A 115,343-nucleotide genomic window follows, 5' to 3' on the forward strand; every position below is an offset into this window, starting at 1 on the left:
ACAGCAAAGTGAATTTTGCATCGACTAATTTTCCTTACGAAGCTTCTATTGATTATAGCGAAATTGGCAAGTCCAAAACTGGTGAATGGATTGACTATCCGATTGGGGTAATGGTTGAGCTGGATAAGAAAAGCACCCCGGTATCCAAAGGGTACGATCTGCTGTTCCATGGCGATATTCCGAATGGAGCAGGCTTGTCCTCCTCGGCATCTCTTGAAGTCGTTACTGCTTATGCGTTCCTGACTCTCGAAGGCGGCGATACAGACACTGTTGAGATTGCACTTTTGTCCCAGCGTGCGGAGAATCAGTACGTAGGTGTAAACTCCGGAATTATGGATCAGTTCGCAGTTGCTAACGGCAAACGCGATCATGCAATCCTGCTGATGTGCGACACACTTGAGTACAATTTGGTACCATTCATCACAGGTTCATACAAATTGGTTATCGGCAACACGAACAAACGCAGAGGGCTTGTAGATTCCAAGTACAATGAACGTCGTCAGCAGTGTGATGAAGCATTGGCTATTTTGCAAAAAGAAGTGCCTTCGCTAGCTTATCTGGCACAGCTCAATCGTGAACAGTTCGAAGCACATCAAGATAAAATCACAGACGAAATTGTAAGACGCCGCGCTCGCCATGTCGTGGAAGAGAATCAACGCGTGCTGGATTCCGTTGAGGTATTAAAAAACAATGATCTGAAGCAGTTTGGACAGTTCATGAATGATTCGCATGCGTCCTTGCGCGATTTGTATGAAGTTAGCTGTGCAGAGCTTGATATTATGGTTGAAGAAGCTGGACGTATCCCAGGTACACTCGGTTCCCGTATGACTGGCGCGGGTTTCGGAGGTTGTACAGTATCTTTGGTACATGAAGATGATATAGAACGTTTTATTCGTGAAGTTGGTGAAGCCTATACCACAAGATCTGGTTTGGTTGGCGAGTTCTACGTTTGCGGCATCGGTAATGGTGTCCAAGAATTGAAGGGAGTGTAATCAGATGGCGATTTTAGTAACAGGTGGAGCAGGGTATATTGGGTCTCATACTGTAGCGGAGCTGCTGGATCGTGGCGAAGAAGTGGTGGTCATCGACAATCTGCTAACAGGGCATCGTGAGGCGTTGCTGGGTGGCAAGCTGTACGAAGGTGATCTGCGTGATAAAGAACTGCTGGGTAAGCTGTTCGCTGAAAATGAGATTGAAGCGGTTATCCATTTTGCCGCAAGCTCGCTGGTCGGAGAAAGCATGAAGGACCCTGTAAAATATTACGACAACAATGTATATGGTACACAGTGTCTTTTGGAAGCTATGCAAAAAGCTGGCGTAAACAAGATCGTATTCTCGTCCACAGCTGCAACCTACGGCGAACCGGAAAAGGTGCCGATTGAAGAAACAGACCGCACTGAACCGGCCAATGTGTATGGAGAAACTAAGCTGACCATGGAACGGATGATGGCTTGGTTTGATAAAGTACTGGGCATCAAATATGTAGCATTGCGTTACTTCAATGCAGCTGGCGCACATGCCAGTGGCAAAATCGGTGAAGACCATCGTCCAGAAAGTCATTTGGTGCCGCTGGTATTGCAAACGGCTTTGAAGCAACGTGACAGTATCGCTGTTTTCGGAGATGACTATCCTACAGAAGACGGTACTTGTGTGCGCGACTACATCCATGTCAGCGATCTGGCTGACGCCCATGTCCGTGCGGTAACTTACCTGCGCAGCGGAAGCAGCAGCAATATTTTCAACCTGGGTAATGGACTTGGATTCTCGGTAAAACAGGTGATTGAAACGGCGAAGAAGGTTACTGGACTTGAAATTCCTGTAGTCATTCAAGAACGCCGTGCCGGCGATCCTGCTGTGCTGGTAGCTTCCTCCGACAAAGCGCGTAGCGTCCTTGGATGGAACCCGCAGCATGCAGATTTGGAAGATATCATTCAAAGTGCATGGAACTGGCACTCTGCCAATCCGCAAGGATACGGAGAATAAGGGACTTTAGGTTAGCTTATCTTGAACTTGAGACCCTACTTAAGGAGAATTAAAATGCACAACGAGAATAAGATTACGCCTGCTGGCCAGAAAGCATTACATGCGATTGAGCAGCTTGTTCTGTTCGCACTGCGCCAGCAGCTTATAGCTCCATCCGATGAAGATTATAGCCGTAATGTGCTGCTCGAACAGTTTGGTTTCAGTGAGCCGCTTGTAGGTGACATCGATCAAAGTGCATTGGAAGGGCCGCAGGCTCCACTCGATGCACTGATTGATTATGGTTTTGAAATCGGATTGATCCCAGAGAATAGTGACACTTACCGTGACTTGCTGGACGCCAAGATTATGGGACTTCTCATGGCCCGTCCTTCGGATGTAAATGCTGAATTCTATAGTCTGACTGCTGAAAAAGGCATCTCCGCGGCTACAGACCGTTTTTATAAATTGAGCATTGATTCGAACTATATTCGGATGGATCGGATCTCCAAGAATGTCTACTGGCTGCAGGATTCGCCGTACGGAGACATTGAAATGACGATCAATTTGTCCAAGCCTGAGAAAAATCCGAAGGAAATTGCGATGGCTCGGCTGCTCCCGCCGCCAGTCTATCCGAAATGTCTGCTGTGCCGTGAGAATGTAGGTTATGCCGGACGGATCAATCATCCGCCGCGCCAGAACCTGCGTATCATTCCGCTTAACCTGAATAATGAAAAATGGTTCTTCCAATACTCGCCATATGTTTATTACAATGAGCACTGCATTGTATTCCATCATGATCATGTGCCAATGAAGCTTACCAAGGATACCTTGAAGCGGCTGCTTAGCTTCGTGGAATCATTTCCGCATTATTTTATTGGCTCAAATGCAGACTTGCCGATTGTTGGCGGCTCTATTCTGACGCATGACCATTTTCAGGGCGGATGCCACACGTTCCCGATTCAAAAAGCGCCTAAGGAAGATACATTTACACATGCTTCTTATCCGGGTGTCAGCATTAATATCGTAAAATGGCCGATGTCCGTATTGCGCTTAAATGGTGAAGATCCTGTGGTTCTACTGGAATGCGGAAATGCGCTTTATGAAGCTTGGAAAGCCTACAGCGATCCAGAGGCGGAAGTGCTAGCCTTTAGTGAGGTTGACGGTGAAGTACAACCTCATAATACCGTTACTCCTATCGTCCGCCGGGCCGAGGACGGCAGCTTCGAGATGGATCTTGTGCTGCGGAATAACCGGACTAATGAGCAATATCCTGAAGGGATTTTTCATCCACACCGGGAAATGCATCATATCAAAAAAGAAAACATCGGCTTGATTGAAGTTATGGGACTGGCGATTCTGCCGGGCCGTTTGAAGGAAGAACTTGATTCCATCGCAGGTATTCTTGCAGGAGATCAAGCGCTGTTAGAAGCGGTGAAGAATGACCCTAGTCATTCTCTTGCGCAGCATGCGGCTTGGATTCAGGAGCTGGTGGAGCGATTCGGTACTGCACTGCAACACGAGGAAGCGCTCAAGATTGTGCAGAACGAAGTTGGCATCAAGTTTACACATATTCTTGAACACGCTGGCGTTTACAAACGGACTCCAGAAGGTCAAGCAGCTTTCCGCCGTTTTGTAACAAGCTTCGGTGCTTTGTAGTAAGTGAATTTGGATTTAAAGATGTCCTCAAGCCTATGGGCTTGGGGCATCTTTTTTTATTCGGGGTGACGAAATCCAGCCACCTAATTTGAATGCGGGTAAACAGAGGTTTATAATACGAAGGAGTAAGACATTATGAATTAACTACTGGAGGTTTACACATATGCGTAAATTTGAATTTTATAATCCTACCAAGCTGATTTTTGGACAGGGTACCCTTGAAGCTTTGAAGACGGAGGTTCCTAAGTACGGTAAAAATGTGCTTTTGATGTACGGTGGTGGCAGTATCAAGCGCAGTGGTCTGTACGAAAAAGTAGTTGCTGAGCTGAGTTCAATAGGCGCTACAGTGACTGAACTCTCTGGAGTAGAACCCAATCCACGTCTTTCCACAGTACATAAAGGCGTAGAGCTGTGCCGGGAGCATAATATTGACCTTGTTCTCGCAGTAGGGGGCGGAAGCGTATTGGACTGCGCAAAAGCTGTTGCTGTTGGAGCGAAATATGATGGTGATATGTGGGACTTTGTAGAGCGTAAAGCAGCGGCCCAAGACGCGCTTCCACTGGGCACAGTGCTGACAATGGCTGCTACGGGATCCGAAATGAATAATGGCTCCGTAATCACAAACGAGGTTACTAAGGAAAAAATGGGCTGGGGCAGCGTGCATGCCTATCCGGCATTTTCGATTCTTGATCCAGAGAACACTTTTTCTCTGCCACGTGATCAGACCGTTTATGGCATGGTGGACATCATGTCACATGTACTGGAACACTATTTCCATACAGACGGCAATACTCCGGTACAAGACGGGTTCTGTGAAACTTTGCTGCGCACTGTAATTGAAACTGCGCCGAAGCTTATCGAAGATCTGAATAACTACGAGCTGCGTGAGACCATCATGTACTGTGGTACGATGGCGCTTAACGGAATGGTCAGCATGGGTTTCGCCGGAGATTGGGCGACACATAATATCGAGCATGCAGTATCGGCTGTATACGATATTCCACATGGCGGAGGTTTGGCGATTCTGTTCCCGCAATGGATGAAATATAACCTCAGCACAAATCCTGCGCGTTTCCGTCAGCTTGCAGTAAATGTGTTCGGAGTTGAACCTGCTGGCAAAACTGATGAAGAAATCGGGCTGGAGGGTATCGAGGCTCTGCGTAATTTCTGGGATTCCATCGGTGCGCCGAAGACGCTCGGTGATTATGATATTGATGACAGCGAGATCGGCAGTATGGCTGACAAGGCTGTTCGTTTCGGAGCGTTTGGTAATTTCCGCAAGCTTGAGCGTGAAGATGTAGTTGAGATCTATAGAATGGCTTTGTAAGTAACTCTTCTACGAAAAGAGACCATATTTCTTTATTCTAGAAGCCGCAAAAGCATGTCAAAGAAGCGATTCCTCGTTATGGAGGAATCGCTTCTTGGTGTTTATGGTCTAGTGTGACTTGCTCCTCTTACGGTACTTTTCTGTCGCTCTCATCACAAGGTTTCGCTGCCGCTGACCGAACTCCACTGCGGCTGGCGGAACCTCCGCTGCCGCAGACCGTATCTCGCTGCGGCTGTCCAAACCTCCGCTGCCGCTATCCGAACTCCGCTGCCGCTGACCGTGTCTCGCTGCGGCTGTCCAAACCTCCGGCTACCGCTGTTCACACCTCGACTGCATCTGACTAACCTCCGTTGCCGCTGACAGATACCCACTGCCGCTGACCGCTCCTCATCTATCACTGTTCGTTCCCGTAATCTAATCCGTCGACCGTCCTCCACAGTCTTACGGACCCAGCTGCCGTTATTTGCGAATTTTCAGCCTTTTGAGTAAGGTTTCGGACACCAGAGACACTATTGCTTCGAAATGACCTCATATTTGCTGGTTTCAATGCCAATAGAGGCTATGCGGTCCGATAGCATACCAAATGTCGGATAAAACGGCGAATAGGGTCTGCTGAGTCCGTTGCGCCGAAGGAGCATAAGCAGCATAAGCAGCATAAGCAGCATAAGCAGCATAGCCCCTTCATACGCGCGAGAGTGTTACCCAACCAACTAGTGTTTGTAATCTCCCTCAACTGATTCCTCTACCAATATACGGCCTACCCTTATACGCCCTACCTACGGACCCAACTGACGTTATATGCGAATTTTCAGTCTTTTGAGCAAGTTTTCGGACACCAGAGACACTATTGCTTGGAAATGCTCTTATATTTGCTGGTTTCAATGCCAATAGTGGCTATGCGGTCCGATAGCATACCAAATGTCGGATAAAACGGCAAATAGGGTCTGCTGAGTCCGATGGGCCGAAGGCGCGTAAACAGCATAACCCCTTCATACGCGCGAGAGTGTTACCAACAAAAATCAGCGCCTCAGTAACTATTGGACGTCCTTTAGGACAACCCCAGCACATGTAATAAAATAGTGTCAATGTGCGCATGCTTATCCTCTGAATGGAACTTATTTGGGTGAATATCCAAAGATTGTGAAACCAAGGACCTACTTTGTACGTTTAATGTAATATGACAGTCCTGATAGAAGACAGGAGGAAATAAAAATGCAAACGCTGTATTTAGGCTGCTTGGCGCTAGGCGTCATATTTGCCATAGTCAGCGTCCTGGTGGGCGATGTGATCGGAGATGCCTTGCATGGGGCCTTTGATTTCGTATCTGTAGATTTTCTGAATCCCACCGTGCTGGCAGGAGGAATAACCGTGTTCGGCGGAGCGGGCATTCTTCTAACCCGGTACAGCGCTCTGGAGGCTGGGGCGATCATTGCTTTGTCTTTGTTAGCCGCCGCTTTTTTGGGAGTACTTATGTATCTAGGGGTGGTTAAGCCCATGGAAAAAAGCGAAATGTCCAATGGTTTCTCAATGAGTGATCTGCCTGGTAAGATCGGGGAAATCACAATTCCTGTTCCTGCCACTGGTTATGGTGAGATTATGGTAAAGTTTGGCGCCGGCAATAGCCTGCATACGGCAGCAAGCTTTGATCATGAGCTGCTTCCGGCAGGGATTAAAGTTGTTGTAGTGGAGGTTAGAGAAGGCGTTGCATTGGTGTCAGAATTCGAAAAGAGAAGAGGAGTGGATCTTTAATGTTCGGTATTCCTGAGTATTTGTTAGTCCCTGCTGTTGTCGTTGCTGTTTTGTTTGTGCTAGGTATCGCATTCTGGGCACGTTACAAAACGGTTGGACCCGATGAAGGGATGATCGTAACGGGGTCGTTCTTAGGGAAAAATCATATTTCAGACGATGGTTCTGGTCGTAAAATAAAGATTGTACGCGGGGGCGGTGCCTTTATACTCCCAGTCTTTCAGAAGGCTGAATTTATGTCGCTTCTTTCTCATAAACTCGATGTGACGACCCCGGAAGTATACACCGAACAAGGGGTTCCGGTTATTGCCGACGGCGTAGCGATCATTAAAGTGGGTAGCTCAACGGAAGATGTGGCGACAGCTGCTGAGCAATTTATGGGCAAACCGATTGAAGCACTGAAGAGCGAAGCACAAGAAGTTCTTGAAGGTCATCTGCGGGCCATTCTCGGTTCGATGACCGTTGAGGAAGTATATCGTAACCGTGACCGCTTTGCGCAAGAGGTTCAAGGCGTGGCGGCACGTGATCTTAAGAAAATGGGTCTGCAAATTGTTTCCTTTACCATCAAGGATGTGCGAGACAAACATGGATATCTAGAGGCACTGGGTAAACCGCGGATAGCTGCTGTGAAGCGGGATGCAGAGATCGCTGAAGCAGAAGCAGTGCGGGATGCGAGAATTCAAAAGGCAAACGCAGAAGAGCAAGGGCAAAAAGCTGAGCTGCTGCGGGATACGAATATTGCCGAAGCCTCTAAGGAAAACCAGCTTAAGGTGGCTGCGTTTAAACGGGATCAGGATACAGCGAAAGCGGAAGCCGACCAGGCTTATCATATTCAAGAGGCACGTGCAAAGCAGACCGTTGTTGAAGAACAGATGAAGGTTGAGCTGGTACGTAAGGAACGTGAAATCGATTTGCAAGCCAAAGAAATTCAAGTTCGCGAGAAGCAGTATGATGCTGAAGTGAAGAAAAAAGCAGAAGCGGATCGTTATGCAGTAGAGCAAGCGGCGGAAGCCGATAAGGCGAAGAGAATGCGTGAGGCAGATGCCTTGCAATATAGTATTGAAACGCAAGCAAAAGCGACATCTGAGCAGAAGCGTCTTGAAGGTCAAGCGATGGCGGATGCAGAGCTGGCTAAAGGTACAGCGGATGCTGAGGTTATCCGGTTGCGCGGTCTAGCGGAAGCAGAAGCCAAAGAGAAACTGGCGGAAGCTTTCCAGAAATTCGGCGAAGCGGCGGTGCTCGACATCATCGTCAAAATGCTGCCTGATTTGGCTGGCCAAATTGCGAAGCCGCTGGCATCTATTGATAAACTTACCGTTGTAGATACCGGTAATGGGGAAGGTGCAGCCCGGGTCAGCAATTATGTGACTCAGCTAATGTCCACCGCTCCAGAGATGCTGAAGAGCGTCTCAGGGATTGATGTAGAGGCACTGATCAAGGGGCTGACTACTAAAGCTTCCGGAAGCAAAGGAGCATCAGTTACACCAACCGCACCAGTTGCCCCTGCAACTTATATTCAGCCATCAGTAACATCCAGTGCAGCCAGCGAGACTTTAACTTCTCTGCCTGAACAAAAGGAAAAATAGTTTAATGCAAATTATATTGATTTAATTTACTTAAGGTATGACTGGCAAAGCTGCTGGTCATACCTTAATCTTTATGTTTTGATCTAAATCAGACAACATGATAAAAAGCTCCTGCGTTTACAGGTGATTTTTGATGAAGCTTATAGCTTATCGAAATACCATGGGAATTATTGTATAAATGGACATCGTCGCTTTCACTGGTGTTTAAAGATTTTTTCAGGTAAAATAAAAGCCTTTAAGGCTGTTCACTCTGATCTACTAGCTTAGTAAGGACACAGAGTGTTCTTCTAATATGCAATTCTTGGTGTTATGATGGTAGCAAAGCTTGTATTTATCGTACGATTTCTTATTGCGAATGCTGCTGGAAGTTAGGTGTTTAGAAATAAAAGAGGTGTCAAAAATGAGTAGCATAACAGTGGCGAAGGTGTTAAATAACAACGTTATCATTGCCCAGCATCCTCAATATTCTGAGGTTGTAGTTATCGGTAAAGGGATAGGGTTTAACCGCAAGCTGCGTGATCAGATTAATCTATCCTCCGTGGAGAAGATGTTTATTCTTCGTAGCCAGGAGGAGCAGGAACAATATAAACAGCTTCTTCCCCAAGTGGATGAGAAGTTGATTGAGGTCGTTCAAGAAATAGTATTACATATTATGCATTGTAACCGTCAGCCGCTTAATGAGCATATTCACATTGCACTTACCGACCATATTTCTTTTGCTATCCGTCGTTTTGAACAAGATATCCCAATTCATAATCCATTTTTGTATGAAACTAAGGAGATTTATCCTGAGGAATATAAGATGGCAGAATATGCGATTGGACGGATCAATGAGGCTATGGGCGTGGAATTGCCGGTGGATGAGATAGGTTTTGTGGCTCTTCATATTGTCAGCGCACTTAGTAATAGGCAAATTTCCGAGGTTAGACAACATTCTCTCTTGATTGGAGAGCTGGTTGGGTTAGTCGAGAATTATCTGGACTATCGAATCCCACGGGATTCACTTGATTACTCAAGACTGGTAACCCATCTGCGATTTGTTCTAGAAAGATTACGCCGTGGAGAGGCGGTACAAGAGACCTCAACCCTGGATGGACTCATGAAACGGGAGTATCCTGAGATGTATTCGTTGGCTTGGAAATTAACAAAAATTATCGAACAGCGTGTGCGAATTCCCGTGTATCAAGCTGAGGTAAGTTATTTGACGATTCACCTGCAGCGTATTGCCCAGAAAAAAGTGGACGAACAAGATATGGACAAGAATGGTGAAGCTCCTTAAAGTGCAAAAGTTGTAACAAATCATGGTTTCAAAAAAAACGCTTGCTACTTAAAAAAAACGATGCTACAATGTTCACTGTCATCAACAAAACAGAATATCGAGCGTGTAACTGATTCGATCAGGCATGAGTGAATTACAGTATTTTGGTTGTTAACCCCCTTCTTGGGGCAATCTAACGATAGCGTTAGATTACAACTTCTATACTGTGTTGCTCATGCCTTTTTTGGCATCTGTTTTAGTGAAATTAATGAAAGGAGTAACCTAAATGTTTAAAAAGTTGTTTGGTGTTTTACAAAGAGTTGGTAAAGCTCTGATGCTTCCAGTAGCTATTCTGCCTGCGGCAGGTTTGCTTCTTGGAATAGGAAACATGCTGGTAAACCCAGACTTCCTGCAATATGTTCCAGCACTGGAGAACCATGTTGTTCAGGCTGTTGCCAACGTATTGATGAATTCAGGACAAATTGTATTTGATAATCTAGCCTTACTCTTCGCGGTGGGGGTTGCGATAGGTTTAGCCGGGGGTGAAGGTGTTGCGGGTCTAGCTGCCATTATCGGTTTCCTCGTAATGAACATTACGATGGGTACAGTTATTGGTGTTAATGATTACGTTCTGAGCCAAGGCGACTTCTCGTATGCCAGCGTATTAGGGATTCCAACACTGCAAACAGGGGTGTTTGGAGGTATACTCGTCGGTATATTGGCTTCGGCCATGTACAAGCGATTCTTCAAAATTGAGCTTCCTTCTTACCTAGGTTTCTTCGCAGGTAAACGTTTCGTACCGATTATGACGGCGGTAACAGCTCTAATCTTGGGCTTGTTACTGACAATAGTATGGCCACCTATTCAACATGGTCTGAACTATGTGTCACAAAGTATGATTGACACAAACAAAACGCTTGCAGCGTTTATCTTCGGAACGATCGAACGTTCGCTCATTCCTTTTGGACTGCATCACATTTTCTACTCTCCATTCTGGTATGAATTTGGTACCTACGTTGATAAAGCAGGAGAATTGGTACGTGGTGACCAACGGATCTTCATGCAGCAGCTTCGCGATGGAGTAGACTTCACAGCAGGGACATTTACTACGGGTAAATATCCATTCATGATGTTTGGTCTTCCAGCAGCGGCTTTGGCTATCTATCATGAAGCTAAACCTCAGAATAAAAAGATCGTCGGAAGTTTGATGATTTCCGCGGCATTGACATCGTTCTTGACAGGGATTACTGAGCCGCTCGAATTCTCGTTCCTATTCGTGGCTCCATTGCTGTTCGCTGTACATGCTGTGTTTGCAGGTCTGTCCTTTATGACTATGCATATTCTGGATGTTAAAATCGGAATGACATTCTCGGGTGGCTTTATAGATTTTGTGCTATTCGGTATTATCCCGAACCGTACAGCTTGGTGGCTGGTCATTCCGGTAGGTCTGGCCCTTGCCTTAATTTATTACTTCGGCTTCCGGTTTGTAATTCGGAAATTCAATCTTATGACACCGGGTCGTGAAGAAGATACGAATGAAGAAGAAGAAGTGAATACGGAGTCTGTCTCCAGAGCCGGTGATGATCTACCGCGGAACATTTTGTCCGCTCTAGGTGGTAAAGAAAACATCACTCATCTAGATGCTTGTATTACCCGCCTTCGTGTTGAAGTTAAAGATAAGGCAGGCGTAGACAAGAACCGTCTTAAGAAACTTGGTGCATCAGGTGTGCTGGAAGTGGGTAATAACGTTCAAGCGATTTTTGGCACACGTTCAGACACGATTAAATCGCAGATTCAAGATGTGATTAACGGAAAGACACCTGCGGCTTCAGCAGCTCCAGTAGTGGTTACTCCAGAGCCAGAAGAAGAACAACAGGCAGGTGAAGCTGGTGAAGCGATTATCAAGGAAGATATCGTATCTCCAGTAAACGGTGAATTGTTGGATATCACAGAGGTGCCAGATCCAGTATTCTCCCAAAAAATGACGGGCGATGGCTTCGCGTTCCTATCCGAAGATGGGAAGATTGCTTCACCGGTTTACGGTAAGGTATTTAACGTGTTCCCGAGCAAACATGCCATCGGTATTATGTCTGACGGAGGCAAGGAAGTGCTCGTTCATATTGGGGTTAATACGGTTAAGCTTAAAGGTCAAGGCTTCACGGTATTAGTTGAAGAAGGCGATCTTGTAGCGGCTGGGCAACCGATTATGGAAGTGGATTTAGAGTATGTAAAAGCACATGCACCTTCTGTAATCTCACCTGTTATTTTCTCGAATTTACCAGAAGGCTCTTCTGTAACATTGAAGAAGCCGGGTAAGGTTTCTATAGGAGACCAAGACATCATTACGATTCAGTAAAAGTGCAAGGGCCGATGCTTCCTTGTTCATACAAGGAAGCGAAGCTTTCACTATAAATTTAAAATACTCTAATAACAGAAAGCGAGTTGGATAATATTATGCAAAAAACATTCAGAATTGTCGATGAAGATGGAATTCACGCACGTCCAGCAACTGCCTTGGTAAATACAGCAACAAAATTCAAAGGTACAGAAGCATTTGCAGAAGCTAAAGGTAAAAAAGTAACTTTGAAATCCATTCTTGGCGTATTGTCATTGGGTCTTGAAGCTGGAGATACTTTGTCTTTGATTACTGAAGGAAGCGAAGAAGCAGAAGCTTTGAACGCTCTTCAAGAAGTAATGATTAAAGAAGGGCTAGGGGAAATCCATGAATAAGATTTCAGGAATCGCGGCTTCAGCAGGGATTGCAGTAGCCCGTGCTTTTATCCTGAAACATCCGGATTATACGATTACGAAGACAGGTATCAGTGATACTGAAGCAGAAGTCGCTAAGTTGAATGATGCACTCGCCAAATCAAGAGTGGAGCTGCAAACGATTAAAGAGCGTACTTTGGCAGAGCTGGGAGAGAAAAAGGCTGAGATTTTCGAATCACATCTGCTTATTCTTGATGACCCAGAGCTGATCAATCCTGTAATTGATAAAATCCGTGAGGAATCGGTTAACGCGGACTATGCGCTAAACGAAGTGGCTACGCAATTCATTGAGATGTTCGAAAATATGAAGAGTGCCTATCTGCAGGAACGTGCAGCTGACATGCGTGATGTTACCAAGCGCTTGCTGAACCACCTGCTGGGCATTCATTATGTAAGTCCTGCAGAAATCAGTGAAGAAGTAATCGTGATTGCTCAAGATCTAACACCATCGGATACAGCACAGCTTAATCGTAAGTTCGTTAAAGGCTTCACAACGAACATTGGTGGACGGACTTCCCACTCTGCGATTATGGCACGTTCTTTGGAAATTCCAGCGGTTGTTGGAACTAAAACGGTTCTGTCCGAAGTGAATTCTGGCGATTTGGTGATTGTCGATGGTCTGAATGGGGACGTTCTGATCAATCCTAGCGAAGCTGAAGTGGCAGAGTACACTCGCAAGCAGGAAGCTTACGACTTGCAAATCGCAGAATGGAAGAAACTTCGCGACGAACCAACAGTATCAGCAGACGGTAAACATGTTGAGCTAGCTGCCAATATTGGTACACCAAATGATGTGAATGGTGTAATTGAGAATGGTGGCGAAGGTGTAGGTCTGTACCGCACTGAGTTCCTTTACATGGGTCGCGATAAGCTGCCTTCTGAGGAAATCCAATATAACGCCTACCGTACTGTACTTGAGAACATGAAGGGTAAGCCGGTAGTCGTACGTACCCTGGATATCGGTGGCGATAAAGAGCTGCCTTATCTGGACCTTCCGAAGGAAATGAATCCTTTCCTTGGTTTCCGTGCGATCCGTCTGTGCTTGGATCGTCAGGATATTTTCCGTACTCAACTACGTGCATTACTTAGAGCAAGTGTTCACGGGGATCTTCGCATTATGTTCCCTATGATAGCTACGCTTGGTGAATTCCGTGCTGCGCGTGATCTTTTGCTCGAAGAGAAAGCTAAGCTTCGGGAAGAAGGTAAGGAAGTATCAGACAACATTCAGCTCGGCATAATGGTTGAGATTCCATCAACTGCTGTACTGGCTGACCAGTTTGCTAAGGAAGTTGATTTCTTCAGTATCGGTACGAATGATCTTATTCAATATACAATGGCTGCTGACCGTATGAATGAACAGGTATCTTACCTGTATCAGCCTTACAATCCAGCCATCCTGCGTTTGGTCAAAAATGTAATTGATGCAGCCCATGCAGAAGGTAAATGGACAGGGATGTGTGGTGAAATGGCTGGTGACGCAACAGCTATTCCGCTGCTACTGGGTCTTGGTCTTGACGAATTCAGCATGAGTGCAACTTCCATTCTGCCAGCGCGCAGTCAAATTTCTAAATTGTCGGCTGCCGACATGAAGGATTTGGCTGCAAAAGCTTTGCAGCTTGGCACGGCTGAAGAAGTAGCTGCACTTGTTCAAAGTATCGCTAAGTAACTTTTTACGCATGCATTAATCCGTTTTAGCGTTCTACTGTTTTCCAACTACTATTGCCGACTTCCGATGGCTGGAGGTCGGCTTTTTTATGTTTTTTAATCTATAATTTACTTTAATTCGACCTCATTTACTGTTCACTGTTTATTTTCTTTATTGCGCAGATGTCTATACCGATAGTATTAGTAATGAGCATAAAGTCGATAAGGAACCCAAACCTATAAATATGTCGTACATATAATAGTAAGGATCCATAGAAAGTTTATACTCCATTTGCCGACTTGCAGCGCTGTGCAAGTATTAATATGTAATGAATTGGTAATATATGGACTTATAAGCAACCCCACAGGTTAGGTGGGGAGCCATAGGATGGTGTTAATTCATGAGTAAAAATTATATAAATGCAGAATTGATGATGGAAGTCTATGAGGGTAAGGATTTAGGCTTGACGTATTCAACGGAGTACAGTGTCTTTAAAGTCTGGGCACCTACGGCTCTTGCTGTGTCCCTTGTCCTGTACGAAACAGGTGGTTATCGACTGAATGCTGAGTCACATAAGAGTGTTGTGGACAGTGGTCGAATTGTATATATGCAGCGTAGTAATGGCGGAGTCTGGCAGACCAAGTTATCAGGTGATCTAAAAGGGAAATATTATATGTACCGTGCTGTTTTTGCAGATGGTAATGTGACAGAAGCAGTAGATCCTTATGCAACAGCCGTATCAGCTAATGGTTTAAGATCGGCAATCGTTAATTTGCAGGATACGAATCCAGAACATTGGGATCAGGATGTAGCGCCTCCGTTACAGCATCCTGCCGACGCAGTGATTTATGAACTGCATGTTCGTGACTTTTCCTCACATGAGAGCTCTGGTATGTATTATAAGGGTAAATTCAAAGCATTTACCGAATTTGGATTAAAGGATCCGGCAGGAAATACAGTGGGGATTGATCATCTGGCTGAATTAGGGATTACCCATGTTCATCTGATGCCGGTATTTGATTTTCAGACCGTGGATGAGCTGAAGGTGGTTAATCGGGGTTCCTCCATAGCTAATGTGGACTACAATTGGGGGTATGATCCCCAGCATTATAATGTACCTGAAGGATCTTACAGCACCGATCCTGCCAATCCTGGCTTGCGGATCCGTGAATTTAAAGAGATGGTGCAGGCCTTGCACAGCCGCGGGATCGCGGTAATTATGGATGTCGTTTACAACCACACTTATGCTGTGGAGAATGGACCTTTTGAGCCGCTTGTCCCAGATTATTTCTATCGCCGCGATTTTATGGGACGTTTGTCGAATGGCTCCGGGGTTGGCAATGAGCTGGCTACAGAACGTCCGATGGTCCGAAAATTTATTAAGGACTCCCTATCTTATTGGGCTGCGGAATATCATATCGATGGTTTCCGGTTTGATCTGATGGGTCTGATGGACAGTGTTACCATGCGGGAGATTACGGAAGAGCTCCGTCTAGAAGTGAATCCGAATCTGTTGCTTTACGGTGAACCTTGGACGGGTGGAGATTCTCCGCTGGCCACTAAAACGCTAAAAGGTGTACAACGGGGCAAGGGTTATGCTGTCTTCAACGATAACTTTCGTTCAGCGATCAAAGGGGATAGTGATGGCTTCGGAAGAGGGTTCGTGACAGGCGAATACGGCAAAGAAGGTGCTATTGCAGCCGGAATTAAAGGAGCAATTCATGAGTTTACGGACTCGCCTGTGGAATCTGTGAACTATGTAACTGCCCATGATAATTTGAATTTATGGGATAAGTTGCTTATCGTTCAAGGGGGGAGCCAGAAAGCTGATTTTCCGGTAATCGCCAACATGGATAACGAGGATATTGAAGATGCAGTGGCCCTTGCCAATCCATACGTGAATGTAGATCCGGAGAACATTCTCGGTAATGAAACTGTACGTCGTTCCTTGCTTGCTAACGGAATTATTCTGACATCGCAAGGGATACCTTTCCTGCATGCTGGAGATGAGCTCCTGCGCAGTAAATTTGGGGATCATAACAGCTACCGCAGCGGTGACGCGATCAACTCGATCCGCTGGAATATGAAAAGCGTATTTAAGCCCGTATTTCAATATTATAAAGGCCTGATCGAGCTGCGGCGCACACATCCGGCATTTCGTCTGCATGGCCGCCAGGAAATTGAACGTTCGTTGGAATTTCTGCGATGTGATGGCGGAATAGTATCGTATCTTCTTAGAGGCCATGCAGGAGGCGATCTTTGGAACAATATAACCGTTATCTTCAATGCTAATAATGATCGAATGACGGTGGCTCTTCCTGAGATTTCTAACGGGTGGAGTATAGTAGTAGACCATACCCGTGCCGGGATAGAAGCCATCCGCAGAATCGAAGGCAATGAGGTAGAAGTGGAAGGGTTGTCGATGATGGTCCTTTATGATGAATGTGGTGAGCCAGCCCCACGCTCTAAAATCATCGAAATACACTATGAACGCCCTGATCAGAATTACCAAGGCTGGAATCTTTGGGTTTGGGATACAGGAATCCAGGATGGACAATGCGATTTCCGATATATGGAGAACGGGCGTGCAGTAGCCCGCATCGAAGTGCTGCCAGATACCCAATCCATCGGATATATTTTGCGGCTTAATGATTGGGAAGAAAAAGATGGAGACGGAGACCGCTTCATTGATTGTTCTACGAATGGAGAGTTAACCAAGGTCTTAGTCCGGGATCGTGATCAGGAGATTGATGGGATTTCAGAGGATCATCTTCGGTTAAGCAGTTAGTGGCAATACAAAAAAAGCTGTTTCAGGGTTGATTGTATCCTGAGACAGCTTTTTATTTGGTTTTATGGTTTTACAATGGTCTGGTCAGCAAACTCTTCGTCCACAAGCTCATAGTAAAGATTGGCTTTATTGCCACCATGGTCTTTGGAGCGGTACATCGCCAAATCGGCGGCACGCAGCAGTTCATTGATACTGCTTCCATGTTCAGGAAATAAAGCTACTCCGATACTCGCGGAGGTGTGGAAGCTGGACCCGTTATCAACAGACCAAGACTTATTGAACAGTTTAAGTAACCGCTGCAGCGTTTCATCAAGCATCTCTGGAGAAGTGAATCGATGCAGTACAACTGCGAATTCATCTCCGCCGATCCGGAAGGCCTGACCTATTCCTTTGACTGTATGCTGAAGTTCACGGGAGAGCAGCTGAAGAAATTCGTCTCCAGCCAGATGGCCTAAGGTATCATTTAGCTGCTTGAATCTGTCACAATCCAGCAGGGCCAGTGCAATTTTTTGCTTCCGTTCTCCGGGTTGTGTGATAAGGTTCTCCATATACATTTTGAAATGAGCCCTGTTGGGAATCGCTGTTAAATGATCATAGAAGGCTAGCTTATGTAGTCGTTCTTCGTATTGTTTTCGCTGGGTAATTTCTCGAGATAACAGCATGAATTGTGCTGGGAATTTACGGCTGCCGAGAACAGGTGACACCTTAGTTTCAAGCCATACCCATTGGCCTTCTGCTCCACGCATGCGCAGTTCTGAAATGCGCGGGGTTCCCTGAACCACGCTCTTTAATTTAGCCCAGGCAATCTCTGGTTCACGTATGTAGTTGGATAACGGATCTCCTTTTTTAGGCACATAGCCTAGAATACTGGAGTGTGAGGGGGAAGCGTATAGAATCAACCCGTTAGGATCCGTCAAAATAATGAAATCAGACATGGTTTCACCGATTAGCTGATAAAGTGTTTGTTCTTCCAGCATTTCATTCTGGAGCCAGATGATTTTGCGTCCAAGGTAAATAATGACCAGGAGAAACACAAGTAAGAGGAGCGAATACAGGGAGAACAAAGCGCTTTTTTTATCCTTAAAACCGTCCGTTACTTGCAAGGCGTAGTTGCCAATCAAGTCCTCTGCTTGATCGAGATGTGCTCTAGCTTCATTGAATTGCGAGTTTAGGGTGAGCGCAGAATATGAATCCGGATTCCAGCTACTCTTCGTCCGTTCCGTTATTAGCGTATGCCCTGAATTTTTCCACATGACAATGGTAGTTTCGAAGGAGCGCAGCTCGTTTTTTAATTCGGAAAGGATAATTCCACTTTGTTTCATATCACTGTAAGGTTTTTTTATAGCGTTGATATTTGCTCTTGCTAGACTTATTCGTTCCTGCGCTTGAAGATTATTATCTATAAACTCCGTAGTGAACTGTTCACCTTCCGCGGCTGTTAGGTTTGGACCCATTGCGATTTGCAAGGCTACAGCAGCTTGATGCAGATCACGATCGGCGCTCAGTATGAGCTTAGAGTTCTGATATATATCATCATAAAGAGAATCTGACAATCTATTAATAGTGTGATTTAAATAGAGTAGCGAGGACACGCTGATCCCGACCAGAAGGACGGAGATTGCAGCGAAGACATAGAATAGTTTGCGTGTTACCTTGAATTCGAAGAACCCTGCCACAGTCATCTTCTCCCTGTATAAGATGATTAAGTAAATCTATTGCTGCTTAAGTAGAACCTGCAGAAGTCAATCTATGGTCAGGCGTAATTTAACTCAGTCACTGATGTTTGAAGGTGCTTTTGGGAATAAAAGAGGTGTTGTATACATAGTGGGAAAACATAGGAAAGTGTACGTGTGAGTAAATGGTAGTTTCTAGTATATCAAGTATATAGGACGTGCTGCTTATAGAGCAATCTTTACTCATAATAATCCAAAAGACAAAATTTAAAGTTTAATGTATGGGCCTATTGAATTATCTATATTCAAACCGATGGATCCTATTACCCCACTCGATCATAAATGATACGGCTTACAGCTGCTGAAAAAAACTGCCCTTAGTCATAATGACTACAGGAAAGCTAATCATTCATTATTCGTTACGCAGTGCGTGAATGGGGTGAAGTCGTGCGGCTTTGTTAGCAGGCATCATTCCAAAAATCACGCCTGCCCGCTCCGATGCCAATCCAACTTGTCAAAACGACAGATTTTGCATATAATAAAGAGACATATCTCTTGTAGTAAAGAGATACCTGACAATTAGCATGAATTGTGAAATGCAGTGATGGAGAAGAGTACACAGTGCCTGACTTACAGGGAGGAGACGCCGCGGATTGAGAGCGTTTCTAAGAAGCAGAGCTGTCGAAGTTCACTCCGGAGCAGTTCCCTGAATTCCTTAAGCTGTCTAATAGGGAAGGGTAGGGGATACCGGTCACAGACCGTTATTTCTGTATAAAGTGAGATAGGTATCTGTCCAGCCAAAAGAGGGAATGAAGCTCTTAAGGGGAACAGATCAGCTTGTCTAACAAGGGTGGTACCACGGTCTTTTCGTCCCTTACCGGGAGGAAAGGCCTTTTTTTGTTGAACTAGACAATGATTGAAGGGGGCTGTACACGGCCATGAAAGAGAAGTTGGAAGCATTGAAGGTTGAAGCGCTGGCTAAGCTGCAGGAGGTTATGGATCCGCAGGTACTAAATGATTTAAGAGTGAAGTATCTCGGTAAAAAAGGTGAGCTTACAGAGGTTCTGCGCGGTATGGGAGGACTTAGTGCTGAGGAACGTCCGGTAATCGGGCAAGTGGCGAATCAGGTTCGCAGTGCTATTGAGGAGATTATCGGCGCGAAGCAGGAGGCTTTTCAAGAGCAGGAAACCCAGCAACGTCTGCAGGCTGAAAAAGTAGACGTAACCTTACCGGGTCGCCGTTTACAGCAAGGGGGCATTCACCCGCTTAGCAGAGTCGTACAGGAGATTGAGGATATTTTTACCGGCATGGGCTACCGTGTAGCTGAAGGTCCGGAAGTGGAGACCGATTATTATAACTTTGAAGCTCTAAATCTGCCTAAGAATCACCCGGCACGTGATATGCAGGATTCTTTCTATTTAACAGATGACCTGCTAATGCGCACTCAAACCTCGCCAGTACAGATTCGTACTATGCAGGCTATGAACGGTGAAGCTCCTGTTAAAATCATCTGTCCGGGTAAAGTATTCCGCCGTGATGATGATGATGCAACGCATTCCTTCCAGTTCCACCAAATCGAAGGTTTGGTCATTGGAAGTAACATTCGAATGAGTGATCTGAAGGGCACCCTGCAACAATTTGTGCAGGAGATGTTTGGACCGAATACAGGCATTCGTCTTCGTCCGAGCTTTTTCCCATTCACGGAGCCAAGTGTTGAAGTAGACGTAAGCTGCTTCAAATGTGGTGGCGATGGCTGCAGACTATGCAAGCAAAGTGGATGGTTAGAAATCCTTGGCGCAGGTATGGTACACCCGAATGTACTGAAAATGGGTGGCTATGATCCTGCTGAATACAGCGGCTTCGCCTTCGGAATGGGTGTAGAGCGGATTGCAATGCTTAAATACGGCATCGATGACATCCGTCATTTCTATAGTAATGATATGAGTTTTGTGAAGCAGTTCAAGGGCGTTTAGTTATTGTGGTGCGCTAGCTGATAGTGGCTGGAGAATGGGTTTTGGAGCATTTGATTTCCTTGTAGGGACCGTCCTTAATAGTGTGTAGCTGAAATTGAGTGCACTTCATCCGTTCTTCCACAGGAAGCAGCACGAACGACAGTGAAATAAATACATCTGAAACATAAAGGAAGTGAGCGGATATGAAAGTATCAACCGGATGGTTGGCTGATTATACATCGATTGAAGGAGTAACCGCCGAACAGCTAGCGGAGAAGATTACCGCTGCCGGCATTGAGATTGACGGCGTAGAGCGCCGCAATAAAGGCATTTCCGGCATCGTAACCGGCTATGTGAAATCAAAGGAAAAACATCCTGATGCCGACAAGCTGAACGTATGTATCGTGGATGCGGGCCAAGATGAGGATCTACAAATCGTCTGCGGCGCAAAAAATGTAGCTGCAGGTCAAACTGTACCTGTAGCACTGGTCGGTGCTAAGCTGCCAGGACTGGATATCAAAAAAGCCAAGCTGCGCGGCGTCCTATCGCAAGGGATGATCTGCTCGGCCAAAGAATTGGGACTGAATGATAAATTGCTTCCAAAAGAGCAACAAGAAGGTATTCTTGTGCTGCCTGAAGGGACAGAGATTGGTCAGGATATTTCCAAGGTCCTCGGCTTAGATGACGAGATTCTGGAATTCGATCTGACTCCGAACCGTTCGGATTGCCTCAGTATGATTGGTGCTGCTTATGAAGTAAGTGCGATTCTTGGGCGAGAAGTTAAATTGCCTGATCCAAAAAGCGAAATTATTGAGATCAGTGGTCCTGCTGCGGATTCCATTTCCGTCAAGATTGAAGATGAAGAATACTGCAGCCATTATGCAGTTCGTTATATTGCAGGTGTTAAACCTGCACCATCACCGCTGTGGATTCAGAATCGTCTGATGGCTGCTGGGGTTCGTCCAATTAATAATATCGTGGACATTACCAATTACGTGATGCTGGAATATGGACAGCCGCTGCATGCTTTTGATGCAGATAAAGTGCAAGGTGGAGAACTCGGCGTTCGTCTTGCCCATGAAGGTGAAGTTTTGGTTACACTTGACGGTCAAGAGCGTAAGCTAGAGCCGCAAATGCTCGTTATCGCTGATGGAGTTAAAGCTGTAGGTCTGGCCGGAGTAATGGGTGGACGGGATACAGAGGTTACTGCTGAGACGGTAAACCTTGTTCTGGAATCTGCTAAGTTTGATGGTGGTACGATTCGTAAAACCTCGCGTCAATTGGGACTTCGCTCTGAGGCCTCCCTTCGTTTCGAGAAGGAAGTGGATCCAAGTGCAGTTATTCCTGCATTGAACCGTGCAGCAGTGCTGATTGCACGTTATGCTGGCGGATCGGTCCATGAAGGCATCGTGCAAGCAGGAACTGACGCTGTTCAAGAGAAGGTTCTCACCTTGTCCTTAGAGAAACTGAATCGTTATCTGGGAACGGATTTGTCCTTGCTGGAAGTGAAGACATTGTTTGGCCGTCTACACTTCAAATGCGGAGATACCGCACAAGGGCTGATTGAAGTTCAAGTCCCAACCAGACGTGGCGATATCAGCTATGATGTTGATCTTATTGAAGAAATTGCCCGCCTGTACGGATATGACAATATTCCAACGACTCTAATTGAAGGAATTACAACGCCAGGAGCACTAACTCACAAGCAAGCGCTCCGTCGTGAACTGCGCCGCTTATTGTCACATGGCGGTTACCAAGAGGTGATGGGTTACTCCTTCATCCAGCCGCAACAAAGCACAATGTTCCCTGCGTTATCAGAAGGAGCAGTAGCGGTGAAGCTGGCTATGCCGATGAGTGAAGAACGCAGCGTACTGCGTACCAGCCTTCTTCCGCAACTATTGGATATTGCCAGCTACAATACCAATCGTCGTCAAAGCGACTTGGCATTGTTTGAAATCGGCAACGTCTTCTTCACGGATGAAGAACAGCTGACTCGCCAACCACGCGAACTGCCAGTGCTGGGGCTGTTGCTTAGCGGAAGCTTAACAGTGAAGCAATGGAATGTTTCGGCACAGCCTGTGGACTTCTTTGATTTGAAGGGTGCGCTGGAAACGGTATTTGCTCATTTAGGGCTGACTGATAAAATCGTCTATGTGGGAGACAGTCCAGAAGGATTTCATCCTGGGCGTTCCGCATCGGTATATTTACTCGGGAACGAGGGCCGTGTGAAGATCGGAACGATGGGGCAGATTCATCCGGATCTGCAAAGACAGCTGGATCTGGTGGATACTTATGCGGCAGAAATTTTATTGCAGCCGTTATATGAAAGTGCGCAAAGCCGTTTGCAATATAATGAGCTTCCGCGTTTCCCGGGAATGGAACGGGATATTGCTGTGGTCGTGGATTCCGCTGTACCAGCGGGCGATCTGCTGGCTTCCATCCGTGATAACGGAGGTACTTTGCTCCAGTCCGTACAGGTATTTGACGTGTACACTGGCGGTAAGCTGGAGAGTGGAAAGAAGAGCATCGCGATCTCACTGCTGTATCGTCATAGTGAACATACATTGACTGATGAAGAAGTAGGAGAGGTGCATGAGAAGGTATTAGCATCTCTTCAACAAACTTTTGGTGCAGAATTAAGAAAGTAGCAGGAATTGTGTAAAGCCGCAGCGAATCCATTTAGAAACTGAGATTCGCTGCGGTTTTTTCTAGGTAGAGTGCAAAGCGGAGAATATCAGCCATAATCTATTGAATATTAGGGATTTTGCCAAATGCTTACCAAAAAAGCTACAATAGAAGAAGTGAAACTAGCTTAGAATCCGCACACATACAAAGGAGGGCACAACTGTGGCTATGGACCGGACACGTGTCGCCGTGGAGATATACGGAACTTCCTATAAACTCGTCGGAAGCAGTACTGAATATATGAAACAAGTGGCCCGTTATGTTGATGAACATATGCGCACGATTTCTAAATCACACACCAGACTGGACACACCGCGTATAGCGGTGCTTGCAGCTGTACATATGGCGGAGCAGGCTATTCAGGTTCAGGACTTCAAAAATGAACTAAACATGATGACAGGTGAACGCAGTGAACTGCGATTGGAAGTATCTCGCCTGCTGGAGGTACAGCGGGAGCGGCAAGAAGAAATTGAGCGACTTGAAGCTGCGGCCAAAGAAGAGGCTGGGCGACTGATTGCTGCTGCTGAGGAAGAACGTAAGCGGCATTTGGAGATTCAGGAGAATGAACGCAAGGTACATGCGGAGCAGCTTCAGGAGGCAGTACAAGCTGTGGAAGTTGCACGCAAGAAGCTGGAAGAAGAATTGCTTGAGCGCGAGATAGAGCTGCAAGAACTGCGGACAAGCTACGAAGAAGAGCGGGCAGCTAGTCGTGAACAACAGCGGCAGGAACTGGCGAAGGCGGAAGCCATCCGCTTGCAGCAGCTGGAGGAGCAGAAGGCTGCTCATCTGCAAGAGCTGGAGAACATCCGAGAGACGCTGACCAAGGAGAAGACAGACACGCTGTCTGCTCTGCAGCTTGAGCTGACCGAGACCAAGTCAACACTGGAGGAAGAGCTTGAGGTTACCAAGTCTACATTAGGTAAAGAACTCGAAGATACCAGATTGACGCTGGGTAAGGAGCTTGAGGATACCAAGTTGACCTTAGGTAAAGAGCTTGAGAGTACCAAAGCGAAGTTGGGCAAAGAGCTGGCGGAAGAACGTGAAGCACTGCAGCGGGAGCAAACCAAGAATAAGGAACTGCGGCAGTCACAAGGCACTCAAGAGCATAGACATAAGCAAAGCATTCAAGAGCTGGAGAAACAGCTGGCGGAGCTTCGTGGTGGGACCGGGCAACTTCAGTCCAGATTACGGGCGGCTGAAGCCAGTCTTAAGAGTGAGCGAGATGCAAGACAGACGCTGCTTGGACAATATGAAGCGATTGTTAAACGTGAAGAACAGCTCAGTGAAGAGCTGCGCACAGCTACTGAGCTGGGCACACTGTTGAATGAGGAGCTGGAAGAGTTACGCCAGCGTTATCAACAGTCACAGAATGAAGCGACAGAGCTAAGAGCGTCTCTACAGGAGACGAGTGAGAATCTGCACCGTGTTCAGGAAGAACTTGCGGGATCAGCAGCAGAGGCGGCTAACTGGCAGGAGCTTTCGGATAAACGTATGGAAGATATTGGTGAACTGGAAATGAATCTGCTGGAGTCTGAGGAGAAATCCGTGTTGCTTCAGAAAGAGATCGACACGCTACGTGGGCAAGCCGATGGATTAGTACAGCAGCTGGATCAGGAGGTTCAGCTTCGTACAGATGCAGAACGCGAAACAGCGGCACTTCGGGAGCAAGGTGTGCAGGTTCAGAAGGAGCTGTCTGCGCTTCGTGTGCGTTATGAGGAATTGATTGCTCAATACGATGATGTACTGCAAGAAGGAGAACGCCTGCAGGAAAGATATCAACTGCTGCAGGAAGAAGGCGAAGAGGCAACACGACGCTTAGAAGAGCTGTCTGAAGCTAGTCGTGAAGCCGCTGCTACTGTTGCTGAGCAACAGGAAGTGCTGAAGGAAGCAGAGGCGTACGGAGCTTCTTGGAAGCACAAGTACGAGGAGCTATCCGATCGGCAGCTGCAGTGGACGGATCTCGAAGCGAAGCTGCGCGAGGAGATCGACATTTGGCAGCAGGAAGCCGGCGAGGCTGAGATGAAGCAGGAAGCTATTGATCGTGAACGTAGCGAGGTGCTTCAGCAGTTAGGTGAAGTTGGTGAAAGCTATGAAATGGTTCAAGGACAGCTTCGTTTGTTGCAGGTCCAGTTTGAAATGCGTCAGGAAGAGCTTGACAAGCTTACGGACGAGCATCGTAACCTTAAAGAGGAATATGCCAAGCTGCAAAATGAATATAATGAATGGATTCAACTGATCGAGCAGGACAGTTGAATGCCGGATGCAAGTAAGAGGGCTGACCTGATGAGTAGAGAGATCTATCTCGGGTCAGCACTCTTTATTAATGAGCTCAGATTAAAAAAACAGCCGATATCAGGGAGAATCCCTAATAATCGGCTGTTTATGTGTAATCTATTCCACGATGATAGTAGCTCTCATTCCGCTATGTCCGGAGCCACACATAATGGAACAGGTCATTTCGAAAGTTCCAGCTTCCTCTGGTACGATCACCTTTGAGGATTTTTTTTCATTAAGCTGCAGCTCGAACTCAGGAATAAGGATACCGTGATTGCCGTCATCATTTTTAAAAATGATTTTGACGGGTACACCCTTTTTTAGATGATATTCTTCCTGATCAAAGCTGTAATTCGTAGCTGTAATTATGAGTTCTGTTTCTGCCTCGATCTCCGGCTCCGATGTGTTAGCATTGCCAGCAGCACTATCATTGCTGTTCCCACAGGCTGTAAGTGCTATAACGAACACCATTGAAAGTAGAATTGCAAATTTTTTAATGATCTAAATCCCCTCCCAAGAAGTCCAAGCATAGTGAAAATGTGACAATTATGTAGACATCATAACTTAAAATTTAAGAAAGCGCTTTGATTAAATGTGAAAAATCTGTGAACAGGCAGACTGTTCAAACTTTGTCGTAAATTGCAAAAAAATGATGAAAATATAACTAAAATTTATTATAATGAAAGCTATTACATTAACGTCTAAAAGTAGGGGATACATATTACAAGTATTAACGATGCGCTAAGTACGGAGGTTTGGCACCGTAGAATCTTAAAAGGCTATTGGATGGTAGTCATTCTTTTATTAATCTCACAGTTGCTGTTTTTGTCGAATATTGACCGACTCCAAATAAAAACAACAATGGACACGAACCTGTGGCATTTATTTATAGCCTGTAATTTACTAATTGTGGTCCTTATGATTACTGCGGAGCTGTGGCTGCGTTATAGTAAACAGTCCCCTAAATATGGGGTGGTTAGCTGTGGTTTTTTAGTGTCCTACCTTATGTATTTTGTATTAGAGCCTTTTGTTGACGGTGCTCAGATGACACTTATGATGCCGATTATGGTTGCTCTTATTTATTTTGATCGTAAGCTCCTGTACATAATGGGGTTATTTAGTATTGTGTTTTATGCTGGGGTATATTTTGGGTTGGAACGGCCATTCCTACATAAACCGCTGCTTGAATTCTTGATGGTAGAGTGTGTATTTTTGGTATTTGTGCTGATGGCTATTGCAGTAATTATTCGTGCTCGTGAAGCGCGTATAAATTTAGAGAGATTAACGAAGGCGGGCCAAGATCTAATGGTGGAGAGGGCTATTTCGGATAAGCTGCTGAAGATTGACGCACTTACTGGACTCTATAATCATAAAACCTTTCATGAATATTTGGATTCATTATTGGAGCAATGTGAAAGCAACAACCTTCAACTGCAGCTGGCTCTTTTCGATATTGATAACTTCAAGCAAGTGAATGATACCTACGGACACAGGGTTGGAGACCTTGTGCTTAAGGTGATAGCGGACAAGGTAGGCGGTATGATTGAATTAAATGATTTTGCGGCTAGGTATGGCGGGGAAGAGTTCGCTGTGATTTTTACAGATAAAAGTTTCTCGGAGTCCTATGAAGCAGTAGAAAAATTACGGAAAAATATTGCTCAAATTGAACATTTGCAGGCTGGGAACAAGCCGATTACCGTTAGCATTGGAATTTGTGATTATCAGCTTGGGGATGGGAAAGAGCTTCTCTTCCGTAAAACAGACAAGGCGCTTTATACCGCTAAAAAGCAAGGCAAGAACAGAGTGGTCAACTGTGCTGAAAGTCATAAAGAGGAGATTGTGTCTTTTGCATAAAAACAACACAGAACCCCTTATTGCCGGAGAAGAACCGGGAATAAGGGGTTCTGTGTTGTGAAGAGCTTTTGTTACTTAGCGGCCTCAAATGGAGTGGATACCGGCAGGAACAAGTCGATAATCCCAATGACCAGAGCTGCTAAAATGGCACCCAGAATGGATACGCTGACTCCGCTGACTACGAATTGAGCGACCCAGATAACTACCGCACTGACAATAAAGCCGACGATACCGCGACCGAAAGGCGTTGCTTTTTTTCCGAAGATTCCTTCGACTACCCAGCCGAGTAGCGCAATCACCAGTGCAAGGATTAGAGCGCTCCAGAACCCACCAACCGTGAACTGTGGAACAATCCAGCCAACAACCATCAGAACAAGCGCTGCGACCACAAAACGACCAACATGACTTAAGAAATTCACTGTACTAACCTCCTTTGGCCCATGCTAAGGATATGTGCAGTTCTTATTGTGACCTTATTACGTGATTCTATGCTTAAAAATAAGACCCAAATAGCGAAATTGACCTGAATTCTGTATAATGGAAACATCTATGAAGGGAGCTGTGACTGTAATTGGACGACAAAATTTTGCATACGCTTGAATATCGCAAGATTTTAAATAAATTAATGCAATATACGCAAACCCCCATGGGGAGATTGGCTGCTGAGCAGCTAAGACCCTCCGGCGATTTCGAAGGCGTGAAGAAGCTGCTTCAAGCCACGGATGAAGCGGCTAATGTGGACCGCCTGAAGGGTATTCCTTCGTTCGGCGGGGTAAGCGATATTCGAGCTGCACTAAAACGTGCGTCTATAGGCGGAATGCTGGGAACAACTGAGCTGCTGGCCGTTGGAAATACCATTGGCGGCGCACGCAGAGTCAAACGTTTCCTGGCAGCTATGCATGAGGAAGAAAAGATTGAGCTCCTGTTCTCACTGAGCGACGTTTTATCGGAGCAAAAACATGTGGAAGATGCCATCCGCTTATGTATAGACGAGAATGCTGATGTACTTGATACAGCTAGTTCTGAGCTGGCTAACATTCGCCGTGAATTGCGCGGAGGAGAGACCAGAATTCGTGAGAAGCTGGATTCGATGATTCGTTCGTCTTCAGTAGCGAAAATGCTGCAGGATCAGCTGGTAACCATTCGTGGTGATCGGTTTGTTATTCCTGTAAAAGCGGAGTACCGTGCCCATTTCGGCGGTATCGTACATGATCAGTCTGGATCAGGAGCGACTTTATTTATCGAGCCAGAGTCTATTGTGGCGATGAATAATAAACTTCGTGAAACACGGCTGCGCGAGGAACGGGAAATGGAGATCATTTTACACAGGCTGACGGCACTTGTAGCCGACATTGCGGAAGAAATGACCTACGATATTGATATTCTGGGAGAACTGGACTTCATCTTCTCCAAGGCGCGTCTTGCTCGTGATATGAAGGCTACTCAGCCGCGCATGAATGACCGCGGTTATCTTAAGCTGCGCAAAGGGCGGCATCCGCTTATTCCAGCGGAGCATGTGGTTCCTTTGGACGTGGAGCTGGGCAATCAATACAGCTCAATTATCGTAACCGGACCGAATACCGGTGGTAAGACCGTTACCCTCAAAACCATCGGCTTGTTAAGCTTAATGTCGATGTCCGGCTTGTTTATTCCAGCAGAGGAAGGCAGCCAGATGTGTGTATTTGATGCCATTTATGCTGATATTGGCGATGAACAGAGCATTGAGCAAAGTCTGAGTACCTTCTCTAGTCATATGACTAATATTATCTCCATTCTGCGTAGAATGACTCCTAAGAGCCTTATTCTGCTTGATGAAGTGGGTGCTGGAACCGACCCGGCAGAAGGCTCTGCGCTGGCAATTGCCATTCTGGAGCATATTCACCGGATCGAATGCCGGATGGTCGCAACAACACATTATAGCGAATTGAAAGCTTACGCTTATGAGCGTAAGGGAGTCATCAATGCCAGTATGGAATTTGATGTCCAGACCCTTAGCCCAACCTATCGCTTGTTGATCGGCGTACCGGGACGAAGCAACGCTTTTGCGATTGCTGAGCGTCTAGGCCTGCCTCATGCGATTCTGGAGCATGCCCGCGGTGAAGTGAAGGAAGAAGATCTGCGCGTGGAGCATATGATTGCTTCTCTCGAAGAGAATCGGCTGGGAGCGGAACAGGAGCATGAACGTGCAGAGGGCATCCGCCGTGAAGTGGAGGAGCTACGCAGCAGACAACAGCAAGAGCTTGAGAAGCTGGAAAGCCAGCGCGAGAAACGCCTCGAGAAGGCAGAGAAGGACGCCAGCGCGATCCTGGACAAAGCGCGTAAGGAAGCTGAGGAAATTATCAGTGATTTGCGCCGCTTGGCTATGGAAGAAGGAGCTTCAGTTAAAGAGCATAAGCTGATTGAAGCGCGGCGACGTCTGGATGAAGCTGAGCCATCACCGCGCAAGAAGGCTGCTACCCGCAAGACTGCCAAGGCCCCACGGACAATTGGTCCTGGAGATGAAGTGAAAGTCGACAGCTTGAACCAAAAGGGCTTTGTGGTGGAGCTAAGCGGTACTAAAGAGGCGCTGGTGCAGTTTGGCATTATGAAGATGAAGGTAAGGCTGGATGATTTGGAATTGCTCTCCTCGAAGGCAACAGCTGCGCCAACGGCCCTTCGCCATGCGACAACCGTCAAACGTTCCCGTGATGAGAACATTCGCAGTGAACTGGATTTGCGCGGGACTAACCTGGAGGAAGCTATCATGGAAACAGATCGTTTTATCGATGAAGCCTTTTTAGGTAATCTGGGCCAAATCGCCATCATTCATGGTAAAGGAACGGGTGTGCTGCGCACAGGAATTCAGGAATATTTGCGTAAGCACAAGCATGTGAAGAGTTATCGGCTCGGGAATTATAACGAAGGCGGCGCGGGCGTAACTGTGGCTGAGCTGCAATAGCGGGATTTCCCGGCAGAAAGAAGGGGAAAGCGTGCAAGAAGATATTGATCTTTTGCTGGGTCATCCGCTAGGTGCCTTGCTTGGCTACTTCGCAGTGGCGATTCTTGGGCTAGTTGTATTTCTGTCTTTTTTTGAAATGGTAACGAAATATAATTGCTGGGAAGAAATACGTAAGGGAAACCTGGCAGTGGCAATGGCCACAGGCGGTAAAATCTTCGGGATTTGCAACGTACTGCGTTTCAGCATTGAAGCTGGTGTTTCAATTTATGAGACCATGAAGTGGTCCGTCGTCGGTTTTTTGCTGCTGCTGCTTGCCTATTTTTTATTTGAATTTCTGACCCCTGTATTCTCTATTGACGAGGAGATCGCTGCGGATAACCGTGCTGTTGGACTTATTGCCATGCTGATCTCGGTATCGTTGTCTTATGTAATTGGTGCGGCTATTTTTTAAATCCGTCCTTATCAGGACACCCTGCAAAGGATTATGGATCTGGACAAGCTTTGAAATGAGCAGTCCCACTCTTTGTGGGGTATCTTAGGAGGAAATCATGAAGATTCTCACCCGAGTTCTGTTTCTGTCAGCGATTGCTTTTATAGCAGCCGGTATTATTTATTTAATGATGAATTAAATTTAAAAGTGAAAGTATGAAGGAGATTAAAAAGATGGAAACAACTGTATGCCCTTGGTGTCATACTGAAATTGTATGGGATGAGGAATTTGGACCTGAGGAGAATTGTCCTCACTGTAACAATGAGCTTAGCGGATACCGCACGGTCACTGTTGGGATTGACGGCATCGAAGAAGAAGAAGTAGAGGAAGTCGTAGAAGAACCCAAACAAGAGGTTGTTAATGACGATGATCTTTGGGGAGAGCCTGATAAAGACAGCGTAGTTCCAATCTACAATACGCTTAATCAATTCGGCGATGATTATGATTTGAACAAGTACGAAGAGAGTGTTTCAGCTATTCTAGCCATTCAGGAGGAGGCTCCGGAATGTACTCAATGCCATGAGCTTACGATCCTTGCGGGTAAGCAGCCTGTGAGCAGCTTTGAGCCGTCTGCTCCAGCAACATTAGGTAAATCGGTATTAACCGCTCCATTCTCACTCAATGTTTACGTGTGTCCTTCATGCTTCCATGTTCAGCACAGTCTGGCACAGGAAGATCGTATTCAGCTCGTACGCAATTTGAGCAACGCTCAGGCGTAAGGTTAAGCATATAAAAAAAGGGGCTGTCCCATAAGCTTATAGCTGCTGGGGCGTGCTCCTTTTTTTGGACCTTACTTGACCGTTGTCGAAAGCGTGCGTATATGTAATCACTGACGGATGCGCATAGTAACCCGCAAACGGACACAGCCGACCTTAAGCGCAACATTATTCGATATTTGGAATGCTATCGGACTCCAGTGCAGCTATTGGTCTGAAAAACGCCTAAATATGGGCCTCTTTCCAAGGATAGTATCACTGGAGTCCGAAACCTTGTTTTAAAGGCTAAGAACATGTAAATAACGTCAATTGAGTCCGCAAGCTCCATGGAATGATGGATTTACGATTAAAGCAGGCAAAATTAAAAGCAGGATTGTCCCAAAAGCCGTGAGCGGCTACGTGGGAGAGTCCCTTTTTTATTTTCTATGCTAATCAGCTTTGTTTCATCACGTCCAAATTCTTAGAAGGAGAGGGTTTGGCTGACCGGGTGAGTGAGAATAAATCTAACTCAGGCCGATGTTTGCCGGCAATCGTATCCGTTAACAACTCCGCAGCGATCATACTGTACACAGTCCCATTGCCTCCGTAGCCCTCGATGAAATAACAGTGAGGGAACTTTGGATGGGGGCCGATATATGGGAGTCCATCACGAGTAGAACCGAACACAGCACCCCAGGAGTACTCCAGCTCAATGCCTTTGATTTCTGGAAATAAGGCCTCAAGCTCCTCAAGCAATTTTTGACCTTGAGAGATTACCCGGACCTCACGACGTTCAGGGTCTGTCAGCTGCTCATCCTTGCCTCCCGCAATAATCCTGCCTTCAGGAGTTGTCCGAAAATATAAATAAGGGCGGGCTGTCTCCCACAGCAGGCTACGCTCATGCCATTTTGGAAGATCCTTTAAAGGTTTGGTCATCACTGCATACGTGTTGATCAGCTCAGCGCCCCGGTCTTTTTTGAACTCTTGTGTTTCATAACCCATTGCAAAAATAACATCCTTGGCAATAATCCGGCCATTTTCTGTGTGGCAAATCACGCCATCCTTAGTAAACTCATAATGTTTCGCTTCGCTCTGTTCAAAGACGCGTACACCATTCGACGCTGCCTTGGCGATTAAGCTGTGCACCGTTCGATAAGGATTCGCTTCGGCATCCCCACGTGAATAAAGTCCTGCTGGTTTTGAAAAAGAGTATAGAGCTGCAATCTTTTCCTCTTCCCAGAATTCAGAATCGAAACCATTAGCTGCGAGATTCTCATATTCTTCCCGCAATGCAGGTACATCCTCTGATGTGCTGGCATATAAAAGACTGCTGCGTGGAATGATCTGTGGATCGATATCGAGCTTGTCCGGCAGGTCCAGAATGTTCCTAACCCCAGCTTGGCATAACTGATAAAAGAGCAAACCGTTCTTTTGCCCAAAAGTGTTCATACATGAGGTTAATGATTTATCGTTGGAAATTTGCAGGAGCCCTGTGTTAGCATGCGAGCTGCCGCTACCGACCCGTTTTTTTTCAATCAGAACAGTATCCGCTCCACTTAAGGACAAACGATAGGAAGCCATTGCTCCACCCATTCCCGCGCCTACAACCAGACAATCACAATGAATAGTACCTTCTAGAGTGGGGTAAGTCGGAGGGTTCTGTAAAGTGCTAGACCAAGGTGTGTTTCCACTATTTAAATTCATGAATTGTTCGCTCCTTCATTCGTGCCGTGATTAGTATTGGCGGCAATTTATCGTCTCATTCGCAGCGTGTTCTTATTTCTGTCATAACTCTCTAGTGCTTTTCGGCAAATAAATAGCGCGCTTAAGCGGCATACTAATGCCTGTTTGAATCAACTACAAGGAGGGACTACAACAAATGCAATCAACGCAAATGCAAGCGCTAAGTGGTAAAGAATTGGAATATATCGCTGACTCCATCTCCAATGAGGACTTGCTTCTTAAGCAATGTGCAGCAACGGCTGCGACAACACAGAATCAACAGGTTCGTCAAATTTGTATGCAGCATATGCAAAATCACACCAAGCACATGACTGAGCTCACTCAGTTAATCCAACAACATCAACAATACGCGCCAACAAGCCCACAATAATTGCAATATTAATTCTAAGGAGGTTATTTAATGAACGCGCAAAATACTGGAGCATTTATGCCGGATGAGGATTTACTAAACACCATTTTGTGTGATTTGAAGCGGACCGTACGCGAATATGCTACAGCTGCTACAGAATCAGCATGTCCAGCGGTTCGTAGGGTTTTTAATACTATGACCATGGACACACTGCAACTCCAAGGTGATTTATACACGCATATGTCTCAATTGAATATGTATCCTGCACCTGCAAAAGCATTGCGCCAAGATGTGGACAAGCAGCTTCAAACCGCACAGCAAATGCAACAGCAAACAGGGCAATTCGTTCAACAAAAAACAGGGCAATTTGGCGCATCCGCTCAGAATGCTCATATTCCGGCTAACGGACAACATCAGCCTTCTCATTTAATGTAACCATGATGGTTGGCGAATGAAGCAAATCGCTTCATGTGTGTGGAGCTAACGCCCGTTTTTACTGGTTAAATCCGGTAGAACGGGCGTTTTTTCTATATTTGTGAGTATGCTCTATATAAACTCAGCCTTTCATGGGAGCTCCTATAGGGTTATTTTGTTTGCAGAGATGCACATTTCATGTCATATTAGTATTAAACTCTTTTCGCGGGGCGACGCATTAATAGCGTACCGTCATTGGCGAACTATCCGGAGGGAAGGCATGAAGGAAATGAACGAGCTTAAGAGGAAAGTGCTGGAACTGCTTAAGGAAGACGCGAGAAGATCTACTGCACTCTTGGCAACGCTGCTTGGCGCGGAGGAAGAAGATGTGAAGACTGCGATTGAGCAGTTGGAGAAAGATCATGTCATTGTAAAATATGCTGCCGTTGTAAACTGGGATAAAGTGGACGATGAGAAGGTAACCGCACTGATTGAGGTGCAGATTACGCCTGAACGAGGGCGTGGTTTTGAAGGAATTGCCGAGCGAATCTACCTGTATCCACAGGTCAAATCAGTTTATCTGATGTCTGGTGCTTATGATCTTCTGGTGGAAGTGGAAGGCCGGAATTTACGTGAAGTAGCCAATTTCGTATCTGAGAAGCTGTCTCCAATCGATTCAGTACTTTCAACCAAAACGAATTTTACCCTTAAAAAATACAAACAGGACGGGATCATCTTCGAAGAGCATGAAGAAGACAACCGTCTGATGATCTCTCCATAAAGGAAGTAATCATATGATCACGAATAAATCGCAGCTAACTGGAGAAGACAGCAAATCAATGGATTCTTATTTGGCCCCGTTGGTACAGCAAATTCAACCTTCGGGTATCCGCAAGTTTTTTGATCTGGCTGCAGGTAGCAAGGATATCATCTCTCTGGGAGTCGGAGAGCCTGACTTTAAGACCCCCTGGCATGTTAGAGAGGCTTGTGTCTATTCGCTGGAAAGAGGGTTTACAGGGTATACATCCAATGCAGGGATGCCTGAACTGCGGGAAGGGATCGCAAATTACTTACACAGCCGTTTTGCTGTGGAATATGATCCTGCCAATCAAATTATTGCAACCGTTGGCGGGAGTGAGGCCATCGACTTGGCGCTACGTGCGCTGATTTCACCGGGGGATGAAATTCTGATTCCGGAGCCTTGTTATATCTCTTATTCGCCGATTACCGCGATTGGTGGAGGGATACCTGTAGGTATTGAAACGGTTGGTGAGAATAACTTTAAACTTACTGCGGAAAGCCTGGAAGCCAAAATCACTCCGCGCTCCAAGGTTCTGATTTTGTGTTACCCAAGTAACCCTACGGGAAGTGTAATGACCCGAGAAGATTGGGAGCCGATTGCTAAGGTAGTAGAGAAACATGATCTTATAGTGATTTCAGATGAGATTTATGCAGAGTTGTCTTATGGCATTAATCACGTCAGCTTTGCCTCTTTACCAGGCATGATAGACCGTACGATTCTGGTTAGCGGCTTCTCCAAAGCTTTTGCAATGACCGGATGGCGGATGGGTTATGCTTGTGGTCACCCGGATCTTATCGCTGCAATGCTTAAGATTCACCAGTACACTGTGATGTGTGCTCCTTCTATGGGACAGGTGGCTGCACTTGAAGCGCTGACCAATGGTATGGAAGAGAAGGACCGGATGGTAGATTCCTATAATCAACGGCGGAGGTTGGTCGTCAAAGGCCTACGCGATGCGGGGCTGGAGTGCCATGAGCCGCAGGGCGCCTTCTACGCTTTCCCAAGCGTGCGCAAGACAGGGCTGACTTCTGATCAATTTGCTCAGCGGCTTTTGCTTGAATACAAGGTTGCAGCTGTGCCTGGAAGTGTCTTTGGATTAGGTGGAGAAGGTTACTTGCGCTGTTCCTACGCCACATCAGTATCCCAACTGAACGAAGCAGTAGAACGCATTGGTGCTTTTGTCACAAAGCTTACACGTGAGAGAACGGATTAGTGAAAATTGAACTATAGCCGATCATACAATCCTATGGTATTATTTTACTTTGAGAGTAATTAGCCCCTATAATAGAACTTACAAGGATCCATTTACTCTGGAACTAAGCGTTGCTTTGAAGTTGCTTTATTTAACTTTTATGCTATTTTGCAGCACGCGCTCAATAATACTTTTGGGAGGGATGATTGTGCTTAGCGCCGATTATTACTTACCTTCCTATGGTGGGAAATGTTTCTCTGGAAATGGGAAAATACCCCCCAAGGGTGATGCTTCTGCTCGCATACTCTCTCTGGAAGATGAAATTAGAATACTCCGCAGCAAGATGGAGCAGCTTTTCCTGCAGGAAAAATCATTCACTTCGGATAATGTGATTGAAATTAGCAGTTTATTGGACCTCAAAATAAATGAGTACATGAAGGGGCGTCCGGCTGGAAAATAGTGCTGCTGAATGCTCTTGAGAGGACCCTAGGGTCCTCTTTTTGTTGTTCACTCTTACTAATGACGGTGTTATTGTGTATACTCTTAATTTGCTATCTTTATTGCCTTCCTTATAGCAGAAAGCTTAAACTATCAGTATGTGATTTCAAGAATGGATAGGAGGCTTAAACCATGGCGATTTATACACGTACGGGTGATGCAGGTCAGACTTCAGTGATTGGCGGCCGGGTCGGCAAGGATGATGTCCGCGTCGAGGCCTACGGAACGATCGATGAGCTGAATTGTTTTGTAGGGCAAGCACGAAGCCTGATGGAAAGTGATAATTTCGACGATGTCCGCGAGCAATTGCTCGAAATACAGCATGAGCTGTTTGATTGCGGCACGGATTTAGCATTTGTTAAACTTGCTGACGGTGGTCAATATATGGTGACAAGTGAGATGGCTCAGCGGCTGGAAGGCTGGATAGATTCTCTACAAGAGGAGAATCCACCACTAGAGAAATTTATCCTGCCAGGAGGTAGTCAGCTGGCTTCGGTTCTACATGTATGCCGCACGGTTTGCCGTCGTGCGGAACGCCGGGCAGTTACCTTAGGGCGAAATGCGGACATAAACCCAGAAGCGGTGATTTATCTCAATCGATTGTCGGATTATTTTTTCGCGTTGGCTAGAACGGCTAATACACGGTCAGGGATTACTGATGTAGAATACATCCGTAGTAAAAAGGTGTTTCGAGACTAATATGACAAGCTATTATTCACCCATTACTTATATCATACCGCCAGAAGAGGATGACTTCCTGCTGAAGACAATCCTGCACAAACGGATGGATGTCTCACGCAAGCTACTCTCCCGGCTGAAGCAGACGGAACAAGGCATTACATTAAATGGTGAACGTGTATACATTAGTGTGCATGTTAAGGCAGGAGATACCGTGCAGATCCGCATGGAAACGGAGACTTCGGATGATATTTTACCGCAGCCGATTCCATTCGAGATTCTATTTGAAGATGAACATCTGCTAGTGGTTAACAAGGCAGCGGGAATTATAGTTCATCCAACACATGGACATTACACCGACACGCTTGCCAATGGCGTGGTTTATTATTGGGCGCAGAAGAATGAACGCTTCCGTTTCCGGCCTGTTCACCGCCTGGATCAGGAAACCTCCGGTGTGTTAGTGATCGCCAAAAATCCATACAGCCATCAGCATATTTCCGAGCAGATGATCGCCGGTACTGTGGATAAGCGTTACGCTGCATTTGTTCATGGGGTTCCTGCGGAGCTATCCGGTGATATCGACGGCCCTATCGACCGTGATCCTGAGGAGCCACATCGGCGTATCGTGACACCGGAAGGATATCCTTCCCTAACCCGCTATGAGGTTAAGCAGGTGTATTCGGCCGGCTCCAGAGTTGAACTAAAGCTGGAGAGTGGACGTACGCATCAGATTCGGGTCCATATGACCTCTATCGGCTGTCCACTGATTGGAGACAGCATGTATCGTCATGAGCTGTACAATCTACCAGAATTTACTTCAACGCAAAGCGAGCAGTTGGAGTCCGTTGCAGCACTCGATGCTTCCATACCGCGTCAGGCACTGCACGCAGTGCGTCTGACGTTCAAGCACCCGGTGCTTCTGCAAGAAATGATATTCGAAGCCCCGTTGCCACCTGACATGGCAGTCTTGGAGAAAATATTGGAGCAAGGTCTGACAGCGAATTTGTGATAAAATTATGATTCAGGCGATAGAGTGGCGAAGGGGAAGTTTGGAACTGTAGGAGCGATAGCGACCGCCTTTGTCTGCGGATTTCAACCGTGTTTAACGGTAAAATTGAAGAAATCTGTAGACAACAGCGGCCGGAAGTCCAAACATTCCTTGTAGTTACGGTATTATTAGCCGATTATTAAAGGAGCACAGCATGAGCAAATTAAAAGTATATCAATATCCCAAATGCAGCACCTGCCGCAGCGCAGTGAAATGGTTGCAGGGACAAGGTCATGAGCTGGAGCTTCAGCACATCGTAGAGCAGCCACCTACGGTGGACGAGCTGCGTGAGCTGCTCGCGAACAGCGGCCTTGAGCTGAAGAAGTTTTTTAATACAAGCGGTGAAGTATACAAATCATTAGGTCTGAAGGACAAGCTGCCCCAGCTTACGGAACAGGAGAAGTTAGAGCTGCTCTCAAGCCACGGGATGCTGATCAAACGTCCGATTGTCACCGATGGAGTTAAAGTTACGGTGGGATTCAAAGAAGACCAATATGCCGATACTTGGACTAATGTTTAATATCAATACAACGATCAAGGGAGAGGTTTATAAGTGAGAACAGAAACAATGGGCCGGGTAATGCTTGTAGATGGAATGGCTCTGCTGTTCCGGGCCTTTTATGCGACCTCTTATGGAGGATATATTCGCAAGACAAAAGATGGATTGCCAACGAATGCAGTATATGGATTTTTGCAGTATTTTTTTGATGCAGTAAGTACGTTTGAGCCTTCTCACGTCGTATGCTGCTGGGATATGGGCAAAGGAACGTTCCGCACCGAGAAATATGATGGATACAAATCCAACCGGATCGAAGCTCCGCTGGAATTAATTCCGCAGTTTGACCTAGTAAAAGAAGTGGTGGCTGAGCTAGGTGTGCCAAACATTGGTCTTGCCGGCTATGAAGCAGATGATTGCATAGGTACGCTGGCATCCTGTTACAGCGATAATTCTGAGGTTTACATTCTGACGGGTGACCATGATATGCTGCAGCTTATTGATGAGAATGTTAAAGTCGTCATTATGAAAAAAGGACGCTCCAACTATAAAGTTTATGACCTTGCAGAATTGCTTGAGGATAAAGGTCTAACCCCTAGACAGGTTATTGACCTGAAGGGCTTTATGGGCGATACAAGTGATAATTACCCTGGTGTAAAAGGGATTGGTGAGAAAACCGCGCTGAAGCTGTTAACAGAGTACGGTACAGTTGAAGGTGTAATTGAGAATCTTCACTTGCTCCCTAAAGGTGTACGGTCCAAAATTGAAGCCGACCTAGATATGCTGCATCTATCAAGGGAGCTGGCTGAAATCCGTTGTGATGTGCCTGTGGTCTGTGAGCTGGCAGAAGCTTTATGGCAATTACAGCGGGAAACAGCCGCGCGTAAATTTCAAGAACTGGAATTCGGCAGCCTGATGCATTTGATCGCTGAGGTGCAGGACGAACGGGGAATTGTACAGATTGAGTTAGGTGATCTGGGTTAAGGAGAGAGGTTCTCTTCTGATGAAAATGTGAATAAACATAATGGCAGGTCAAGGTTACTATCCTTGACCTGCTTTTTTTTGTTGTCGAATTCATGTGGAAATTTATCAATATATGTCTTTTTTTGACTGAATTACAAATTAAGGTTTCTAATCATGGATATTGGTTTAATGAAATTTCAAAGGAAATACATAGGGATTATTTTCCATAGTAGGTGATGATGAGATGAAGATACTTTTGGTCACGCACAAGTTTCAGAAGATAGTAGGTAATTATTGCAGGCGGACCATGGACGTAGTGAACGAGTCTGAATTAGTCCTTGGAGGTGTTTTGGAGTTTTTGCAAAACATCAATCCTTCTATAGATAGCATATTAATAACAGATGATGCATTATCTCTGAGGATGGAACAGAACAGGAGTGATTTAAATAACCTAATCAATTGGCTCGTAGCTAATCAAAAGTCAAATGTAAAGATTTTAATCCTCACCAGGTACATAAGGAAAGATACAGAATGGGAGAATCTCAGCTATAGATATCCGAATCTCCAAATTAAGAATTACGAATACATACGCATTACACCAGTACTATTTCAGGAAGCTCTTGAGCATTTATCCGATACCAAACCTCAATTGAAACAACATTCCAGACCTCACGACGATAAGAGTAATCACCAAAAGAGTACAGACAGAAAAGGGTCGTTTCTGGATCGCTTTAAACCGAAACCGAAAGCCCCAACTGAATTACAGGCTACGGATACCCTTACTAGGGAGCTTGATAAGATTAGCCGAGGGATTAGTCGTATTGTAGCGATAACCGGGCATAGTGGATGCGGAATTACCAGCACAACTATCAATGTTGCAAGTGAAGCGAGTAAACGGGGGCTGAATGTATTAATCGTGGATATGGATATCGAATATCGAAGTACGAATATGTATTTTAGCAGCTTTCATGAACGAACCAAGCGGGATGAAGATATAAATGCATCTCTCATCCGAACGTTAGCAAGACCTCAGGATTATTTGACTACGGCTTTTCATTTGAAAGAAAACCTATGGCTGGCTGGACTGGGTTACAGCTTTTCCGATCCCAAGTTAATCCAGCAATTTTACACCAGCTCTAAACTTGTCGGTCTGTTGTCCTTACTCCGAAACAAATTTAATTTGATCCTATTGGATCTACCACTGAACTTATTAGACAGATTTCGAGAAGCATTAATCCATATCGACAGCTTTGGCCTCTGTATTCCCAATAATCTATATGCTGTTTTAAGCACTCTGAGGAATGTGGAAGAGACACTGAATAAGGAAAATACGGCCTATTTGAATGCTAAATCAAAAGTAATTGTCACCAAATATAATGACCGTTCCAGATTTCAAGGTGAAATTTTCGTACCAGACAAGGTAAGTGCAGTTGCTACATCCGGTCTTTTAGAAAGCTTTACATACGGAATGAAAGTGGCAGGTCATATCTCTTATGACACGGACTTTGATACTCAGATTGAAACCGATGTGCCGCTTGTATATTCAAACAAAGACCATGAGCGGGCATATGGAAATATACTTCTTAGATTACTGGAGGGGAGTAGTTAATGGATTTAAGTGGGCTTAAAAACGCGACACCCAATAAGCAAATGTTCAAGCGGGTTGCAGCATTGCTCTTTAGTCTATTGATCATCGTGGTTTCTTATATGTTCATTACGAAAGCCAGCAAAGATGCCAGCGATGTGGTAGAGGTGTTGCGGGTGAAGCAGAGTGATGGTATTCCGGCTTACGTAGTCATTACGGAGCCTATGATTGAGAAATACAATATTATCAAAAAAGAATACACGGAGGACATGGTGTTGTCTGAAGATATAGATTCGGTGAAGGATAAACTGTCCGCATATTATCTTCGAGAAAACAGCGTGCTCTACAAAGATCAGTTGCTGGATGAAAAACCGCAAAAAAATGAATGGCTGTATCAAGTGAATGAGGAAAATGAGGTCTTGACGCTTCCTTATAATTTTCTGGAGGTTGGTGGAGATATTCTAATGCCAGGAGACCGTGTTCGTATCCGTGTGTCCTATGAGGTAGAGGAGAAGGATGCCCCGGGTGGCAATCCAAACGCTATTTATTCCGAGTCCACGAATACGATCAAAAAAACTGAAGTATTGTTTGAAAGCATTGTTGTGAAGGATATGCTCAACGCAAGTAGTCATTCCATCTACGAAGTATATAAAGAGGTGCAGAAACTGGATGAGGATAAGAAACAAAATGTTATGAAGAGTAAAGATTTCTTAAAGAACATTCAACCTAAAGCATTACTCCTCGAGGGGACGAGTGCACAAATTAACAATTATGCCAAATACAAAGGACTTAATGGAAATTCATTTCTGATTACCATACTGAGCAGAAAAAGTAGTGATGTCATCATTGACCAACTGCCCACTTTGGAGAAAGAGGTGGAATCGTGGATCGGAAAAGAGGATTAGGAATCGACAGCATTTTTCAGAAAATATCATCTAAGGATCTCGTCGGTGCCGAACTTCAAGAGAATAATCTGATTTATAGTGTAGTAGGTTTTATACCTGCTTGTGATGGCGTAGATAATGCCATGCTCATAAGCAACTTAGGATATTTGTTATCTCAAAAGGGTCTAAATACTTGTGTGGTTGACCTTAAGGTGTTTTATCCGAACTTATATCAATTTCTAGATGTCCCTGCACATAAGAAGGGGCAAGGATTAATTAAGGTGTTAAAAAGCGACAAGGTAGATTTCCGAGATGAATTGCAGCGGACCAAATACGAGAAGCTGTTCCTGTTATCAGCTAGTCCACAGGATCTAATGGAGGAGTATTTTGATTTTGAGTTTGGAAATTTAGAGCGTGTAATTACTACACTTAAGCAGATGTTTGATATCGTGCTGATCGACATTCCCAACAACCCACCATTGGAATTTTGTCTGGGTGCCATGAAGTATTGTCACATAGGATTCTTTACGGCAACAGAGAGGATGGAAGCTACCATAAATATGGTGAAGCTGCTGGATTATGCTAAATCGGTGGGGATAAGTACGGCTAAGTTCACCAGTGTGGTGATGATGAATATTCAGCATATTGAATTTGATTATAAGGTTATAAAGGACATGGGTTTTAACATAGTTTCTGTACTGCCACTTGTGAAGGATGCCGTAGTTCGTGCACATGAGGGCAGGCTGTACATAAAAGATAACCCCCTAATTAATAAATATTTTAAAAAAGAGATTCAAAAGCTGGCCGATCGGTTGGCGGATCAGTAAAGGGGAGAGCGACTTGCTGACACGTGCGAAAATTAGCGATATGCAGCAAAAAGTACTGCATCAGGTAGGGCCGAAGGAGAACATGGAGGATTTGGCTAGTAAATATACGACCATAAGCTTTGATGAGGCTTTGGAGTTATGCCAAAAATATATTACGAAAATAACGACACATGCCTATAGGCGAGAAAACGACCCTGCTCGAAAACGCGAAATGACTAAGGCATACATAAATGAATTTGTAGACGCGCAGAAACCTTCTGTCGAGGGATTTTATGATCTAGCAGAGTTGAAAAACGCACTCACCAATGAAATCACTCACTATGGTCCCATTACCAAGGCTATGGAGGACCCTAGTATAGATGAAATCAGAGCCAACGGGCCTGATCAAATCTTTGTGGAAAGCGGCGGAAGAAGCCTGCAGTGGGATCAAAATTTTACAGATCGTGATCATATGGAACGGATTATCGCCAAGCTTATAGGTATCTCCAAGGTTCGGCTGATTCCAAAGATACCCATGGTAAATGCCAGAACGATTGAGGGGTATCGTGTGAATGCCACTCATGCTGAGATCTCACCGTATGACCAACCGGCGTTTGTGATCCGAAAGTTCAGCAAGAAGAGTATTGTTCCGAAAATGCTCATTGAGAATAAATCCTTCTCCTCAAACATGTATAAATTATTGTCTTTGATCCCGAAATCAGACTTATCCTGGATTACAGTGGGACCGACAGGAAGCGGAAAGACTACGCTAAATGAAATTCTTGTGAAGGAGATCAATCCTCTATCAAGGATCATTACCATTGAAAATCCTTCAGAGATGAGATTGATTCAAAGAGAAGATAACAGCGAACACGGTAGAGTGCTGAATGATGTGTTGCAATACGAGTCGGTCCCTGATGATGATGACTCAAGCCCAGCGACTATGGAAAATTTGCTTATTAATGCGATGAGACAATCACCTCACTGGATTGGACCAGGGGAGCTTCGAACACCCGGTGAATTCGCCACAGCGCTTCGAGCAGCACAGACGGGACACTATTTCTTTTCCACCCTTCATGCAGAGGGGGATAAGGAAGCGATCTTCAGATTTCTAACGGCTTATCTAATGGCCTCTAATGAGCCAGCGGAACTTGCTCTACGAAATATCTGCAGTGCTGTGAAATTTGTAATCTTTCAAGAGAAACTGGCAGATGGTACTCGTAAAGTGACTTCAATTTCAGAGATTTTGGGCTCAGATGGCTTGAATCCACTGATTAATCAAATCTATAGATTTGATTGTGATGATGTGATTGAAGAGATGATTGAAGGCAAGAAGATGATCAAAATTGTTGGCAGACATTTACGTGTAGGAAAGATCTCGGAGAATGTACAGCAGCTAATGCTCAAGGCCGGAATTAAGAAAAGCAGGTTTGAGTTCTTTACCAAGGATCCGTTGGAGGGCGAAACAGAGGTGTACGAATTCGATGAATACAACTTTAATCATTAGTCTACTTCTTGGTATGGCTGCATTTGTACTATTTAACGCCATCTTTGAGGTCAAGTTTTTTCAGGGTTCTGTAAGATATGTTCTCGACGTTATGGATACCCTCGCAGAGTACCTAGGCAAGTATAACACGAAGCGTTATGTTGACCGGATCAAGAAGGAGCGAATCGTCAGGCAGAAGGAAAATATTTATGCGAAATACAATCGAATGGTAGAGGGTTTGATTTTAGACTTTAATATGCCGTTTACGCTGGAGAGCTTTACCTCAATGCTGTGCATTTGCTTTGCGATTATAGCTCTGCTAGTGGTTCTGCTTATGAAAAGCGTTACGCTTTCGCTTGTGATTACGATTTCAATTTTTGTAGGATTGTTTACTTTTTTCGTGATGCAGTCTAGAGCCATCCAAGCAGAACGGCTTGAAAATATAATGGATGCCGAAGATGTGATTTGTCCGTTAGCCCGTGAAGGTGTACTAGTAGCCATTAAAAAGGTGATGGAGAGCGATGAATATATCAGTCCTAATCTTAGGCCATATTTTCAGCAATTTATAGATAATTGCGACAACAACGGCTATTCCTTTAAGCAAGCTATTACGCTATTAAATAGACAGCTTGGTCCCAAATTTGATAATTTCACAAAAAAAGCAGTGGTCTTCGAATATAACGAAAGAAAAGGTATGGCAGACATTTTCCTCGATATTGTAGATGAAAATGCCGTGCTGCGCGAGATTAACTCTAAAAAGGAACGGATTTTTAGAAAGATGAATCGAGATTTTATGTTTAAAACCGGAATCATTGTGCTTTTTTTCTTGTACGCATTAACTGTAAAGGATTTTAGAGAATTTATGCTTGAAAGCAATGTTGGGAAATTGATCAACACGATATTGATTAGTGTCATTTGTTTAAGCTTTGCACGCAGTCAGGTACTCCAAGGGAACGTCGGCATGGGTGGTGAGCGCAAATGATATTCCTAGTTAAGCTGATAGCCATGCTCTCCATCCTTTATTTGATCAAGATATTGTTATACCCCTTCTTCAAGCCTGTGAGCAGAAAACAGAAAAAACGTGCACGTCAATATATCAAGCAGCGTAAAAATGCGGCGCTAAAAGAGAAGTTCAACCAATATAAACGAAGAATTGCAATGAAATATGTTAAAGGGTTATTGGGAAGTGCTGAAAGATTAAGATTCAAGAAAATCATTGACCGACTTGATCTACAAAAAACTCCAGAGGAAATACGGACCGAGCAATTCATGTACACGCTAAGTGCTATTGTGATTATGTTGTTGCTATGGAAGGTGAACATCCTGCTTGGCTGTATCTCTGCCATCTTCATCATGCTGGGCTGGCTCTATCCGGTGGTCGAGTTGGAGAAGATTATCGATAAGAAGAACAAAAATATATCCCTGGATTTCCCAGCCTTTTATAGTATGGTCTATTACCAGTATATAAAGTCGGTTAACATTCATTTCTCAGATGTGCTTAAGGATTACATTCCTAGTGCAAATCCTGATATAGCCGAGGAGCTCGGTGTGATGCTGGACAATATTGATTACGGAGAAGAATTCGCTTTTAAGCAGCTAAAGAAACGGATTCCGATGCATTACGTGATCAAGTTCTGCGACATTATGGAGACGAGGCTTAAAGGATACGATAATGTGTCTCAGATGGCATATCTCAAGAATGAATTAGATGGCTTCAGAATCAGGGCTTTGGAAGAAGAGCTGGAGAGTAGGCAGCGCAGCAGCGCAAGGATCCAGTTTCTACTTATTATAGTGTTGGCTATTTATATCGTTATGTACTATTTGTTTACCATTCTGAGTTCAATGAAGATGTTTCAATAAGCCAAATTTATTTATAGGGGGATAAACGAATGAAGACAGATCTTAAGGAATTGCTAGTGGAGGAAAAAGGAGAAGTAGGGATCAAGCAAATTGCCATCACGGTTGGCGTTATTATTTTAATTGGAGTGGTAGTGACCTATCTAAAGGGTGGAGTACTGACAGGATGGGTTGATGATGTTTGGGAATTCTTATTCGATGATTTGATTGGAAAGATGGTTAGCTAATTTGGGGTGAAAACACAATGCAAGGGATAGCAAAGGCAGTATTACTTACCATTCTGACCTCGGTTACGATTTTGCTGTTTGTAAATTTGGCTTTCTTTTTCCCATGGTATTTAACGCTGGTCACAGAGACGTATAGTGTTTCGCAGATTGTAGCTGGTGATAACTACTTGAAGGAATCGTATTATGAGGATGTTATGGAGAGATTACAGGAGCGCCCTATTTACCGAGATAAAGCCGATGATATTGTCATTACGGTCACTAATGCAGATCATGATAATGCGATTGGAAATGATGATGAAACCTCATATTACGATGAAGGGAACGAATGGAATAAACCTTATCGGCAAAGAGGCGAACCGCTTACGGTTGAGATTAAAGCTGTATATCCTTTCTCTATCACTTTATGGGGAAAGAAGCTGGAGCGTGAAATTCCGGTCCACTTCTCCATGTCAACGACAGGCCTGAAACATTATAAGGATCTGGACTACTATATAGATTGATAGGATGACTTTGTGTGAAAAATATTGCAGTAGGAGTATTGTTGATTATTCTAGTGTCAATTGTTGTGGAGCCTTTGGTGGAGATGGGCATTGTATTTAGAGAGAAGGTAGTGCTGAGCACTGCGATCTCTAATGCTTGCCGGGCAGCCAAGGATCGGAGTTTAGAGTATGAACTGCTACGTGGACTGGATGCGGTGATTAACGAGGAGAGGTTCAAAGAATACTTTTCAGATGCGTTCGAAAGGGCTCTAAATGTATCGGAACAGACCGATAATGGCAATGTGCTTACATTTACCTCCAATGATGATAGATACAATGATTTTACGGTAAATTTAGATTTTTCTAACATAGAGAACACCCAAACCAGCCAATGGGTATCAGAAGTTAATGTGAAAGCACAGGCAACATACAAATTTAAAACCAGATACTTAAAGCTCGCTGAAGAAGCAGACAAAGAAGTAGATTATCAGTTAATTAGCGAGAGGAAATATATTCTCTCCGTTAAGAATTGATGAAAGGAATAATCAGAATGGACTATATCATGGTTACTTTTCAAACGGATACAGGTCTAAGAATGGACCTAAAAGTCCCGGTGTTTGTGACTATAGAAGAACTGTTAGACATGCTAACGGAGTCCTTGAGCTTAAAGGAGAGAAGCGGGGCTAAGCTTCAGGCTGAGCCATTAGGCAGAATATTAAGTAATAGTAAAACCTTGGATCAAGAAGGTGTAGCCCAAGGCGCACTGCTCACACTTATCTGAGAAGGGGCAATGAAATGAATGGCAACCTGCAAAGTGGCGGATTAATCCTAAAGGCTGATGAATCTCTTTTTATTACGGATATTAAAAACTATTCAGGAACCTATTCTTTGGACAGAGCGAATGATCAAGCTGTGCCTATTCATTATGAGGGTTTGTTCTGGTTCATGAATGAGGCTGGCAATTTCCTTTATTACAGTGATCAGTTAAAGGGAAATGTGCTCTGTAAGCTTGATATTGTAAAGCAACATTCAGAAGTATTGTTAGACAAACCTTGTTATCAGCTTCAGCGACATGAAGATTGGATCTACTATATTCACGAGGAGGACCATCGATTATATCGCTGTTCTACTAGTGGTAAACGTGATATGAGGCTGATTGATGAGCATGTGGAGAGTTATCTCTTGTACGAAGGACAAATCTACTATGCTACACCAAATGGGATTAAGAGGAGCACAGAATCCGGTGAGGCAAGTGAAAAGATTAGTGAATTGGTTACAAGTTTACTGATTCGGATAGGAAATAAGCTGTGTTTTTCAGATGCCGAGAATGGACATCGCTTGACGCTACTTGATTTGGAGCGTCATACGGTAACTATGGTAGACAATATAGTTGCCCTTAGTATAAGCACGGATGACAAATATATTTATTGTGCTAACCGATTAAATGACAACAGTATATATCGCGTAGATCCATTGCATGGAGGGAGTATTCGAATATCTGGGGAAAGCGCGGACTATTTACATGTTCTGGACAATGATCTTTATTTTTGCAGTGGTCGTGAATGGCATCGAATCTCTCTATTTGGTGGAGAGGCGGAGACAATAACCTTTATAGGAAGGTAGATCTAATGAGCTATGAATTCAGTCGTCAGCCCCGTTTTCTACCGGATATGCCCCGGGGAGAAATTGATGTTCCTAATCCACCTATGATTAACGAGAAACCAGAGATCTCTTGGTTCGGAATATTGCTTCCACCTATCGTAATGTTGATTATTACCGTATTAATCGCAATGACTTCACAGTCCATCTATTTACTGATCTCAGTTGCGACCACAGTAATGACACTGATTGGCTCATTGACAGGAGCAACTTCTCAGATTCGGAAATATAAGCTAAAGAAGAAGGAACGGGAAGAAAAATATCTTCAATTTATAACCGATGTCCGCAGCGAATTGTCGATAGCTCGCGAACAACAGGTGAAAGCCATGAATGAAATGAGCCCGGATCCTGCGGAATGTGTGCAACGAATCTCGCGCAGGGATAACAAGCTATGGGAAAAAACGCCTTCACATAATGATTTTCTGGCTCTGCGGATCGGGGTGGGAAGTGTACCCCTGGAACTGCACATCAAATACACCAAACAGGCGATCATCCTTGAAACGGACCCGCTGCTGATGGAGCCGCAGAGATTGGCCATGGAATTTGAGAAGGTCCCGAACGTTCCTATAACGGTTAATCTGTTGACTACCGAAATATGCGGGATTGCCGGTGAAAGCGATAAAACAGCTGTGCTAATAAAGCTGATGCTGCTACAGCTTGTGACTCATCATGGTTATGACGATGTCAGGGTTATTGTTCTTGCCGCAGAGGATGAATTGGAGAAATGGGATTGGCTGAAATTTGTACCCCACCTATGGGATGACGGTTTTAATATCAGATTTCTTTTATGTGGTAAAGCCATTGCCCATCAGACCTTGTCCGAGATTTATGGCTCTTTGAAGGAGCGGGAGATGAGGTCTTTGAGCGGTGGTGTATTGCCCCATTATCTCTTTATTGTAGAGGACGCTTCCTTGCTTGAGAATGAGCTAATCAGTAAATATTTGTACAACGGCAGTGTAAAGCTTGGAGTATCAACCCTTTTTATCGCCAAGAATTCCGCTTATTTGCCCATGAACTGTAAAACGGTTATTCATTTAAACGGAAAAAACGGTGAAATGGCCAATCGATTAACCGGGGAGAAGATCGTATTTACTCCGGATCAAGCAGATATAAAAGATTTAGATCTAGTCGCCAGAAAGCTCGCACCGCTACGAATCAAAAATTCAAGTGCTAATTTCTCACTTCCATCCTCCATCACACTGATGGAAATGCTACAGAACGAAAAGGTATCTGAAGTAAATGTAATGTTGAACTGGACCCGCAACAAAACCTATATGGGCATGAGTGTACCTATAGGGGTGAGGGCTGGTGGAGAAGCTTTATATTTAGACATGCATGAGACGGGGTTTGGGCCCCATGGTCTTGTAGCCGGGACAACAGGTTCTGGCAAAAGTGAATTATTACAAAGTATCATCGTATCCCAAGCCATTCATTACCATCCGCATGATATTGCTTTTGTTCTTATTGATTATAAAGGGGGCGGCATGGCAGATGTATTCAAGGGAATGCCTCATCTGGTCGGTACCATTACGAATTTGGATGGGAATCAAACGACGAGAGCACTGCTATCTATCAAAAGTGAGCTCATGCGGCGGCAACGTGTCTTCTCGGAATATGGCGTGAACAATATTGATAAATACCAGAAATTATTTTATAGCAAAAATGTAAAAGGTGACATGCCAGCCATTCCCCATCTGATTATGATTGCGGATGAGTTCGCGGAGCTTAAGCAGGATCAACCGGATTTCATGAAAGAGCTTGTAAGTACGGCCCGGGTAGGTCGAAGCCTTGGCGTCCATTTGATCCTTGCCACCCAGAAGCCTGCCGGCGTAGTGGATGACCAGATATGGAGTAACTCGAAATTTAAAATATGTCTTAAAGTGCAGGATGAGGCTGACAGTCGGGATGTTATTAAACGTCCTGATGCGGCCATGATTAAGGAACCGGGAAGGGCGTATATACAGGTCGGAAATGATGAGATCTTTGAGTTGTTCCAATCTGCGTATTCTGGTGCTGATTATGATCCGAAAGGCGAACTGCAGAAACAGGAGAACAAGACCAAACGAATCTATAAGGTAGCTCTGAATGGTAGAAGCGAGCAGATCTTTCCGCTTGAGGAAGAGAAATTCTCCCAAAATGAGTCTGCTTCCCAACTGCATGCCATGGTTGAATACATTACAGAAACTGCCAAGCAATATGGGATTTCTCCAATGAAAGGGCCTTGGCTACCGCCACTGCCTGAAGTAGTCTACCTCGATTTATTGCTGCCGAATAGCTTAGCAGATGGTAGATGGCCGCAGCAGCAGAAACTGCTCAGTGTGCCAGTGGGGATCATGGATGATCCAAGAGGACAGAGACAGGAAGCGCTGGAGATAGATTTTGCATCTGAGGGGAATCTGTTTGTCTATGGAACGCCGGGTACAGGTAAAACCGTGTTCCTCAAAACGTTATGTTTATCGCTGGCTCTAATGTATCCGCCGGATGACGTCAATATCTATATTATGGATTTTGGCGGAAGCTCACTCAAAGCTATGGAGAAACTCCCTCATGTCGGTGGGGTAATGACACTGGAGCAAGAAGATAAAATTGACCAATTTATGCGCTTTATGTTCAGGGTTATGGAGGATCGAAGAACGCTGTTTCAAAATAATGGAAGTGAAGGGTTCAATGATTACCGTAGAAGTGGACGAAAACTGCCCGCATTTATAGTCATAATCGACAACTACTTTGCTTTATCGGAGACCTACGAAGATTTTGACGCTCAAATGGTGCTGCTGGCTCGTGAAGGTTTTAAATACGGTATTTATATGGTCGCTACAGCAACCAATAGTGCTTTGGTCAGATATAAATTTTCGGTTAACTTCAAAATGGCGATCAGCTTCCAGATGACTGAGAAGAGTGAATATGATGGTATTGTAGGACGAACGGAAGGCTTGGAACCCGCAAAGGTTGCAGGCAGAGGATTGGTAAGAGGCAAGCCGCCTTTGGAATTTCAGACTTCGCTTCCTGAATATCAACATACCGCTACCGAGCTCATCTTGAAGAGAATGGAGGCTTTGAATCTAACTGGAGCCGCACCAATTCCGGTGATGCCTTCTACGATTGATCTGCGGCAGCTCAATAATAATACAGAGCAACTGGCAATAGGCTTGGGCAACAATGATTTACAGCCTGTGTTTATAGACCTTGTTGCAACACCAGTGCTGATGATAGCTGGAGAGGCTATGTCAGGAAAGAGCACTTTACTTGTATCGTGGATGAAGCTGCTGAGCGAAAAGCAGGATCTAGAGGTATATGCGCTGGATTCATCTGCTATGGGCATTTATGAACTGATACAACAGTCTTACGTAACGGATCTATCGAACGTGGATGATTTGGACAATTTCATTGATGGGATCAAAGAACAATTGGAAACTAGACGCAGTGAGCTTCTCTCATGCAGAATGTCCGGTGGTGACGTTGGCGCTCTGATGAAACAGTGGAAGCAGATAATCTTCGTTATTGATCGTCTAAGTGAATTTACGAGCGGAGACAAGTATATGCTGCATGAGCTGATTGAACGAATTGTGAAGCAAGAACGCGGCATGAAGGTAGCTGTTCTAGCGGCAGATAACACAAATGATCTTACCTCTAATTGGGATTCCTTGGGCAAGACTATCCGAGAAGAACAGACCGGGATCCTGCTAGGTAGAATGAAAGAACAAAATCTTTACAATGTGTCCTTACCTTACGGAAGCCAGGAGAAAGATGGGGAGCAAGGTGATGGCTATCTCATTGTAAAGAATAAATATACCGGATTAAGATGTGCCGTATGGAGTAAGGAGAATCGAGTTAATGCGGGAGTAGGAGTTTAGGATGGAGGTGCAGCTAGTGTCAGTTAGTCCATCAGAAATCAGGGGAAACGCTTCACAAATCCATAGTCTAATCAATGAAGTGAACAGTACTTCAAAAAAACTGCAAAGTGATTATACACAATCGGCCAGCTATTGGACCGGTACGGCTTCTAAAGCATTTCAAAGTGAATACAACGAGCTGGATAGCGAAATGAAGACCCTGCTTACAATGCTGGATAGGCTCGAAAGTGGGGTCCAAAGAGTGGCTTCAGAAGTGATCCGTGCTGAACAGGAAAGAGAAGAAAAGCGAAGACTAGCAGAGAAGGCGGCGCAAGAGGCACTGAAACAAAAGCAATTAGAAAAGCAAAAGCAAAGCCAGAAGTAATGACAGGGGTGTTGAGATAGAAATGCTTTGAAAGGAGGTGAATAATGTGGCGGGAAACAATCTTACATTTAATCCGGATCAGGCACTAGGTGTAGCTAAGTCTATTAAAACCAAAGCAAACAATGCAGATACTCTTATCAAACAATTGCAATCTGAAATTCATGCTGTTAGCGGTTGGTGGCAAGGAGAATCACAAACTGCTTTTATACAACAATTCGATGGACTTATGCCTAGTTTTAAGGAAATGGTTCTCTGTGTAGAGAACATCAGTAAGAACCTAACGCAAATTGCTAACATCAAGCAACAAGCCGAGCAAGAAATGGCAAGTAAACTGCGTGGAAAATAATGCTGGCATACATAACAAGGCAGATTTTGAGCTATCTGCCTTGTTAGTATGATTTTAAGTAAGTATGAAGTGAATTTATTTGGGGGGATCTGTAAGTGAAGCTGACCGAACAACAATACATAACACTGGCATCAGTTGTAGAAGCAGCAGACGGTCTCGAACTGACGGATAGTCTGGCTTTTGCTGGTGCAGCAGCCTATGCCTATAGAGATGAGCATGATGATAGATTAATTATCTTTACATATAAAGGAAAAGATTGGCTTGCGGATCTGCAGTCTCTGTTAAGCGGTCAGAGCAGCATGCCGGAGGAAGCATCAAGATTTTTATTAAAAAACAAAGGGGAGAAGGATTGCCAGGTTACTGGTTATTCCATGGGCGGTGCCTTAGCTCTTTATGCAGCAACGGTTAATGAGGGGATTGGTGGTGTGGTATTCGACGCACCAGGTATAGCAAACATTCTGACTGCGGAGCAAAGGGGAAAGCTTCAGGTTAAAAATATTGTGGCTTATAACAGTCTTGTATCCGCGTTAGGCAAACACAACGAAGAGATTGTATTTGCTAAATCGGGTATAGAAGAAACGGAATTTCTAATTCCTGATTCGCTTTGGCAGCGCTATACCTTTGACTCTGAGGGGAATGTGATTATAGGTGAAAAAGGGAATGCCTATGCTTTGCTATCCAAGATTAATATCCTAACGGAAGAGCATACGCCTGTTTTTGATGCTGTTATGAGTGGATTTGGGGATACCGTCGGACTAACAGAATCTGCATCGGATCATTTGGGTTACGTGATATTTACCTTAATAGATCAGTTGGATGTAGGAAAAGTGCGAGGTGCACTGATTGAAATTGCCCACAAATATGAACGAATGTTGGATGCGAAGTTCAGCGAGTGGAGAACCGAAATGAATAATATTCCGGAATCCTTCTTATTCGATGACATCCGTGCGAAATTTGAACAACTATCTGAAGCAGCCATGCTAGAGGCAGCGGGAATAGCAGAAGAGCTTAATGAAATCACGCAAGCTGTCTTATCCATCTTGCTGATTTGCAGTCCGGTAGGGGATAAGCTGATGGACCATGTAGAGGAATGGTTGAATAAACTGACAAATGCCCTCATGGAACGTATGGAGAAACTAACGAACCAAATGACATTACATCTCGATAAGGTGGTTGAAACAACCATGAATCAAATGCTCAAATTTCCAGAATTGAAGCTGGATTTTGAGTTCTGATTACTAACTGGAATCGCCATCAAAAAGGAGTGAAGCCAGCATGAAAAATATTTATACAAGGAAGGTGTTGACTCTGATGTTGATATTATCAATGTTCAGCTTTATGGGATGTGGCTCTAGAGAGGAGAAAAGTGAAAAGAAAATTTTGAGCTCCTTGCAGGAAAAGTATGGCGAGGAATTCATCCTTGATGGCATAGGCGGCGGTTGGGGAACGATGAACAACAATACTTTGAAGGCGACTGTGCATCCTAAGAAGGATGACACGATTAATGTACGGGTGGAAATCACGAAGGATTTGGAAAAGGTGTATGACAACTATTTAAACCAGGTGGTAGCAAAAAAAGACGAACCAATGATTCAAGCAATCGCTGCTAGCATTTGGCCTGACAGTAAAATTATCGTTGCCAACGAAACGGGGTTGGTTTACCCCAAGCATAACGATACAAAGATTTCCTACGAGCAATTTCTGAAGTTATATCCAACGAATACGCTGGTGATTTCAGTCTATTTAAATAGTGATAACTATGTTGATGGTAATGGAGATATGGACCAAGAGGCAGAAATGAGAAAATATATGGATTTTGCAAAAATACTAGCAGAAAATAAATATGTGAGTAGTCTGATAGGGATAGGATACCTCACTCCAGAGGCCTATGGTCGATTAGAAGAGGTCAAAAAGGCAGAGGAAAGTGTTGACATATATTTTAGTGACGAAACTAAAAAAACAGGAATTATTAATATAGTTACAATGGCTGGATTCAAATTAGGAGTTGATGGAAAGATTGTAGAATCTCAAGACAAGATTAGAGAATTCTTTGATATATGGAAAGAGGACAGAATAAAAAGAATGGAACAAAGAGGGGGATTGTAATGGACGATACGCTTACAGAGGTAGAGTTAAAGCAGATCTCACAACTTGTTTATTTAGATATACTCAACATTAAGGATTTGGAAAAAACATATGCATTATATAAAAAAATCACTCTCGGCGAAGTTCTCAACTTCTACGCTTCTCCCGCAGGTCAGCAACAATTAAAAGAACGCTTTCCTGACGATCTTAACGGAGTCAAAGAATACAAGCAGTGGAATGATCTCATAGAGCAGATGAATATATCTGATTATCAGAATTGGGAAATCTCCAATATCGTCTCTCATAATAAAAAAGAGGAATCAGGTTTTGTTGCATTTACAGTAGATACCAAGAACGGGGCAAAGGTAGCGGCGTTCCGGGGTAGTGAACCAATGGATAACCCGCTTTACCATAATGACTGGAAAAACAACGGAACAACTGCATATGCCCTTGAATCTTTACAACAGGCGGAAGCTAAAGAATATATGGATAATTTCAAAATAGATGCGGGTTATGAATTGTTTCTGACTGGGCACTCGCTAGGAGGTAATCTAGCCCTATATTCCTCTTTTATATTACCTGAGAATTTACGGAATCAGCTAACTTCCGCATCAACGTTTAATGCACCGGGATTTAATGGAACCTTGCTTGATAAACACAGGGCCTCTATAGATGATTTGAATGAGAATGACAAAATTAAAGAGTTCAGAAATAAAAATGACATCGTTCCGGCCTTATTTCAAAATCCATCGGCAGGTATTTACATTGATACTGAATCTGAAAGGAATACCGTGCTGCCACATCATTCCTTATTCTCACTAAAGATCGACGGGAACAATGAGTCTTTTCAACGTTCAGAGTCACAGACTCGGGCTTTGGTTCCTAACCTTGTGCATAATATTACAGTTGGTTTAGAAATTGTGCCGGGGCCACTAAAGGAAGCATTGGTTGAAGGGATTTTTAAAGTATTGGATGGGGAAGTAGATCTGCGGCCATTAGCGTTTGCGGGAATAGCCGTAGTTGGGCTTTTAATGGTGACTGTTGGGCCCGTTGCAGTTGTTACTGCGGCGATTACTGCAGCGTTAGCTGCGCTCGTTGTCACTATAAAAGCTCTGGTTGCGCTTTATGTGATTGGTTTTGTAATTGACAGTGTGATTCCCTGGATTGAGCAAAAGGTGGAGGATATCAAGGAGAGAGTGGTCTCCTTTTATAATCAAAGTGTTGAATTTGTAACGAATATGGTGACAGAAGCTGTCCGAGTGACTAATTTGATCGGTGATAAAATTGAGGAGTTTTCACAAAAGGTAAAGCACGCAGTCTCTGATTTTATGACGAAATTAAAAGAGGGCTTTAATCGTTTTGTAGAGAATGCCATTCAGTATATTGAAGCTCAGAAGGAATATTGGATTAGTGTAAAAGACAAAGCAATGAAGAAAATGGGGGATATATTCCAAAGAGTAAAATCTAAAATTAAGAAAACTAAGGAAGAATTTATCGCTGGCGTACGCACGATTAAAGATTCAGCGATCAGCAAAGTCAAATCGACCGTAACGAAAACCATAACGAAGATTGCAGTTGCATCTGCTAGTGTCATTCAAGGAGCCAAGATTTTGGCGAATATGGATAAACTGGAGAGTCTGCAGAAAAGTCTGGTGCGTAAGGAAGAGAGCATTGCTGAAGCCGTCGAGAGGATATTATCTATAGCTTCTGGAGTCAGTTCTAACGTGGGCAGGACTTACAGTGAATCTTATGTTCAAGCTCAATTAAGAGAAGTTCAACGTTTAAGCAATGAAGTCCGGACACAGAAAAATCGTGTAACAACAGCGATTAACGGAAAAACTGCAGGTTTAAGATACACAGTTACAAAATATCGAGAGATTGAATCCAAAATTGTTGCAGCTGCCCGTGCAAGTACTACCACAATACATCTTAACTAATTATATCAGGAAATAGAAAGATAAATTGAGAGGAGTAATTATATGAAAAAATTAATCAGTTCTCTACTTTTATTACTAATGGTATCCCTGATGACTTCTGCATTTTCAGGTTTTGCAGCAAGTCTTCCATTGAGGGTAGTAGTAAATGGAGAAAAAGTTATTTTTCCAGACGCCCAGCCTTTTATCGATGCGCAGCAAAGAGTACAGCTACCCGTGCGTTTTATAAGTGAAGCGCTTGGAGCTAAGGTGTTATGGGACAGTAAGGCCAAAAAGGCAACAATCTCGCTTGAAGGCAAAACAATGGGTGTCTATATCGGGAAAAAGAGTTATGAGCTCAATGGAAAAACAAAACAAATGGACACGGCAGCATTGTTCAAACAGTCAAGAACCTTTGTCCCACTTCGATTTGTATATGAAGGACTCGGTGTAAACGTGAAATGGGATGATGCTGTGAAGACGGTCTACATCACTACTCCTTCAGGTGAAATAGCTACCTCTGATAAGCCTGCTACGGGAGAATCAACGAATGGAGCGAAGACGGTAACGATTCATGGGTTTGAAATCCCGTATACTCAATTGGGGGCCAATCTAGAGTCGACTTATATTACCGATTCACAGCTGACAGTATACAACAATGATGATCGGAAAGCAGGTCAGTATCTTTTTCAAATCACAATTACATTTACTAATATAGGCTCTGACCCTGCACTGGAAGCGAAGGAAGCGGAGAATATTCTTAGACAAAACATTGAGGGCGATGTCGTAGATTCGATTATGAAGTATGTTAGAACAAAAACAAAAAGAATGGATGAGCTAGATTATAAAGTCTTCCAAAGCAAAGATTATAAAATTGATGTAGACTCTCCTGGTATGGGGGATATAGGAATCGCAGTATGGCCGAAGTAGGAGAGGTGAAGGTATGAAAAAATCGATATGGCTTAGTATAGTGACAATATTCTTATTCCAATCTATAGCTTCTTCAGTTTTCTCTGAAGAGTCAGTGAATGATACATTTAACAATCTTCCAAAAACAGCGACAGCTGTTATCGAGAAGATCAATAAAGATATGGCGGAGCTCTATAAAAAATCTAATTATTACACAATGGAGACTAATAAAGGAAAGTTAAGAGAGGATTTGTTGCAAAACCAGATAAAATCTAACAATAGTAATTTTGAGATTGTTTATGGTGGAAATCATGAATGGCTGGAGCATAGCAATATGTTTGCTTTTTCCGGGTATTCGATTGATGGGGACTCGGTCTCAACTGAGGGAGCTCCATGGTATGCTGGATGGAGCGGGATTCAAATTCAGAATTTTAATATGATTAAGGAACCTTGGAAGGACTCTGGCGTAAAATCAAGCTACAAAATTAGAAAAAATGATTTTGATGCATTTGTAGGTCGGGATATTGAGTATCTAGCAAATTCCGGCGGGACTTTTGAGCAGGCGATTCTTACTGGACTAAACCTGAGCTATGCCGGTAAGAAATATGAACGGTTCATCTATAACAATCAAGACAAGGAGTATAAAGACAGGGTTGTATACACTCAGAATACTACACCGTCTAAGGGAGGGCGATGGATAGATTATGTTCACGTCTTGCAACCGCCTACCTATCTGTCTTGGGGATCAGGGAGGATTTACATCCAAGGTTCCAACGGAAATATTACTTACTTAGGCATTCCTATCGCACCGTTTATTTTGCAGGTAAATGATTTATCCCCTCATTTCGAAACTTTGCCAACCGGCGCGGTAGCTGGACAAGAGGTAACCGTTGGAATCAGGCTCAGATCCAGCTTCGCCACGCAGAAAACAACAGATTACGCTTGGAAGATCACGAGTAACGGAAAGGAAATCCCTGTAAGATACCATGGTCATGCGTCAACGTTAGCAGGTGAAATTATGCTTGCGGCTAATACGGCTGACAATATTCTTTTCGCGACATTTACAATGCCTGATGAGGACGTATACATCCAGTTTAATCTGAACAGGCTGAAGTCACCTAATGAAGTCTTTTACGGAAATAATGAGATTTACGGATGGATTAAGAAGATCAACTCGATGCCAACAACTAAAGGCTCCTTCGATCTGGATTATAATGTGTTATCGAAAAAAGTGAAATTCGGGTTAGCCGATGGTGCTGCTATAAAGGCTGTTCTACAACCGCAATATTCTGATTTTACTTGGAGTGGGAATGCTACAGGCGCTTTGGAAGTAATCAATAATTCGGATACTATCTATCGTTATTTCCGTGTGGAGAATAATCCGCTGGTTAACGATGCCGCCAGTACTATAGTTAGGCAACCTGACATCATAGCTAGTCTACAGCGTCCTGATTTTGGTGATGATCCTGTTAACGGTAAGTGGTACATTAATCCGGCTCCGTATACACCTAATCAAAAGTCAGGTAATATCAGTTTCCAGGGTACTGTGAGCAGAAATTTCACTCGTAATTATCAGGTGTGCAGCACAACTAAGAACGGGCAAGGTAAAGATGTTGAATCTTGTCAAACGTATACGGAGAGCGGCAGCACTTCAGCTCCGTTTACACCAGGTGAGGATGTCAAAACCATTCGGACCTATATTTATAACGGGGCCAAACAAATAGCACCTAAGCTGTACAAGAATTCAATAGACAAGAATAAAGCGGATTCTTTGATTCGAAAGCTCCTCTGGACAAGTGAGCCTTACAATTATAATGTAATCCGCTGGATGGCTCATGAAGATGAGAATAAGAACTTACAGGATTGGACGAAAGTAAAGGGGCAATTCGAACGAATCTTCACACAACAGGCAAGCGGAGACATCGGTTGGAAGGTAGAGAATAGCATGGCTCAAGCTTATAAGAAAGCCAGAGCTACCGCTAAAAAAATGCTTAACGACAAATCTAATTATGATACCGCCGTGTTTGCGACGGATAAGCAACTTCAAGGGTATGATTATCCGATTAAATCCGGATATTATTTTAATCCTGTTGGAACGTATACCTTTACACTGGAGACAGTTACGTTTAAAGATACGGATAAAGACACGAAGGACCATAAGGATCTTGTTGAGGAACTTACGAATTCTTTCCGATATGAAACTGATCTTATGTATATCAATAATGATAAAGTTGCGGTCAATCTGCGGAATGAACCACTGAGCAAAAACGGGAATAACTTTGCAAGAAAGCCAGTAGCTTTATCCGTAGAGGATAACACCGGAGTGAATGATGCGAAATTGTTGACGGTGGAGAACAGCTTTACTAAAGATGTGGAAGAGATCCCATATTCACAAGAAAGAGAAAGTGATAATGGCACCCATGAATTCTGGAAGAATATATTAGAGGGTTACTCACAGTCTAGTACACTGGGAAGCTTCGACAATTTCAAATACCGTGAATATGTGGGCTTGAATCAGAATATGTACAAGATCACGGAAAAGTCTACGGTGACGATTACGATTAATAAGGACCATATTCCTGTCTATACTACAGCTGAAATGCCAGATGGGAAGTACTATGTTAAGGCTTGGTTGGCAGATGTGGAGCTCTCCAAGAGTACCAACGCATACAAATCACTGGGCAAGCTTGTCGGCATTAAGCCGCTGGATCAAATTGAGGTTACGGTAAAAGGCTCTATGTTTGATGACTTAAATAATTAAACAACAATAGTCTCCCTTCATGCAAAATAGCATGAAGGGAGTTTTATTATTGTGATAGCGCTTCATCCAACGTATAATAAGGGCTGTTGATTGTTTTTTTATATTGTTTTTTATTTTCACACTGGATGGCGGATTATTGCTTATTGGAGAAGGGAGATAGTTGCTATGAAGTTATTGGGAGCGATTGAAGCAGGCGGAACGAAGTTTGTATGCGGGATTGGTTATGAGGACGGTACCATTCTGGACCGAGTTAGCTTTCCGACAACAACACCGGAAGAAACGATGGGACTCGTAATCGACTATTTTAATGGGAAGAATGTAGAAGCTTTTGGTATTGGATCGTTTGGACCGATTGATCCCGTGCTGGACAGCCCTACTTATGGTTACATAACAACGACACCAAAACCTCACTGGGGACAATATAATCTGGTAGGCACAATGGCTGAGCAATTTAACGTGCCGATCGGTTTTGATACGGATGTGAATGGTGCAGCGCTTGCGGAAAGTAAATGGGGAGCGGCTAAAGGTCTGGACAGCTGCCTTTATATTACGGTTGGGACAGGTATTGGAGCGGGAGCAGTTGTTGGAGGTCAGATGGTGCATGGATTGTCTCATCCTGAGATGGGACATATTCTAGTTCGCAGACATCCAGAGGACACGTTTGAGGGCTACTGCCCTTATCATGGCGATTGCCTTGAAGGGTTAGCCGCAGGTCCGGGGATTGGCAAACGCTGGGGACAACCAGCAGGCGAGCTACCTGTTGACCATCCAGCTTGGGATATGGAAGCTCATTATCTTGCACATGCACTTATGAATTACGTGCTGATTCTGTCTCCCGAAAAAATCGTAATGGGCGGTGGGGTCATGAAGCAAAGCCACTTGTTCCCGCTAATCCGTACCAAGCTGCAGGAGCTGCTTAAAGGTTATGTTCAGCATCCAGCGCTCAATACCGATATTGATAATTACGTTGTGCCACCGCAGCTTGGAGATAATGCAGGACTTGCAGGTGCGATTGGACTGGCAACCTTAGCTTTGGCAAGAAACTAGTATAAAAAGATATTGACTGTTAGGAAATATATGGTATTGTAGGATCTAACAGTATAGCATTTAATGAGGGAGCACCTCTTTCACGTTTATCGTGAGAGTGGTGCTTTTTTGCGTTTTCCGAGTCTGACAGTGTGGGATTCACACCAGCGAAGAGTAGCTCAGACCCGGTAGGTATAGTGCTTGCTGAAGACTAGAAAGGCAGGGATGAATATGCAAATTGTATTTATGAATCGCTTATCCAGAATATCTGGGGTGGATCAAGAGGTGTTCGCTCAGCTATGGATTGGAGAGGAAGAAGGAGTGTGGAGCCTGGGCTGGCGTGATTTTTCAGACGGTGAGGAGACGCAGGAGCATTTGTGGTATGCGGGTGGTTCTTGGAATGAAATGCTCTGTGTTTACAGGCATGAGCTGGCGGTGAAGATGGGGGATGGCTATCGGCCGTTGATTGATGGCGTATTTCATGAAGAAGACGGCCTTACTGGGCGCAATCAGGAGCAGCTAAGGCTGCAATATTACAGTGAATATAATGGGAACGAAGCTATTTATGAGGAGTTATGTGCTTGGCGCCGCAGCCGAGCTTCTAGTGAACGGAAAGCCCCTTACATTCTTGCCAGCAATCGTTTGTTACGTTTGATAAGCACTTTCTTGCCGCATACACCAGAGGAGCTGCTGCAGATCCCTGGTGTAGGGGAAGGAAAGGTAGCCCAATATGGCACGGATTGGTTGGCTATAACCTCTACGGCTGCAAGGGAGCATTCCTTTCCTTTGAATTGGGTTCACCAAGAAATTGAGGAGGACTCTTTTGTATCCTGGCTCTATAAACAGAAAGAGGTCAAATATAAGAAACAGCTAGAAAGACTGCGATTACGGCGAATTCTGCTGCAAGGGATCGAGAATGGGTTAGGGTTAGAACAGCTTAAGGTGAACAGTGGAGTGAACCGTCGCGAACTGATTGAAGCGGTAGAGGAGCTGGAAAGAGAAGGTTATTGCGTGGAGAAACTGATCGAGGTAGAACTGAAAAATATGCCGCAGAATGAACAGGAAGCGATATGGAATGCCTATGTAGAGGCAGGAGATCTTTTTCTAAAGCCAGTGCTGCATAAGGTGTATGGGGAGGATTTTTCAGCAGCAGAAGGGCTGGATAGCTATTATGAACGTCTGCGGCTGATCCGCATTCGTTTCCGGCGGGAGCAAGCTCCTAAAGTGGGCGTGGCGACCAGTTTCTAGTAGCTTTTCCTCATATCAAAAAGACGAAGGCTTCCTTACACCATAGGGTTAAAGGGCCTTCGTCTTGCCTATTCGTCCGTTTATTTTCATAGCCATTCTTTCTTGCGGAATACATACAGCATCCCACAGCCTAACGTCAACATTAGACCTATAACGGCAAAATAGCCGTATTTCGTATGCAACTCAGGCATATGATCAAAGTTCATCCCATAGATTCCGGTAATTACGGTCAAAGGCATGAATATCGTTGTAATCGCGGTAAATACTCTCATAATTTCATTGGCGCGGTTGGCGATACTGGATTGGTAGGCCTCACGTAAGTTGCCCATGAGATCGCGGTACGTCTCAAAGGTTTCGGATATTTTAACTGCATTTTCATAAATGTCGCTAAAATACTTCTGCAGCTGATCATCAATCAGACGGAGGTCTTTTTTGTTCAGGGTATTGATAACCTCTTTCTGTGGTCCCAGCATCTTCTTTAACCATAAGATCTCACTTCGCAGACCGATAATCTCACTCAGATGAGATTTCTTGGTATGCATTAGAATATCCTCTTCAAGCTTCTCAATCCGGGCTTCAATTCGGTCACCTACGGAGAAATAATTATCTACGACAAGGTCGATAAGCAGGTAAAGGAATTGGTCTGGTTCGCTAACCTCTTGCTCCCATAACATGGGCTTCAGGATGCGCAGCTCGTGGATCTTTTGTTTCGTTACAGTAATAATATAATGTCTGCCCAAGAATATATTGAGTGCCCGCAGGAAAATTTCCTCATCATCAAAGCGGATGCTGTTTACAACAATAAAGTAATGACTTTCGTATATTTCGATCTTTGGACGTTGATCCTCTTCACTAAGGCAATCCTCAACAGCGAGATCATGCAGGTTGAACAGGGGCTGAAGCAGCTCCAAATCCTCCACATCTGCATCAATCCAATAGAACCCTTCTGTTGGGGGTGTCAATGTTTCATCAATTTCATCAATAGGTGTAAAAACCCCTGCATTCACCAGCCGGATTTTCATCTGATTCCACTCCTTCTATCCCCGGGTCTTCACCAGGGACTGCTAATTAAGCACAGAGAAAAAAATCAGCTTGGCCGGCGTTACAATCAATACAAGAGGCCGAATGACGATTCGAGGGCATGAAGAAGAACTGCTCCCGCCGCCGGCAAGCTGATGATTATCCTGTGTGGTTGCTCATTTTGTACACTTAATTGCGAGCTCGGGTCGCCTTCCATTCTTCTTCTCACCTCTTCTTTTCGTTCAGGTATGAAATACTTGTCTAGTATAACAACGGAGTATGCCTCTTTCAAGCAAATTTATTGTTACTTTAAGGCTACTTCAGCATTGTATGGACTTGACGAAAAGGAGGTTCATGATTTAAAGTAAATTTTAAAGAAATTTAATTGAATACAGCTAAATCTTATCAAGAGCAGGTGGAGGGACTAGCCCTATGAAACCCGGCAACCGGCGTGTGAACGCACGGTGCTAATTCTTGCGGAACTTTGCTGACGACTAAACCCCGTCCAAAAGTTTCTGGCAGATGAGAGAGGCGCATATGACTGTAGATATGACCTTTCTCGTTTTCCGAGAAAGGTCTTTTTATTGTTCAGAAAGCCGCGATGTGACAACATAACCTAAATACAGTTAAGGAGTGGAAAGACAATGCCAATTAAAATTCCCGACAGTTTACCAGCAAAAGAAGTACTATCCGGAGAAAATATTTTTGTGATGGATGAAAGTTTGGCTTTCCATCAGGATATCCGTCCACTAAGGATTGCTATTCTGAATCTCATGCCGACTAAAGAAACGACGGAGACTCAATTGCTGCGTTTAATAGGAAATTCACCGCTGCAAGTTGATGTTACCTTGCTGCATCCACGCTCACATACTTCTAAGAATACTTCTGCTGAGCATTTGAGAAGCTTTTACAAAACTTTTGACGAGATCAGCCACCGCCGTTTGGATGGCCTTATTGTTACAGGAGCACCCGTAGAGCAAATGGAGTTTGAGGAAGTATCCTATTGGGAAGAGCTAAAAGAGATTTTTGAATGGAGCAAGGATAATGTGACCTCGACCATGCATATCTGTTGGGCGGCACAGGCAGGGTTGTATCATCATTTTGGTGTTCGTAAAGTGGCATTGCCTGAAAAATGTTTTGGTGTATTCTCCCATACGATTAATCAAAATAACATTAAATTGCTGCGCGGTTTTGACGAGGTATTCCATGTACCGCATTCCCGTCATACCGATGTCTCCCGCGAAGATATTGAGAGCAATCCAGATCTGCAGATTCTGGCAGAATCCGAAGAAGCTGGTATGTATCTAGTAGCTACGACCGACGGCAAACAAATATTTGTGACCGGACATTCCGAGTACGATCCTCTATCCCTGAAATGGGAATATGATCGTGATTTGGAGAGGGGCATGGAGATGGCCTTGCCGAAACACTATTTCCCTAAAGATGATCCAGAACGGACACCTCCTGCAGTGTGGCGTGCACATGCCAACTTATTATTCTCTAATTGGCTCAATTACTATGTATATCAAGAGACACCTTACGATATCGACCCGATTGTTTATTAAGATCAGCGCTACATTATAATTTAGGAGGCATTTATCATGGACGACAAACTTAGGATTGAAAGCAGACTGGCACAAATAGGTTCACAAGAAGATCCGGCTACCGGAGCCATTAATTTTCCTATCTATAATGCTACGGCATTCCGTCACCCGAAGCTTGGGCAGAGCACAGGTTTCGATTATAGCCGTACCAAAAGTCCGACCCGTTCCGTACTGGAGAATGCGGCTGCGGAATTGGAGTCTGGTGATGCAGGTTTTGCCTGTAGCTCTGGGATGGCGGCTATTCAAACCATATTTACCCTGTTTGGGCAAGGCGATCACTTGATCGTTTCGCTGGATCTTTACGGCGGGACCTATCGTTTGTTGGAACGAATTATGTCCAAGTTTGGAATCATTGCTTCCTATGTAGATACGAATGATTTGGATGCGCTTGAGGCTTCCCGTCTTCCAAATACAAAGGCGATATTTATTGAAACGCCAACGAATCCTTTGATGATGGTTACGGATATTGCAGCCGTTGCTACTTGGGCTCGTCATCATGGGCTGCTCACAATTGTAGACAATACACTGCTGACTCCATTTTTCCAGCGTCCTCTGGAATTAGGTGCGGATATTGTAGTCCATAGTGCTACCAAATATTTGGGCGGACACAATGATGTACTTGCTGGTCTTATTGTATCTAAAGGGGCTGAATTATCCGCTGAAATAGCGATTCTACATAACTCTATTGGCGCTGTGCTTGGGCCAACAGACAGTTATCAGCTGATGAGAGGCATGAAGACACTGGCTCTGCGTATGGAACGGCACGAGAGTAATGCACTAGCAATTGCCCGCTATCTACAAGAGCACCCGGCGATTGCGGAAGTGTTCCATCCAGGCCTGCCGGATCATCCGGGATATGAAATTCAGAATCGCCAGTCCTCGGGCAATACCGGAATTTTTTCTTTCAAATTAAAAGATGCCAGATACGTAGAACCTCTGCTTCGTCATATCCGGCTTATAGCCTTCGCTGAGAGCCTCGGCGGGGTTGAATCGTTAATGACCTATCCTGCAGTACAGACGCATGCGGACATTCCTGTGGAAATTCGGAATGCGGTGGGTGTAGATGATCGGTTGCTGCGCTTCTCGGTGGGCATTGAACATGCGGAGGATCTAATTGCTGATCTGGGTCATGCTTTGGAGGCTGCGCGGGCGGAAATCGAAACGAAGTAAAAGTAACGACAACCCAGATCGGCACCGAATTGCTGGGAAATATCGAGGATCTATCTCACTGTTGATTTAGAGCTGGTGTTAGACTGAGGATGAAATAGAGCTGTCTCATAAGCCGGGAATTGGCTGCTGGGATAGCTCTTCTTTTTGGACTTTTTGCTATTGGACACAGCTGACCTTAGATACAGCATTATTACACATTTGGAATGTTAACGGCCTCCACAGCAGCTATAGCGCTAAAAAACAGCTTTCATGAGGCTCTTTTCATGGAATAGCATCACTGGAGTCCATAACTATGCTCTAAAGGCTAAAAACTTGCAAATAACGTCATCTGTGTCCGACAGCCTCAGGGAATTTTGATTCAACGGGTGCAGGTAGCAATGTAAGGACTCTTTCTGCTGGATGGTATCTTGCTAAGAAAGTAAAAAGTTTTTCAAGCTGTTCAGATTGTGATACGATGAGGAAATGAACTGTTCATTTATTAAAATATAAGGTATAAGTTACATGCTATACTTTAACCTTATGTTACTACGAGAAACGGTTGTTTTCTCTAAAGGACGACAACGTTATTTTTTCTTGTGATTTTGTGAATCTACCATATCCCTAAGGGTTTAAAAGGAGGATGCGAACGATGAGTGCGATAGATCTTATTTTGGATAAAGCCCTGCGGGGCGACCGTCTCCAATTGGAAGATACCATCCGACTATTCGAGAGCAACGAAATTGAGAAAATGGGTGCTGCTGCAAACACTATTATGGAACGCTGGCACCCGGACCCGTTAGCTACATTTGTAATTGGCCGTAATATTAACTATACGAATGTATGTGATGTGTACTGCCGTTTTTGCGCTTTTTACCGCAGACCAGGCTCGGATGAAGGCTATGTGCTGCCAGATGAGGCGATTTATCAAAAAATTGCTGAAACAATTGCTGTTAATGGTACAGAAATTCTTATGCAAGGTGGAACTAATCCTAACCTTCCATTTAGCTACTATACAGATATACTGCGCGGAATTAAGCAACGGTTCCCTGAGATTACAATGCACTCCTTCTCTCCTGCGGAGATTATGAAGATGAAAGAAGTATCAGGATTACCACTGGAACAAGTGGTTCGTGAAATTCATGCTGCGGGTCTGGATTCATTGCCAGGCGGAGGCGCAGAAATTCTTGATGACCGTACACGCCGCAAAATCAGCCGACTAAAAGGCTCGTGGCGCGAGTGGATGGATGTAATGCAGACGGCACATAAAGTGGGTATGAATACCACAGCGACAATGGTGATTGGGCTTGGGGAAAGTATGGAGGAACGTGCTTTGCACTTACTACGTGTGCGTGAGGCTCAGGATGAGTGTATTGCCAACAAATATGATTCTGAAGGTTTCTTGGCCTTTATCTCATGGACATTCCAGCCGGACAATACCAACCTGAAGCTGGACAGACAAACGCCTGAGGAGTATCTGAAGACGGTGGCGATCAGTCGCCTTGTGCTGGATAATATTAAGAACTTCCAATCTTCATGGGTCACTATGGGACCAGAGGTCGGCAAGCTCTCCTTGCAATATGGCTGCAACGATTTCGGCAGCACAATGATTGAAGAGAACGTAGTATCTTCGGCGGGTGCGACTTACAAGGTAAACATCGAGTCGATTACTCAGCTGATTCGCGAAGCAGGCAAAGTTCCAGCGCAGCGGAATACACGTTATGATATTCTGCGGGTGTTCGATGATCCTAATGCGAAGATTGATAATGATTTTGTAATGCAGAACTAATATATATTAATTAATCAACGCTTGATGCTTGTTAATCCTTCAGTGGACTAATGAGCATCAAGCGTTTTTTTGTAAGGTTAGGATTACGATCATTAGTAAGCCTCATTGCAGAACACATCTGAATCTTCGCTTGTTATATCATCCGTTAGGCGTATGGACCCAGTGGACCTTATTCGTAAATTCAGCGTCTTTTGAGCAGGTGTTCGACCCCAGCGACGGTATCCTTGAAAAGAGCCTCATATAGGCTGGTTTTTAGCGCAATAGCGACTGTGGGGTCCGATAGAGCTGCAGTATATGAAATATGAACAGAAAAGCATTTTTAATTTCTTTTTACCTATTCACATTATTATCCAAAAGTGATATCATAATCATATCAAAAGAATATCTAGTGGGGGTGCTTTTATGAAAGAGAAAACGCTTCGTCCTGTCAGTGGATTTTGGGTTCTCGCCTTAATTGCAGTTTGTTTAGCTGGGGGAATTTATGGTGCAGTTCAAGAGTATGTCGCAGTGCCAGTCATTCTGTTCGTTGTAGCTGGGGTATTATGTACAAGTGTTACGGTTGTGCAGCCCAATAAGTCGGTCGTAGTTACCTTTTTCGGGCAATATGTAGGGACTATCGTGACAAGTGGCTTGTTTGCAGTCATTCCATTCAGTTTGCGCAAGACGGTTTCCCTCCGCGTACGTAACTTTAACAGTGTCAAGCTGAAGGTTAATGATGTGGAAGGGAATCCGATTGAAATTGCTGCAGTTATCGTATTTAAGGTAATTAACTCTGCAAAAGCGCTTTTTGATGTAGATAAATATATGGCGTTTGTGGAAATTCAAAGTGAAACAGCGCTGCGTCATGTGGCCAGTAAATACCCGTATGATAACTTCAATGAATCGGGCATGTCCCTGCGGGCCAATGCAGATGAGATTGCTAAAGAATTGGCAACCGAGCTGCAAGAACGTTTGTCGATATCTGGTGTCGAGGTCATTGAAGCGCGGCTTACACACTTGGCTTATTCCACAGAAATTGCCAGTACAATGTTGCAACGTCAGCAAGCATCTGCAATTCTGTCCGCTCGTCAAATCATTGTTGAAGGCGCCGTGGGCATGGTCGATATGGCGATTAAACAGCTTAAAGAAAGCGGCGTAGTTGAGCTTGATGAGGAACGCAAAGCGGCGATGATCAATAATCTGATGGTTGCGATCGTGTCGGAGCGCGGAGCGAGTCCGGTCATTAACGCCGGCTCGTTGTACTAAGGCGGTGCATCATGGCGGCCAAGAAAAGCTTTCCACTGCGGATCGATCCGGATCTGCATGAGGCGCTGGAACGATGGGCGGGAGAGGAATTTCGCAGCGTAAACGGACATATCGAATACTTGTTGCGTGAGTCTTTGAAACGTGCAGGCCGCTTACCTGAAAAAAAACGGCGAGAGGAATAACCACAAAAGGATTGTTTCGGTATCCATGTATTGGCTGCCAGAACAGTCCTTATGTGTGTCTTCTGCCTGAGTTTCTATCATTTTGGACCCTTTTCTGACTTGACTGTCAGAGAGGACAGATTTATAATTACTCCATAATTCACGTTAACAGCATTGACGAAGATATGAGTTGATTGTTCTGGACCGTTCAGAGAGAGGAAACTTAGGCTGAAATTTCCTCCGGCATCCTGCTTTCGATTTACCCCTTTGTAGCTGCCGTTTTGAACTCCCTGCAATGGGATAGTAAGAACTGCCGGTTCATGGTCGTTACTCCATGCTTACGAAGGATTCTATCTTCACTCCGCTTGAGGTTTCAAGGGAGGCTAGAGAGAATCGAATTTGGGTGGAACCACGGGTGTAATCGCTCGTCCCTTTGCGGGACGGGCGTTTTTTTGTGTGCGTGGATATTATTGTTCCGCAAAGGTTAAAGGGCCGTTAGGCTTAATTATATGAAGGAGGAATTAGCAATGTCAGTAAGTATAAAGCTTCCGGACGGTTCTGTCCGTGAATACGCAGAGGGTAGCAGTATTGATGATGTAGCAGCTTCTATTAGCAGTGGCCTGCGCAAAAATGCAGCAGCGGGGAAAATGAACGGTATCGTTGTAGATTTATCTACTCCCCTTGAAGAGGGCGCACTGGTAGAGATCGTAACTTTGGATTCACCTGAAGGTCTGGAGGTTATGCGTCACAGTACAGCTCACTTGATGGCTCAAGCGGTTAGACGTTTGTTCGGAACAAAAGAAGTTAAGCTTGGTGTAGGTCCGGTCATTGAAGATGGCTTCTACTACGATATGGATCTGGAACATCCTCTAAATCCTGAAGATTTGCTCAAAATCGAAAAGGAAATGGACCGCATAATTTCGGAGAACCTGCCGATCGTGCGCAAAGAAGTTAGCCGCAAGGAAGCACTTGAAATTTTCGGTGAGCTAGGTGATCCTTACAAGCTGGAATTGATCGAGGCATTGCCTGAAGATAGCGTGATTTCTATCTATGAACAAGGTGAATTCTTCGATCTATGCCGCGGACCGCATGTGCCGTCGACTGCCAAGATCAAAGTCTTTAAATTGATGAATGTAGCTGGTGCTTACTGGCGTGGCGACAGCAAGAATAAGATGCTTCAACGCGTATACGGCACAGCTTGGATTAAAAAAGCTCAGCTTGATGAGCATCTTCGCCTGCTTGAAGAAGCGAAGAAACGCGACCACCGGAAGCTTGGTAAAGAGCTTGAAATCTTTACATTTAATCAATTGGTAGGACAAGGCTTGCCAATCTGGTTGCCTAAGGGTGCCAAATTGCGCAGTATTCTGGAGCGTTATATCGTAGATCTGGAAGCAAGTCTTGGCTATCAGCATGTATACACACCAGTTCTGGGTAATGTTGAACTGTACAAAACTTCAGGACACTGGGAGCACTATCAAGAGGATATGTTCCCTAAGATGACTATCGACAATGAAGAATTTGTTCTTCGTCCAATGAACTGCCCGCATCACATGATGATTTATAAGAGCTCGATGCACAGCTACCGTGATCTGCCGATCCGTATTGCTGAGCTTGGTATCCAGCACCGTTATGAAATGTCAGGCGCATTGACTGGATTACACCGTGTACGTTCGATGACTCTTAATGACTCCCATATTTTCTGCCGTCTGGACCAAATTAAAGGCGAGTTCATTCGTGTAATCGAATTGATTAAACAGGTATACAGTGACTTTGGTATTAATGACTACCGTTTCCGGTTGTCCTATCGTGATCCTAAGGATACAGAGAAATATTATGCGAATGACGAAATGTGGGAAACTGCACAGCGGATGTTGCGTGAGGTAGTAGAGGAAGCAGGACTGCCGTTCTACGAAGCAGAAGGCGAAGCTGCATTCTATGGTCCTAAACTTGATGTGCAAATTAAAACTGTATTAGGTAAAGAAGAGACTCTGTCTACTGTACAAATCGACTTCTTGCTGCCTGAACGTTTTGAACTGGAATATATCGGTGATGATGGTCAAAAACACCGTCCAGTCGTTCTGCACCGCGGAATCTTGGGTACTATGGAACGTTTCGTTGCCTTTCTGTTAGAGAACTTTGCGGGCTCGCTGCCGCTTTGGTTATCTCCACAGCAGGTTAAAGTAATTCCTGTATCGACAGCGTTCGACGATTATGCCAAGGAAGTTACAGACAAGCTGCGTCGCCGTGGTATCTCTGCTGAGGCAGATCTCCGCAATGAGAAGCTGGGTTATAAGATCCGCGAAGCTCAGCTTGAGAAACTGCCATACATGTTCGTAGTTGGCGAGAATGAGATGAACGCTCAGACGGTCTCCATCCGTAAACGCGGGGAAGGCGACATTGGAGCTAAGCCGCTTCAAGAAGTGATTGAGCTCTTGTCTCAGGAAATTGCTGATCGTGTGATTTCCTAATTTCTTGTAATTAACAACACCAAAATTACGTCTAAATAAGACCTCTGTTATATGCCCATGAGGATCAACTTCTGATCTTCATGTATAAAATTTTGTGAATCGGGAAACCTTCGCTAATAAGGGGGAGGTTTATCACATGAACAAAATGGGCATATTTCAGAGGTTTTGGTGTCTTTTTGTCACCATCGTTTTGCTATTGACCGCTGCTGGAATCATTCCAGAATCTAAGCAACAGGCAGCAGGGGCCATTGGGACAGGAGACACTTTACAGCACACGGATATTAACAAAACGCTATCGAACGAGTTGCAATATACCAAAGCTAATTCTGTGTTTATGAGAACCACAGATGATAAGGTCGTTCTTGCGACTGGCCGCGCCACACTAATGTCAAACGAGGCGCATTCCGTCGCACCTGTATTACCTGCAACAACAAAAAATAAACCAGCAGCGACAAAGGCACCGCAGAGCACCAAAGCTCCAACCACTAAAACAAATGGTGGCAGCGGATCCTCAAAACAGTTACCAAATTCTATTCCTGTAGCCGCTCCTGCGGATGACCAGATTATTACTTCAATGAAAGTAATGGCGACTGGCTATACTGCGGGTTATGAATCTACAGGTAAAACATCTAAGCATCCCGAATATGGAATCACCTATTCAGGTGTAAAAGTGCGCAGAGATAAGAATACAGTCTCAACCATTGCTGCTGACCCTAAGGTTTTGCCGTTGGGTAGTATTCTTTATATACCGGGCTATGGATACGCCATAGTTGCTGATACGGGCTCGGCTATTAAAGGGCGGAAGATTGATCTGTATTTTGCTACTACGAAACAGGTGTATAAGGAATGGGGCAAAAAATCGGTTGTAGTTCAACTCATTAAGCGTGGTAACGGGACTTGCACGGAAGTCATGCTGAAGAAGCTGAGCCAAGCGATTGAGACTTACAAAGCAGTGCCGCAATCCCTGCTCGAAGAATCCATTTAATGGGATTGAACTTATTTTCACTTGGTCATGCATAATAGTGACATCACCTTGCCATAATACGGACTGGGGCAAAGCAATTGCCTCTTCCGAGATGTTCTCTTAGTAAGCATATTCTATGCTGCATAAGAGAAAAGGAGGTGAATTCCGTGGCCAATAACAAGAAATCTAAAGTACAAGAAAATTACAAAACACCAAATGAAAAATACAATGCTGAGTTTGCTGTTGAGAATGACGGCGCTACTAAGCAAAGTGGAAATACTTCTAAACCAGCTCAGAAACCGCAACAATAATGCGCTAACTGAAGCAGAAGACTGCTGAAAAAAAGAGACTGTCCAAATCAGTTAATTACTGAGGGACAGTCTTTTTTCATATATAATGAAGTAAATAGAATTTTATCCCATTCATCTCAGTCTAGAGACTGAGGGGAAGTTCCTTCTCTCGCCGCTGTTTCTCAGCACTTCATTCCTGTAGACTAAGGCTATAAGATTGAAGAAGAGAGCGTTCCACTACTTTAAAGGGGAAATGAGTCATGAAAAGAAGGTTCACCAGCCAGGTTTTAGGCGGCCTGATCCTGATAGGGATTGGAGCTATGTTTCTACTGAGACAATTGGGTTACACTGATTTCAGCTTAGGTTACCTGATTTCGAATTATTGGCCGGTTATCTTGATCCTAATGGGAATGAAACGGCTTTTAGGTACAGGGGAGGAGCAATCAAAAGGTTCTTCACCTATCGGCGGCTTTTTCTTTCTGGCGATCGGAGTGTTTTTCCTTGGACGGAATTTAGATTGGTTTGATATTTCGGCCGGGGATTTTTTCAAAATGTTCATTCCAGTCATGTTGATTGGCGGCGGACTTTATGTGATTTTTAAACCACGCGGTTCAGTACCACCTGTGCCACCAGCTCCACCGTCACCACCAGATCACTTTCCTTCAGGAAAAAGCTCACTAGATGTGGAGCCGCCCAAACCGCTGGATTCCACACTTGATGAACAATTTGAGCAAAAATTCGGCAAGGCTTCTGGTCAACGCGACTGGAAGGACTATCTTCAAAAAGATGAAGAAGACGATGAGGACGAAACAGGATCTTATAAGTCCGGCGCTGAAGCACGTTGGCAAGAGAAGCAGGAACGACACGAGCGCAGACGTCAGGAACGTCATGAGCGTCATGCTCGTAGACATGGTGAATGGCATGAGGAATTCCATGAATCAAATAATCAAAAGGAATCGACCAATCGCTCTGCTTTTATCGGAGATGTCCACATGGGGCGCGAGCATTTCCAACTGAAGAACACGAATATCTCGCAGTTTATCGGCGATACCGTACTGGATCTGACGAATGCACAAATTGCTTATGGCGAAACGAGGATTAATATTTCCGCTTTTATAGGCGACATTAAAGTGTACATTCCGAATGATATGGATCTTGGCATCTCGGTGAACAGCAGTTCTTTTATCGGGGATATGGAAGTTCTGGATCAGTCTCGCAGTGGGTTTATGAGCAGTGTACAGTGCAAGACTCCTTATTATAAAGAAGCAGGCAAAAAAGTCCGTATAAATGTAAGTGCATTTATAGGTGACATTAAAGTTAAAACGGTGGGTTAGATGGGGACAATCTTCAGTAATACCAAATGGTTGCTGTTGTTTTACTTTTTGCTCACTGGAGCGGTAAGCGCTGGATTGATGTATGCAGGCACTTGCCTTGGTTATATCGAAGTGAAGGATTATAGGATGTGGCTGTACTTATGTCTCGGGATTGTGTTGTTCACTGTAGTTATCGGCTACATGGCAGGCCAGCGGATTCAGCGCCGGATTGATCATCTGGATCTGAATATGCTGCAGGTAGCCAAAGGAAATCTGTCCGTACGGATGCCAGAAAGTGACGATCAGTCTTTTGCCCGAGTGTATCACGAGTTTAATGTCATGATGGATACGGTTGAGAATAAGATGCAGCTTCTACAGCGATTGGGTGAACAAGAGGTTATTGAGAAGGAACAGGCAGCGGAGAGTGCGGTGTTGGAGGAAAGAAGGCGTATGGCCCGGGATCTGCATGATACGGTGAGCCAACAGCTTTTTGCCATCCATATGTCCGCTTCTTCGCTGCCTAAAGTTCTGAAGGTCAATGAAGCTCAAGGTCAAATGGTCATGGACCAGTTGATTACAATGTCTCAGATGGCACAAAAACAAATGAGAGCATTAATTGCACAACTGCGTCCAGTGGAGCTGGAAGGTCGAAATCTGTTCGAGGCGCTGGAAAAATGGTTTCCCGATTATTGTCGCCAGAATGGCTTAAAAGGAATGAAGGAGCTCGAACTTCAGGGCGAGTTATCGGAAGCGATCGAACATCAGCTGTTCCTAATTATTCAAGAGGCGATGGCGAATATTGTGAAGCATGCTGAAGCTAGACTGGTCAGCCTATCACTGCGTGAAGGATCAAGACAAGTTGTGCTGAGTATTAGTGATGACGGTCAAGGTTTTGAACATGTGCAGCAAAAACAAGGCTCCTACGGTCTCACCACCATGCGCGAACGCGCGGAGAAACTGGGTGGGCAAGTGGAGATTATTAGCCGCAAGGGTGCGGGAACGACGATCCGTGTACATATTCCTAAGTTTGTTCAAGGGAACCCAGAATTAGAGCAGAATAGATCGTTAGGAACAGATACACAGGACGAGGAGGAGTAGAGCATGAGTGTCATAAAAGTGTTGCTCGTAGATGATCATGATATGGTACGGATGGGCCTCAAAACTTATCTAATGCTGGAGCCTACATTCGAGGTCATCGGTGAGGCGGCGAATGGACAAGAGGCGCTGGAGATGCTGCGTGCTGGTGGACATGAAGGTCTGCCTGACCTCGTGCTGATGGATTTGATGATGCCTGTGATGAATGGTGCCGAGACCACAAGAGCAGTGCTGGCTGAATTTCCTGGCCTCAAAATCGTGATCCTCACCAGCTTTCTGGAGGATGATCTTGTTGTAGATGCTATAGAGGCTGGTGCTGTCAGCTACGTGCTCAAAACAGTGTCGGCAGAAGAGTTAATCTACGCACTGCAAGGGGCTTACCGCGGCATGCCCGTCATGACGGGTGATGTGTCACAGGCGCTGACCCGTGGTATACGCCAGCGCACCGTGCAAGGTGATTCCTCCGGTTTAACAGAGCGTGAGAAGGAAGTCCTGCTGCTTATAGCTGAGGGCAAGACCAATAAGGATATCGGTGAGGAGCTGCATATCAGCATCAAGACAGTAAAGACGCATGTCAGCAATCTGTTGATGAAATGCGAGCTTGATGACCGTACCCAGTTGGCTATTTACGCTCATCGGAAGGGCTGGGCTCAGGGGTAGGACTTGTAGACTAAGGTGCATTACTATTTGAAATGGTTTTAGAAGCTCGGGCCGCGACCTTTTTCGCGCCCGAGCTTCTTTTTTCTGCTTCCCTGTATAATCTCCTCCCATTTGCCTATATCTTTTATCTGCGCTTAAATTGTTTTTAATGTGACCTTAAGGTTTAAAGTACAAAATAAGAACATGAAAACAAATTAATCCTTGTCACGGCGACAGGAAGCAGGAGGAAAGATAAACATGGACGATAACAAAAACAACTTCAATCGCGACAATGGACCAGCACCAGATCGGGAATGGGACAATAATAACAATAGCAGCAATAATAATACTTCATCTGAAACAGGATCATCATCCTACTACTATTCTTACGGACCTTTTAAATCTTTGAACAAAGATGAGAATAACGCTGACGGAGGCGCGCAGCACTACAATCGGATGGAGCCAGAACGGGTCGAGGTTACACCTCCACAGCCTGTAAAGCCATTACCATATAACACATCACTTCGTACCACTGGTTATGATGGCAATGGTGGTGGCCGCGGAGGAAATGGCGGTGGCGGTTCTGAAGGTGGCGGCGGCTGGCAATATAATAAAAAACCAAAAAGCTCGTTAAAAACAGTGCTGGTATCATTCCTAGCCGGTATGGTCGTTCTCTCGGGCTCAATGTATATGGCAGACAGAGGTAACTGGTTTACGGGAGATACAGCTACAACTGTTGCTAGCTCCGGAACGAATGGAACGGCGAAGACAACGGGCGAGAGTGCAGGTGTTGCGCCTTCTACTTCTACTACATCCTTGGTGACTGGATCTCGTGATGTGACAGGTGTTGTTGATGCGGTGGGACCAGCAGTCGTTAAGATTGAGACACTAGTGAAATCTAATTCGCGTAATGGAAGCTCATCCAGCCCGAATCTGAGTGATCCCTTCTCACAATTTTTCTTCGGGGATCAATACAGTGGAAATGGTTCTTCACAAAATGAACAGGATTCCAAATCAGGATCGGATTCTTCATCACAGCTTATCCCTTATGGAATTGGAACAGGCTTCATTTATGAGAAATCCGGCTATATTTTGACCAACCAGCACGTAATTGACAATGCTGATGTAATCCAAGTCACCGTGGATGGCGTAACCAAGCCTTATGAAGCGAAGCTGCTAGGTTCTAGCAAAGATCTGGATTTGGCTGTGCTTAAAATTGAAGGAGATAGTGATTTCCCTACCGTAGCACTTGGAGATTCGGATAGCATAAAGGTAGGTTCAGAAGTGGTTGCTATCGGTAACCCACAAGGCTTCGACCATACTGTAACTTCCGGTGTTCTTAGTGCAAAAGGACGCAGTATTGATATTAACGAAGAAGATGGCAGTGGAACTCGTAATTACAAAAATCTGCTGCAAACCGATGCTTCTATCAACCCGGGTAACTCAGGTGGGCCGTTGCTCAACATGAATGGACAGGTAATCGGGATGAACGTAGCCGTCAGCACGGATTCTCAAGGTATTGGTTTCGCAATCGCTGTGAATACGATTAAAGAAGTCGTAGATAAACTGGAAGCCAACCAAGCCATTCCGAAAGAGCCGGTACCTTTCATTGGTGCAACTCTTATGACGATTACAGATGAGGTTGCTAAGCAAATGGGTACGGATATTAAAGAAGGTTCTGTGGTTGCAGATATTATCTATAAATCCCCAGCGTATACCGCTGACCTGCGCCCTTACGATATCATTACCGGTGCGTATGGAACGAAGTATGCAACCAACCAAGATCTGATTACCTTCATTCAAACGTTAAAAGTTGGAGACAAAGTAACATTAAATGTTGTGCGCGATGGTAAAACCATGGATCTTTCAGTTACCATCGGTAACAAAAATGATTTTGATACAACGACTACACAACAAAGTCAGCAGCAATAATACCGGACGGTAAGTCACACGGAAGGGGCGACCCTTCCGTTTTTGTCTAATTCTGATGTAAACTGCTACAATATATAAAAAGAACTGAACAATGGGGGCTGCTTGATGCGACCGAATATTCTAATTATTGATGATGACGAAAAGATTATTTCTATGCTGCGTAGAGGTTTAGCTTTTGAAGGTTACGATGTGAAAACAGCGGTGAATGGAGCGGATGGATTACGGGCAATCTTGAGCAGTGATCCGGATGTGGTAATTTTGGATGTAATGATGCCTCAGGTGGATGGCTTTGAAGTATGTCGCCGCTTGCGGGAAGGGGGCAGTAATGTTCCTGTTCTCATGCTTACCGCGAAGGATGAAATTGAGCACCGTGTGAAAGGGCTTGATCTGGGCGCGGACGATTATCTGGTTAAACCTTTTGCCTTGGAAGAACTGCTTGCACGTGTACGTGCGCTGCTTCGGCGTAAGAGTGAGCAAAGTGAAGGTGGGGAGCAAGCGGTCTCTTATGAAGATATTACGCTGGATGTGGATTCACGTGAGGTTACCCGTGCCGGTAAAAGACTGGAGCTAACAGCGAAGGAGTTTGAGCTGCTTCATCTTTTTATGCAAAATCCGAAACGTGTGCTTTCACGGGATCTGATCATGGATAAAATATGGGGTTATGATTATAGCGGTGAATCTAATGTGCTTGAGGTATACATAGCCATGCTACGTCAAAAGACGGAGGAGCATGGCGGTAAACGCCTCATTCAAACGATCCGGGGTGCCGGTTACATTCTAAGAGGTGACAACTAACATGTCTATAAGATTGCGGCTGACTGCTTGGTATTCAGGGATTTTGGCCGTTATGCTGCTGGCCTTATCAGCCGCAATTTACGGTTTTGTTTATTTTAATACTTATGGGGACTTGAAGAATCGCCTCCAGGTGCAAGCTGAGCAGACCATTCCATTTTTCAGTATCAATTTATACAGCGGTGAACTAATGATGGATGGGGTCAGAACTCCTGAGAATTCTAATACGTATACACAGATCTATGTTTATGATACTAAGGTTATGCAGCGAACGACAAACATGAGAAATGGTAATCTTGCATTTGATTATCCCGAGCGGGATAAAATTGTACAGGGATTTCGTAATGTTGTAATTGAAGGCAATCAATTTCTGATTTATGAACGGCCAATTCTATTGGAAAATTATAAAAATAATCCTGCTGCTGTGTTACAAGTGGCTACCTATGTAGGTGAACAAAATAAGCTCTTGGAGCGTTTAAAAACTATCCTGCTCGTAGGTTCTTTTGCTACCCTGATCGCGGCATTTACCTTCGGCTTGTTCCTTGCGCGCAAATCCATGAGTCCAATCGGCAAAGTAATTGAAGCTGCGAATGGGATTCAGACGGGGAATGATTTAAGCTCGCGTATTGAATATGATGGGCCGCCAGACGAGATAGGAAGGCTTATTGAGACCGTTAACAGTATGCTTGGGCGTATGGAAGGATTCTACACAGAGCTGGAGGATTCGTATGCGGCTCAGCGCCGTTTCGTTTCAGATGCTTCACACGAGCTTCGGACACCGCTCACTACGATTCGCGGAAATATTGATCTGCTGCAAAAGGTTTGGGAGATGGAACCCGGAGAAGGGAAGATGAGTGAAGCTGAGATTCGCCAGCTATCGCTTGAATCGGTGCAGGATATCGCAGACGAGTCTAAGCGTATGAGCCGCTTGGTAGCGGATATGCTCTCGCTCGCGCGTGCGGATACTGGACGTACTTTTGATATAGAGCCCGTGGCACTGGAACCGATGATGAATGAGATTGCGCGCCGCGCCTCTTTCCTGCCGCGTCAAGCCGAGTGGGTTACAGGTGATATGTCAGTCTTAAACGGCAAATATATAGTTGGGAATAAAGATTATCTACAGCAAATGCTCTTTATTTTTATTGATAATGCCTTTAAGTACACGCCTTCTGGCATCGTGAGTTTGGATACCCTTTTCTATCAGAATCAGGTTGGTATTCGGATCACTGATACAGGTATTGGTATGGATAAAGATGAGGTTCCATATATCTTCGATCGTTTCTATCGTGCGGATGAATCGCGTGGAATTACGGAAGGGATTGGGCTTGGTCTATCCATTGCTAAGTGGATTATTGACGAGCATGGTGGGTCTGTGGAGGTTGTTACACGCCAAGGTGAGGGTACTACTTTTGTCATCTGGTTGCCGCTTCTCTTTGCTCCGCCGCTGGAATAGGGTATAATTTAGAAGTGTCCTATTACAGAGGTCAATGAAAGCAGAAAGCTGGTGAACTCATGGAAGTCATTAAAATCTCTCCCCGGGGATATTGTTACGGAGTTGTCGATGCAATGGTTATGGCACGGCAGGCTGCGCAAAATCTCGATCTTCCCCGGCCGATTTATATACTGGGTATGATTGTTCATAACAGTCATGTCACGAATTCGTTCGAAGATGATGGCATTATTACTTTGGACGGACATAATCGTCTGGATATTCTGGATAAAGTGGATAGTGGGACTGTTATATTCACTGCACACGGGGTTTCTCCTGAGGTGCGCAAGATGGCAAGGGACAAGGGTCTGACTACGGTCGACGCCACCTGTCCTGATGTCACGAAGACCCACGATCTTATTCAGGAAAAAGTAGATGATGGTTATGAGGTCATTTATATCGGCAAAAAAGGCCATCCGGAACCAGAGGGTGCTGTGGGTATTGCCCCTGAGCATGTGCATCTGATTGAAAAAGAAGATGAGATTGCTACGTTATCCATCCCTTCTTCACGTATCGTCATTACGAATCAGACTACTATGAGCCAGTGGGATATTAAACATATCATGAAAAAGCTTCTGGAGACCTTCCCAGGTGCTGAAGTGCATAATGAGATATGTATGGCTACCCAGGTACGTCAAGAGGCTGTAGCGGAACAAGCAGGGCAATGTGATCTGGTGATTGTTGTCGGTGATCCGCGAAGCAACAACTCTAATCGTCTGGCACAGGTGTCGGAAGAAATCGCTGGGGTTCCTGCCCATCGTATTTCTGATGTGTCTGAACTCCAAACAGAATGGTTAGAGGGTGTAAATATCGTCGGGGTCACCTCTGGCGCGTCCACACCTACACCTATCACCAAAGAAGTGATTAACTACTTAGATCAGTATGATTCGGCTAATCCGGAGACGTGGGAGATCAAACGTACAGTGAATATGGCGAAGCTGCTGCCACCGGTTAAGAATAAGAGTGCAAGTACTACTTAATGTAATGGGCTAGGCTCGAACTTATATATTATGAACGCTGCAACAAGAGCGCTTAACTTCGTCAGTCGAGGTTAAGTGCTCTTTTTTATCGAAAGAACGCTTCCAGCATAGGAATCTAGAATATAGATTGACTATAATCGCTTTTTGAGGTAGAATTGCTTTAGTGATTAAAAGCATAAAAGCTTAAAAGCGAACACGCGTCGTAGCGCGATAGTATCTAGCGGAATTATTATAAATTTTAAGTGTAGAGAGGGAGTTATAAATATGATCGTCATTACATCAAATCAAACACCGGAAGAGCAGGTTAAAGATATAATTGCCGTAATCGAAAAAGAAGGTTTGCAGGTGCATCTCTCCAGAGGAGCAGATCACACGGTGATAGGTTTAGTGGGAGGCGTCACTCCTAAGCTCGCCGAGCATTTGCGGCAAATGAAGGGTGTAGAGAACGTCGTGAAGATCTCCAAATCCTACAAGCTGGCCAGCCGGGATTTCCATCCTGAGGATACGATTATTGATATCAAGGGTGTGAAGATTGGTGGAGAAAACCTGGTGATCATGGGCGGACCTTGCGCCGTTGAGTCTCCAGAGCAGATTGATGAGATCGCCCGGCTTGTTAAAGCGTCTGGTGCTCAGGTACTTCGTGGAGGCGCGTTTAAGCCCCGCACAGGACCGTACAGCTTCCAAGGCGTAGGTGTGGAAGGTTTGACTATGATGGCTGAAGCAGGAAAGCGTCATGGCCTGTTGACGATTACAGAGGTTATGACACCGGAGTATGTTGATATCTGTGCGGAGCATGCGGATATTCTGCAGGTGGGTACACGGAATATGCAGAACTTTGATTTGCTGCGCAAGCTGGGTACCTGTGGCAGACCTGTTCTTCTAAAACGTGGCTTCAGTGCGACCTATGATGAGTTGCTCAATGCAGCGGAGTACATTTTGGCAGGCGGTAATAAGGATGTAATGCTCTGTGAGCGCGGTATTCGCACATTTGAGACCTACACTCGTAACACACTGGATCTATCGGCTATTCCAGTTCTACAAAGCTTAAGCCATCTTCCAGTAATCTCTGACCCAAGTCACGGAACCGGTCGTCGTGAGTTAGTTGAGCCTATGGCCAAAGCTTCTGTTGCTGCTGGTGCAAACGGGCTAATTATCGAAATGCACACAGATCCGGACAATTCCATGACAGGTGATGGTGTTCAATCGTTATTCCCTGATCAGTTTGATAACCTGCTTAAAGATCTGGAAAAGCTGGCTCCAATTGTTGGACGTAAGTTTTCTACTTCGCCAGAAACGGTTTCGGCGCTATAAAATTCAATCTAAGAGCTTCCTCGGAAGCCCTCTTAACCCGCGACCTAGTGGGAAAAGAGGGTTTTTTTGGAGTTGAATAAAATAAATGTGATATGAAAATATGCGAAAATAACAGATTTCACGAAAGCGTTAGAATATCTTACATTGCTGAAAGAAATACCTGACATAAGCATTGACGATGTTAGGTATGAGATTTATAATTACGACAGCAAAAAAAATTAAAACAAGAACATTTGCATACTGTGAGCGGCCTAATGTTCGGAACTTGGGGGAGGAAAAATTCATGTCGGTTGAAAAAGTGTTGCAAACAATTAAAGAGAACAATATCGAGTGGGTAGATTTTCGATTCGTAGATTTAGGTGGTCGTGCCCACCACATCTCTCTGCCAGCTTCTGAAGTGGAAGATGAAACTTTTGTAAATGGGGTAGCATTCGACGGTTCTTCCATCAAAGGTTTCCGTGGTATTGAAGAATCAGACATGGTTATGATGCCTGATCCGAATAGTGTGTTCATAGATCCGTTTACAGCTCATCCAACGCTGAACGTGATGTGCGACATTTTCACTCCTGATGGCGAACGTTATGAGCGCGATCCTCGCGGTATTGCTGTGAAAGCAGAAGAATTCCTGCAAAAAAGCGGAGTAGGTACATCTGCATTCTTCGCACCTGAATCAGAATTCTTTATCTTTGACGATGTTCGTTACGAAAGTGGCATGAACAGATCCTCATTTTTCGTAGATTCTGAAGAAGCGGCTTGGAATACGGGTCGTAAAGAAGAGGGCGGCAACTTGGCATTTAAAGTTGGCGTTAAAGGTGGATATGTTCCTGTAGCACCAGTAGACTCCCAACAGGATATCCGTAGTGAGATGTGCCGTCTGCTTGCTGAAGTTGGACTACGCATTGAACGTCATCACCATGAAGTAGCCACTGCAGGTCAAGCGGAAATTAACTTCCGTTTTGATACCTTGAAGAAAACTGCTGATAATCTCATGACTTATAAATATATTGTACAAAACACTGCACGTCAGTATGGCAAGGTAGCAACCTTCATGCCAAAACCGCTGTTTGGTGATAACGGTAGCGGAATGCACGTGCATCAATCGATCTTTGACGGAGATACTCCTTTGTTCTATGAAAAAGGCGCTTATGCTAACCTGAGCGAAATGGCTCTTCATTATATCGGTGGTATTTTGTACCATGCACCAGCATTGATCGCTTTGACTAACCCAAGCACCAACTCCTTTAAGCGTCTGGTTCCTGGCTACGAAGCACCGGTTAACTTGGTTTACTCCAAAGGAAATCGTTCTGCAGCAGTTCGTATCCCAGTAGCAGCTGTGACACCAAAAGGCTGTCGTATCGAATTCCGTACACCGGATTCCACGGCTAACCCTTACTTGGCATTCTCCGCAATGCTGATGGCAGGTCTGGACGGAATTAAGAACAAGATCAACCCGCAAGAACTGGGTTATGGTCCTCTTGATAAGAACATCTATGAATTGTCTGATGCAGATAAAGAAAAAATCCGCAGCGTTCCAGGCAGCCTGAGCGAAGCGCTTGATTCTTTGGAAGCTGATTACGAGTTCCTAACAGAAGGCGACGTATTTACTAAGGACTTCATCGATAACTATATTGCTCTGAAACGTTCTGAAGCACAAGAGGTAGCGATTCGTGTTCATCCACATGAATATGCCCTGTACTTCGATCTATAAGATTCCTGCTATTATAATCTTTATAATAAAAGAAGCTGTCTCAAAAGTAGTGATTCTACTTGGAGGCAGCTTCTTTTTTTGAATTGGGAAAGTAATGGATTTTATTGTACCTTATGAATGTGTGCCACGCATAGTGTTCTAAGCCATGAGTAGTGTTCTATGTTATTGGGGTGGGCGGTAGGTGACTGTTAGGTGTGATTTCCGTTCGGCTTGCAGTATATGATTTGTGGTATCTGTGACGCTGGACTATGTACGGTGAGCGATATGCGTTCTGTGTTTATGTGATGTACAAAGTGGATTTAAACTAATTAGGGAAAAACTCCCTAAAAATAGCCGATATTTGCTCTAAATGAACGAAATCAGGGAATTCCTCCCTAATAATCAGGGTGATTTCTTTATTAGTTACTGAATAGGCCAAAATTCAGGGAAGTTTTCCCTAATTATAAGTCCGATGAACAGAAATCTCTGATTTTTAGGGAGAAATTCCCCAATTATTCTATAAGTGCTTCACTTATTGCATCATCCGGAGCAACACTAGGTGCGCCCATAGAATCCATTTGGACATTAAGTAGTGTTAAGAACATAAAAGAGGCTGTCACCAAGCCATAAAATGGCTGCTTGGGACAGCCCCTTTTTGCTATTCGTGTATTCTCCGAGAAAGGCTACACTAGCCCCCGTTCAGGAGCGCCGCAGGACTCTCTAATGATAAGCTCTGGTTCTACGCTGAAAGAACTCGTACCTGATTGGTTGTTTATTAGATCATACAGCATTAGTGCTGCTAGGCGACCGATCTTATCTTTATTTTGGCGGATGGTAGTCAATAGGGGTGTTGTATAATTGCAGGCCTCAATATCATCACAGCCAATAATTGCAACAGTTTCAGGAACAGCGATAGAAGCCTCTTTAAGGGCACGCATCGCTCCTATAGCAAGCTGATCGGACGCTGCGAAGATCGCTCTAGGTAAATTTCCATTCTCAATCATTCTACGCATCGTCTCATACCCACTAGCCTCAAAGAAGTTACTTCCGTTTAAGAACCAACTCTCGTTAATAGGCAGCCCCAAATCTTCAAGAGCTTTGCGATAACCACTTTCGCGCATATTGGAGATGTCTGAATCTGAGGAGCTGCCAATGTAGCCAAGCTCACGATAGCCCAGTAAATAAAAGTGTTCTACCACTTTGGAGGACATTTTGAAATTATCCGACATGATAAAGCCAGAGTTGTCACCCGTTAGTTTTAAATCTACGCCGATACATGGAATAGCACTGTTGTCTAATTCGCTGATAGAGGTTTCTAGCTCCTGTCCGGATAGAAGCACACACCCATCTACATTAAAATGCTGACAACGGGCAAGATAATCGTTAGTATCGCCACTTTGGAATTTTTCATTGGAAAAAAAGATAAGGTCGTAACCTAGTAGTCCCATTTGTTTTTTAAATGAATTTAGCACCTCGATGAAAAAAGGGTGGGTAAAGTCGACATTCAGCATTCCGGCAAAAATCACTCCGATTAGATTGGACGATTTCGTAGCCAATGTTTTAGCTGAATTGGAGGGGGTATATCCAGTTTCTTTTATAATTTGTTGAACCCTTGTCTTGGTATCTTCCGAAATATCACTGTAGTTATTAATGATTTTGGATACTGTCGAAACAGAAACTCCAGCAATTTTCGCTATATCTTTGATGCTGTAGGCCAAATTAAGTCCCCCTTATAGTGAAAAATGTTCCGTAATATATGTTTAAAATCTACTCAAGGCTATTTTTTTATGACTTGAATTTATGATTTACGAAATAGTTTCGTTACTTATTTTATAGTTCAATAAGATTATAGTCAATGGAATGTTTACTCTTAAACTAGGATTATGCTTGATATTAAAGGTTTTTTTGAATGATTGGTTCAAAAAACGTTCAAAAACGAACAATGAAAAAAGACTTTACAAAGACAAATAACGATGTAATAATGAAAACACCGAAACCGCTTTCTGTGATATCATCCTTACTGTTTCGTGATTTTCAGAAATTAGCATGTGGTTTCGTTAAAGGGTCATAACAAATTATCTGGGGGGTAACAAAATGGTAAAGAAGCTTTCTGCGGTATTGTTGAGCTCAGCGCTAGTGCTCTCATTAGCAGCATGTGGAAGCGGCAATAACAACGCGAATGGTGAGGCTACTCCGAGCAGCGGAACAAACAAGCCTGCATCTGGTGATAAGAAAGTGATTAAGATCTTACACTGGAAACAAGAGAATATTAACAAGGTCATTACAGAAATTAATAAAAAGTTTGAAGAAAAATATCCGGAATACAAAGTGGAGTACACAACCACTGGTCCGGATGATGAATTCAAACAAGCACAAAGAGCAAGAATTACAGCTGGTGACGTAGATGTACTTGCCGATCTATCCGGTATGAGATTGTCTCCGAAAGATTGGACACCAGGTGCGAAAGTGCCAGACTGGCAACAATGGATTGATTCCGGGCTGATTGCTGATCTGAGCGGCGAAGCTTTCGTTAAAAACTACAATGCGAATGATATTGCTAAAGCCGGCACTTATAAAGATAAAGTGTATGCAATCCCAACCGGTAAAGTAGCGATGTCAGGATTCTTCTATAATAAAGAAATTTTTGAACAAAACGGGCTGACTGTACCTACAACTTGGACAGAGTTCATTAGTGTTCTAGATACATTGAAAGCAAAGAGTATTGTTCCAATCGTAGTGGCTGGTAAGGATGTATGGCCATTGAAATTGCCAGTGTTCGGTTTGCAAGCCAAGATTCTGGGTGGCGGCAACCAACAACAATGGATTGAAGGGGTTTGGAAGGGAACTTCGGCGTTTAACGATGCTGAGGCTGTAGAAGTATTGGAGAAAATGAAGACGCTTCAAGATAACTACATCATCGACGGTTTCTTGGGTATCGACTATGCAACAGCACCTTCGTTTTTCGCAACAGGAAAAGCAGCTATGATTGCTGACGGAACTTGGGATGCTCCTACGATCGCGGCAGCAAATCCAGATGTGAAATTTGGTTACTTCCCAATCCCAGCTACAGAAGATGCTGCTAAGAATAATTCTCTTGTCGGTAAATACGATGTAACTTGGTATGCAGCAGAAAAAGGCCCGAACAAAGAAGGCGCTTTGAAATGGCTGGAATTCTTCTCTGAACCAGAAAACTACACAGAATATGTTAAAGCAGCTGGATTCTTGCCTACACAAGACAATATTGCCACTGAAAGTGACTTTATTGACAAAGAACTTGCTCCATACATGACTGGAGATTTCGAACTTGCTTATGAAATTATGATGATTAACCGTGATAACGTTGGTGAGCACATTGCAGCTGAAGGCGTTCACACTGAATATTTGGCACCAGGCGGCGAGTTTAAAACCGCTAAAGAGCTTGCAGATGTACAACAAAAAGAATGGGAAGCAGCAGCACCTAAATAAGTAGCTATCCCGATAAATAAAAAGAATCTACAACATACTGTACACCAAACATGTTTTACAACTTCGGGGTCTGTTTTGTGCAGGCCCCGATCATTTTATTGAATTAGGATTGGGTAGGTGAGAGAAATGTATCCGTTCGGAAAAGGTATTAAACGATATATACCGCTTCTGCTGCTAATGATTCCATTATCATTGTATGTAATTTTCTATTTTGGCCCATCTATGATGACGGTTATCTATTCATTTACAGATATCACTAACGTTCCTGGAAGCAAGATGAGTTTTGTAGGCCTTGACAATTATTATGATGTATTTTACTCAGGAAATTCAGGCGAGCGTTGGGATTCCATTATACGTACTATTTATTTCATGGTCATTGTAACCATTGTACAGAACGGTGTCGGTCTGCTTATGGCCGTAGTTATCAATCAGAAGCTGAAAGGCGATTATTTCTATCGCGCGGTATTCTTTTTACCGGTTGTGCTTGGTGTAGCGGTAGTTGCACTGGTATGGGGCATGATGTTCGATCCGCTGAGTGGTCCGGTTAACCAACTGTATGATTCTTTGTTCGGTTATAAAGATATGTTCTTTGGAAGCTTCACTCATGCGTTCGGTTATATTATATTTACGCAAATTTGGATGTATATGGGTTATTCGATGCTGATTTTCCTTGCGGGGCTACAATCCGTACCGAAAGATTTGTATGAGGCTGGATATATAGACGGAACTACGAAGTGGCAATCTTTTAAAAATATCACATTCCCACTTATCGCTCCATCCTTTACGATTAACATTATTTTGTCTATTATCGGTGCGATGTCCACCTTTGATATTATTCTCGCAACTACGGACGGTCGCTTTAACACAAGAACGATGGCATATGACGTTTATAAAGAGACGTTCCGTGGTTCTCTACAGATGGGACTTCCTTCCGCGCTTTCCGTGGTTCAATTCCTTATGATTCTGGTGTTTGTAGTATTTGCAGTGAAACAAATGCGTAAGAGAGAGGTGGAATATTAATGAAGGATTCCAAAACCGCCAAAACTCTCTCTTATATTCTGATTGCAGTGTTGCTTGTTTTGTATATCATGCCGTTGTTATTTGTAATCAATATTTCATTCAAGTCCTTTACAGAATATCTGTTAGATCCTATCGGTCTCGTAAAAAGTATTCAATGGGATAATTATAAAGAAGCTTGGCTACAGGGTAATTTCTCTAATTATTTCTTAAACAGTCTGCTGTATACAGCTGTGGCAACAGTGCTGACCCTAATTGTTTCGTTATTCGGGGCCTTCCCGGTGGCGAGAAATTATGTGAAGTGGAGCGGATTTATTTATTTGTTCTTCTTGATGTCTCAGTTCCTGCCGAATCCAATGGTCGCACAGTTCAAGCTGATGCTTACCATGAAACAGGAGCTAGGATTTGTAGGTTATGACACGAAGCTGGGTTACATTCTCCTTAAAACAGGCGGAACGGGTATCGTGTTCATGATGTTTGTAGGTTACATCAAAGGAATTAGCCGGGAGATGGATGAAGCAGCAGGTATGGATGGCGCTGGATATATGCGTTATTTGTTCCAGATCATCATGCCACTTATGAAACCAGTAATTGCTACAGGTGTTATTCTAACAGCAATTAGTATCTGGAATGACTTCGTGGGGCCGGTCATGTATTTACCGAGTCCAGAAAACTATCCAATCACCTTCGGGCTTAAAGAATTCCGCGGTCAATACGGGAACAACTGGCCTATGTTGGCGTGCGGGATCATGATCGTATCTGCACCGCTTATCATCCTATACACCTTCATTCAAAAGTATATCGTTGACGGTGCATTGGCAGGTGCGGTTAAAGCTTAAGTAGTTGTGTAAATGAGAGGATGGAGAGAATGGATCGTAATAAAATTCATGGCTTCGAATTCACCGGAAATGATGGGGAATTCAGGCTTCAGCAACCGGATCGCAGCAGTTTTCTATATTTCCCTCTAGTGAATGAAGGGGGAATGATGTCGACGGTAACTCCAAAACTTCATGGTCAGGTTACCACAGGTCATAATACATTTTTGACACCGCCATTATCTGTTGAAGATTTGCATAATTCGCGGGCTTCCCGTAACTTCTGGGTATACGTAGAAGGCAAGGGAGCTTGGTCGGCAGTGGGGAACTCCGCTAAGCAAAATGCCGATTTCTATACATCGTCTACTGATGAAGCAGTACTAGAGGCTGGTTTCCTGTGGCAACGCGTAACGCGTTGTAACGCAGAGATGGGTGTTAAAGCTGAAATCACCAGCTTTGTGCCAAGCGGTAATGATAAGGTCGAACTAATGAAGGTTACGTTGACGAATACAATAGCAGAGGTTATTACGCTGACACCGACAGCGGTAGTTCCGATCTACGCGCGTTCGGCAGATGATCTGCGCGATCATAGACATGTAACCTCTTTGCTTAACCGGATCTATACTTCACCTTATGGTGTTGAGGTTCAGCCTGCGCTCTCCTTTGATGAGCGGGGACACCGCATCAATCACACTTCTTATGGAGTATTTGGTGCAGAGGGTGACGGCAGTCAACCTGCTGGTTTCTTTCCAGTGCAGGAGGAGTTCATTGGAGAAGGTGGAAGTCTGGATTGGCCAGAAGCTGTTATCCTGAACAACACGCCGGAGATTGGCAAGGGTGGAGGTGTACAAAGAGAGGGATATGAGGCTATCGGGGGTCTTCGTTACGAGGCGCTTAATCTGTCTCCTGGTGACAGCCATTCTTATATAGTAGTTATGGCGATCCATAATGAGAGAATTGACGTGGATGCCTTGATGAACAAATATGGTACATCTGAAGCTTTTGATCATTTGCTTGAGGAAACTAAAGCCTTCTGGGCAGATAAAGTGAATATGGTAGAATTTCATACCGGTGATTCAGATGCTGACCAATGGATGAAATGGGTTACGATTCAACCCGTGCTGAGAAGACTTTATGGTAACTCCTTCTTGCCTTATCATGATTATGGAAGAGGCGGACGTGGCTGGCGGGATCTTTGGCAGGATTGTCTAGCACTCCTTATTATGGAACCGGCTGAAGTACGCAGCTTACTGCTGAACAACTACGCCGGGGTAAGAATAGATGGTAGTAATGCCACTATTATCGGTCAACAGCCTGGTGAATTTATTGCCGACCGTAACAACATCCCGCGGGTGTGGATGGATCATGGAGCTTGGCCGTTCTTAACGACTATGTTATATCTGGATCAGAGTGGTGATCTTGATTTCTTATTGCAGGAACAGACGTATTTCCGCGATACCTTTATGAGTCGCTGTAAGGAACGCGATAATTCATGGGATACCTCGCTAGGAAGTGATCTCAGAACTACTTCTGGTGAGGTTTATAAAGGTACGATTCTGGAGCATATCCTGCTGCAAAATCTGGTTCCGTTCTTTAATGTTGGAGAGCACAATAATATCCTGCTGGAGGGCGCAGACTGGAATGATGGTCTTGATATGGGCGCAGACCGGGGTGAGAGTGTAGCTTTCACAGCATTCTACGCAAGTAACTTATTGGATATTTCTCGTGTGCTGCGTACGCTAAAGACTTCTAAAGGGCAAGAGACAGTTGAATTGGCAGAAGAAATGAAACTATTGCTAGATTCGCTTGGTGAGCAAGTGGATTATGAATCTGTATCAGGCAAGCATGAAAGACTTAATCAATATTATGCTGCCGCTCCGAACAAAGTCAGCGGTATTCGTGTAGCACTCGACATAGAGACAGTAGCGGACGATCTGGAACAAAAAGCAGAGTGGATCTTTAATCACTTGCGCCGCAATGAGTGGGTGGAAAGTGAACACGGTGGAGGTTGGTTTAACGGTTATTATAATAATGATGGGGAACAAGTGGAAGGGGAATTCGCAGAAGGCGTTCGAATGACGCTTACGGGTCAAGTATTCCCGCTGATGGGCCATGCAGCTGCACCAGAGCAAATTCCGCATATCATTGCCGCCGTGGATCGTAATCTACTGGATGACAAAATTGGGTACAGACTTAATTCCCGTTTCGGAGGGATCCAGCAGAATCTGGGTCGTGCCTTTGGCTTTGCCTTTGGACATAAAGAGAACGGTGCTATGTTCAGTCACATGACCATCATGTATGGCAATGCGTTGTATAAACGCGGATATGTGAAAGAAGGACATAAAGTATTAGAATCTCTGTATAGCTTAAGTACTGACTTTGCAAAAGCCCGCATATACCCAGGAATTCCTGAGTATATTAACGAGCAAGGCAGAGGGATGTATACGTATTTAACAGGATCCGCAAGCTGGCTGCTGTTAACTATGGTTACTGAAGTATTTGGTGTAAAAGGTAAGCTAGGTGATCTTTTGTTGGAACCGAAGCTTGTTAAAGAGCAGTTTGATTCCGAGGGAAAAGCCTCTATTAAGACAATCTTCGCGGATCGCGAGTTTGAAGTGGTCTATAAAGCCACAGGAAGCTTAAACTACGGGGAGTACCAAATACACTCTGTTACCCTGAATGGCAGCGAGGTGACGCTGCAGCGCGGCTCAGGAAGTGCGATTATTCCGCGTGAAGAGTTGCTCTCTCTGCAGACAGAGAAATGCCACTTGATTGAAGTGACATTGGCGTAGCTTTATACGATATTTTAAGACGTCTGCACCGTTATTCATAGCGGCTGCAGACGTTTTTTTTCAATAATGAATATTTATTCATTGTAACAATGAACGAAAGGGCGCGTTAGGTATGGGTTGCAGACTGTCAAATGGCATACTAACTGTCGATATCGCTGATATCGGAGAGTATAAGGGCACTCGTTTTGACTGGACAGGATTTATTACACAGGTGACATTAGAAGAGGGGAAACATACGTTTTGTGTGCCGGAAAGCTTGAAGCCAGGCGAAGGAACTGGGGGCAAGGGGCTTTGTAATGAGTTTGGCATTTCCCGGGCAATTGGATATGATGAAGCACCAATCGGAGGCTGGTTTCCAAAAATCGGAGTCGGATTGTTACAAAAAGGAAATTCCCCATTATACAGTTTCAATGAGGAGTTCCCCTTAACCTCTTTTAGTAAGGATGTCGAAGCAGGGAATGATGCTGTCACATATACGATCTACCCAATGGAAAGCAACGGATATGCTGTGCAGCTAACTAAAACGATTTCTTTACAGGGGGATCAATTAATAATTGCATATGAATTGCACAACAAAGGGCAAAAGCCTTTCCATACGGAGGAATATATTCACAACTTCATCGGAATCGATGGGTTGAATATTGGACAGGATTTCGAACTGCGTCTCCCGAGGGAACTCAAGGTAGTAGAACCAGAATCCTCCTATACGAAAGAATTGCTAGAGGTATCCGGGAATACTCTTACTTGGTCAAAGGAACCGGATAAACCCTTTTATTGCAAGTTGAGCGGTTGGGAGGGTCAGGAAACTGAGTTCACCTGGGAGTTGGTTCATAAGCCTAGTGGAACAGGCGTGCGAGAGAGTGGGGACTTTCCAATAGAACGTATGGCCCTGTGGGGAGAGGGTCATGTAGTCTCTCCTGAAGTATTTGTGAACATTAGTCTTTTACCGCGTCAAAGCAAGAGCTGGCGCCGATCTTACCGGTTTTTCACTGCGAAATGAGTACCGTCTTAACCTTTTATGTGAATAATTATACTTGCTGGTGCGGGAGAATATTGCTATCATAACCATATCCATATTGATAGGAGAGAAAGGGTGGGGAGCAGTTTTGAATAAGAGAGCATACAATTTTAATGCCGGACCGGCAGCATTGCCGCTTACGGTACTGGAACGCGCACAAGCGGAGTTTGTTGATTTCCGGGAAAGTGGAATGTCTATCATGGAGATGTCGCACCGTGGTGCAATTTACGAATCCGTGCATAATGAAGCGCAGGAACGTCTGCTTTCGCTCCTCGGCAATCCGAAGGGCTATAAGGTATTGTTCTTACAAGGCGGAGCAAGCACACAGTTTGCAATGATCCCTATGAACTTGATTTCCGAAGGCCAAGTAGGTAGCTATGTAATGACAGGTAGCTGGGCGGATAAAGCTTATAAAGAAGCCAAATTGGTAGGAGGCGCTCATGTTGCTGCTTCTTCCGAAGATAAGAAATTCTTGGCTATTCCTGAATTAAGTTCGATCAAAGCTGCGGAGAATGCTGCTTACCTTCATGTTACTTCCAACGAGACCATTGAAGGAACGCAATATGCAGAATTTCCGGATGCAGGCTCGATTCCGTTAATCGCGGATATGTCTAGTGATATACTTTGCCGTCCAATCGATGTGAACCAATTCGGAATGATCTATGCCGGAGCACAAAAGAACCTTGGACCTTCAGGCGTGACTGTAGTTATCGCGAAAGAAGAATTGCTTGCAGAATCACCTTCTAACATTCCTACGATCATGCGTTACAGCACTCATTATAAGAATAACTCTCTTTACAATACACCTCCATCTTTCTCTGTATATATGGTGAACGAAGTATTAAAATGGATTGAGGAGCAAGGCGGCTTAGCTGGCATCCATTCTAAGAACCTTGAAAAATCGGGTCTGTTATATGATCACATCGATGGAAGTGACGGTTTCTACCGTGGCGTTGCAGAACAAGGCAGCCGCTCTATTATGAACGTTACTTTCCGGATGCAATCAGAAGAACTCGAAAAGCAGTTTGTCAAAGCTGCTGAACTGGAAGGTTTTGTCGGCTTAAAGGGTCACCGCAGTGTTGGGGGCTTGCGTGCTTCCATCTACAACGCAGTTCCTTACGAAAGTGTAAAAGCACTGTCCGATTTCATGAACCATTTCCGGCAAACTCAAGGTTAATGAATTCTATCTATAACCTTCCGCCTTCTTGGTGGAAGGTTTTCAGTTTGTTTGGAGAAGCTATGGTTAGGCACTAGAGTAAAACATCTGGCTATTAAGCCTTTAGAGAGGAAGGAACCATATAATGGCACTCCATATCGTATTAGTCGAGCCGGAAATTCCGGCCAATACTGGCAACATTGCGCGTACTTGCGCCGCTACAGGCACTCATCTTCACTTGGTTCGTCCACTCGGATTCCGTACAGACGATGCTACATTAAAAAGAGCAGGATTAGACTATTGGCATGCTGTTACTATTGAATATCACGACTCCTTTGCTGAGGTTTTGGAGAAATATAACGAGGGGCGTTTCTTTTACGCAACGACGAAAGCAGAGAAAAGATACAGTGACTTTGAGTTCCAAGATGGCGATTTTTTTGTTTTTGGCAAGGAAACGAAGGGGCTTTCTGCAGAGATTCTAGAAGCAGGTAAAGAAACAAAAATGCGCATGCCAATGAGTGATGCTGTGAGATCTCTGAATTTATCCAATTCGGCAGCTATTATTGTGTACGAGGCGCTTCGACAATTGGATTTTCCTAATCTTATTTAAAAAAAGACAAATTTTTTATTTTTTTCAGCAGGATTCGACAATTAGGTAACGAAATATATTGAAAGAGCCGAAATAAGTAGTAGCTACTAAATAATTTTTCTTGAACAGGAGAGGTGTACGTTAGTTATGAAACCTGCTGGTGTAGTTCGCAAAGTGGATCAGTTGGGTAGAATTGTTCTGCCTAAGTCCCTGCGTAAAAGGTATCAGATGAATGAAGGCGACCCGGTTGAAATTTTGGTACAGGGTGACCATATCATCTTGGAGCGTTACCGTCCAAAATGTGTTTTCTGTGGATCAATGGATGGTGTAAGCGAATATAAAGATCGTTATATTTGTTCTGCATGCCTTTCGGAAATGACTCAATTGCCAAGACATGCCTAAGAAGTACATATTTTGAATTTTGACAGCCAAGAGCTTATAAAAAAACTGTCCTCTTCGTAGAACTCTTCTACTTGGGGGCAGTTTTTTTATGTATACGAAAAATGCCCCCGCACCAAGTGGGTGCAGGGACATATCGGCTTTATAGGCCTTTTGTTTTGTCGTCGTTGTAAGATGAGGTAAGGATGCCGACCGTAAATAACACAAATACGAACATTACGATCCAAAAGGTTAATGAGAACGACATACTGGCACCTCCAATAGCGAATGTATTCGTTATCAAGATTATAACCTGCAATTTAATAAAAATAAACGCAAATGTGATATGTTACATAGACAATTTACTATATTATTTAAAAAACAGGAAATTCGTTGGCACAGCTCTTAGATTTCCATCGGATGGTTTATTGATAACTCTTCCGTTAAAGATCAATGAGGAAGAGCCACCACCATCTAAATTATAAGCATCTACGAGGCCCATATTCGATAATTTGTTCTGAATCTCCTCCAGCTGTGCACCAGAGCTGCCATACTCATTATATCCATCTGCTACAAAAAGCAGGATCTGATCATCTTTATATTTGCCGATCACGGTACGTGGTGCCCGATTAGGGGATGTTTTCCACTTTTCGGGTATGGGCGTTTTGATGTTGTTTTTAAGGAGGACAGGCACAAAGGTGGCGCCGAATACCGGATCTAGCTGATCTAATTGTGCGCGACTGTAGAATTTCCCGCCGATTAATTGCCCGGATTTGTTCAGCCCAACAAAACTTAGGTCCTTGTACGTTGGCTCAAAACCGTATAAATACTTTCCATCCACTACAGTTGTGCTTAAGGGATAACGTTTTCCGGATTGATCTGCAAAGCCGCCCGCATTAATACCAGCAATGGCACCATTACGCTGTACGGCATGCATAGTAGTTTCCGCACCGGAGGCTGTCTCCGCCAAGCTCATCTTCATAGCGGTCGGGTCCTTCAATTTGATTTTCAACGCATAAGCTTTGTAGTTTCCTGGATTCAATCGATATAACTCAACTCTTATACGGTCGCTGGTAACAATCTCTGAAGGTATACCAAGCTTGGCTGAAATCCTGCGGTTATAGATCAGTTCAGGGCGGTTCGCCTGAGTCTTTGCTGTTTCGACCAGCTTATTCATCGTAGTGGTAGTCTCTTTATATAGCTTGGCACTAGCGCTGACAGCATCAATGGTGTAAGCTGCGGAGGCCTCTGCCAGAGTTAGCTCTTTTTTTAAGGCGGCTGTTTCATTCACTGGCCCAGAGTTTGGTGTGAATTGTCCTACATCAAGGTCTAGCTGTAGCGGTGGTCGATACCACGACATACATATAAACAAGCCTATGAACGGTGCAGTTAGAAGCATGAAGAAGCGATTTACTCTTTTGACTGGCGTCATCATTTGATCAGATCCATTTCTTTCTTCAAAGCTTCTAACTGTTTGCTTACCTCACTCAATTGCGTATATAGCTTGTTGCTGTTATCTGTCTTGGCACTAGCATTATCTTTAGTGAAGGTTAATAGTTCGTTAAAGCTTTGCACTGTATTCTGCAATTCCTTCACTTCTTCAGAGAGAACGGCAATTTTTGCTTCATAGTCGGTCTTTAAAACGGTAAGCTGCTGCTGGCTCTGAGTACTAAGTTCGGTTAGCACTTGTTGCTTCAGATGGTTCGTGTAGCTGTATACAGCATATACGCCGAGTCCGATCATCATAATCCAGAACAGTAAAAACCATTTTACGGAAGGGCCGTTTCTCGCAGTAGTAGAGCGCGAGCGTACCGGGGACGTTTCCGCTAGCGGTTGCATTTTATCACCTCGGGTTGGTCTTTTTTTCAAGTCCCCATTCTATCAGACTTTGACAAGATTCGCAAAAATGTAAGAGAGTATGAAAACTAGAAAAAGTAATTGCATCCTATTAAACTACTGCGATACAATTTCTATAGATTGGAATTCTGATAGACGTACACAAGGTAACCAGCTAGAGATTATACAGACAAGTCATCATACAGCCTTGCTTGCGTTTTAACCGGAAACGCTGCGGCGCTTTCCTTTCTAGATGATTATATATAGAGCAGGGGGTCAGGGCATTAATGATGAAGGTTTGGCAGGTGGTCATTGTGGGGTGTCATCCTACAAGTATGCTGGGGACAAAATTGATTTTGGAAGAGGAAGAGGGGCTTAAGGTTCTGGGAATGTATTCCACTTGGGACGAAGGCGCTACCATCGTAAGGGAAAAAAATCCCGAGCTAGTGCTAGTAGATTATCATATGCCTGAGGGGAATATTGAGAGTGTGCTGTTAAATATGAAAAAAAGCTCACCAAACTCACATTTTGTCGTGATGACAGACGAAGACGGGCGAGAACTGCTTCAGCCCCTCGTAGAACTAGGAGCCAGCGGGATATTCTCGAAGGGAGCTTCTCCCCGTCAGCTTTTACAGCTGATCCTGGGTTTACGGGAGGGTTTTCTTTCAATGCCGTTGGAATGGATTGAAAAAGGAGCTTGGCCGATTTCGACATTTAAAGGATTAGATGATGTTCTGCAACTGACGGAGACAGAGATGTTTATCATGGAGCGAATCGTTCAAGGGATTACCTACGATAAAATTGCGCTTGAAATTGCGGTAAGCCGTCGGTCCATTGATAATTATTTGCGCAAAATCTATGTAAAGCTCGATGTTTCGACCCGGGCACAAGCGATTGAGAAATTCGCGCTCTTCTCAAGACAAAACAGGCAAATCTACGCCTAACCCACGCTTTACGACATAATGACGTATGGGGTGGAATATTCTTGGAGTAGAAGTAAGAATATCATGTTGAATGGGTAACCATCCCGTCCTTGGATGAGGATGACGAAGCCGTTTCTACTTGGTAACAGGGAAGGGGGATTTCGCATGATTTACGAATTTTCTGCTCGCGCACACACATTGTTGTCGTCATCGCTTCTTAGTATCCGCACCCAAACACGGAGAAGCTCCATGATATCGCTAGCTGAAGAATTACCAGCGGAAGAACTATTCCCATTGTCACTGCTTGCTGAAGCAGCATCTACGGTGATTTCAGCAGATGCGGGAGCACTGCAATATGGTGATCCTGCCGGGTACGGACCGCTTCGGGAGTGGCTTGCTGGGGATTGGCTTAAAGAAAAAGGGGTAAATGTTGTTGAGGGTGGAGTTCTGCTAACAACGGGTAGCCAGCAAGCCATTGATTTGTTGTCGCGGGTGTATATTGATCCAGGAGATCGTGTATTAGTAGAAAATCCAACCTCTCCAGGATTTTTGCAGACTCTTCGGATGCAGGGGGCCGTTATTATTCCTGTACAGGGTGATTTGGACGGGCTTGATCCGGAGCATTTGCGGAGCCAGATCGAGCTGCATAAGCCGAAAATGCTGTTCGCAACCCCTAGCTTTACCAATCCAAGCGGCATTTTATGGAGTTTGGAGAGACGCCGCGCAGTATTGGATTTATGTATCGCATATAACATCTTGATTGTGGAAGATGATTCTTATGGGGATTTGCACTTCCAGAAGCAGGGTGAACACAAGGCCAAAAGATATCCGTCTTTGTATGCACTGGAAAATATCAGCGATGGCGGACATGTGCTTTATATCGGTTCGTTCAGCAAGACCGTTGCGCCCGCGCTGCGGACGGGCTGGGCGGCAGGCAGCCGAGTCTTGATCAGAATGATGTCTGCGGCTAAGCAGATGGCCGATTGGCAGTCGAGCGCATTAAATCAGCGGCTGCTGCATCATTTATTGGATGTGTCTGCGTTTGATCTGCGTGAGCATATCGCGCAGCTGAATCGAGAGTATAACACCCGTCTGAAGCTTATGGTAGAACTGCTAAAGCGGCCTGCTTGGAAGGGCAGCTCCTATGATCTGCCGTCAGGAGGCATGTTCCTGTGGGTCGCACCACCAGAGGGAATGGATGTTATGGCGTTGCTCAAATGTGCGCTAGGTAAGGGAGTGGCTTTTTTGCCAGGTCCGTTATGTAGTGTAGATGGAGTCAGCAATCATCTTCGCCTTAACTTCAGCCATCCCGGCCGGGATGAGCTGCTGCTTGGCATGAACCTGATGAGCGAAGCGGTTAAGGAGTTCACGGCACGGAGTTAGGTAGTGGAATGAAAGTTGTGGATGAAATGATTGAAATGATGAAAACACAAGACACTCTTAGAGCTAAAACACGGACAGAATTACAAGTCGGGCAAGACGAAGTGCATGATGTGAGATTAATTAGGGAAATCCTCCCTAAAACTGGTCGATTTGAACTCTAAAATGGACTGTTTAGGGAATTTCTCCCTAAAAAATCAAGGGATACCCCGTTTTAGGGGTAAATCTGGCGAAAATCAGGGAGTAATTCCCTAAAATGCGGTTTTTAGCGTGTGAATCGAAGAATATTAGGGAGGATTTCCCTAATAACTTAGTGTGCCTTTTTCGGAATGGTGTTTTTAAAGCTTATTTTGCTTTGAATGATTTAGTATTAGTGGATGTTGAATGTAGCATAGGGGTTCTAATGTGATAAATCAGCAAGAGTAGCTTGTTAAAGCAAGAGTAGAGAAAATAGTAATTAGTAAATAAGGCTCGTGTTCGAGAGTGTAAATAAGTTAAATAAGTTAAAAAGTACAGTCACTTAGTGCCGGGTGAGGTACGCAGAGATATGAACGTGGTAAGAGTGAGATACGAACGCGAATGAAATCTGAATGTGGACGAATGAGTTACTAATGTGATGAGAATGATTTGCGAACGTGGGAAAAGCGAGTTACGCACGCGGTAAGAATGAAATAGAAATGTGGTATGTATGAGATAGAGCGTGGTACGAACGAGATTCTAGTGTGTTAAGAATGCAATCTGAATGTGATGAGCAAGATACTAATGTGTTAAGAATGCAATCTGAATGTGGTACGTATGAGATACTCATGAGATATGTGTGAAATAAGACATGATACGTATGAGATACTAGTGTATTAAAAATGTAATCTAAATGTGATATGAGTATAGTAAGAGCGTGGTACGCACCAGATACTAATGTGTTATGTGTAAGATAAGAACATGGAATGTACAGAGATAAGATTCAAATAAGACTAGACATACGAAAAAGCATCCCGTAGTTGGGATGCTTTTTGGCGTTATTTAATATGTTATGTGTGCATCAGAATAATAAGTTTAAAGTCTGAGTAAATGATTAGAACCGAGGTAAAAGATTAGAACCCGACTAAAAGAGGTGCTCGATTGATGTACTGTCCAGGTTAGGTTAGCTAATTACTGGGATGATTGCTGTTATTGGGTACGCCGCTTGTTATCGCGGCATATTCAACCAGCGCCGCATGACCGGCTGGGGTTAGGGTATAACGCCCACGGCTTACCCGGTGAAACCAGCCGTAGTAGTTGTTCTGAAGCATAGCGGCGGCGGTGGGTACGCCGCTACGCTTCCGCAGCTCGGCCGGAGTGATGCCGGCTGAGCGGGGAGCGCTTCCTGCGGCCAATACGGCCGCTGGAAGCGTGCTTGAGGCAGCGCTAGGGGCACCGCTTCGCGTGCCTGCCGCCGCTGCCCCCGTGCTGCCGCGTCCCCGGCAGCACGGCTCTCCGGCGCTGAGCTCAGCGCCGGAACCTGTTCAGCGGTGCCCGCCGCTGAACGTTTGGCAGCTGCGAGCGAAGCCTTCGCAGCTGCCTTCTCCGCAGCGACGGCGGCGTCCGCCTCCGCTGCTTGCAGAGAAAGCGCGACACGCAGCGCTTTCTCACGGTAGGCCGTCACGAGCTTGACGCGCGTGCTGCCGCCGGTGTTGTAGTCTCCGCTGCGCTCGCGGAACTCATAGAGCAGGCGCTCGCGCCGCCGCTTGTTGCTGCGCTGCGCAGGCGGCTTCTCGTCTGGCTCTACAAGCACCTCGACCAGCGGTGCTTTGGTCTTATAAAAGATAACGGTGATCAACCCAAGACCGAGCCGGCGGCATAACCCGCTAAGCTCGCCCCAGCGCTGGTTCACCGCACCTTTTTTATCACGGACACGTTCCACTGCGAGATAGACGGTGGGACTGAGCTTCAACCGTTCTATCCCTTGCAGCAGCAAGGCGAGATTGAATGATTTTTTCATCTCCACGATCAGAGGATGCTCAACGTCCTCCCGAATCCCCACCAAATCGCAGGTCCGGACCTCACCTTTGATGCTGTAACCCTGCTTTTCAAAAAAAATCTTCAAAGGAGCATACAGCTCCGTTTCATGTCGTACCGCCATCTTGTCACTCCCGTAGGCCTTTATTTTCGGGTTTCTCAATAAGGTTTTACAGCCATTTTCTGATTCTCTATTATAGCACAGTAAAAAAGAGGTCAACTATTCCGCGCTTGCCGCATAGGTATGTAATACACTTTTTAACGCTATAGGAGAGCAAGTAGAAGAGCAAGTAGGAGCGCAAGAGGAGGCAGCGAGCAATGGACATTTTTGAGCGTATAGCTTCGTATCGGGCTGAGAACGACCGGTTGGCGTGGAGCGGCACCTTCAAGCAGTATATAGAACTGTTGAGAAAAGACCCCTCTCCCGCAAAAACCGCTCACTCCCGCGTTTATGACATGATTAAGTCGCACGGCGTAGAGGACATAAACGGACGCAAACGGTATAAGTTTTTTGAACAGGAGATTTTTGGACTTGATCGTGCAGTCGAAAAGTTGGTCGAGGAATATTTTCACTCTGCAGCACGTCGGCTTGATGTTCGCAAACGGATTTTGTTATTGATGGGACCTGTCAGTGGGGGGAAATCGACCCTGGTCACGCTGCTTAAACGTGGTTTGGAACAGTACTCGCGGACAGATGCGGGTGCGGTATACGCAATAGAAGGCTGCCCGATGCATGAGGACCCGCTGCATTTGATCCCGCTGGAGCTCCGTCCGGAGATTGAGAAGGAACTTGGTGTACGTATTGAGGGCAACTTGTGCCCATCCTGCCAGATGCGTCTAAGAAATGATTATGCTGGTGACATTGAGCAGGTTAAGGTGACGCGTGTTATTTTGTCAGAAGAAGAGCGGGTAGGGATTGGTACCTTTAGTCCCTCTGATCCGAAGTCTCAGGATATCGCTGATTTGACAGGAAGTATTGATTTTTCGACCATTACTGAATTTGGTTCGGAATCTGATCCACGCGCTTACCGTTTTGATGGGGAGTTGAACAAGGCTAACCGTGGGCTGATGGAATTTCAGGAAATGCTCAAATGCGACGAAAAGTTTTTATGGAACCTGCTGTCACTGACGCAAGAAGGCAATTTCAAGGCTGGCCGCTTCGCGTTGATAAGTGCGGACGAAATGATAATTGCTCATACAAATGAAACCGAGTATAAGTCGTTTATTTCTAATAAAAAGAATGAAGCGCTCCAGTCCCGTATGATTGTTATGCCTGTTCCGTATAACCTCAGAGTTTCGGAAGAGGAAAAAATCTACGCGAAGCTGATCGCCCAGAGTGATATGAGTCATGTGCATATTGCGCCACATGCGCTGCGTGCCGCCGCTATTTTTTCCATCCTAACCCGTCTTAAAGAAAGCAAAAAACAAGGTATGGATCTGATCAAAAAGCTGCGGATGTACGATGGTGAAGAGGTCGAGGGCTATAAAGAGGCCGATCTTAAGGAGATGCAAACGGAGTATTTAGATGAGGGCATGTCCGGAATTGATCCACGTTATGTTATCAACCGCATTTCCAGCGCTCTGATCAAAGGAGATCTGCAGTGCATGAACGCACTGGATGTCCTGCGGGCGATAAAGGATGGCCTGGATCAGCATCCATCGATTACAAAAGAGGAGCGGGAGCGTTATCTGAACTTCATCTCCATTGCCCGCAAGGAATATGATATTTTAGCGAAAAGCGAAGTACAAAAGGCATTTGTCTACTCCTTTGAGGAATCTGCGAAGACACTTTTTGAGAATTATCTAGATAATATCGAAGCCTTCTGCAATTGGTCGAAAATTCGTGATCCGCTGACGGATGAGGAAATGGAGCCGGATGAGCGGTTAATGCGTTCGATTGAAGAGCAAATTGGTATCTCTGAGAATGCAAAAAAAGCGTTCCGTGAAGAGATCCTGATCCGGATTTCCGCGTATTCACGCAAAGGGAAGAAATTCGAGTACAACAACCACGACCGCCTGCGGGAAGCGATTGAGAAAAAGCTGTTCACAGACCTCAAAGATATCGTCAAAATCACCACCTCGTCCAAAACACCTGATGAAAGTCAGCTCAAACGAATCAATGAGGTATGCGCCAGACTTATTGATGGACATCACTACTGCCCAATCTGCGCCAACGAGCTGCTGAAATACGTGGGAAGTCTGCTAAACCGTTAAAAAGAGTTCATTTATGCGGGGTGTTCCAAAAGCCATGAAAATGGCTGTGGAGCACTCTTTTTTTGTCCTTCCATGTTTTATCTGCCTCCTTTTACCCTCCTAATGTTGATCTAAACGCCGCCACCCATCTGACTAATTTGGCTGTTGTGCGTAGGAAGTTGCTAAAGGACACAGGAGACCCTAAACGTAGATTTTGAGCATCTTTAGCAGGCTATTGGACCCTATGGTCGCTATTAGCAGGAAAAATCTAAATATGAGCCGTTTTTTGAGTAATAGCTGCACTGGAGTCCGAAACTCCGCTCAAAAGGCGATATTTTGGAAAATAACGTCATCTGGGTCCTTTAGTCAGTCGTAGGGAGCAACTGAAGTGTAAGTAGGTTACGTGAATCCAGCGTTGTCTACTTCGAGGCTTACCCAAAATGATGGCGGCCAAGAATACGCAGAGTTGTGATCCTTCTGTAAATGGAGGGGCTCGCTGCTCTGTTTTTTTATACAGGCAATAATGCAGCTCAGCAAAACAGGAACAGTCCATCTCCAGCGCAGTTGATATAATGAAATCACCGTACGGGGGAAGGCTGGTGCTGCACTTGAATTACAGTAAAGATATAGAAAAATGTGTTGAATATATAGAAGCTCATATCAAAGAAAATATAACGGTGGAAGAAATAGCGACTGAGGTCGGATATTCGGTGTATCATTTTTGCCGAGTGTTCAGCTTGTGCAAGGAAATGTCTGTGATGGAATATGTGCGGAGCCGAAAATTATCCTTAGCCTCAATTGAATTATTTGCTGGAAAAAAGATCATTGATATTGCGCTGGACTATGGTTTTGAAACACAAAGTGGCTTTACTAAAGCTTTTCGCAAAACCTTTGGTTATAGTCCGACACAATATGCGGCGCGGATGGATGGGTTTAGTAAAGGAAATTCAATATTTGATATCGGAGGTTATATTATGAATCCTGTTTTTGTTCGTAAGCCTGCTTTTAAGGTGGCTGGTTATGGTATCCAAACTAATGTTGCGGGTAGTATGTACACTAAGGATATTGCTTCTTTTTGGAGCCATTATGAGGGTGAAAACCTGGAGTCCAAAATGTATAAAATACTAAACCCGCCTAAACACGGAGAAGTTGGTTTATGTATTCCGTCTTCAGATAACGGCAATGCCACCTATCTTTTGGGTGTTATTGTTGAGGACTACTCCAAGGTAGAAGCTGATATGTTGACGATGGATGTGCCAGAAGCCGAATATGCCGTGTTTACAACACCTCCGGTGGATACTTCAACGGATACAGAGCAAATACAGTTTGCCCAAGTCATAAAAAGCAGCTGGAAGTACATCTTCGAAGAATGGTTTAAGGATAGTGGTTACGTTTATGACGAGACTAAGCTGGATTTTGAGTTTTACGATGAACGCTGCCATTCGCGGCCAGATACAGTGATGGAGATTTACGTTCCTGTGAAAAAGTTGACTGAATAGTCGATAAGGGCAAATGCCGCTCGGTGATAATTGTAATTTCTGAAATGTTTGGACTTTATGTCGCTGACAAAGGCGAACGCTACGCGCCTACATTTTTAAACTTCCTTACGTTACGTTCACCTGGGCATTTGCCATGTGCAGTTATTAAGTCGATATGAGGGTGTCGATGAAGGTCCGCAGCGTGTTACCGCTGCGGGCCTTCTTTTTTAGGAATTCCCATATGGGAAACGTAGATACCTTGGAGGAGTTATACATCGAAATTAATATGTTTGACGAGTATGATCTTCCGTAGTTTAATAGAGTCAATTAATAAGGTAATTCGAAAATAACGGAGAGTGAAGCAGATGATTAGAGAAGCGAGAGCAGATGACTGGCAAGACATAGAGGAATTATTAGAACAGTTGGGATATCCGAATACAGAAATGTTCATGCAAGAAAAAATAGAAAAGCTAATCCTACATCCGGATGAGGAATTATTGGTTTTTGAGGAAGATGATAAAGTGGTAGCTTGTATTTCCATGCATTACATACCCCAATTAGGTCTGGTAGGAGAGACTGCAATTATAAGTTATCTTGTGGTGAGTAATGCCATTAGGAGCAAAGGAATTGGACGTAAGCTTGAGGAGTATTGCGCTGAATTAGCTAGAAAAAGAAACTGTGATAACATTCAGGTTCATTGTCATTCCAGAAGAACTGAAGCGCATAGATTTTATGCTCGGCAAGGGTTTGTTGAGGCTCCAAAATATTTCTCGAAGTCATTAAAAGAATCTGAATCCACATTTTAGTCATAGCAAAAAGCGGCAGACCAGGGTGTTAATACCCGTTTAGGTCTGCCGCTTTTTTTAGTTTAAATAAATTTCCGCTGCACCTTTTTGCCATCGTATGAAAAACGCGCCTTTTTGTCTTCCACAACTGTTTGTAGATGAACTGTGCGCCCCCATAAAGAGTAGATGTGAGGGAGTGTGCGCTCCAGGTACTTCAGATCCAGCTCGATGCTTTCATAGCGATGAGTTATAAATAATTCACCATTCTTCTCGAAGTCTGCATCCTCAATGACCAAGTAAGGAGACCCGCCATTGACCCGGGCGAGCACCAGTTGATCGCGTACATTTTCCCATGCTTTATCGGTGATTTTCCATTCGGGGCCTTTTTTCTCAAAAACATAAAGATCGAGGTCGTTCACCAATTCCTTAGATAGATAGCTGCGGATAAAAGAGGTATCGGATTCCAGCTCACGTACTTCAAAGATTTTCTCGCGGTCCCAGCGGCGTTCGATGTCTTCAAAGATTTTCAGCCCCAGATAGTAAGGATTCAGGCTTTGCCGTGAGGGCTGCACGACGGATGAATTCAGTTTTGCGTATTCCACTGTTTCCTCTTCGGTCAGATCTAGTTCGCGAACGATGCGCTGATGCCAGTAGGAAGCCCAGCCTTCGTTCATGATCTTTGTTTCCATCTGTGGCCAGAAGTAGAGCATTTCATCATGGAGCATCGTCATAATGTCACGTTGCCAATCCTCCAAAACAGTGGAATATTGCTGAATGAACCAGACCATATCTTTTTCTGGCTCTGGGGGGAAAGCACGATTTCCAGAGGGTGCTTCCTGCGGACCGGTAGTGCTTTTATCTAGATTCCATAATTCGTCATAAGGATTGGATGATTTCGAGCCACCTGGAGGGGCATCTTTGAGCTCCTTCATCTTAGCTTCCAGCAGGTGAGTTTTGCCCAGCTTGCGTGGTTGGATCAGACTGGGGTCTATATGCTCTTGGATAGCCAGCACTGAATCGATGAAGCTCTCCACAGCATCAGTTCCGTAGGTTACAGAATAACCGGCAATCCGATCTGCTGTAGCTGACATACTCTCGACCATATCTCGGTTGGACATGGAGAAACGCATATTATTTTTGAAAAAATCACAGTGCGCTAGCACGTGGGCAACAATCAGCTTATTCTGAATCAGTGAATTTCCATCCAGCAGGAAGGCATAACAAGGGTTGGAGTTAATAACGAGCTCGTATATTTTGCTCAGTCCGAAATCGTATTGGGATTTCATTTTATGAAAGGTTTTTCCAAAACTCCAGTGTCCAAATCGTGTAGGCATTCCATAAGCGCCGAATGTATAAATGATATCTGCGGGGCATATTTCATAACGCATGGGATAAAAATCTAAACCGAAGCCAGTGGCTATTTCCGTAATCTCGGCAATTGCCCGCTCTAGCGCATTAATTTCTTCGCTTGGCATGAATCTTTCTCTCCCTCCAGCTTGGGCTTATGCTGCAACCTATTCTGACAAGGCTGCAAAGGTTCCGCGACAACGTCCGGGACTGTTCCATTTATATATATGGGAGAGTAGATGAGTGTATGACGTTCTGAATTTCTGAGCAAAGATAATGTGATTTTGCATACATTATTGGAAGGACGCACTAGCTTTTTTTGTATGCGATTCTATCAACGGTACCCTTCTCGGTGAATTCGGACTCAGATGACGTTATTTGCAAATTTCCAGCCTTTTGAACAGGGTTTCGGACCCCACAGACGCTATCCCACAGAAAGAGGCTCATATGTGGTGTCTTTCTTACCAATAGCGGCTATGGGGTCCGTTAGCATACCAAAAGTGGAATAATACTGCGATTAGTGTCATCTGTGTCCGATAGGCGCCCAATAGGTGCCCAATAGATGCTCCATATGTGTTCGAGAAACAGTTCCATAGATGCCCGATAGAAGCTCCATATGAGTTCGAGGAGCAGTTCCATAGGTACCCGATAGAAGCTCCATATGTGTTCGAAAAGTATTCCATAGGTACCCATAGTACTCCACAAGTATCCGATTAGTACTCCATAAGTGTCCAATTAGTGCTTCACAAATTCCCGATTGCTCACCATACGAGCATAAGCAGTTCAGAGTTCCCAACCCTCAATACACAAACCTCCGTTGCGCCCAATAGCTGAATAGGAAGATTGAAGCCTCGGTCAGTAGCTTGGCGGCGACAAGCGGAATAATCAGCTTTTCATTATAGAAATAGAGTAGCCCATAGTTGAACAACAACACGAGGATCACTAGCGCAAAATATTTGGGAAGCGACGCCTGAATCTTGGAGCGTTTGCTGCCCGTGAAGACATATTTTCGATTCATAGAATAGTTGAAGACAGAACTGCACAATCTCGCGGCCGCGACGGACAGGAATAGGTTATGGCTGAGACTCTGGAACAGGAATAAGAGTGTGAAGTCGAGCAGGGCAGACAGCAGCGAAGAAGTGCTGAACATTAGTATCGGCAGGTATATCCGGAAGGAGTCCATCAGAGGCCGGAAATGGGATGATTTATTATCGTCCAGATAGACGGTATCGATGTACTCTTCCGTAATGGTGTACCCCTCTTTATGGGCGGTCAGCAGCATGTTCATTTCATATTCAAACCGTTCACCGGGAATCTGGCATAGCCAATCAAGCATTGATAGAGGGTAGCCCCGCAGGCCAGTCTGTGTATCATAAATCTTAGTGCCTGTAGTTAAGGAAAAGACCGTCCGGGTTACCGAGTTGCCGAAGCGGCTGCGCAGAGGAATGGTTCCGGTGAACCGGCGGCTGCCGAGTACGATTCCCGGGGTAGTCTGGTTCCGCAGAGATTCAACGATTCGGCTAATATCATAAGGCAGATGTTGGCCGTCGCTATCCGCGCAGACTACATAGTCCGGCACCCCAACTTCCTGAATATACTGGAACCCTGTCTTCAGAGCACGTCCTTTACCGAGGTTGACTTCATGGGTTAGGACAGTGCAGCCGAATGCTTCGGCCATATCGAAGATTTCACGGTAGTGCGGGCCGCTGCCGTCATCCACAAGAACAATAGGTTCAAGCTGGAAATTATGCAGCTGTAAAATCAAATCGAGCAGTCGTTCATCTGGCTCATAGGCTGGGATCAGTATAGTCATGATGTTGCACCCTCCTTGATATAAAGAATGTCGCTGACGCCCCGCTCCTTGTTTTTGCCCTGCGGATTATTTACGACCCGTCCCATGAAGTACATAGTGGATGAACCACCGCCGTCCAGATTGTAGGCTTCTGTGGCGCCAAGGCCGGACATTACATCGGCTAGCTCAGTAAGGGTCATCCCACGGCTGTACCCTTCATTGCGCCCGTCAACTACGACAAAAACATAATGGTTTGGTTCGATCATACCAACTGCGGTGCGGGGATTCGCATTCTGGATGGAATGGTTGCCGAAGTTGGTATCGATTTTGACATTGCTGAAATCACTGGCAATCTCCCCGTCCTGAATCAGAATCGGGCCAAAGGAAAGGGTATCGGTGGCCCCTTGCGCCAGCAGTTCAGAGGAAGAAATCTCTTCCTCGTTATAGGTTTGCATCGTTCCGTCATCGAACAGCGCCATTGCATCCCGCACAGGATCATCACGATACACCGTGCCGTTACGGATAATCACTCCGTCATTGCGGAAGCCATAGTAATCCCCGTTGATGGCAAATATCGCATTGTTCGCGGAAGCAATGTCCGAGGTATCCTCAGTGATGTTTGTTCCAAAGCTGTTGTCGGCAAAGGCAGTGCGCAGGCTGTTCGCTTCCTTGAGGACGACATCAGCGACAAAATAGGTGATCTGGTCTGAACCGGACCCTGTCTGCACTTGATCGAGCTGGATCTGAATATCATCGCTGGAGTAATTCCAGTCATCAGAGGTTGCATTAACTTCGGCAGCTGTAACGGCTGTAGCTCCTGAGCTGCTAGTTGTAGCTGCATCATCCGCAACCACGACTTCGACATGTTCGATTAAGTAACGATCTGCCAGACTATATATCACTGTGCCGAGAAGCAGGAGGACAATGATCATCACGATCAGCAGTTTTCGTTTGAAGCTCCAGGCTTGTTTACTGCTCTTGTTCAACATTGAAGCATCACCTCTTTTTGTAAGTTGTTAAGGCCATCATACCTGGGCTACCTTTAACGAAACTGAAATAAAAACTGAAATAGTAAGCGCTCCGGGAAATTGGTATAATTTAACGAAGAGGTTTTCGACTACGGGGAGGTTTGGACATGCCACAGCGTGTGCTGCTGATTGAGGACGACGAAGCAATCAGTGAAATGGTCAGGTCTTATTTGGTAAAAGAAGGTTATGAGATTGAAGCTGTATTTGACGGTGAAGTAGCGGAGAGAACATTTCGGACCGGGGGTCCATTTGATCTTGTGCTGTTAGACCTTATGCTGCCGAAGCGAAGCGGGACTGACATTCTTCAGACTATCCGTGCGGGGAGTCTGGTTCCAGTGTTGATCATGTCCGCCAAAGACAGTGATGTAGATAAAGCGCTTGGGTTAGGCTTTGGGGCAGATGATTATATTACGAAGCCCTTTTCTATGATTGAGCTAGCGGCTAGGGTGAAGGCAGCGATCCGTCGTGCAGGTTATGCATCTCCCAGTATCCAAGTGGAAGATCAAGCTCCGGTGAAGCAAATGATCTCCATTGGTCGATTGACTGTAGATTTAGATAACTTCTCTGCGTTGAAGAATGGGGAAGAAGTAAAGCTAACGTCGAAGGAATTTCATATTCTTAAGCTGTTTGTGACACATCCGGGCCGAGTATTTACCAAAGCGCAGATTTATGCGAGCGTATGGGAGGATGATTATTTCGGGGATGAGAACGTCATTAATGTACATATGAGAAGATTGCGTGAAAAAATAGAAGACGACCCCTCCCATCCCGAATACATTAAGACGTTATGGGGCATCGGGTATAAGCTGGGAGAACAGCTATAATGATTGCGGTGCTAGGTATTGTCATTGTGCTCTTACTGGCCGTCATTGTGTGGCAATATCAGAATTCGCGTAAAGCTTCTAATGATTTGCGATATATGCATGACAAGTTAAGCAGCATTATGGAAGAAGGCTCACATGAAAGATTGCTGCTGTTCAGCGGTAATTTGGAGCTGCAAAACGTGCTGATTGACCTGAACCGGCTGCTGGATATCAATCATAAAGGAAGCATTGAGCGTGTGAGGCTGGAGAAATCCATGCGTAATATGCTGTCTAATATTTCTCATGATCTTAAGACTCCGCTAACGGTTGTGCTTGGTTATATTGAGACCATTCAGCAGGATGAGCATTTGCCGGCTGAGGAACGGGAACGGATGATGAAGATGATTCATCAAAAAGCCAATGAAGTGATCCAGCTGATGAACAAGTTTTTTGATTTGTCCAAGCTGGAATCAGGAGATCGGGAAGTTGCTCTTTCACGAGTTGAGGCAGGTGAAGTATGCAGACGCAACATCCTTTCTTTCTATGATATCCTCAGTGCTAAGGGCAGTGAGGTGGAGATTGAGATTCCGGATGGGGCTGTTTACTTCATGGGAAATGAAGAGGCTCTTGATCGAATATTGTCCAATCTGTTGTCGAACGCAATTTCTTATGGCGACGCGGGGGGCGTATTAGGATTAAAGCTCTATAGTGATGAGAACAAAGTATACATAGAGGTGTGGGACCGGGGAAAGGGCATTAGTGAAGTACACCAAGATAAAGTTTTTGAGCGTCTGTATACGCTGGAGGATTCAAGAAACCGGGCTTATCAAGGCAGCGGTCTAGGTCTGACGATCACCAAAAGATTAACGGAGCAAATGAATGGAACGATTACACTGGTTAGTCAGCCGTATGTGAGAACGGTGTTTACCCTTACTTTTCGCAGATTACGCTTCTAAGGAATAGAATTGTGCGCAGCTTAAGATTTTCGTAAGAAACGAGTAATAAAAAAGAAAATTCTGCTGTGTACAATAAGAACTAAGGAAGACGAGACGAAAACAAAGGGGAGCGCGGAATTGACTACAATACTTCGGACAAGAAATTTAACGAAAACCTATCAAGGTAAAGAAGTCGTAAGCAATGTGAATATGAATATTAAGCAAGGTGAAATTTACGGGTTTCTTGGACCTAATGGTGCTGGCAAAACTACCGTGATGAAAATGGTCACGAACCTCGTTAAACCTACGAGTGGAGAAATTGAATTTTTTAATGAAAAAATGACTGAACATTCTTACGAAATGCTGAAGCGGATGGGCTGCATCATTGAATATCCCGTGTTTTATGATAAATTGACAGCCAAGGAAAATCTGATTTTGCACGGAGAGTACATGGGCTATTATGATCCGCAAGCGATTGGTGAAGCGCTGGAGCTCGTAAAGCTCACAGGTGTCGATAAAAAGCCGGTGAAGCAATTTTCACTTGGGATGAAGCAACGACTGGGTATTGCCAGAGCCTTCATGACGAAACCTGAGCTGCTCATTTTGGATGAGCCGATTAACGGGTTAGATCCTGTGGGAATCAAGGAGATGCGTGAAGTGTTCCGGATGCTTAGCCGTGAATATGGAATGACGTTACTTGTATCTAGTCATATTCTGGGGGAAATAGAGCAGATTGCTGATACGATCGGTGTGATCCGGCAGGGTGCTCTGGTAGAAGAAGTGGCGATGGATTCCATTCGTGGCCAAAATACTGAATATATCGAAGTGGTTACGAACGAGATTAATAAAGCAGTGTATGTGTTGGAGCATAAGCTTGGGCTTAATAATTTCAAAGTGCTGGACCATATTACAGTAAGAATATATGACGATGGAATCTCACAGCGTGATCTGAATAAGGCGTTAGTGCTAGCAGATGTGGAAATTGAGAGTATCAGCAAAAAACAACATACGCTGGAAGATCATTTTCTGCAATTGATTGGGGGTGAAAGCATTGCTTAAATTAATATCTTTGGAGATTCGGAAGAATAAGCTAAAAACGCTTCTTACAGGTGCTGCAATCGTTAATCTTGCGATTCTTGCTTTTATGATTATGGTTTTATTCGTTGATCAAAATGAGAGCGAACCGTCGTTTGCTTCTTATGCAGAGTTGTTTGAGGGTGTGTTCGTTTTTGTAAAGGCTGCTTATATTATTTTCGCTTCGGTTATTATTAGCAAGCTGGTGATTGATGAGTATAAGAACAACACCATTACTCTTCTCTTCATGTATCCTATCTCACGTAAAAAGCTAATGACTGCGAAAATATTGATAGTGTTCGCCTTCACATTTGTTGCCATTATCGTGGCAGACATTGTAGTCGGCGCTATCCTAATAGGATTCAATTCCTTTGCAGGGCTAATTCCGGGTGAACTGACCCTTCATGTAATCACATCAGAGCTGATTAAGTTAGGCGCAAACGCATTTTATGCCGCGGGTATCGCTCTAATTCCATTGTACTTTGGGATGAAGAAAAAATCAGTCCCAGCCACCATCGTCTCAGCTGTGTTAGTTACCTCCCTAATTTCTGGGGGATTTGATCAAGCGCGTTTAGGTAATTTAGCGGCGGTGTCGATCTCACTTGGTTTGCTAGGAGCAGCCATTGCCTATATGGCCATTCGCAACATTGAACATAAAGATATCGCCTAATAGATTCGGAATTCCCCCCTTTTATAACCCTTTTGTAACGATGAAAAAGCATCGTGATTGGGGTTATAAAGGGGGGATTTGACGTTTATCTACGACTGATTTCCGTAATTTTGATATAATAGATATGAAATATATTTTAAATTTTAGATGAACATTGCCCGTTTAGGGGTAATGATAATGGATGAGAGAGCCTGAGGGGATGTGAACTGTGGATAAAGACTGGACGTCCATTCTGAGACGGTTGCTTTCGGAAGAGAGCGCTTATAAATCGTTATATGACCATCATCCTGATTTGATATTCGTTCTGGATAGACAAGGTCGCTGCGTAGGAACCAACCTAACGTTCCATCTAGGCTCCGGCGCAGAAGCGCAGTTTCAAAATACAAGTCCGATATCAGCAAAGAGAAAAAAACTTGGCAATATTGCTAGTTTTGAGGCTGCTCTGCAGGGGAACTCCTCAAGCTTTGAGCTACAAGATTTAGAGAATCCCAAAAAAGGCTCGAATTGCGTAGGCGTTAAACTTTTACCGATCAGAACGGAAGAAGGGATCGCCGGGGTATTCGCGATTACCAAAGTAGCTAACGGAAGCGCTCTTTTACATGCGGAATTGTTACAAGACTGGTTGGATGAATTGGCAGACACCTTGGACACTGAAATACCTGCCAAGGGAGAAGCGGAGGTAAGCTCCAAAGATACCTCAATAGTAGCTGTGAAGGATCAACAATCGAGTCTCATTCTGAATTCTGTCTCTGCGGGAATCTTTGTGCTCGATACAACGGGGCGAACTCTTTTTATTAACCGTGAGGCAGCAGATATGCTAGGCTATCAACCTACAGAATTGATGGGTCTGAAGCTTATGGATTATATCCATCATATCCAAGGTGACGGTTCGCGCTATTCGACGCCTGATTGCCAGATTAGTCTTACGATAGAGGATGGAATCATCCGTAAAAAAGATGATGAGATCTTCTGGCGTAAG

At 44.5% G+C, this 115,343-nt stretch carries 98 protein-coding genes, 1 pseudogene, 1 riboswitch and 1 other annotated feature (2 of these 101 running past the window's edge); of the genes and pseudogenes, 84 read left to right on the forward strand and 15 right to left on the reverse strand.

All coding sequences use genetic code 11. The features are described from left to right. From NYE72_RS07995 to NYE72_RS08010, 4 genes are all read left to right on the forward strand, one after another. Positions 1-992 carry the 3' portion of a galactokinase gene (locus tag NYE72_RS07995; protein ID WP_036680992.1) on the forward strand. The gene continues 184 nt to the left of window position 1, outside the view, so 992 of the gene's 1,176 nt are visible here — the last part of the coding sequence; its start codon lies beyond the left edge, outside the window; the stop codon is at positions 990-992. Between the two features lie 4 nt (positions 993-996). Further along, complete coding sequence (gene galE, locus NYE72_RS08000) at positions 997-1,983, forward strand: UDP-glucose 4-epimerase GalE (RefSeq protein WP_036680993.1); 987 nt, start codon at positions 997-999, stop codon at positions 1,981-1,983. Positions 1,984-2,037: 54 nt separating this feature from the next. Next, complete coding sequence (locus tag NYE72_RS08005; protein ID WP_339211685.1) at positions 2,038-3,618, forward strand: UDP-glucose--hexose-1-phosphate uridylyltransferase; 1,581 nt, start codon at positions 2,038-2,040, stop codon at positions 3,616-3,618. A 163-nt stretch (positions 3,619-3,781) separates the two neighbouring features. Then, positions 3,782-4,945 carry an iron-containing alcohol dehydrogenase gene (locus tag NYE72_RS08010; RefSeq protein ID WP_076205263.1) on the forward strand — a complete coding sequence of 388 codons (1,164 nt, stop codon included), beginning with the start codon at positions 3,782-3,784 and terminating at the stop codon, positions 4,943-4,945. A 152-nt stretch (positions 4,946-5,097) separates the two neighbouring features. Here NYE72_RS08010 and NYE72_RS08015 read toward each other — a convergent pair whose 3' ends face one another. Both NYE72_RS08015 and NYE72_RS08020 read right to left on the reverse strand, forming a co-directional pair. Beyond that, positions 5,098-5,382, reverse strand: coding sequence for a hypothetical protein (locus tag NYE72_RS08015; protein ID WP_339211687.1), 285 nt, complete (start codon positions 5,380-5,382; stop codon positions 5,098-5,100). Positions 5,383-5,454: 72 nt separating this feature from the next. Further along, positions 5,455-5,610 (reverse strand): hypothetical protein, encoded by a 156-nt coding sequence (locus NYE72_RS08020; RefSeq protein ID WP_339211688.1) that lies wholly within the window; start codon positions 5,608-5,610, stop codon positions 5,455-5,457. Positions 5,611-6,157: 547 nt separating this feature from the next. Here NYE72_RS08020 and NYE72_RS08025 point away from each other — a divergent pair. The 7 genes from NYE72_RS08025 (at position 6,158) to pulA (ending at position 16,737) form a co-directional block, all read left to right on the forward strand. Continuing rightward, entirely contained in the window at positions 6,158-6,694 is a 537-nt protein-coding gene (locus tag NYE72_RS08025) for a hypothetical protein (protein ID WP_036683577.1), read from the forward strand. Between the two features lie 8 nt (positions 6,695-6,702). After that, positions 6,703-8,277 carry a flotillin family protein gene (locus NYE72_RS08030; RefSeq protein ID WP_280513478.1) on the forward strand — a complete coding sequence of 525 codons (1,575 nt, stop codon included), beginning with the start codon at positions 6,703-6,705 and terminating at the stop codon, positions 8,275-8,277. A 400-nt stretch (positions 8,278-8,677) separates the two neighbouring features. Then, positions 8,678-9,556, forward strand: coding sequence for a PRD domain-containing protein (locus NYE72_RS08035; protein ID WP_036683575.1), 879 nt, complete (start codon positions 8,678-8,680; stop codon positions 9,554-9,556). Between the two features lie 265 nt (positions 9,557-9,821). Then, positions 9,822-11,891, forward strand: a complete 2,070-nt coding sequence (gene ptsG, locus NYE72_RS08040; protein ID WP_036683572.1) for a glucose-specific PTS transporter subunit IIBC — start codon at positions 9,822-9,824, stop codon at positions 11,889-11,891. Positions 11,892-11,989: 98 nt separating this feature from the next. Continuing rightward, positions 11,990-12,265 carry an HPr family phosphocarrier protein gene (locus NYE72_RS08045; protein WP_036683569.1) on the forward strand — a complete coding sequence of 92 codons (276 nt, stop codon included), beginning with the start codon at positions 11,990-11,992 and terminating at the stop codon, positions 12,263-12,265. Beyond that, entirely contained in the window at positions 12,258-13,970 is a 1,713-nt protein-coding gene (ptsP, locus tag NYE72_RS08050; RefSeq protein WP_036683566.1) for a phosphoenolpyruvate--protein phosphotransferase, read from the forward strand. The genes NYE72_RS08045 and ptsP overlap by 8 nt, the downstream gene beginning before the upstream one ends. A 379-nt stretch (positions 13,971-14,349) precedes the next feature. Next, complete coding sequence (gene pulA / locus NYE72_RS08055; RefSeq protein ID WP_339211689.1) at positions 14,350-16,737, forward strand: type I pullulanase; 2,388 nt, start codon at positions 14,350-14,352, stop codon at positions 16,735-16,737. Between the two features lie 62 nt (positions 16,738-16,799). On the opposite strand, the gene NYE72_RS08060 is transcribed toward pulA, so the two are convergent. Continuing rightward, complete coding sequence (locus NYE72_RS08060; protein ID WP_076104004.1) at positions 16,800-18,413, reverse strand: sensor domain-containing diguanylate cyclase; 1,614 nt, start codon at positions 18,411-18,413, stop codon at positions 16,800-16,802. 589 nt (positions 18,414-19,002) lie between these two features. Then, positions 19,003-19,288 (forward strand) — a binding site (T-box leader). 60 nt (positions 19,289-19,348) lie between these two features. On the opposite strand from NYE72_RS08060, the gene pheS reads away from it, so the two are divergent. From pheS to NYE72_RS08075, 3 genes are all read left to right on the forward strand, one after another. Next, positions 19,349-20,383, forward strand: a complete 1,035-nt coding sequence (gene pheS / locus NYE72_RS08065) for a phenylalanine--tRNA ligase subunit alpha (RefSeq protein WP_036683561.1) — start codon at positions 19,349-19,351, stop codon at positions 20,381-20,383. A gap of 182 nt (positions 20,384-20,565) precedes the next feature. Further along, entirely contained in the window at positions 20,566-23,010 is a 2,445-nt protein-coding gene (pheT, locus tag NYE72_RS08070) for a phenylalanine--tRNA ligase subunit beta (protein WP_036683558.1), read from the forward strand. A gap of 199 nt (positions 23,011-23,209) precedes the next feature. Further along, positions 23,210-25,300 carry a hypothetical protein gene (locus NYE72_RS08075; RefSeq protein ID WP_076101561.1) on the forward strand — a complete coding sequence of 697 codons (2,091 nt, stop codon included), beginning with the start codon at positions 23,210-23,212 and terminating at the stop codon, positions 25,298-25,300. Between the two features lie 138 nt (positions 25,301-25,438). On the opposite strand, the gene NYE72_RS08080 is transcribed toward NYE72_RS08075, so the two are convergent. Further along, positions 25,439-25,792, reverse strand: coding sequence for a cupredoxin domain-containing protein (locus tag NYE72_RS08080; protein WP_235219496.1), 354 nt, complete (start codon positions 25,790-25,792; stop codon positions 25,439-25,441). 315 nt (positions 25,793-26,107) lie between these two features. Between NYE72_RS08080 and NYE72_RS08085 the strand changes: the two genes are divergently transcribed. Next, positions 26,108-27,175: a GGDEF domain-containing protein gene (locus tag NYE72_RS08085; protein WP_038569534.1), complete on the forward strand. Its 1,068-nt coding sequence runs from the start codon at positions 26,108-26,110 to the stop codon at positions 27,173-27,175. A 71-nt stretch (positions 27,176-27,246) separates the two neighbouring features. Here the strand turns inward: NYE72_RS08085 and NYE72_RS08090 are convergent, their stop codons facing one another. Further along, on the reverse strand, positions 27,247-27,594 hold the full coding sequence (locus NYE72_RS08090; RefSeq protein WP_036683548.1) for a phage holin family protein: 348 nt from the start codon (positions 27,592-27,594) through the stop codon (positions 27,247-27,249). Positions 27,595-27,746: 152 nt separating this feature from the next. Between NYE72_RS08090 and NYE72_RS08095 the strand changes: the two genes are divergently transcribed. The 3 genes from NYE72_RS08095 to NYE72_RS08105 all read left to right on the forward strand — a co-directional run bounded on the left by NYE72_RS08095 (position 27,747) and on the right by NYE72_RS08105 (position 31,322). Beyond that, positions 27,747-30,113 (forward strand): endonuclease MutS2, encoded by a 2,367-nt coding sequence (locus NYE72_RS08095; protein WP_339211690.1) that lies wholly within the window; start codon positions 27,747-27,749, stop codon positions 30,111-30,113. 31 nt (positions 30,114-30,144) lie between these two features. After that, positions 30,145-30,564: a DUF350 domain-containing protein gene (locus tag NYE72_RS08100; RefSeq protein WP_036683543.1), complete on the forward strand. Its 420-nt coding sequence runs from the start codon at positions 30,145-30,147 to the stop codon at positions 30,562-30,564. Between the two features lie 212 nt (positions 30,565-30,776). Then, positions 30,777-31,322, forward strand: a complete 546-nt coding sequence (locus tag NYE72_RS08105; RefSeq protein WP_051491295.1) for a hypothetical protein — start codon at positions 30,777-30,779, stop codon at positions 31,320-31,322. 429 nt (positions 31,323-31,751) lie between these two features. On the opposite strand, the gene NYE72_RS08110 is transcribed toward NYE72_RS08105, so the two are convergent. Beyond that, complete coding sequence (locus tag NYE72_RS08110) at positions 31,752-33,002, reverse strand: FAD-dependent oxidoreductase (RefSeq protein WP_339211691.1); 1,251 nt, start codon at positions 33,000-33,002, stop codon at positions 31,752-31,754. 175 nt (positions 33,003-33,177) lie between these two features. On the opposite strand from NYE72_RS08110, the gene NYE72_RS08115 reads away from it, so the two are divergent. The 30 genes from NYE72_RS08115 to NYE72_RS08260 all read left to right on the forward strand — a co-directional run bounded on the left by NYE72_RS08115 (position 33,178) and on the right by NYE72_RS08260 (position 62,970). Continuing rightward, positions 33,178-33,411 carry a spore coat protein gene (locus NYE72_RS08115; RefSeq protein WP_036683535.1) on the forward strand — a complete coding sequence of 78 codons (234 nt, stop codon included), beginning with the start codon at positions 33,178-33,180 and terminating at the stop codon, positions 33,409-33,411. Between the two features lie 30 nt (positions 33,412-33,441). Beyond that, entirely contained in the window at positions 33,442-33,825 is a 384-nt protein-coding gene (locus NYE72_RS08120; protein ID WP_036683532.1) for a spore coat protein, read from the forward strand. Between the two features lie 259 nt (positions 33,826-34,084). Then, positions 34,085-34,585: an Lrp/AsnC family transcriptional regulator gene (locus NYE72_RS08125; RefSeq protein ID WP_036683529.1), complete on the forward strand. Its 501-nt coding sequence runs from the start codon at positions 34,085-34,087 to the stop codon at positions 34,583-34,585. A 13-nt stretch (positions 34,586-34,598) separates the two neighbouring features. Then, positions 34,599-35,819, forward strand: a complete 1,221-nt coding sequence (locus NYE72_RS08130) for an aminotransferase class I/II-fold pyridoxal phosphate-dependent enzyme (RefSeq protein ID WP_076297597.1) — start codon at positions 34,599-34,601, stop codon at positions 35,817-35,819. Positions 35,820-36,069: 250 nt separating this feature from the next. Next, complete coding sequence (locus NYE72_RS08135) at positions 36,070-36,258, forward strand: aspartyl-phosphate phosphatase Spo0E family protein (RefSeq protein WP_232061510.1); 189 nt, start codon at positions 36,070-36,072, stop codon at positions 36,256-36,258. A 170-nt stretch (positions 36,259-36,428) separates the two neighbouring features. Further along, the gene (locus NYE72_RS08140) at positions 36,429-36,995 is read left to right on the forward strand and encodes a cob(I)yrinic acid a,c-diamide adenosyltransferase (RefSeq protein WP_036684514.1); all 567 of its coding nucleotides are present in this window, start codon (positions 36,429-36,431) and stop codon (positions 36,993-36,995) included. A 1-nt stretch (position 36,996) separates the two neighbouring features. Beyond that, complete coding sequence (locus tag NYE72_RS08145; RefSeq protein ID WP_038569539.1) at positions 36,997-37,983, forward strand: RluA family pseudouridine synthase; 987 nt, start codon at positions 36,997-36,999, stop codon at positions 37,981-37,983. Between the two features lie 193 nt (positions 37,984-38,176). Then, positions 38,177-38,542, forward strand: a complete 366-nt coding sequence (locus NYE72_RS08150; RefSeq protein ID WP_339211692.1) for an arsenate reductase family protein — start codon at positions 38,177-38,179, stop codon at positions 38,540-38,542. Between the two features lie 48 nt (positions 38,543-38,590). Further along, positions 38,591-39,502, forward strand: a complete 912-nt coding sequence (locus NYE72_RS08155; RefSeq protein WP_076101643.1) for a 5'-3' exonuclease H3TH domain-containing protein — start codon at positions 38,591-38,593, stop codon at positions 39,500-39,502. Positions 39,503-39,725: 223 nt separating this feature from the next. Further along, complete coding sequence (locus NYE72_RS08160) at positions 39,726-41,090, forward strand: AAA family ATPase (protein WP_076146947.1); 1,365 nt, start codon at positions 39,726-39,728, stop codon at positions 41,088-41,090. Beyond that, the gene (locus NYE72_RS08165; protein ID WP_036684504.1) at positions 41,090-41,971 is read left to right on the forward strand and encodes a hypothetical protein; all 882 of its coding nucleotides are present in this window, start codon (positions 41,090-41,092) and stop codon (positions 41,969-41,971) included. The genes NYE72_RS08160 and NYE72_RS08165 overlap by 1 nt, the downstream gene beginning before the upstream one ends. Further along, a complete protein-coding gene (locus NYE72_RS08170; RefSeq protein ID WP_339211693.1) occupies positions 41,950-42,777 on the forward strand; it encodes a hypothetical protein in 828 nt (275 codons plus the stop codon). Before NYE72_RS08165 ends, NYE72_RS08170 begins: the two co-directional genes overlap by 22 nt. A 13-nt stretch (positions 42,778-42,790) precedes the next feature. Beyond that, positions 42,791-44,263 carry an ATPase, T2SS/T4P/T4SS family gene (locus tag NYE72_RS08175; RefSeq protein ID WP_036684499.1) on the forward strand — a complete coding sequence of 491 codons (1,473 nt, stop codon included), beginning with the start codon at positions 42,791-42,793 and terminating at the stop codon, positions 44,261-44,263. Beyond that, complete coding sequence (locus tag NYE72_RS08180; protein ID WP_036684498.1) at positions 44,241-45,224, forward strand: hypothetical protein; 984 nt, start codon at positions 44,241-44,243, stop codon at positions 45,222-45,224. Before NYE72_RS08175 ends, NYE72_RS08180 begins: the two co-directional genes overlap by 23 nt. Further along, positions 45,221-46,102 carry a hypothetical protein gene (locus NYE72_RS08185; RefSeq protein ID WP_036684496.1) on the forward strand — a complete coding sequence of 294 codons (882 nt, stop codon included), beginning with the start codon at positions 45,221-45,223 and terminating at the stop codon, positions 46,100-46,102. Before NYE72_RS08180 ends, NYE72_RS08185 begins: the two co-directional genes overlap by 4 nt. A 29-nt stretch (positions 46,103-46,131) precedes the next feature. Beyond that, complete coding sequence (locus tag NYE72_RS08190; RefSeq protein WP_036684494.1) at positions 46,132-46,326, forward strand: hypothetical protein; 195 nt, start codon at positions 46,132-46,134, stop codon at positions 46,324-46,326. 17 nt (positions 46,327-46,343) lie between these two features. Then, positions 46,344-46,826 (forward strand): hypothetical protein, encoded by a 483-nt coding sequence (locus NYE72_RS08195; protein ID WP_036684493.1) that lies wholly within the window; start codon positions 46,344-46,346, stop codon positions 46,824-46,826. 14 nt (positions 46,827-46,840) lie between these two features. Beyond that, positions 46,841-47,338, forward strand: coding sequence for a hypothetical protein (locus NYE72_RS08200; protein WP_339211694.1), 498 nt, complete (start codon positions 46,841-46,843; stop codon positions 47,336-47,338). Positions 47,339-47,355: 17 nt separating this feature from the next. Next, positions 47,356-47,586 carry an EsaB/YukD family protein gene (locus tag NYE72_RS08205; protein WP_162164278.1) on the forward strand — a complete coding sequence of 77 codons (231 nt, stop codon included), beginning with the start codon at positions 47,356-47,358 and terminating at the stop codon, positions 47,584-47,586. A gap of 14 nt (positions 47,587-47,600) precedes the next feature. Beyond that, complete coding sequence (locus NYE72_RS08210) at positions 47,601-48,428, forward strand: DUF5050 domain-containing protein (protein WP_339211695.1); 828 nt, start codon at positions 47,601-47,603, stop codon at positions 48,426-48,428. Between the two features lie 5 nt (positions 48,429-48,433). Then, complete coding sequence (gene essC / locus NYE72_RS08215; protein ID WP_339211696.1) at positions 48,434-52,318, forward strand: type VII secretion protein EssC; 3,885 nt, start codon at positions 48,434-48,436, stop codon at positions 52,316-52,318. Positions 52,319-52,334: 16 nt separating this feature from the next. Continuing rightward, positions 52,335-52,682, forward strand: a complete 348-nt coding sequence (locus tag NYE72_RS08220) for a WXG100 family type VII secretion target (RefSeq protein WP_162164277.1) — start codon at positions 52,335-52,337, stop codon at positions 52,680-52,682. A gap of 46 nt (positions 52,683-52,728) precedes the next feature. Then, on the forward strand, positions 52,729-53,028 hold the full coding sequence (locus NYE72_RS08225) for a WXG100 family type VII secretion target (RefSeq protein WP_036684485.1): 300 nt from the start codon (positions 52,729-52,731) through the stop codon (positions 53,026-53,028). A gap of 95 nt (positions 53,029-53,123) precedes the next feature. Then, a complete protein-coding gene (locus NYE72_RS08230; protein WP_339211697.1) occupies positions 53,124-54,263 on the forward strand; it encodes an Mbeg1-like protein in 1,140 nt (379 codons plus the stop codon). 40 nt (positions 54,264-54,303) lie between these two features. After that, the gene (locus NYE72_RS08235) at positions 54,304-55,134 is read left to right on the forward strand and encodes a hypothetical protein (RefSeq protein ID WP_339211698.1); all 831 of its coding nucleotides are present in this window, start codon (positions 54,304-54,306) and stop codon (positions 55,132-55,134) included. Continuing rightward, positions 55,134-57,050, forward strand: a complete 1,917-nt coding sequence (locus NYE72_RS08240) for an Mbeg1-like protein (protein WP_339211699.1) — start codon at positions 55,134-55,136, stop codon at positions 57,048-57,050. Before NYE72_RS08235 ends, NYE72_RS08240 begins: the two co-directional genes overlap by 1 nt. 42 nt (positions 57,051-57,092) lie before the next feature. Continuing rightward, entirely contained in the window at positions 57,093-57,956 is an 864-nt protein-coding gene (locus tag NYE72_RS08245; RefSeq protein ID WP_076101575.1) for a copper amine oxidase N-terminal domain-containing protein, read from the forward strand. A gap of 13 nt (positions 57,957-57,969) precedes the next feature. Further along, on the forward strand, positions 57,970-60,696 hold the full coding sequence (locus tag NYE72_RS08250; protein ID WP_339211700.1) for a hypothetical protein: 2,727 nt from the start codon (positions 57,970-57,972) through the stop codon (positions 60,694-60,696). A 165-nt stretch (positions 60,697-60,861) separates the two neighbouring features. Further along, entirely contained in the window at positions 60,862-61,743 is an 882-nt protein-coding gene (locus NYE72_RS08255) for an ROK family protein (RefSeq protein WP_051491338.1), read from the forward strand. 210 nt (positions 61,744-61,953) lie between these two features. Next, positions 61,954-62,970, forward strand: a complete 1,017-nt coding sequence (locus NYE72_RS08260; protein ID WP_036684572.1) for an HRDC domain-containing protein — start codon at positions 61,954-61,956, stop codon at positions 62,968-62,970. Positions 62,971-63,056: 86 nt separating this feature from the next. On the opposite strand, the gene corA is transcribed toward NYE72_RS08260, so the two are convergent. Beyond that, entirely contained in the window at positions 63,057-63,992 is a 936-nt protein-coding gene (corA, locus tag NYE72_RS08265) for a magnesium/cobalt transporter CorA (protein ID WP_038569550.1), read from the reverse strand. A gap of 397 nt (positions 63,993-64,389) precedes the next feature. After that, positions 64,390-64,519, forward strand: a riboswitch (SAM riboswitch). Between the two features lie 115 nt (positions 64,520-64,634). Here corA and metA point away from each other — a divergent pair. From metA to glnA, 17 genes are all read left to right on the forward strand, one after another. Next, entirely contained in the window at positions 64,635-65,555 is a 921-nt protein-coding gene (metA, locus tag NYE72_RS08270; RefSeq protein ID WP_036684477.1) for a homoserine O-succinyltransferase, read from the forward strand. A 36-nt stretch (positions 65,556-65,591) separates the two neighbouring features. After that, the gene (locus tag NYE72_RS08275) at positions 65,592-66,764 is read left to right on the forward strand and encodes a PLP-dependent transferase (RefSeq protein ID WP_038569551.1); all 1,173 of its coding nucleotides are present in this window, start codon (positions 65,592-65,594) and stop codon (positions 66,762-66,764) included. A gap of 628 nt (positions 66,765-67,392) precedes the next feature. Beyond that, entirely contained in the window at positions 67,393-68,529 is a 1,137-nt protein-coding gene (gene mqnC, locus NYE72_RS08280; RefSeq protein ID WP_036684474.1) for a cyclic dehypoxanthinyl futalosine synthase, read from the forward strand. Between the two features lie 402 nt (positions 68,530-68,931). Then, on the forward strand, positions 68,932-69,774 hold the full coding sequence (locus tag NYE72_RS08285) for an SPFH domain-containing protein (RefSeq protein WP_036684473.1): 843 nt from the start codon (positions 68,932-68,934) through the stop codon (positions 69,772-69,774). An 11-nt stretch (positions 69,775-69,785) separates the two neighbouring features. Continuing rightward, positions 69,786-69,956, forward strand: coding sequence for a toxin-antitoxin system HicB family antitoxin (locus NYE72_RS08290; RefSeq protein ID WP_036684471.1), 171 nt, complete (start codon positions 69,786-69,788; stop codon positions 69,954-69,956). A 506-nt stretch (positions 69,957-70,462) separates the two neighbouring features. Beyond that, on the forward strand, positions 70,463-72,403 hold the full coding sequence (gene thrS / locus NYE72_RS08295) for a threonine--tRNA ligase (protein WP_036684469.1): 1,941 nt from the start codon (positions 70,463-70,465) through the stop codon (positions 72,401-72,403). A gap of 136 nt (positions 72,404-72,539) precedes the next feature. After that, positions 72,540-73,388, forward strand: coding sequence for a 3D domain-containing protein (locus tag NYE72_RS08300; RefSeq protein ID WP_339211702.1), 849 nt, complete (start codon positions 72,540-72,542; stop codon positions 73,386-73,388). A 146-nt stretch (positions 73,389-73,534) separates the two neighbouring features. Beyond that, positions 73,535-73,678, forward strand: a complete 144-nt coding sequence (locus NYE72_RS08305) for a hypothetical protein (RefSeq protein ID WP_156113077.1) — start codon at positions 73,535-73,537, stop codon at positions 73,676-73,678. 239 nt (positions 73,679-73,917) lie between these two features. Further along, a complete protein-coding gene (liaF, locus tag NYE72_RS08310; RefSeq protein ID WP_036684468.1) occupies positions 73,918-74,991 on the forward strand; it encodes a cell wall-active antibiotics response protein LiaF in 1,074 nt (357 codons plus the stop codon). After that, entirely contained in the window at positions 74,992-76,068 is a 1,077-nt protein-coding gene (locus NYE72_RS08315; protein WP_036684466.1) for a sensor histidine kinase, read from the forward strand. Between the two features lie 3 nt (positions 76,069-76,071). Then, complete coding sequence (locus tag NYE72_RS08320; RefSeq protein WP_036684464.1) at positions 76,072-76,725, forward strand: response regulator transcription factor; 654 nt, start codon at positions 76,072-76,074, stop codon at positions 76,723-76,725. Positions 76,726-76,962: 237 nt separating this feature from the next. Next, positions 76,963-78,636: a trypsin-like peptidase domain-containing protein gene (locus NYE72_RS08325; RefSeq protein WP_339211703.1), complete on the forward strand. Its 1,674-nt coding sequence runs from the start codon at positions 76,963-76,965 to the stop codon at positions 78,634-78,636. Between the two features lie 105 nt (positions 78,637-78,741). Beyond that, positions 78,742-79,431: a response regulator transcription factor gene (locus tag NYE72_RS08330; protein ID WP_036684461.1), complete on the forward strand. Its 690-nt coding sequence runs from the start codon at positions 78,742-78,744 to the stop codon at positions 79,429-79,431. Position 79,432: 1 nt separating this feature from the next. Continuing rightward, positions 79,433-80,881, forward strand: a complete 1,449-nt coding sequence (locus NYE72_RS08335) for a HAMP domain-containing sensor histidine kinase (protein WP_036684459.1) — start codon at positions 79,433-79,435, stop codon at positions 80,879-80,881. Positions 80,882-80,940: 59 nt separating this feature from the next. After that, a complete protein-coding gene (locus NYE72_RS08340; RefSeq protein WP_036684457.1) occupies positions 80,941-81,897 on the forward strand; it encodes a 4-hydroxy-3-methylbut-2-enyl diphosphate reductase in 957 nt (318 codons plus the stop codon). Positions 81,898-82,161: 264 nt separating this feature from the next. Beyond that, positions 82,162-83,208: a 3-deoxy-7-phosphoheptulonate synthase gene (gene aroF, locus NYE72_RS08345; RefSeq protein ID WP_036684456.1), complete on the forward strand. Its 1,047-nt coding sequence runs from the start codon at positions 82,162-82,164 to the stop codon at positions 83,206-83,208. 283 nt (positions 83,209-83,491) lie between these two features. Then, entirely contained in the window at positions 83,492-84,916 is a 1,425-nt protein-coding gene (gene glnA, locus NYE72_RS08350; RefSeq protein ID WP_036684454.1) for a type I glutamate--ammonia ligase, read from the forward strand. A gap of 662 nt (positions 84,917-85,578) precedes the next feature. Here glnA and NYE72_RS08355 read toward each other — a convergent pair. After that, positions 85,579-86,613, reverse strand: a complete 1,035-nt coding sequence (locus NYE72_RS08355) for a LacI family DNA-binding transcriptional regulator (RefSeq protein WP_036684452.1) — start codon at positions 86,611-86,613, stop codon at positions 85,579-85,581. A gap of 376 nt (positions 86,614-86,989) precedes the next feature. Here NYE72_RS08355 and NYE72_RS08360 point away from each other — a divergent pair, with 376 nt between their 5' ends. The 8 genes from NYE72_RS08360 (at position 86,990) to NYE72_RS08395 (ending at position 96,149) form a co-directional block, all read left to right on the forward strand. After that, the gene (locus NYE72_RS08360) at positions 86,990-88,360 is read left to right on the forward strand and encodes an extracellular solute-binding protein (protein WP_339211704.1); all 1,371 of its coding nucleotides are present in this window, start codon (positions 86,990-86,992) and stop codon (positions 88,358-88,360) included. A 126-nt stretch (positions 88,361-88,486) separates the two neighbouring features. Beyond that, positions 88,487-89,380: a sugar ABC transporter permease gene (locus NYE72_RS08365; protein ID WP_036684449.1), complete on the forward strand. Its 894-nt coding sequence runs from the start codon at positions 88,487-88,489 to the stop codon at positions 89,378-89,380. Beyond that, positions 89,380-90,216 (forward strand): carbohydrate ABC transporter permease, encoded by an 837-nt coding sequence (locus NYE72_RS08370; RefSeq protein ID WP_036684447.1) that lies wholly within the window; start codon positions 89,380-89,382, stop codon positions 90,214-90,216. The genes NYE72_RS08365 and NYE72_RS08370 overlap by 1 nt, the downstream gene beginning before the upstream one ends. A gap of 29 nt (positions 90,217-90,245) precedes the next feature. Next, entirely contained in the window at positions 90,246-92,984 is a 2,739-nt protein-coding gene (locus NYE72_RS08375; protein ID WP_339211705.1) for a cellobiose phosphorylase, read from the forward strand. A 112-nt stretch (positions 92,985-93,096) separates the two neighbouring features. Further along, positions 93,097-93,984 carry a hypothetical protein gene (locus NYE72_RS08380; protein WP_339211706.1) on the forward strand — a complete coding sequence of 296 codons (888 nt, stop codon included), beginning with the start codon at positions 93,097-93,099 and terminating at the stop codon, positions 93,982-93,984. Positions 93,985-94,090: 106 nt separating this feature from the next. Further along, on the forward strand, positions 94,091-95,179 hold the full coding sequence (gene serC / locus NYE72_RS08385; protein WP_076141387.1) for a 3-phosphoserine/phosphohydroxythreonine transaminase: 1,089 nt from the start codon (positions 94,091-94,093) through the stop codon (positions 95,177-95,179). Positions 95,180-95,303: 124 nt separating this feature from the next. Then, positions 95,304-95,768 carry a tRNA (uridine(34)/cytosine(34)/5-carboxymethylaminomethyluridine(34)-2'-O)-methyltransferase TrmL gene (gene trmL, locus NYE72_RS08390; protein ID WP_036684439.1) on the forward strand — a complete coding sequence of 155 codons (465 nt, stop codon included), beginning with the start codon at positions 95,304-95,306 and terminating at the stop codon, positions 95,766-95,768. A 126-nt stretch (positions 95,769-95,894) separates the two neighbouring features. After that, a complete protein-coding gene (locus NYE72_RS08395; protein ID WP_036684437.1) occupies positions 95,895-96,149 on the forward strand; it encodes an AbrB/MazE/SpoVT family DNA-binding domain-containing protein in 255 nt (84 codons plus the stop codon). Positions 96,150-96,495: 346 nt separating this feature from the next. On the opposite strand, the gene NYE72_RS08400 is transcribed toward NYE72_RS08395, so the two are convergent. Together NYE72_RS08400 and NYE72_RS08405 are read right to left on the reverse strand one after the other, a co-directional pair. After that, positions 96,496-97,560 (reverse strand): phosphodiester glycosidase family protein, encoded by a 1,065-nt coding sequence (locus NYE72_RS08400; protein ID WP_339211707.1) that lies wholly within the window; start codon positions 97,558-97,560, stop codon positions 96,496-96,498. Then, a complete protein-coding gene (locus NYE72_RS08405; RefSeq protein WP_036684435.1) occupies positions 97,557-97,964 on the reverse strand; it encodes a hypothetical protein in 408 nt (135 codons plus the stop codon). The genes NYE72_RS08400 and NYE72_RS08405 overlap by 4 nt, the downstream gene beginning before the upstream one ends. A 284-nt stretch (positions 97,965-98,248) precedes the next feature. Between NYE72_RS08405 and NYE72_RS08410 the strand changes: the two genes are divergently transcribed. From NYE72_RS08410 to NYE72_RS08420, 3 genes are all read left to right on the forward strand, one after another. Beyond that, positions 98,249-98,905, forward strand: coding sequence for a response regulator transcription factor (locus NYE72_RS08410; RefSeq protein ID WP_036684433.1), 657 nt, complete (start codon positions 98,249-98,251; stop codon positions 98,903-98,905). A gap of 144 nt (positions 98,906-99,049) precedes the next feature. Beyond that, positions 99,050-100,267, forward strand: coding sequence for a PLP-dependent aminotransferase family protein (locus NYE72_RS08415; protein ID WP_036684431.1), 1,218 nt, complete (start codon positions 99,050-99,052; stop codon positions 100,265-100,267). Between the two features lie 8 nt (positions 100,268-100,275). Beyond that, complete coding sequence (locus NYE72_RS08420; RefSeq protein ID WP_178420417.1) at positions 100,276-100,428, forward strand: hypothetical protein; 153 nt, start codon at positions 100,276-100,278, stop codon at positions 100,426-100,428. Positions 100,429-101,409: 981 nt separating this feature from the next. On the opposite strand, the pseudogene NYE72_RS08425 reads toward NYE72_RS08420, so the two are convergent. After that, positions 101,410-101,598: pseudogene (locus NYE72_RS08425) on the reverse strand (DUF2161 family putative PD-(D/E)XK-type phosphodiesterase); the annotation flags it as partial. Further along, on the reverse strand, positions 101,514-102,383 hold the full coding sequence (locus NYE72_RS08430; RefSeq protein WP_339211708.1) for a DUF2161 family putative PD-(D/E)XK-type phosphodiesterase: 870 nt from the start codon (positions 102,381-102,383) through the stop codon (positions 101,514-101,516). The pseudogene NYE72_RS08425 and the gene NYE72_RS08430, both read right to left, overlap by 85 nt. Before the next feature lie 194 nt (positions 102,384-102,577). Here NYE72_RS08430 and NYE72_RS08435 point away from each other — a divergent pair, with 194 nt between their 5' ends. The 3 genes from NYE72_RS08435 to NYE72_RS08445 all read left to right on the forward strand — a co-directional run bounded on the left by NYE72_RS08435 (position 102,578) and on the right by NYE72_RS08445 (position 106,736). Then, the gene (locus NYE72_RS08435) at positions 102,578-104,473 is read left to right on the forward strand and encodes a PrkA family serine protein kinase (RefSeq protein ID WP_036684429.1); all 1,896 of its coding nucleotides are present in this window, start codon (positions 102,578-102,580) and stop codon (positions 104,471-104,473) included. Positions 104,474-105,051: 578 nt separating this feature from the next. Then, complete coding sequence (locus NYE72_RS08440; protein WP_244886445.1) at positions 105,052-105,951, forward strand: AraC family transcriptional regulator; 900 nt, start codon at positions 105,052-105,054, stop codon at positions 105,949-105,951. Positions 105,952-106,295: 344 nt separating this feature from the next. Then, positions 106,296-106,736, forward strand: coding sequence for a GNAT family N-acetyltransferase (locus NYE72_RS08445; RefSeq protein WP_076101594.1), 441 nt, complete (start codon positions 106,296-106,298; stop codon positions 106,734-106,736). A 62-nt stretch (positions 106,737-106,798) separates the two neighbouring features. Here NYE72_RS08445 and NYE72_RS08450 read toward each other — a convergent pair whose 3' ends face one another. From NYE72_RS08450 to NYE72_RS08460, 3 genes are all read right to left on the reverse strand, one after another. Further along, on the reverse strand, positions 106,799-108,190 hold the full coding sequence (locus tag NYE72_RS08450; RefSeq protein ID WP_036684424.1) for a SpoVR family protein: 1,392 nt from the start codon (positions 108,188-108,190) through the stop codon (positions 106,799-106,801). A 671-nt stretch (positions 108,191-108,861) separates the two neighbouring features. Further along, positions 108,862-109,875, reverse strand: a complete 1,014-nt coding sequence (locus tag NYE72_RS08455; RefSeq protein ID WP_339211709.1) for a bifunctional glycosyltransferase family 2/GtrA family protein — start codon at positions 109,873-109,875, stop codon at positions 108,862-108,864. After that, complete coding sequence (locus NYE72_RS08460) at positions 109,872-110,843, reverse strand: phosphodiester glycosidase family protein (protein WP_143758715.1); 972 nt, start codon at positions 110,841-110,843, stop codon at positions 109,872-109,874. Before NYE72_RS08460 ends, NYE72_RS08455 begins: the two co-directional genes overlap by 4 nt. A gap of 146 nt (positions 110,844-110,989) precedes the next feature. Between NYE72_RS08460 and NYE72_RS08465 the strand changes: the two genes are divergently transcribed. From NYE72_RS08465 to NYE72_RS08485, 5 genes are all read left to right on the forward strand, one after another. After that, positions 110,990-111,706, forward strand: a complete 717-nt coding sequence (locus NYE72_RS08465; protein WP_036684414.1) for a response regulator transcription factor — start codon at positions 110,990-110,992, stop codon at positions 111,704-111,706. Beyond that, positions 111,706-112,641, forward strand: a complete 936-nt coding sequence (locus tag NYE72_RS08470) for a sensor histidine kinase (protein WP_076101635.1) — start codon at positions 111,706-111,708, stop codon at positions 112,639-112,641. Before NYE72_RS08465 ends, NYE72_RS08470 begins: the two co-directional genes overlap by 1 nt. Positions 112,642-112,758: 117 nt before the next feature. Beyond that, on the forward strand, positions 112,759-113,679 hold the full coding sequence (locus NYE72_RS08475; RefSeq protein ID WP_036684408.1) for an ABC transporter ATP-binding protein: 921 nt from the start codon (positions 112,759-112,761) through the stop codon (positions 113,677-113,679). Beyond that, positions 113,663-114,364 (forward strand): ABC transporter permease, encoded by a 702-nt coding sequence (locus NYE72_RS08480; RefSeq protein ID WP_249267707.1) that lies wholly within the window; start codon positions 113,663-113,665, stop codon positions 114,362-114,364. The genes NYE72_RS08475 and NYE72_RS08480 overlap by 17 nt, the downstream gene beginning before the upstream one ends. A 208-nt stretch (positions 114,365-114,572) precedes the next feature. Beyond that, positions 114,573-115,343: the start of an ATP-binding protein gene (locus NYE72_RS08485; protein WP_051491336.1), read on the forward strand. It continues 867 nt past the right edge of the window; only the first 771 of its 1,638 coding nucleotides appear in the window; its start codon is at positions 114,573-114,575; the stop codon falls past the right edge of the window.

The organism is Paenibacillus sp. FSL L8-0333 (genome assembly GCF_037965665.1).
Lineage (GTDB): Bacteria > Bacillota > Bacilli > Paenibacillales > Paenibacillaceae > Paenibacillus_AQ > Paenibacillus_AQ odorifer.

Bases quoted from the DNA above. Each gene is read 5' to 3' on its own strand.
- galE (WP_036680993.1), top strand. From the start codon at position 997: ATGGCGATTTTAGTAACAGGTGGAGCAGGGTATATTGGGTCTCATACT.
- NYE72_RS08005 (WP_339211685.1), top strand. From the start codon at position 2,038: ATGCACAACGAGAATAAGATTACGCCTGCTGGCCAGAAAGCATTACAT.
- NYE72_RS08010 (WP_076205263.1), top strand. From the start codon at position 3,782: ATGCGTAAATTTGAATTTTATAATCCTACCAAGCTGATTTTTGGACAG.
- NYE72_RS08020 (WP_339211688.1), bottom strand. From the start codon at position 5,610: ATGCTGCTTATGCTGCTTATGCTGCTTATGCTCCTTCGGCGCAACGGA.
- NYE72_RS08025 (WP_036683577.1), top strand. From the start codon at position 6,158: ATGCAAACGCTGTATTTAGGCTGCTTGGCGCTAGGCGTCATATTTGCC.
- NYE72_RS08035 (WP_036683575.1), top strand. From the start codon at position 8,678: ATGAGTAGCATAACAGTGGCGAAGGTGTTAAATAACAACGTTATCATT.
- ptsG (WP_036683572.1), top strand. From the start codon at position 9,822: ATGTTTAAAAAGTTGTTTGGTGTTTTACAAAGAGTTGGTAAAGCTCTG.
- NYE72_RS08045 (WP_036683569.1), top strand. From the start codon at position 11,990: ATGCAAAAAACATTCAGAATTGTCGATGAAGATGGAATTCACGCACGT.
- ptsP (WP_036683566.1), top strand. From the start codon at position 12,258: ATGAATAAGATTTCAGGAATCGCGGCTTCAGCAGGGATTGCAGTAGCC.
- pulA (WP_339211689.1), top strand. From the start codon at position 14,350: ATGAGTAAAAATTATATAAATGCAGAATTGATGATGGAAGTCTATGAG.
- pheS (WP_036683561.1), top strand. From the start codon at position 19,349: ATGAAAGAGAAGTTGGAAGCATTGAAGGTTGAAGCGCTGGCTAAGCTG.
- pheT (WP_036683558.1), top strand. From the start codon at position 20,566: ATGAAAGTATCAACCGGATGGTTGGCTGATTATACATCGATTGAAGGA.
- NYE72_RS08080 (WP_235219496.1), bottom strand. From the start codon at position 25,792: ATGGTGTTCGTTATAGCACTTACAGCCTGTGGGAACAGCAATGATAGT.
- NYE72_RS08085 (WP_038569534.1), top strand. From the start codon at position 26,108: ATGGTAGTCATTCTTTTATTAATCTCACAGTTGCTGTTTTTGTCGAAT.
- NYE72_RS08105 (WP_051491295.1), top strand. From the start codon at position 30,777: ATGGAAACAACTGTATGCCCTTGGTGTCATACTGAAATTGTATGGGAT.
- NYE72_RS08110 (WP_339211691.1), bottom strand. From the start codon at position 33,002: ATGAATTTAAATAGTGGAAACACACCTTGGTCTAGCACTTTACAGAAC.
- NYE72_RS08115 (WP_036683535.1), top strand. From the start codon at position 33,178: ATGCAATCAACGCAAATGCAAGCGCTAAGTGGTAAAGAATTGGAATAT.
- NYE72_RS08120 (WP_036683532.1), top strand. From the start codon at position 33,442: ATGAACGCGCAAAATACTGGAGCATTTATGCCGGATGAGGATTTACTA.
- NYE72_RS08125 (WP_036683529.1), top strand. From the start codon at position 34,085: ATGAAGGAAATGAACGAGCTTAAGAGGAAAGTGCTGGAACTGCTTAAG.
- NYE72_RS08130 (WP_076297597.1), top strand. From the start codon at position 34,599: ATGATCACGAATAAATCGCAGCTAACTGGAGAAGACAGCAAATCAATG.
- NYE72_RS08140 (WP_036684514.1), top strand. From the start codon at position 36,429: ATGGCGATTTATACACGTACGGGTGATGCAGGTCAGACTTCAGTGATT.
- NYE72_RS08145 (WP_038569539.1), top strand. From the start codon at position 36,997: ATGACAAGCTATTATTCACCCATTACTTATATCATACCGCCAGAAGAG.
- NYE72_RS08150 (WP_339211692.1), top strand. From the start codon at position 38,177: ATGAGCAAATTAAAAGTATATCAATATCCCAAATGCAGCACCTGCCGC.
- NYE72_RS08155 (WP_076101643.1), top strand. From the start codon at position 38,591: ATGGGCCGGGTAATGCTTGTAGATGGAATGGCTCTGCTGTTCCGGGCC.
- NYE72_RS08160 (WP_076146947.1), top strand. From the start codon at position 39,726: ATGAAGATACTTTTGGTCACGCACAAGTTTCAGAAGATAGTAGGTAAT.
- NYE72_RS08165 (WP_036684504.1), top strand. From the start codon at position 41,090: ATGGATTTAAGTGGGCTTAAAAACGCGACACCCAATAAGCAAATGTTC.
- NYE72_RS08180 (WP_036684498.1), top strand. From the start codon at position 44,241: ATGAATACAACTTTAATCATTAGTCTACTTCTTGGTATGGCTGCATTT.
- NYE72_RS08185 (WP_036684496.1), top strand. From the start codon at position 45,221: ATGATATTCCTAGTTAAGCTGATAGCCATGCTCTCCATCCTTTATTTG.
- NYE72_RS08190 (WP_036684494.1), top strand. From the start codon at position 46,132: ATGAAGACAGATCTTAAGGAATTGCTAGTGGAGGAAAAAGGAGAAGTA.
- NYE72_RS08195 (WP_036684493.1), top strand. From the start codon at position 46,344: ATGCAAGGGATAGCAAAGGCAGTATTACTTACCATTCTGACCTCGGTT.
- NYE72_RS08205 (WP_162164278.1), top strand. From the start codon at position 47,356: ATGGACTATATCATGGTTACTTTTCAAACGGATACAGGTCTAAGAATG.
- NYE72_RS08210 (WP_339211695.1), top strand. From the start codon at position 47,601: ATGAATGGCAACCTGCAAAGTGGCGGATTAATCCTAAAGGCTGATGAA.
- essC (WP_339211696.1), top strand. From the start codon at position 48,434: ATGAGCTATGAATTCAGTCGTCAGCCCCGTTTTCTACCGGATATGCCC.
- NYE72_RS08235 (WP_339211698.1), top strand. From the start codon at position 54,304: ATGAAAAATATTTATACAAGGAAGGTGTTGACTCTGATGTTGATATTA.
- NYE72_RS08240 (WP_339211699.1), top strand. From the start codon at position 55,134: ATGGACGATACGCTTACAGAGGTAGAGTTAAAGCAGATCTCACAACTT.
- NYE72_RS08245 (WP_076101575.1), top strand. From the start codon at position 57,093: ATGAAAAAATTAATCAGTTCTCTACTTTTATTACTAATGGTATCCCTG.
- NYE72_RS08250 (WP_339211700.1), top strand. From the start codon at position 57,970: ATGAAAAAATCGATATGGCTTAGTATAGTGACAATATTCTTATTCCAA.
- NYE72_RS08255 (WP_051491338.1), top strand. From the start codon at position 60,862: ATGAAGTTATTGGGAGCGATTGAAGCAGGCGGAACGAAGTTTGTATGC.
- NYE72_RS08260 (WP_036684572.1), top strand. From the start codon at position 61,954: ATGCAAATTGTATTTATGAATCGCTTATCCAGAATATCTGGGGTGGAT.
- corA (WP_038569550.1), bottom strand. From the start codon at position 63,992: ATGAAAATCCGGCTGGTGAATGCAGGGGTTTTTACACCTATTGATGAA.
- metA (WP_036684477.1), top strand. From the start codon at position 64,635: ATGCCAATTAAAATTCCCGACAGTTTACCAGCAAAAGAAGTACTATCC.
- NYE72_RS08275 (WP_038569551.1), top strand. From the start codon at position 65,592: ATGGACGACAAACTTAGGATTGAAAGCAGACTGGCACAAATAGGTTCA.
- mqnC (WP_036684474.1), top strand. From the start codon at position 67,393: ATGAGTGCGATAGATCTTATTTTGGATAAAGCCCTGCGGGGCGACCGT.
- NYE72_RS08285 (WP_036684473.1), top strand. From the start codon at position 68,932: ATGAAAGAGAAAACGCTTCGTCCTGTCAGTGGATTTTGGGTTCTCGCC.
- NYE72_RS08290 (WP_036684471.1), top strand. From the start codon at position 69,786: ATGGCGGCCAAGAAAAGCTTTCCACTGCGGATCGATCCGGATCTGCAT.
- thrS (WP_036684469.1), top strand. From the start codon at position 70,463: ATGTCAGTAAGTATAAAGCTTCCGGACGGTTCTGTCCGTGAATACGCA.
- NYE72_RS08300 (WP_339211702.1), top strand. From the start codon at position 72,540: ATGAACAAAATGGGCATATTTCAGAGGTTTTGGTGTCTTTTTGTCACC.
- liaF (WP_036684468.1), top strand. From the start codon at position 73,918: ATGAAAAGAAGGTTCACCAGCCAGGTTTTAGGCGGCCTGATCCTGATA.
- NYE72_RS08315 (WP_036684466.1), top strand. From the start codon at position 74,992: ATGGGGACAATCTTCAGTAATACCAAATGGTTGCTGTTGTTTTACTTT.
- NYE72_RS08320 (WP_036684464.1), top strand. From the start codon at position 76,072: ATGAGTGTCATAAAAGTGTTGCTCGTAGATGATCATGATATGGTACGG.
- NYE72_RS08325 (WP_339211703.1), top strand. From the start codon at position 76,963: ATGGACGATAACAAAAACAACTTCAATCGCGACAATGGACCAGCACCA.
- NYE72_RS08330 (WP_036684461.1), top strand. From the start codon at position 78,742: ATGCGACCGAATATTCTAATTATTGATGATGACGAAAAGATTATTTCT.
- NYE72_RS08335 (WP_036684459.1), top strand. From the start codon at position 79,433: ATGTCTATAAGATTGCGGCTGACTGCTTGGTATTCAGGGATTTTGGCC.
- NYE72_RS08340 (WP_036684457.1), top strand. From the start codon at position 80,941: ATGGAAGTCATTAAAATCTCTCCCCGGGGATATTGTTACGGAGTTGTC.
- aroF (WP_036684456.1), top strand. From the start codon at position 82,162: ATGATCGTCATTACATCAAATCAAACACCGGAAGAGCAGGTTAAAGAT.
- glnA (WP_036684454.1), top strand. From the start codon at position 83,492: ATGTCGGTTGAAAAAGTGTTGCAAACAATTAAAGAGAACAATATCGAG.
- NYE72_RS08360 (WP_339211704.1), top strand. From the start codon at position 86,990: ATGGTAAAGAAGCTTTCTGCGGTATTGTTGAGCTCAGCGCTAGTGCTC.
- NYE72_RS08365 (WP_036684449.1), top strand. From the start codon at position 88,487: ATGTATCCGTTCGGAAAAGGTATTAAACGATATATACCGCTTCTGCTG.
- NYE72_RS08370 (WP_036684447.1), top strand. From the start codon at position 89,380: ATGAAGGATTCCAAAACCGCCAAAACTCTCTCTTATATTCTGATTGCA.
- NYE72_RS08375 (WP_339211705.1), top strand. From the start codon at position 90,246: ATGGATCGTAATAAAATTCATGGCTTCGAATTCACCGGAAATGATGGG.
- NYE72_RS08380 (WP_339211706.1), top strand. From the start codon at position 93,097: ATGGGTTGCAGACTGTCAAATGGCATACTAACTGTCGATATCGCTGAT.
- trmL (WP_036684439.1), top strand. From the start codon at position 95,304: ATGGCACTCCATATCGTATTAGTCGAGCCGGAAATTCCGGCCAATACT.
- NYE72_RS08395 (WP_036684437.1), top strand. From the start codon at position 95,895: ATGAAACCTGCTGGTGTAGTTCGCAAAGTGGATCAGTTGGGTAGAATT.
- NYE72_RS08400 (WP_339211707.1), bottom strand. From the start codon at position 97,560: ATGATGACGCCAGTCAAAAGAGTAAATCGCTTCTTCATGCTTCTAACT.
- NYE72_RS08405 (WP_036684435.1), bottom strand. From the start codon at position 97,964: ATGCAACCGCTAGCGGAAACGTCCCCGGTACGCTCGCGCTCTACTACT.
- NYE72_RS08410 (WP_036684433.1), top strand. From the start codon at position 98,249: ATGATGAAGGTTTGGCAGGTGGTCATTGTGGGGTGTCATCCTACAAGT.
- NYE72_RS08415 (WP_036684431.1), top strand. From the start codon at position 99,050: ATGATTTACGAATTTTCTGCTCGCGCACACACATTGTTGTCGTCATCG.
- NYE72_RS08420 (WP_178420417.1), top strand. From the start codon at position 100,276: ATGAAAGTTGTGGATGAAATGATTGAAATGATGAAAACACAAGACACT.
- NYE72_RS08430 (WP_339211708.1), bottom strand. From the start codon at position 102,383: ATGGCGGTACGACATGAAACGGAGCTGTATGCTCCTTTGAAGATTTTT.
- NYE72_RS08435 (WP_036684429.1), top strand. From the start codon at position 102,578: ATGGACATTTTTGAGCGTATAGCTTCGTATCGGGCTGAGAACGACCGG.
- NYE72_RS08445 (WP_076101594.1), top strand. From the start codon at position 106,296: ATGATTAGAGAAGCGAGAGCAGATGACTGGCAAGACATAGAGGAATTA.
- NYE72_RS08450 (WP_036684424.1), bottom strand. From the start codon at position 108,190: ATGCCAAGCGAAGAAATTAATGCGCTAGAGCGGGCAATTGCCGAGATT.
- NYE72_RS08455 (WP_339211709.1), bottom strand. From the start codon at position 109,875: ATGACTATACTGATCCCAGCCTATGAGCCAGATGAACGACTGCTCGAT.
- NYE72_RS08460 (WP_143758715.1), bottom strand. From the start codon at position 110,843: ATGTTGAACAAGAGCAGTAAACAAGCCTGGAGCTTCAAACGAAAACTG.
- NYE72_RS08465 (WP_036684414.1), top strand. From the start codon at position 110,990: ATGCCACAGCGTGTGCTGCTGATTGAGGACGACGAAGCAATCAGTGAA.
- NYE72_RS08470 (WP_076101635.1), top strand. From the start codon at position 111,706: ATGATTGCGGTGCTAGGTATTGTCATTGTGCTCTTACTGGCCGTCATT.